The following is a 113,935-nucleotide window of genomic DNA, read 5'->3' on the forward strand; positions in this document are numbered from 1 at the left end:
GGCGATCCCTCTTCCTGCCCGGGTTCGAAGGGCGATTGCGTCACGAGGTCCCGGGTTCGCCTTCGGCGCCCCGGGATGACGGAGTTGTGGAAGGGCGGCGCTGGTTCTCCTGTTGGAGGGCGCTTGCTCGCGAACCGGTCGGGCAGTTTCTCTTCCTGCCCCGGTTCGAAGGGCGATTGCGTCACGAGGTCCCGGGTTCGCCTTCGGCGCCCCGGGATGACGGAGGTGTGGAAGGGGCGGCGCTGGTTCTCCTGTTGGAGGGAGCTTGCTCGCGAACCGGTCGGGCGATCCCTCTTTCTGCCCGGGTTCGAAGGGCGATTGCGTCACGAGGTCCCGGGTTCGCCTTCGGCGCCCCGGGATGACGGAGTTGTGGAAGGGGCGGCGCTGATTCTCCTGTTGGAGGGCGCTTGCGCGCGAAGGGTTTGCGATCTGCCAACGAACCAAAGAACCAAACAACCAACCAACTTACCCTTCGCCCGCAAGCGGCCTCCAACAGGCCGCCGACCCCGGCCGCTGGCCCGATCAGACCAGGTGCCGCCCGCCGTCCATGTGGAGGATGCGGCCCGTGACGTAGTGGCTTTCCAGCAGGTAGTCGACCTGGTGCTGCATTTCGTCCAGGCCGCCTTCGCGCTGCATCAGGCTTTTCTTCAGGGTCTTCTCGCGGTAGGCCGCGTCGTCGTCTTCGTTGAACAGCACGAGTGCCGGCGCGATGCTGTTGACCTTCACTTCCGGCGCGAGCAGGGCGGCAAACGAAAGGGTCAGGTTGTCCTGGGCGGCCTTGCTGGCGGCGTAGGCGATGTGCTTCCTGCTGCCGCGGCCGGAGACGTAGTCCCCCAGGTGGATGATGTCCGATGGCGCACCGGCCTTGAGTCGATCGGCGAGACCGAGGTTGATCCGGTACGGCGCGGCCACGTGCACGGCCATCATGCGGCGCAGGATCTCATCAAGCGGAAGGTCCGCGCTGTCCGGCAGCCAGTCCGACGCGTTGTGGATGATCGCGCGCAGGCGATCGTGCTTTGCAGCCACGGCATCGATCAGCGCTTGCACCTGCGCTTCGTCGTAGAAGTCGCAGCGATGCAGTTCGACGCCGAGCTGCTCAAGCTCGTCGATGCTGTCGCGCCTCGTCCGGTAGGTGCCGATCACCGGCTGGCCACGACCGATGAAGGTGCGCGCCAGGTGCAGGCCAACGCGCTGGCCGACGCCGGTGATCAGGATCGGGTTCACGGGTTCAGGAATTCGGCCCGCGTATGGATGTTCTTCTCGAAGCACCCGCCCAGCGCGGTCGTGCTGGTGCGTGAATTCGAGTCCATCACGCCGCGGGATTTGACGCAGTAGTGGACGGCATCGATGCTGACCGCGACGTCCTGCGTCCCCAGCAGCGCCTGCAGGGCGACGAGGATCTGCCGCGTGAGCCGCTCCTGCACCTGCGGGCGCTTGGCGAAGAAGCGCACGAGACGATTGATCTTCGACAAGCCCAGGATCCGGTCCTTCGGGATGTAGGCGACCTTGGCGGTGCCGTCGATGGTCACGAAGTGATGCTCGCAGGTGCTGACCAGCTCGATGTCGCGCACCTTGACCATCTCGTTGACGCCCATCTTGTTCTCGATCAGCGAGAGCTTCGGGAATTCGCTGTAGTCCAGGCCGGAGAAGATTTCGCGCACGTACATCTTGGCGATGCGGTGCGGCGTCTCGGCAAGCGAGTCGTCGTTCAGATCGAGCCCGAGCGTTTCGACGACCTCGCGCATCAAGGATTCGATGCGCTGGTATTTTTCGTCGGCAGTCAACCCGTTGTCGATCATCGGCGTTTCGAGGCCGCGCTGCACCAGCGTGTCGCGCACGAGGCGGGCTTCGTCACTCAGAAGGGCTTCCTTCTCCGCCGCGGCGGGTTCGGCAAGGGCGGACAGGCGAATGGCTTCAGGGCTCATGATGCTTTCTCCAACAGGCGCGGCAGGGCAGCGTGCTGCGCATGATAGTCCAGGGTCAGCGAAACGGAATCGGCAAAGCGCAGTGCGTGGGGCTTCTCGATCGTGACCGACGCGCGCTGAACGCTCTTGTCCTTGCTGCAGATCGCCAGCACGTCGCCGACCAGCTTCTCGAGCAGCAGGAACTGCCCCTCTTCCACGTGCTCGATGATGGCCTTGGTGATCGTCTTGTAGTTCAGCGCATCCTCGACGCGGTCTTCGAACACGCCGTCGGCCAGCGTGTAGGCGATTTCGGCGTTGATGACGATGTCCTGCTTCTTGACCCGCTCGTCGGCATTGAAGCCGATCAGCGTGCGCAGGCGCAGGTTGTGGATGCGGATCGTTGCCAGGTTCTTGGTCATGGTTCTCTTCCCAGTCCGGGCCACCCTCTGGCACCGAGCGCGAAATCCTAGGGCGTGCGCCAGGTGCAGGATGTGAAGACCGTTCTGGTGCGTTTGAAGCGGCGGCGCAGTTGCCGGCTCCTGCGCAACGGCCGGATGTCCGGAAGCAGTCACCCGACCCGGCGGAAACCCGATGCCGACCAGGCAGACCATCGAGCCGATCGCGGCCGGTGTCGGTTCACGACGACCCAGCCTCGTCGGCAGCGACCATTCGTCGTTGGAGGAGCGACCAGCCGGAGGAATTCCCGCGCCGTCGGAGAACCGGAAGCGGGGGGCGCCCCGGATGGCCGAGAACGCCCCGTCGAACGAAATTCCGGAGGACGAGGACAGCCCCACCCGGGGTCACTGTGCCTGGTCCGCCTCGCGCCGAAGCAACTCGTCCATGAACCGAACGCCCCAGCCCGCGTGGCCGACCGGCGCGGTCGGCGTCGCCTCGTCGCGCCAGTCGACGCCGGCGATGTCCAGGTGGACCCACGGCAGGTCCTCGGCGACGTTGATTCCGATCACGGCCGCGCCGATCGAAGCGCCGGGGGATCCGCCGGTGTTCTTGATGTCGGCGATCAGGCTCTCGATCTGGGTGAAGTGGTTCGGGTGCAGCGGCAGCGGCCAGACGTCCTCGCCGGACGCTTCGCCGACCTCCATCATCTCGAGGCTCAGCGGCAGGTCGCGGGTGATCACGGCGGCGTATTCGGCACCGGTGGCGCGCGCGGCGGACCCGGTCAGCGTCGCGATGTTCAGCAGCATGCGCGGCTCGAATTCCTGCTGCGCGTAGTAGACCGCGTCGACCAGCAGCAGGCGGCCTTCGGCGTCGGTGCTCATGATCTCGACGGTCTTGCCGGACATGGTGGTCAGCACGTCGCCGGGGCGGATCGCGTCCTGCGACGGCATGTTCTCGGCCAGCGGCATGACACCGACCACGTGCACGTTTTCTTCCCGCTTGGCCGCGGCGAGCACCGCGCCGGCCACGGCCGCGGCCCCGGACAGGTCGGACTTCATGTACCACATGTTCTCGTTCGGCTTGATCGAGATGCCGCCGGTGTCGAAGGTGATGCCCTTGCCGGCCAGCGCGATCGGCGCGTCGTCCGACCCGCGATACTGGACGACCAGCAGGCGCGGATCGTGGATCGACCCCTGGCCGACGCCCATCAGGGCGCCCATGCCGCGGGCCCGGATGTCGTCGGCGTCGAGCACCGTGATGGTGACGTCGTCGACGTCTTCGAAGGCGGCCTGCACGTGCTCGACGAAGCGCTGCGGCCAGAGGGTGTTGCCGGGCTCGCTGCCCAGGTTGCGAGCCAGCGTGATGCCTTCTGCCAGGTGGCCGAGATCGGTTTCGAACGCGCGCTGGTCGGCCCGACCGGACCCGACCAGGACAACTTCGCCGTCGTCCCGGATGTCGTCCACGGTCTTGTAGGTGGTGAACCGATAGTCGCCCAGGGCATAGCCCAGGGCCAGGTGGGCGCCGGCGGCATCCACGGCCGCGTCCAGAGCGTCGAACACGATCGCCAGGCCGTCTTCATCATCCGCCGCCATCGCCGCATGACCGCCGAGGTCATGGAGATCGCGCGTGCCGAGCGCCTCGTCACCGGCACCGATGACGACGACCTGACGGAACGGTGCCACGGCGGGCAGAGTCAGCGTTTCGCCGAACTCGCCGGAAAATTCCATCACCTCGATCGCACCCGACAGGCGGCCGCCCGTGGCCTCGTCCAGTTCCCGGCCCAGGTCACCGAGCCCGCCGCCGGCCGTCACGTAGACAACGACATCGCCGTCATCGGGCAGCTCATCGGTGTTGAAGGAGAAGTCCGGCATGGCAGCAGCAGCGCCCGAAAGCGCCAGGGTGCCGGCCAGAAATCCGGCGTTGAAAAGACGGGATGGAGTCATTCTGGAATCCTCTGAGGTTTCATGTTGCCGAACGCATCGATCAGGGTAGATGCGTTCCAAGACCGACATCGTACAAGCCACCGCGTCATTCTTCAGAGCAGATTCGATCGGGAGATCGGCCCGAATTGACGCATGAATGGTCGATCGGTGGGCGCGACGAGCCCGAGCGACGGTCCCGACGCTCCGGACAAGGTCCCGCACGCCCACTCCGTCAGGACCGGGTCTGTTCGAGTCCAGCGAGTTCGTCGATGCCGCTGCGCTGCCGGCGAACGATGGAGACCGGGCGCTGCCGCCTCGTCTCGCGAGCCTGTTCGTCCGCCGCTGCAGGCAACGGCGGTGTCTCCGTGGTACGGGTCAAGACTCGGGCAAGGGCGTCAGGCCGCCGCGCGAACGGATCCGGGTGCGGATCGTCGAGAAGGACTCAGGCCCCTTTCCCGGCATCCTCGTCCGGCTCGTCGCCCGACAGCGCGGCCTCGAAGGCCTTGAGCGAATCGGCCGACATCGGGCGGGCGAACAGGAAGCCCTGCCAGGTGACCTCGCCCAGGCGTGCCGCGGCCTGGCGCTGGCGCTCGGTCTCGATGCCTTCGAGCACGACTTCGAGGTTCAGCTGCTCGGCCATCTGCACCATGCTGGCAACCAGCACGGCTTTCGGCGAGTCCGTACCGAGGCTGGACACGAAGGTGCGCGAGATCTTGACCCCGTGCAGCGGCAGTTCGTGCAGGTAGGCCAGGCTGCTGTAGCCTTCGCCGAAATCGTCGACGTGGACGCTGTAGCCGCGTTCGACCAGGCGTTCGATCGGCCCGTGCATGCCGACCAGGCTGCGCTCGGTGATCTCGAGCACCACCTGGCCGGGCGCAACGCCGGTCGGGATCAGGTGGCGCTCCAGCGCTTCGCCGAGATCGCCGCCTTCCAGGTCCTGGGCCGAGATGTTGATCGCGACGCTGACCTCGGGACGCGCGGCCAGCCAGCGGCCGAGATCCCCGGCGACGTTCTCGATCATCCGCCGGGTCAGGCGCCGGGCCAGCCCGCCGTTCTCGGCGGCCGAAACAAAGGCCTCCGGCGGACGCAGGAAGGCCGGGCCCCGGGGCCAGCGGGCCAGCGTCTCGATACCGACCAGCCGACCGCTGTTGGCCTCGAAGATCGGTTGATAGCGCGCCTTGATCGCCCCGGAGGCCAGCGCGCGCCGGATCCGCATCGACGGCGTGCAGTAACCGAGTGTTGCCAGCTGGATCAGCAGGACCACCGACAGGCCGGCCACGGCGCCGAGCACCACGAAGCTCAGGCGGCCGCTCGAAACCGGCCCGTCCGCGCGCGCCGGCGAGGTCAGGCCGCGCAGGCACAAGCCGTCGGTCGAACTGCATCGCACACCCACCAGCAGGTCCGAACCCGGTGCGGTCACGGGTACGTTTCCGGGCGCTCCGTACAGCGCGAACCAGTCGGTCCGTGCGATATCGGAAATCTGCAGCGCATCCAGCCACGGCGAACTGCTCAAGCCTTCGACCAGGACCGGATCGACCAGCGCGTTCATGTGCTCGAGCTGCAGCACCATGGTCGGCCGATTCAGCGACAGCCGCACGCTGCGGTAGGCGTAGAGTTCGATGCCGTCGGCCAGGATCAGATCGGGTGCGCTGCTGCTGACCGGGTCGTCGATCACGCCCAGCGTGGTCGAGCAGAACAGCGTTCGATCGCGGACGATGCCGATGTCGCGCAGGAAATCGAGCCCGAACAGCTGGCGACGCATGCGCTCCAGCTGCGCGGTCGAGCAATCGATGTCACCGGAAGATGGGATCTCGGCGGCCAGGGCGCGGAATTCGTCGAGGATCTGTTCGATGCGGGCCAGCGCCGCGCCGGTGGCGCGCTCGAGGTTGGCCTCCAGCTCGACCCGCTGCTGATGCTCGGTCCAGGCCGCGGCGGCCAGCGCGCCGGCGGCCATCAGGGTCACCACCAGCAGCCACGCGGTCGGACCGCGCAGCCGTCCCGAAGGATCGACGCCGATCAGCCGCACGTCCCTTCGGCCCTTCCGGGCGGCGATGCGCAGGTCGAGGATTCGCTTCGCGCCGTCTCTCGCGCACCCGGGCAGGGACGCTGCACGCTCGTTGGAGGCGGACAGGGTTTGCCTGGACGGCCCGGCTTGCAGGCAACGGCAGCGCCCTTCGTCAGGAAACGGAATGTCGTCGATGAATGCAGTTCGGCGGCCGCTTCGAGGACACGACACGGGCCGGGCGAACGAGGAGCGCGTGCGACCACCCGCCCCATCGGACGACGAAGGGTGCGGCCTTGGCGGTGCGGCTCCGCGTGGCCCACGAGCGGCATGCTGTCCACGTTGTCTCCCTTGCGCCGAGCCGTTGCCCTCCCCGGCCCGGCCCGAACGAACCATCGGACATCAGTATGCGACGAACGGCCGCTCGATGCCAATGGTCTCCGCAATGGTATTCGCGACGGTTTCCGCCACGGTGGTCATTCGATCCCGGTCACGCTCGCCGCGGCCCGCTGCGTCAACGGGTCGCGCCGGGCGCGACCCGCCGCATCGGGTGCGCTCAGAGGTCGCGTGCCACCCGGAATCCGACGCGCGCGTCGGTGCTGTCGTTGCGGCTCGACAAGCGGAATGCCGACCGGCTCATCGACGGCGTCGACGACCACGACGCGCCCCGGAGCATGCGGCGCTCGCAGCCCGGGTTGACCCAGGCACTGCCATCGTCCGGCGCCCGGACATAGCTGTCGTGCCAGCAGTCCTCGAGCCACTCCATCACGTTGCCGCCCATGTCGTACAGGCCGAACGGGTTGGTCTGCAGGCTGCCGACCGGGGCCGGACCCCAGAAGCCGTCGTTGTAACGATCGAAGGCCACGGTCCACGAGCGTGAATCGGTGAACTGATCGCCGTCTCCGGTGACGTTCTCGACCGGCTCGTCGGGACTGCCTTCGCCCCACCAGTACGGGGTCTGGCTGCCGGCGCGCAGTGCATATTCGAACTCGGCCTCCGACGGCAGCCGGTACGGCCGGCCGGTGCGTCGGGCCAGCCACAGCGCATAGGCGTTGGCGTCGTTCCACGACACGTGGACCACCGGCAGGTTCTCCTCGGCGTCCTCGCCGAGGTAGTCCATCCGCCAGGTCACGCCGCGCTGCTCGTCGACCCGGCCGCTACCGGACCGGTAGACCCTGGAGCTGCGCGCGCGCTCGGCGTCGGTGACATAGCCGGTTTCCTCGATGAAACGGGCGAACTGGCCGACCGTGACCTCGGTCTGCGCCATCGCGAAACCGTTCTCGAAGCGGACCCGGAACTGCGGCCCCTCGTTGCCGACCCGGTTGTCCTCGTCTTCCGGCGAACCCATGATGAAGCTGCCCGAGGGCACCACCACCATCACCGGTCCGAAGCCGTCTCCGTCACCGAGACCGTCCTGGAAGACCTGGCCGGGCTCGAAGCCGCCGTAGCGGATGGCGTCGTCGAGAAGGGTTCGCAGCGACTCCACGTCGTCGGCCGGCGCGCCGAGCGCGACCAGCTGGTTGATCTGTTGTTCGGCCTGCTCGTAGGCCTCTTCGTCGATCGAGGCGCGGATCTCGGCGGCCAGTGCACGCATCTGGTCGGCGCGAGCCGCCGTCAGGTCGTTCTCCAGTGCATCGATCCGGTCGGCGTCGGCGTCGCGCTCGGCCGCGGCGGCCAGCAGTTCGTCGGCGCGCTCGAAATCGTTGTCGGCAATCCGCTGCTCGGCCGCATCGAGCAGCGCGCTGCGCACCGCGTCCTGGCCGGCCAGCGCAGCGGCGTTGTCGCTCTCGATCGCCAGTGCGCGACCGTACAGCGTCCAGGCGGCGCCGTCCTCCGGCTCGATCAGGTTGCCGTCCTGGAGCGCCGTATCGGCCTGGGCGAGCAGGCGGGCCAGGCTATCGGCCCGCTCCCGCGCGGCCGCGACCCGGCCGATGATCGCGCGATCCGCGTCCAGTTCGGCAAGCACGTTGGCCAGGCGCCCGGCCAGCGCCAGGTTGCCGGCCGCCAGCGCCGTGCCGGCCTGCTCCTCGACGTCATCGAGCAGGGCCTGGAGTTCGGCGGCGATGTCGGGGTCGTCCGGCACGAAGGCACGCCGGGTCAGCAGGTTCTGGAGCTGCGCGTCCTGCTCCGGGTCCGGCAGCGAGACCTGGGGCTGTTCTTCGACCGGTACCGCCGGGGTCTCGATCGCCGGAATGTCCATCGACCATTCCTGTGTCCCCTCGCCGATCACGTCGCCCAGCCGGCGAACGCGTCGTTCTTCGTCTTCGGTGGCCGGCTCCGCCGCGGCGGTCCCGGCCTGTGCGTCGTCCTGTTCTTCCTGCGACCATGCGCTACCATGCATCGCGAACAGCACGACCAGTCCCATCAAGGCGATCCAACGTTTCATCAGAGATATTCCCGCTACGAGTGATTGATTCGATGTCGGGCGCCGCTTCTGTACGACGACGTCCAAGGCGACATCTGCACGTTCGTCTGCCCTTTGCGACATAAACATAGCGCAACTGGTCATACGCCACAAGGACCGCTGCATCACTCGTCCGCTCCCCGCACTGTGCCCGAGATCACACAATGACGACCGACGCCTTCCACGATGCCCCCCGCCAGCGGGTCGACGATCCGGCCGGCCTGGCCGAGTTCCTGGCCGCGATCGACCGGGCCACCGAGCTCGGCATCGATACCGAGTTCGTCCGCGAACGCACCTTCCATCCGCAGCCCGGACTGATCCAGGTCAGCGACGGTCGGCGCGTCTGGCTGCTCGATCCGCTCGCCCTGGGCGACCACGACGGCTTCCGCGCGGGACTGGCCGACTGGATGGCCGATCCGGCGCGGATCAAGATCCTGCACAGTGTCGGCGAGGACTTCGAGGTCATCGACCGGGTCTGCGGCGCGATCCCCGATCCGCTGTTCGACACCCAGGTCGCCGCGGCGCTGATCGGCAAGCCGCTGCAGCTGAAATACGAGACGCTGGCCGAGGAACTGCTCGGCGTGGTCTTTCCCGGCGGCCTGGCGCGCAACAACTGGCTGCGTCGTCCGCTGCCCGACGCCTGGCTGGACTACGCCGCGCATGACGTGATCGCGCTGCCGGCGCTGAAAGCCGAGCTCACCGAGCGGCTGGTCGCGGCCGACCGGCTGGCCTGGCACGCCGAGGACTGCGCCCGCCGCGTCGCCCAGGCCCGGACGCCGGTCGACCCGGTACTCCGGATCCGCGGCGCCGAACGCCTCGACGACGAGGCGCTGGCCCGGCTGGTCACGCTGGCCCACTGGCGCGATCGCCAGGCCCGCGAACGCGATCTGCCGCGGACCTTCATTGCCGCCGATCCGGCGCTGCTGGAGATCGCCCGGCGCAATCCCGCCACGGCCGACGAGCTGCGCGGAATCGACGCGCTCAAACCCGGCGCCGCGCGGCGCTTCGGCGACGAGCTGGTGGCCTGCTGCGGTCGCCCGGCCGACGACTGGACGCGACCGGCCGCGCTGCTGCCGCTGGACCGCGAGGGCCGCGACGAGGTCAAGCGCCTGCAGGGCGTGGTGCGCGAACGCGCCGAGGCGCTGGGGGTGGATCCGGCACTGCTGGCCAGCAAGCGCGAACTGGAGCGGATCGTCCGCGGCGAGCGACCGGAATGGCTCGACGGCTGGCGTGGCGAGCAGCTCGGCGAACTGACCGGCTGAACCGCTGGCCGGGCTCGCCGCGCCGGTGCCGCGGGCTCTGGTACTCTTCGGCCTCGGGGCCCCGGTAGCTCAGCGGATAGAGCAGCCGCCTCCTAAGCGGCAGGTCGCAGGTTCGACTCCTGCCCGGGGCACCATTCCCGTTGCGCCAACCCCTGGCTCCGGAGATGCGCCGATGTCCGACCGACCGATCCCCTGCTGCCCTGCCCTGGCTGCGCCGGCTCGAGCGATCCTCTCGCTGCTGCCGCTCGCGGCCCTGCTGCTTCTCGCCGGCCGTGCCTGGGCCGATCCGCCGCTGTGGACGCTGGCCGAGGACAAGTCGCGCCCGAGCGCTGCATCGTCCGTGGCCGGGCTGCCCGAGGCCGCCCGGGTGCCGGTGCGGATCGACGCGGTCGGCCTGGCCGCGGGCAAGGCGGTGGCGCTGCCGTTCCCGGACGGCCGGACCGTGACGGCAACCGCCGGCGACCCGGTCCGCCACGCCAACGGAGACCTCACGCTGCGGCTTCGCACGATGACCAAGGGCAGCGTCGCGATCGACGGCGTACTGACCCGCGGCCGCAGCGGACTGTTCGGCCGGCTGCGGCTCGACGGCCGACTGTGGCTGGTCCACAGCGAGGCCGGCGGCAGCTGGCTGATCGATGCCGGCCACCCGGCCGTCGAGGTCGATGCGTTCGGCCACGATGCGCTGCATCCCGATGCGCTGGGCCGCGCGGCCGCCCCGGACCGCCCGCGATCGCCTGCGCCGGCGCCCAAGGACGGCGCGGCCAGCATCATCGACGTGATGTTCATCTACCCGGCCTCGATGCAGCAGCGCTATCCGGGCGACCTGCTGGACACCCGCCTGAACCACCTGGTCGCGATCGCCAACCAGGCGCTGGCCGACTCGGCGATTCCGGCGGTCGTCCGCCTGGTCCTGCGCCGCCCGACCGGCCTGCTGCCGACCGAGGACAACCGCGAAATGATCGGGCTGCTGGCCGACGCGCTGGCCGGCGACTTCGTGCCCGGGCTGGAGAACCTGGCCAGCATCCGCGACCAGTTCGCCGCCGATCTCGTGGTGCTGACCTGGCCCCACGACATCGAGACGCGCGGCTCCTGCGGGATCGCGTTCTTCCCGTTTCCGGCCGACGACCCCGACCCGGATTTCGGCGTCCAGATCACCAACGACGGGGTCAGCAACTGGTCGATCTGTTCCGACGCGGTATTCACCCATGAACTCGGCCACAATCTGAACGCCCGCCACCAGCAGAACGCCTCGGACGACCCCGACAACGCCAATTACGCCTTCGTGCAGCTGGATCGCTTCCACACCGTGATGGGCTCGTTCGGGACCGGCGACGTGAACCGCTTCCTGCGCCTGGACCGATTCTCCAACCCGGACACGACCTGCGGCGGCGGACCGTGCGGCTCGACCCTGGCCGGTGATGCGGCCGACAACGCGGCCGAAATGCGGCGCCAGCTGGTCCGCATCGCGGCCTATCGCGGCGGCCCGCCGGACAGCACGAGCGCACCGGCGCCCTCCGACCCGGACAGCGACGGCGACGGCGTGCCGGATTCCACCGATGCCTGGCCGTTCGACCCCGCCGACGGCGAAATCCCGGCACCGCCGCCCCCGCCGACCTTCACCGACCGTGCGATCCGGACGCCCGGTGATCTCGAGGACCATGAACTGCTGGTCGTCGACAGCGAACGCGACGCCGTGCTGGCCTGGAACCTCGACGGCAGCTTTCGCGGCGAGGCCGCCCGCCCCGAGCCGGTCGACGCGCTGCCGGTGCTGACCGAGTTCAGCGACCTGGCCGTCGACGGCCGCGGCCTGGTCTGGCTGCTCGCTTCGGCCGACGTGCGGCGCTACGATCGGGCCACCGGCGACCTGGTCGACGTGTTCCTCGACTCGGCCCGGCCCGAGCCCTTCGAACTGCGCAGCGCGTTTCCGCGCGCGCTGGGCTTCGATCCCGACGGCGGCGTGGTGGTGCTCGGCGACGACGCGATCGAACGCTTCGACGCCCAGGGCAACCGGCGCGCGCCGATCGTGACCGGCGACCCGGCCGACCCGGCCGACTGGAACACCCGGGTCGAACTGCCGCTGCGGGCCTTCGCCTTCGGGCCCGACGGCGATTTCTACCTGGCCGAGGGTTCGGCCGGGCGCATCCTGGTGTTCGACGGCGACAGCGGCGAGCGCAAGCCCAACCTGGCCTTCGGCGGCCAGTTGCGGAACCCGCGCGATCTCGCCTTCGGTCCCGACGGCCGGCTCTACGTCGCCGACGACATCCGCGTGGTGCGGTACTCGACCGACGCGCCGGGCCAGCCCGAGACCTTCATCCCGACCGGCCGCGGCGGCCTGGCCAGTGCCCGTGCCCTGGCCTTCGGGCCCGACGGCATGCTGTACGTGGTCGACCGGGCGCGCGGCGGCGTGCTGCGCTTCGACGCCTCGACCGGCGCCTTCGTCGACGAGGCGATCCCGGTCGGCGCCCTGGAGAGCCCGCAATCCATCGCGATCGCACCGAAGCTCAACGCGGTTCGGCCCGGCCACTCCGGTCACTGGTTCGCCGCCGACCGCTCGGGCGAGGGCTGGCTGGTCGAGGTGCTGCCGAACGGCCGCGCAGCCGTGCTCTGGTTCACCTACCCGGCGGCCGGCGAGAGCGACGAGCAGCTGTGGCTGACCGGGGCCGGCACCATCGAGGACGATGCGATCGTGATTCCGGACATGCTGCACGTGCGCGGTCCGCGCTTCGGCCCCGGCTTCGATCCGGCCGACCGCGAGCTGGCGCGCTGGGGCGAACTGACCCTGACCTTCACGGACTGCCGGACCGGCACCGCCGAGTGGTCGGCCGAGGGGGCGGGCGATGACGCCTACGGCAGCGGCAGCCGGTCGATGACCCGCCTGGCCGGCATCGCCGGCCTGCCCTGCGAACGCGCACCGCTGACCGCCGCGCCCGAGCGTCCTGGCGTCAGCGGCCAGTGGTACGACCCGGCCCAGGACGGCCAGGGCTGGCTGCTGCAGGAAGTCCGGCCGAACGAACTGTTCATGGCCTGGTTCACCTACGACGACCGGGGTCGGCCGGCGTGGATCGTCGGATCGGGCGTCCTGAGCGATGGTGTCGCCACGTTCGAAGACGTGCTGATCACCCGGGGCACCCGGTTCGGCGCCGACTTCGACCCCGCCGAGGTCGAGCGGATCGCGTGGGGGTCGGCGGTGATGCGCTTCGACGGCTGCGCCGAGGCCCGGATCGAGTGGACCACCGAGCGCTCCGGCTTCGTCGACGGTGCACTGGCACCGGTCCGACTGACCCGGCTCGACGAGCTGGACTGCGCCGACGCCGACGGGCCCTGAGCCCGGGTCGGGCCGCCGATCAGCCGCGTTCGGCGAACTCGGCGAATCCGCGCAACCAGCGGTCGATCTGGCGCGCCGTGCGGTCCTCGGGCCCGGCCTCGCCGAGCGCATCGCCGGCCTGCGAGATCCGCAGGTGGTCGGGAAACAGCGCCACCTTCAGCTGGCGCAAGGTGACCAGGCTGCCGGCCTGGGCCAGCGTGGTGCCGAGCCCGCCGGGCGTGGCACCGCACAGGGCGGTCGGGCGGTTCGCGAAGGTCGGTCCCATGACCTCGGGCGGCCGGGTCAGCCAGTCCAGCGCGTTCTTGAACACGCCCGGCATCCCGCCGTTGTACTCGGGCGTGGCCAGAATCAGGCCGTCGGCATCGCAAATCCGCTGCCTCAGCGCCTCCACTGCCTCGGGCACGCCGTCGCGCTCCTCGAGATCGCCGTCATAGAGCGGGATGCCGTGCAGCGTGGCACAGGCCACGGTCACGCCTTCGGGTGCACGGGCGGCCAGGGTCCGGGTCAGGCGGGTGTTGAACGAGTCGCGGCGCAAGCTGCCGCTGACGGCAATCCACTTCATGATGACGGTCCTCGAGTCGATGAGCCGAGCAGAAAACGCCCGGGAACGTCCATCATCGCACGAGCAACGGAAGGCGCCGCAAATCCTGCGATCGACAGTTCTTGCAGTTCGATGCCGGTTGACGTATTCTCGGAGGTTAGGCATGTTCGTGCCTTGATGACGCCCCGTAATCCGACCCCAAAGTTCAAAAAGGGAGTGACACCCAAGATGAATCTCAAGAAGAATGCAACCCTGCTGGCTGCAGCCGCTGCGCTCACGTTCGCCGCTGGCGCGAGCTGGGCCCAGGACGCCGGCAACCCGGCCGTCAAGGGCGGCAACGCACTGCTGTCCAGCGGTGCGGCCTCGATCAACGCCGGTGACGTGATCACCTCCGCCCCGCGCGGCATCGCCCCGGGCTGCTTCAGCTTCGACGGCATCGACAGCTGGGACGGCCTCGACGACGCCGACAACATCGTGGTCGATCTCGACATCGGCGCCGGCAACGCGCTGACCGGCGTGGGCTGGGACATCGGCATCGCCACCGTCGGCGCCAGCTGGCTGAGCGAAGCCACCATCCAGCATTCCGACTCGACCGGCTCGTCCGACCCGAACGCGATCAATCTGCGCGTGGGTGTCGGCAGCGACGCACCGGGCGATCAGGACTTCACCTCCGCCGGCGCCATCGTCGTGTTTGCCGACAACGCGCTGCCGGACATCGTCGCCGGCCCCGACGGCATCCTGCGCCTTCAGATCTTCGAAGGCTTCGACGACAACCCCGATGCGGTCGACGCCAACATGCGCAACGCCGCGATGCCGGCGCTGTGCCCGGGCCTGGCCCTGCAGTGCAGCGACCAGGCGGCCTGCAACGCCGCGGTCGGCGGTCTGCCGGAAAGCCAGCCGGTTCCGGTCAACAGCCCCTGGGCACTGGCGCTGATGATGCTGGTGCTGGCCGGTCTGGGCATCGTGGCCGTGCGCCGCTTCGCCTGAAGTACCGTGTAATCGTCGGTCCTGCGTGACCGATCGAACGAGGGCGGCCCCGGGCCGCCCTCTTTCGTTCCAGCCTTCCCCGGGCCCTCCTTGCCGGCGTGCCCGCAGTGGACCGGCCGCCGCCGGTTGCGGGTACACTTTCCGCGTGTCGAACTCACGAGGAACGTCCGTCATGGGCATGCTGGAAGGCAAGAAAGCGCTGATCGTCGGTGTTGCGAGCCCGCGCTCGATCGCCTGGGGGATCGCGGAGGCCATGCACCGCGAAGGCGCCGAACTGGCGTTCACCTACCAGAACGAAAAACTGAAGAGCCGCGTCGAGAAGATTGCCGAGCAGACCGGCTCGTCGCTGACGATGCCGCTGGACGTGGCCGACGACGATCAGATCGATGCCGTGTTCGACACGTTGAAGAACGAATGGGGCGCGCTGGACATCATCGTCCACGCCGTCGGCTTCGCACCGCGCGACCAGATCGAGGGCGAGTTCGCCGACGTGGTCAGCCGCGAAGGCTTCCGCATCGCCCACGACATCTCCAGCTACTCCTTCGCGGCCCTGGCCCGCGCCGGGCGGCCGCTGATGGAGGGCCGCAACGGCGCGATGCTGACGCTGAGCTACCTCGGCGCGGTCCGCGCCATGCCGAGCTACAACGTCATGGGCCTGGCCAAGGCGTCGCTGGAAGCCGGCGTTCGCTACCTGGCCCACGGCCTCGGCCCGCACGGCATCCGCGTCAACGGCATCTCCGCCGGCCCGATCAAGACCCTGGCCGCGGCCGGCATCTCGAAGTTCCGGGCCATGCTCGAACACGTCGAGACCACCGCCCCGCTGCGCCGCTCGGTGACCATCGAGGACGTCGGCAACACCGCCGCCTTCCTGTGCTCCGACCTGGCCGGCGGCATCACCGGCGAAATCACCTACGTCGACGCCGGCTACAACATCGTCGGCATGGCCGGCCTCGACTGACGCCGCGCTGGGCCCGGCGTCGCGCTCGATTCGTTTTCGACCGCAGATGAACGCGGATGAACATCGGGAATCCCCGCCGCCCAGGCGCTGAGCGAACCGACTCGGTCAGGAATGCCCGGCCCCGGCCCGAATTCAGGGCTTCAGACCATGGATCATTCGCATCGATCTGCGTCGATCTGCGGTCACCTGCGGTTCCGCAAAGAAAGAAACGCCCCGGTACAGGCCGGGGCGTTCGTCTTCACCAGCAGTACCGGTGCGTTCAGACGAGCTTTTCGAGCTCCGGGATGACGTCGAACAGGTCGCCGACCAGGCCGTAGTCGGCGATTTCGAAGATCGGGGCCTCGGCGTCCTTGTTGATCGCCACGATGGTGCCGGCGTCCTTGATGCCGGTCAGGTGCTGGATGGCACCCGAAATGCCGATCGCGAAGTACAACTCCGGTGCGATGATCTTGCCGGTCTGGCCGACCTGGAGTTCGTTCGGCACGTAGCCGGCATCGACCGCGGCGCGCGAGGCGCCGACGGCGGCGCCCATCTTCTCGGCGAAGCCGTAGATCAGCTGGAAATTCTCCGCCGAGCCCAGCGCCCGGCCGCCGGAGACGACGCGATCGGCCGTCTGCAGGTCCGGCCCGTCACCGCCGCCGCTCTCGAGCCGGACGTAGCGCGTGTGGCCCGGATCCTCGGCCGCCGCCGGGCGGGCATCGATTTCGGCCGCGTCGCCGCCTTCGGGCGCGGCCGCGAACGACGCGCTGCGGATCGTCGCGACCACGATCGCCTCGTCCGGCACGCGGACCGTCACGATCGCGTTGCCGGCGTAGATCGGGCGCTTGAAGGTGCGCGCGTCGATCACCTGCTGGATGTCGGACACCTGGTTGACGCCGAGCAGCGCGGCGGCGCGCGGCATCAGGTCCTTGCCGAAGGTGGTCGACGGGCCGAACACGTGGCTGTAGTCGGTCGCCAGCGCGGCGATTTCCGGGGCCAGCCGGGCCGCGGTCGGATGCTTGAACGCCGCGTCCTCGACGGCCACGACGCGACGGACACCGTCGAGTTTCGCGGCCTGGCCGGCGACCACGCTGCCGGGCTCGGCGAACACCGCGATGTCGATCGCCTCGGCGCCGACCTGGAGGGCGCCGGACAGGGTCTTGGCCGTGGCCGGATTGAGCGTGCCGTCTTCGTGCTGGGCAATGATCAGGATCGAAGTCATCACAGCAGTCCCTTGTTCTTGAGTTCGTCGACCAGTTCCTGGACCGATTCCAGCATGCGACCGCCGGCGCGTTTCGGCGGCGGCTCGAACGCGGTGGTCTCGAGGGCCGGACCTGCATCGACGCCGAGCTCGGCCAGCGCGATCTCCTCGAGCGGCTTGCGCTTGGCCTTCATGATGTCGGGCAGCTTGACGAACCGCGGCTCGTTCAGGCGCAGGTCCGAGGTCAGGACCGCCGGCAGGTCCACTTCCAGCGTCTCGAGGCCGGCATCGACTTCGCGGGTGACCGTGGCGATCTCGCCGTCGAGGTCGACCTTCGAGGCGAAGGTCGCCTGCGGGCGCTGCCACAGCGCGGCCAGCATCTGGCCGGTCTGGTTGCAATCGTCATCGATGGCCTGCTTGCCGAGAAAGACGATCTTCGGGTCTTCCTTCTCGACCAGCTTCAGCAGCGCGCGTGCCGCGGCCAGCGGCTGGACTTCATCGTCGGTGAGCACGTGCAGGGCGCGGTCGGCCCCCATCGCCAGGCCGGTGCGCAGCTGCTGCTGGCAGTCCTTGCTGCCGATCGAGCAGACGATGACTTCCTCGGCCTTGCCGGCCTCCTTGATGCGCAGGGCCTCTTCCAGCGCGATCTCGTCGAACGGATTGATCGACATCTTCACGCCCTCGGTCTCCACGCCGGAGCCGTCGGACTTGACGCGGACGCGGACGTTGTAGTCCACCACCCGCTTGATCGGAACGAGAATCTTCATGGAATCGGGGCCTCGCGGAATCGATGAAAGATCAGCCCGGTATTGTACCAACCGGGCCGACCCCGAGGGATTCGGGGTCGTTCACGGCGACCGGCCGGGCGTCGGATCAGAGGTTCGAATAGTTCGGCCCGGCGCCGCCTTCCGGCGTGACCCAGTTGATCACCTGGTACGGATCGGCGATGTCGCAGGTCTTGCAGTGCACGCAGTTGGCGGCGTTGATCTGGATCCGCTTGCCGTCCTCGTCGTCGACGACCTCGTAGACGTTGGCCGGACAGAACCGGGTGCACGGGTTGCCGTACTCTTCTTCGCACTTGGTGAAGCAGACGTCGGGATCGACGATCTTCAGGTGGACCGGCTGGTCCTCGTCGTGCTCGGTCGAGGCGAAGTACACCGAGGCCAGGCGATCGCGCGGCGGCAGGTCGCGGTCGACGTAGTCGTAGTCGAAGACCTTGCCGTTGCGCTTGCGGTACTGCTCGTGGTCGGCGTGGTTGGCGATCGTGCGCGGCAGCTTGCCGGCCGTGACGGTTTCCACCACGGCGGTCAGCAGGCCGCGCCACAGGCCCTTCTGGAACCCCGGTCGGATGTTGCGCACCTTGTTCAGTTCGGCGACGATCTCCGAGGCGCGCAGCGCGTCGTCGAAGCCGGTGGTCGTCCGATGCTCGGCGATGTGCTCGGCGGCGAGCATGCCGGACTTCATGGCCTGGTGGGTGCCCTTGATCTTCGGCACGTTGAGCAGCCCGGCGGAGTCGCCGATCAGCATCGCACCCGGCATCTCGACCCGCGGCAGGCTCTGGAGGCCGCCCTCGACCAGCGCGCGGGCGCCGGACGAAAGAATCTCTCCGCCCTCGAGCAGCGCATGCATGCTCGGGTGATGCTTGAACTGCTGGAAGGCCTCGAACGGCGTGAAGTCCGGGTCCTGGTAGTCCAGCCCGCAGACGAAGCCGACCGCGACCCGGTCCTTGTCGAGGTGATAGACGAAGCTGCCGCCGTAGATGCCGTTCGGCAGCGGCCACCCGATCGTATGCTGGATGTGTCCGGGTTTCACCCGGCCCTCGGGCAGCTTCCAGAGCTCCTTCATGCCGATCGCATAGGTCTGCGGATCGCTCTCGGCGTCCAGGCCGTACTTGCCGATCGCGCGCTTGGTCAGGTGGCCGCGGCAGCCTTCGGCCAGCACCGTGATCGGGGCGCGGATCTCGATGCCCTGCACGTAGGTGTCCTTCTCGTTGCCCTCGCGGTCCACGCCCATGTCGCCGATGATCACGCCCCGGACCGCGTCGTTGTCGTCGTAGGCCAGGTCGGCCGCGGCGAAGCCCGGGAACAGGTCCACGCCCAGCGCCTCGGCCTTCGGCGCCAGCCAGGCGCACATCGCGCCGAGCGAAACGATGACGTTGCCGTGGTTGTTCTGCTGCGGCGGGGTGGGCAGCCTGCGCGAGCCGGTCTTCGTCAGCAGCCGGAACTCGTCGCTGGCCGCCGGCACGCAGATCGGCGGCGGATCCTCGCGCCAGCCCTCGACCAGCGCGTCCAGCGGGCCGGTCTCGATGACCGCGCCGGACAGGATGTGTCCGCCGATTTCGGCGGCCTTTTCGATCACGCAGACGTTCAGGGCTTCGTCGAGCTGCTTGAGCCGCATCGCGCAGGCCAGCCCGGCCGGGCCGGCACCGACGACGATGACATCGTATTCCATGACTTCGCGTTCGGGAGTTTCGCCTTCGGACATGCTCGGAAATCGCAGCTTGAGGAAGGTCGGCAGTATACCGACAACGCCTCGGCGATCCGTCAGCCCGCCCCGCGCACCCGCGCGACGTAGCGCCCGGCGATGGATCGCCAGTCGAGCCGGGCCACCCAGTCGGCAGCGCGGTCGGCCAGCGCCTGACGCGCATCGACATCGGCCAGCAGCCCGGCGACGAGGTCGGCCATCGCGTCGGGGTCGTCGACGATGCGAAGTTCACGGCCGTCGCGGAGCGGAAGTCCTTCCATGCCCTTGCGCGTGGCGACCACCGGAACCCGGGCGGCGAAGTCGTCGAGGATCTTCATCCGGGTGCCGCCGCCGCTTCTCAGCGGGATCACCGCCAGGTCGGCGCCCTTCAGGTGGCCGGCCAGGTCATCGACCGGACCGGCGAAGGTCACGCCCGGCAGCGGCTGCGCCGGCGGACGCGGGCCGCAAGCCAGGACCGACGCCTGCACGCCGCGTTCGGCCAGCGCCGGCAGCAATCGGGTCGACAGTTCCTCGACCGCCTCGAGATTGGGCGGATAGCTATAGATGCCGTGATAGACCAGCACCGCGTGATCGGCCGGCAGTCCGTACCTTGCCCGCAGATCGACCGGTTCGGCCCGTTCGAAGCGCTGCAGGTCCACCCCGTGCGGGATGGTCACGATGCGGGCTTCGCGAACGCCGGCGGCGATCAGGTCATCGCGGTCCCGGTCCGACACGGTGACGACGTGATCGCAGGCATTGGCCAGTTCGACTTCGGTGCGCTTGAGCAGCCGGGCGCCGCGCGCACCGAGCTCGGGCACCTGGTCGGCAATGCGCTGGAATTCGACGTTGTGCTCGACCAGCACCGAGCGGGTGCCGAACAGCCGCGCCGCCCACACGGCCGGGTGCGCGTAGGCCGGAAATTCCGCCTGCACGACTTCGACCGGGTAGCGTCCGAGCAGCCACAGCAGCCGCGCGTGCAGCCCGCGATCCACCAGCGGCAGATACAGGAACGCGTTGGAATACGGCAGGCCCTTGAGCAACAAGCGAAGCAGGTTGAACGCACGCGGCCAGCCCAGCGCACGCAGCCAGAGCGGAAACCGGCGCTCGCTCCGTTCGCCCCGCTCGTAGACCCAGTAGCGGTCGCGGCGGTCGGTCAGCAGCACCACGCGCTGGACGTGATGCGACAGCCCCCAGGCGGTTCGCTCGATCTTGACTGCCGCGCCGTGGTCGGTCGGAAACAGGTCGCTGCGGCTGGTCACGATCCAGGTCGCCTCGTCGCCGGCCGGCCGCGGTCGGTCGGCGGCGAGCCGCTGGAGCACTCGGTGATAGGGTCGGCGAACCAGGGTGTGCGCCCAGCGCGACAGGTAATGCCGCCGGAACGCGCCGAGCGCGCCGCGCGCAGCCGGCGGCGCAGTCAGGTCCAGCGGCTGCGGCCTTGCCTGCAACTGACCTTGGCCGAGCGCGACCAGCGCATCGAACAACGCGGCGTAGTTGCGCGCCGCGTCCAGCTGCTCGCGGGCCAGCGCCAGTGCACCGGACGCGGCGCGCTGCAGCGCCATCGGCTCATCGGCCAGGCGCTCGAGCAGCGGCGGCAGGTCGTCGGGCGAGTCGACCAGCCAGCCGGCGCCATGATGCTCGATCGCCCCGGCCAGCGGCAGGAACCGATTGGCAACCACCGGCACGCCCCGGCAGAGTGCGTCGGTCATCCGGAAGGACTGGCTGTAGCGCCGCTCGAGGTTGTCGTCGCACAACTCCAGCAGCAGGTCGGCCCGACCGAGTCGATCGAGGTAGTCGTCGAAGCCCGACAGCGCGTCGGGTCGCCCGAGATCATCCAGCGTCCATCCGGTGTCGGCCTGCCGAACCGCTTCCAGCCATCGCGTCGAGACCCGCCAGGGCCAGTCGCGGCCACCGTGGAAGGCGATCGGGGATCGGGCTGGCTGCTCGCCCGGCCGACCGACTCGGGCATCGTCGGGCGCATTGTCAGGGACATCGGCCACCGGCGCCGAGATCGGCACCACGCGGATCGGCACGGCGAACCGACAGTCGTGTCCAGCCAGCAGCAGCCACGGCACCATCAGATCGGCCTGGCGCGCGTTGCCGACCCACACCTCGCGGCTGCGCGCCAGCAGGCGGATCAGCCGCCGGGCGTCGTTGGACATTCGGGCACGGTCCTCGAACAGGCGTTCGAGCATGCGTGGCGCGATGTAATCGAGCACCAGCGCACCATCGAGGTCGGTCGGAATCCACTCCTCGAACTCCCAGTAGCCCAGCACCACGACGTCCGGTCGCTGGCGGCGGATCCACAGCGCCAGCGCCGCCGGCGTGGCCACCGGCAGGACCTCGAACGCGCGCGCTGCAGTATCCGGTGCCGTGGCATCCGGATGCGCATAGGTCACGGCAGCGCCGCGTCCGACCAGCGCCTCGGCGATTCGCGCATGCCGCACGGCCAGACCGTCGGCGGGCCGGGCCGGATCGTACGGCGGATGTTCGCTGAAGATCAGGACGCGGAGCGGGGCCACAACGAGTCGTCCGATGAGGGGATCGACAGGATACGGCATCCTTGCCGTTGCGGTTGCCGCCCGGCGTGGCATTGCCTATAGTCGAGCCCGACCCGATGAATGGATGCGTGACGGTGGAAAAACTCGAACAGCGATTGTTCCTGGTGCTGCTTGCGGGCGTGACCGCACTGTTCCTGTTCCTGCTCCAGCCGTTCTTCGCGCCGATCCTGTGGGCCTGCATCATCGCGGTCCTGTTCCACCCGCTGCAGGTCCGGCTCGAGCGCGCCTGGGGCGACCGGCCCAACCTGATCGCGCTGACCGTGCTGCTGGCCTGCATCGTGCTGGTCGTGGTGCCGGTGCTGCTGCTGCTCGCCTCGTTCGCCCAGCAGGGCATCGCGCTGTACCGCCAGATCGACACCGGCGAGATCCAGCCGGGGCAGTACATCGACCAGGTCCGCAACGCCTTCCCGGCCGTCCAGGCCCTGCTCGAGCGATTCAGCATCGACATGAGCTCGGTGCGCGAGAACGTGGCCAACGCCGCGGTGGCAACCAGCCGCTTCGTGGCCCAGAACGCGCTGGCGGTCGGCCAGGGCACCTTCGGGTTCTTCCTCAAGCTCGGCCTGATGCTGTACGTGGCCTTCTTCCTGCTGCGCGACGGCCGGCGACTGATCGAGCAGCTGGTCCACGCGCTGCCGCTGGGCGACGAGCGCGAGCGGATGCTGTTCCAGAAGTTCGCCGAGGTCACGCGGGCCACGGTCAAGGGCAACCTGGTCGTGGCGATGGTCCAGGGCGCGCTCGGTGGACTGATCTTCTGGATTCTCGGCATCCCCGCCGCGCTGCTCTGGGGCGTGGTGATGACCGTGCTGAGCCTGATCCCGGCGATCGGCGCGGGCATCATCTGGCTGCCGGCGGCGATCTACCTCTACGCCATCGGCGACTGGGTCTCGGCAACGGTGCTGATTCTCTACGGGGTGTTGATCATCGGCCTGGCCGACAACATCCTGCGTCCGATCCTGGTCGGGCGCGATACCAAGCTGCCGGACTGGCTGGTGCTGCTCTCGACACTCGGCGGCCTGACCATGTTCGGCCTCAACGGCTTCGTCGTCGGCCCGCTGATCGCGGTGCTGTTCATCGCGTTCTGGCAGATCTTCGGGCGCGAGTTCAATGAGAGCCATCCCGAGCACCAGCGCTCGATGTCCGACGACCCGTCCACCGACGAGCCCTCCGCAGACGACCACGGCCGCGATCTCGACGAGACCCGCACCGAGGACGTCCGTTCATGACGTGTATCGAATCGCTCGAGGAGTGCCCATGCGATCGCTTTCCCGAACCGCCCTGCTTTTCGCCGGCCTGCTGGGCCTGAGCGGCTGCACGATGCCGAACGCCCCGGACGTCGAACCCGACTCGGGCACCGACCCCGAGCGCCTGACCGCGACCACCTGGGTGTTCGAGACGGTGGCCGACCAGCCCCTGCCCGATCGGGTGCGGGTGACGATGGGCTTCGAAGCGACCGAAGGCCGGGTGTTCGGCCGCGCCGGCTGCAACCGCTACACGGCCGGCTACACGCTCGACGGCGCCGACTTCGAGGTCGGCACCGCGGCCGCCACCAAGATGATGTGCCCCGAGGCCATGATGCAGGTCGAGGACCGGTTCCTGAAGGCGCTGGACGGGTTCCGCCGCGCGACGATCGATCCGGCCACCGGGCGGCTGGAACTGGCCGGCGCGGACGGCGCGCGGTCGTGGGCCTTCCCCGCTCCCGAGGGCGAAGCGGACTGAACCCAGCGGCGCCCCGGCCGGCGACGCCGGCCGGGAACCGAAGATCACGGGTCGATCAGAGACCTTCGCAGCTGTCGAGGTCGTTCGGCCGGGTCAGGCGGGCCAGCGGTCGTTCGCCGCTGCCGAACTCCGGCGAGTCATAGCTCATCACCGCGCTGCCGCAGCCGGTGACCTCGAAGGTGATCGTGCCCCATTCCTCGACGTTCCGATCGTCCGGGTCGAAGGCATCGCCGAACTGCGGACCGTCGAGAATCACCATCGGCACGGTGACCGCCGACGGGCCGAAGTCGAAGTTCGCGCTGCCGGCCAGCCAGAACTGCTGGCCGTCGATGAAATCGTAGAGGTAGATCACCAGCGTCGCGTCGTTGCCGGACGCGCCGCCGTTGGCGATCTCGACGTTGAGCCCGCGACCCGGGTTCTGCGGGTCGAACCAGGAACCGGTATGCAGCGGCATCAGCGGATAGCCGTCGGTCTCGACGACGCGCTCGATGCGTACCGGACGCAGCGGGTAGTCGCGCAGCGCCTGTGCAGCGATACTGGTCGTCGGAGCCGACTGGATGGACTCCAGCACGTTCAATCCGGTCACGACTTCGCCGAACACGGTGAAATCGCCGTCGAGGACGTCGTTGACCGCGGTGTTGATGAAGAACTGCGCACGGCCGCTGTCGACATCCGAACCGGCGAGCGCCATGGCGATCGTGCCCGGCACGTTCAGCCGTCCATTGGACGCTTCGCTCTGAATCGCCGGAAACGGCGGGGGCCGGAAGGCCAGCTCATCGTCGAATGCGCCGGCCTGGACGACGAAGTCCTCGATTACCCGGTGGAAGATGATCCCGTCATAGAACCCCTGCTCGACATGGGCCAGGAAATTGGCCACGGTAATCGGTGCGGCACCCTCGTCCAGTTCGAGGATCATCGGTCCTTCCGTGGTTTCCATCCAGACCGTGCGGGTCTGGGCGTGGGCAGGGGTCAGGCAGGCGACGAACAGCGCGGCAAGGACAAGGCGTTGGAGCATGGCGGCGGTCTCGGTGTCGGGGGTACGGATTCGGTGCCAACCTTACCTTTTTCCGCGCCCCTGCGGGCCACGGCTGCGTCAGTCCCGGGCCACGGCCACCTGGTTGCGGCCGTCCGCCTTGGCCTGGTAGAGCGCCCGGTCGACGCGCTGCATCAGCTCCAGCGGCGGCTCGGCCGGCCGCGAACGGCCAACACCGATGCTCAGGGTCACGCCGAGATCGTCGCGCGGACGCAGCGCCGCCACGGCGCGAACGATGCGGCGGGACAGGGTCTCCAGGCCCTCGTCGTCGTCGGGGGCGACGATCATCGCGAACTCCTCGCCGCCGAGCCGGAACAGGTCGTCCGGTTCCGGCGCCAGTCCGCGCAGTACGTCGGCGACCTGGCTGAGCACCTCGTCGCCGACCGCGTGGCCGAAGCGATCGTTGACCCGCTTGAAATGATCGAGGTCCATCAGCAGCAGCCCGAAGCCCCGGTCCTGGCGCTGGTTGACGACCTGGTTGAAGCGGCGTCGGTTGCCGAGCCCGGTCAGCGGTTCGCGCAGGCTCAGCCGCTCGAGCTCCTGCATCATCTGACCGGAGTGGCGGACCAGGCCCAGCAGGCCGAGGGCGGCCAGCAGCATGCCGAGAACTCGCGGCACGTCCTCGGCGAAGGCCGACACCCACAGCGGTTGCCGGACCAGTTCGTCCAGCACGTCGCTGACGCAGGACACCAGCCACAGGATCAGCCCGACGCTGAGCAGCGCGTGGATCCGGGCCGGCAGATCGCGGGACTGTAATGCAACCAGGATCGACGCCAGCAGCAGCGCGATCAGCCACTCGGCGATACCGCCGAAGGTCAGCAGGCGAGGCGTCGGCAGCCGCGGCAGCAGGCCCAGGTGCAAGCCGATGACCAGCGACAGCAGGCAACCGGCGCCGACCAGCAGCAACCAGCGCCCGGAGCGGCGTCTCGAATCGGCGGAATCGCTGGACACGCTCGGCTCCTCAAGGCACGAGCGCATAGGATACTCTTCGCGCCCGCGTCCGCGGGCCGGTTCCCGGATGCGCTCGAGGCTCGTTCAGCGAGTCGCCGAGCGAAGCGCCGGGCTCGATCAATCCACGTCGATCGGCGGATCGAGATCACCGAGCGCATCGCCGGGTTCGTCCGGCAGGCGCTGGATCCAGCGCTCGATTTCCAGGGCATGGCCGCCCTCTTCCTCGGCGAATTCCCCGGCCAGCGCGCGGACCTCGGGATCAGAGGTGGTCTCGGCCACCCGGGCGTAGAAGTCGTGCGCCGAGCGCTCGGCGGCCAGCGCCACGGCCAGGGCGTCGTGGGCGCTCATCCGGTAGTGCACCGCCTCGGTGGCCGCGCTTTCCGGACTTTCCGCGCCGCCCCAGGCAAACGCCCAGGGATCGACCGCCGGCACCCCGCCGGCCCGCTCGGCCCGCTCGCGCGCCTCGGCCCGGTGCAGGCGCGAGTAGTGCGCCATCTGCGCGAACAGTTCGGCGATCTCGGTGTTGTGGTGGACGTCCATCGCCCGATGGAGTTCGTCGTAGCGCTCTGCCGCGTCGGTTTCCAGCGCCACGGCATGGGCCAGGAATTGCTGCAGCTCGTTCATGCGCCCCCTCCGACGACCAGCGCCCGTTCCGGGGCGCGATGAGCCTCGGGTGCCGGGTCGCCCTGCCACGGTGCCGGCGGCGCCCTGAACAGCAGGCCGGTGGTCATGCCGTCGTCGTCGAGCAAGCGGGCCATCGCCTCGGTCCGGATCGAGGTCGGTTCGAAATCCTCGTGAACGATCTTCTTGTAGCCCATCTGCTCCGGACGATAGGTGATGCACGGCGAGAGCACCTGGATGAAGGTGAAGCCGGGGTAGTCCAGCGCCTCGACGATCCGCTGGGCCAGTCCGTTGGGGTTGCCGGAGAATTCCCGGGCGACGAAGGCGCAGCCCGAGGCCAGCGCGATCTCCAGCGGCCGGAAGGCCGGCATGTGGGTCCCGGTCGGCGTCAGCTTGCTGCCGGTCCAGTCGGTCTGGGTGGTCGGCGAGGCCTGGCCCTTGGTCATGCCGTAGACCGCGTTGTCCATGACCAGGTAGACCATGTTCACGTTGCGGCGGCAGGCGTGCATGAAGTGGTTGCCGCCGATCGAGAAGCCGTCGCCGTCGCCGCCCATCGCGATGACCGTCAGGTCGGGCCGGGCCACCGCCAGGCCGGTGGCCATCGGCAGCACGCGACCGTGGACGCCGTGGAAGCCGTACGGGGTCATGTAGGCCGGCAGGCGCGACGAACAGCCGATGCCCGAGATCAGCGCAACGCGCTCCGGCGGCTGCTGGCGCGCCGCCAGCGCTTTGGTCAGCGCGTTGAGAATGCCGAAGTCGCCGCAGCCCGGACACCAGACCGGGTGGACATCGGACTTGTAATCGCGGGCAGTCAGGGTCTCGCTCATGCCGGGGTCTCCTCGCGGTTCGGGCGTGCGTCCAGCGCCTCGCTCAATGCCGCGACCAGCTCGCCGGGACGCAGCGGCAGCGGGCCGGGTCGGTGCCATGCAGTCAACGGACAGGGCCAGTCGGCGTTCGCACGGAGCAGCCGGTGCAGCTGGCCGGAGTGGTTGTGTTCGACGACGACCGCGCGTTCCACGCCCGCCAGCGCGCCGCGCAGCGCGTCGATCGGCAGCGGCGAGATCAGCCGCAGCGCGATGCAGCGAACCGCGCATCCGGCGGCGCGCAGCCGATCGACCGCCTCGCGCACCGCGGCCGTGCTCGATCCCCAGGTGATCACCGCCGCGGCACCGTCCCCGTCGACCTCGCCCCAGGCCGCGCCGAAATCGAACCCGGTCAGCTTGTCGCGGCGCTTGTCGAGCTGGGCCCGGTGGTCGGCCGAGCGCGACGAGGGCCGGCCGCGCACATCGTGGGTCAGTCCGTCGGCAACGTACATGCCGCCGGGGGTGCCCGGAATCGCCATCGGCGAGACGCCGTCGTCGGTGATTGCATAGCGCCGATAGTCGGCGCCCGGCGATTCGGCGCAGCGCCGAGTGGCCGGCGAGCTCCGCGTCGGCGGTTCATCGACGATCAGCCGCGACTGGGCCAGCGACTGGTCGGACAGAACGATCGCAGGGGCCTGCAGCGCCTCGGCCAGTTCCACGCTCCACTGGGTCGTGAACAGACAGTCGGCCACGCCCAGCGGGGCCAGCACCAGGTGCGGCGCCTCGCCGTGCAGGCCGTTGACGGCGATGTCGAGATCGGTCTGCTCGGACTTGGTCGGGATGCCGGTCGAGGGGCCGCCGCGCATGACGTCGACGACCACGATCGGCGTCTCGGAGGCGACCGACAGGCCGATCGCTTCGAGCATCAGGGCCAGCCCCGGACCGGAGGTGGCGGTCAGCGACGGGACCCCGCCGAAGCTCGCGCCGATGCACATGTTGACGGCAGCCAGCTCGTCCTCGGCCTGGACCAGGTCGCCGTCGGCCGCCGGAAGCTCCTCGGCCAGCCACTCGAGCAGGTCGGTGGCCGGCGTGATCGGATAGGCGGCGACGAACCGGATGCCGCCGCGCAGGGCGCCGAGCCCGGCCGCCTGGTTGCCGCTGACGTTCCAGCGCACACCGGCCGCGCGGCTCGGCGACAGCGGGCGGGACAACGGCGGTTCGGTCGCGAGGCCGAGCTCGAGCACGGCCAGCGCGGTCTCCACGCTGCGCTCGCCGAACCGGGCCCGCACCGCCTCGCGCACGAGGGCGGCCGGCAGGTCCAGGGCGCCGGCCAACAGGCCCAGCACCACCAGGTTCGGCCGACCGCCGCGCACGGCGCGGGCCGTCTCGCTCAACGGCAGTCCACGGCAGTTCGCCCCGCTGGCGACGACGACCGGCGGCACCTCGCCGGCCTTGTCGTCGAACAGCACCTGGCTGTCCGGACTCAGCGGAATCTCGTCGGCGAAGCGATCGATGTTGCCCCAGTCCAGCGCGACCAGCAGGTCGTAGGCGTCTCCCACGCCCTCGATCGGAGTGCTCGAGAGCCGAAGCAGCGCTGCGGCCTCGCCGCCGCGGATCTGCGGGCCGAAGGTCCGGCCCATCCGGCCGTACAGTCCGGCCCGGGCCGCGGCATCCAGCAGCAGTTCGCCGACCGTCATGACGCCGGCCCCACCGCTGCCCGAGATCGCGATCGACAGGGTCCCGGCGGGCGAACACCCGGAGTGGGGAGGGGGCTGGGCTGCGGCGTGCGTCGTCATCGACCGGGAGCGTCCTTGCATGAACCGGGCGCCAGACTAGCGAGCACCGACCGCCTGCCAGTTGATTCAGGACAATTCGACGACGTCGCAGCGCAGCGGGCGCGGGTTCATTCCGACGGCGGCGCCTCGCCGACCCGCGCGAGCGCAGCCTCGACGGCCGGCCGGATCAGCTCGGCCAGCCGTGGCTGGGCCGCTTCGGTCGGATGGATGCCGTCGTCCATCAGCATGCCCGGTTGGTCGAACAACGGTTCCAGGAAGAACGGGATCCACTCCGCGCCGGTCGCCTCGGCCACGGCCGGGTAGACCGCTTCGAAGGCGCGCACGTAGCGCGGGCCGAGGTTCGGCGGCAGGCGGACCTGCATCAGCAGCACTTCGGCGCCGAGGGCCCTGCCCTGCTCGACGATCCGCTCGAGGTTGGCCTGCAGCCGATCGGGCGCCAGGCCGCGCAGGCCGTCGTTTCCACCGATAATGACCACCAGGACATCCGGCGGGTGAGTGTTCAACAGGCCGTCGAGCCGATCGAGTGCGCCCGACGAGGTGTCGCCGGAAATGCTGCCGTCGACGACGCGGTGCGCGGGACCGAGCGCCTCGTCCAGGTGCGCGACCCAGCCGGCTTCACGCGCCATGCCATAGGCATCGGACAGACTGTCGCCGAGCACGACGACGGTCGCGGCCGACGCGGGCATCGCGACCAGCGCGGCGACCAACCACAGGGAAACAGACCAACGTGACACGCGAACATTCTCCTTCCGATGCCGCCGACGGCGCGGCTCGACCGCTGCTGGTCGCGCAGGACGTCGGCTTCCATGTCGAAGCGCCCGGCGGACGCCTCGATATCCTGCACGATATCAACCTGACGTTGATGCCGGGCGAAACCCTGGCGATCGTCGGCGCCTCCGGCTCGGGCAAGACCACCCTGCTCGGCCTGCTGGCCGGCCTCGAACTGCCCAGCACCGGCGGGATCGAACTGGCCGGCACCGCGCTGGAGCGGCTCGACGAGGACGGCCGGGCCGAGCTGCGACGGCGGCGGGTCGGGTTCGTGTTCCAGTCCTTCCACCTGATGCCGAGCCTGACCGCACTCGAGAACGTGATGCTGGCGCTGGAGATCGCCGGCGTCGACGCGCCGCGACCGGCCGCGGAGGCGGCGCTGCGCGAAGTCGGCCTGGGCCACCGGCTCGACCACTATCCGCGCCAGATGTCCGGCGGCGAGCAGCAGCGTGTCGCGATCGCACGGGCCTTCGCGCCGGAGCCGGCGCTGCTGTTCGCCGACGAGCCGACCGGCAACCTGGACCGTCGGACCGGCGACCAGGTCGCCGAGCTGCTGTTCCGGATCCACCGCGACCACGGCACCTCGCTGGTCCTGGTCACGCATGACCCGGCGCTGGCCCGGCGCTGCGACCGGACCGCCGTGATCGAGGACGGCCGGCTGGCGCTCCAGCCCGACGCCGCCACGCCGGCATGAACGCCTGGCGACTGTCGAGCCGGCTGCTGCTGCGCCAGGGTCGCTCCGGCGCCCTGTGGATGCTGATCATCGGGCTCGGCGTGGCGGCCGCGGCGCTGACCGCGGTCACCCTGTTCACCGACCGGGTCGGGCGGGCCCTGGAGCAACAGGCCGGCGAAGTACTGGCCGCCGACCTGAGGATCAGCGGCCGGGCCCGGCCGGCCGACGCGCTGGAAGCGCAGGCCCGCGAGCTCGGCCTGTCGACGGCGCGACTACTGGACCTCGACACCGTCGTCTATTCCGACAACGAATCGTCGCTGTTCGAGGTCAAGGGCGCCGGCGACGGTTATCCGCTGCGCGGTCGGCTGCAGGTGGCCGATGCGCCCGGTGCCGCCGATCGACCGGCCGACGGCCTGCCCGGCACCGGCGAGGCCTGGATCGAGCCGAGAGGGCTGCGCGCGCTGTCGATCGAGCTGGGCGATCCGATCTGGGTCGGCGAACAGGCGTTGACCGTGACCCGGCTGCTGACCTATGAGCCGGACCGCGGCGACGGTCCGTTCGCGCTGGCGCCGCGAGTCATCGTTGCGCTGCCCGACCTGCTCGACGCCGGACTGCTCGGGCCGGGCTCGCGGGCCCGCCATCGCTTGCTGGTTGCCGGCCCCGCCGAGGCGGTCTCGGCCTACGAACAGGCCGTTCGACCGACCCTCGACGACCGCACCCGCCTGACCACGATCCGCGATGCCGAGAACCAGACCTCCGAGGCGCTGGACCAGGCCCGCCGCTTCCTGGCCGTGGCCGCGTTGACGGCGGTGGTGCTGGCCGCGGTCGCGGTCCTGCTGGCGGCGCTGCGCTTCGCCGAGGCCCAGCGCGACCTGGTCGCGGTGCTCAAGGCCTTCGGGGCGCGCGGAGCGGTCATTCAGCGTGCGATGCTGTTGATGCTGCTCGGCCTGGTACTTTGTGCGGCCGCGCTCGGCGCACTGGGCGGCGGGATCGGCCAGCACCTGATCGCCGAGATCCTGGCCGGCAACCTGCAGGAACCGCTGCCGCCGGTCTCGCTGGCCCCGCTGCCGGGACTGGCCGCGTTCACCCTGCTGCTGGCGGTCGGCTTCGCGCTGCCGCCGCTGGCCGCGCTGCGCCACGTGCCGCCGATGCGGATTCTCAATCGCTCGCTGGACCAGCGGCCGCGGGCCGGAGCGCTGGGCTGGCTGCTGGCCGTGGCGGTGGCCCTGCTGCTGCCGGTGATCCAGCTCGGCCAGCCGCGGCTGGCGCTGTACGTGCTCGGCGGCAGCGCCGTGCTGGCGCTGGCCCTGGCGCTGGCGGCCTGGGGCGCGGTGCGGCTGACCCGGGCGCTGGCCCATCGCGTGCGCGGGACGTATCGATTCGGCCTGGCCGGCCTGGGCCGGCGCGAAGCGATGAGCATCGTCCAGACCACCGCGCTGGGGCTGGGGCTGATGGCCCTCCTGCTGCTGATGGTGGTGCGCACCGAGCTGATCGACCAGTGGCGGGCCAGCCTGCCCGACGACACGCCCGATCACTTCATGGTCAATATCCAGCCCGACCAGGCCGACGCGCTGCGCGAGGAACTCGCCGCGCTGGGTGTCGAAGGGCTCCAGGTCCGGCCGATGGCCAACGCCAACCTGGTCGCGATCACCGGCGAAACACCGCCGGACGACGCCTTTACCGGGCAGGTCAACCTGTCGTGGATCGACCGCCTGCCGCCGGCCAACGTGGTCCGCGAAGGTCGCTTCTGGTCGCCCGACGCGACCGGTGAGATCTCGCTGGCCAGTCGCTGGGCCGAGCGGGTCGGGGTCGGACTCGGCGACCGGCTGACCTTCGACGGCGGCGGGCAGACCTTCACCGGCGAGGTCACCAGCATCCGTGAGGTCGACTGGGGCTCGTTCAACGTCAATTTCTTCCTGCTGGTCACGCCGGAGGCGGCGAACCAGCTGCCGCACCAGTACATCGCCAGCTTCCGCGCCCCGCCGGACCGGCTCGAGGCGCTCGACCGCGTCGCCCGATCGCGGCCGAACGTCACCCTGCTCGACGTCGGCGCACTGGTCGACCGGGTGTTCGAGATCATCGACCAGGTCAGTCGCGCGGCCCAGGTGGTGTTCGCGTTCACGCTGGCCGCCGGGCTGGTGGTGCTGCTCGCCGCGCTGGAGGCCACCCGCGACCAGCGCCGCTCCGAGGCCGCGCTGCTGCGCACACTGGGTGCCGAACGGCGGATGGTCCGGGGCGGACTGCTGATCGAGTACGGCGTGATGGCGGTGATCGCCGCAGCGCTTGCGGTGGCCGGCGCGGCGGTGGTCGGCGGACTGCTGGCCAGGGAGCTGTTCGGCTTCGACTATCGGCCGGGCGTCGGCTTGTTCGCACTGGGCTTCGGGGCCTCGGTGGCCTTGATCGTCGGTGCCGGCTGGCTCGGCAATCGCAGCGTGCTCCAGACGCCGCCGGTGCGCATCCTGCGCGAGCGCTGAACGCACTGCCGGTCGGCGCAGCCGGGTCCGGCGTTACGCAGCAGCACGTTGCCGTCGGGCCGGTCGTTGACGGTGCAGATAGCGATCCCGCCGTCGGGGTCGAAATCAGCGGCGATCAGGCCCAGCCTGGTGCCGAGCGGCCGCGCCCCGTCGAAGCCGCCGGCAAGGTCGGTGAACCCACCCGTGCCGTCGGCGATCAGGATCCGGTCGTACTTCCTCGGATCCGGCGGACGGCTGCGCGAGTGCGCGGCGACGATCAGGATCCCGCCAGCCGTCGCGGTTGAAGTCGGCCCAGGCCGGGCCCTGGCTACGCTCGGGGCGGTTCTGCACCGGCGTCGTGCGGTCTTCGAATCCGGCTGCACCGCGGTTGCGCAGCAGCAGGTTGTCGCCGTTGCAGGGCAGGTCGGCGTCCGGCCAGCCGTGGTTGTCGTCGTCGGCAACCGTCACGGCCGTGCGCTGGGGGCCGAGGGTGGCCGGTCGGGCGGCGAAGGGTTCGCGCTCGACGAACTGGCCGATGCCGACGTCGAACAACAGACGATCGGGTTGGAAGTCACCGGTAAGCAGCAGGTCCGGCCGTCCGTTGCGATCGAAATCCGCCACCCCGACCCCGCCGGCCGGTCACGACGCCGGCGGTCGCGGTGACACCGTCGGATCGGGGTGCAGACTCGAGGTCGGCCGAAGGACCGAGCACCATCACCACCGTCAGCATCCGCCGATCATGGCGCGGACTCCAGTGAATCGGAGAACAACGGATCGAAGTTCGGGTGGGCGCGGTGATGGTAGCGGCCCGCCGGAACGGGCCCCAGCGACTCGGCGAGCCCGTCCGGCCAGTGGATGGTGACCTCGGCCGCGGTGGCGTCGCCGATGCCGAAATGAACGATCGGGTCGTGGCTGGCTCCACGTGACTCGCCGGAGCGAACCTCGCGCCACTGCGTACCGTCTGCGGTCTGGATCTCGACCCGCGCGCCCAATGCGTCTCGCGAGACCCCGGCCGAGCCGCCCTCGAGCTCGAACCCGATCCAGTTGCCGGCGGTCGTCTGGTTTCGATAAAGACGATAGCCGTTGGTTCCGTGGCCGAGAACCAGGTCGAGCCGCCCGTCGCGGTCGAAATCGATCAAGGCCCCGGCGATCGTGACCAGGTCGATATCGAGGCCGGACTGGCCGGTCACGTTGGCGAAGCTGCCGGATCCGAGATTCCGGTAGATCTGGTCGGTGCCGTCGATCGTCCCGTCCGGCGTCGGCATGACCGCCAGGTAGGCATCTTCATGGCCGTCGTGATCGAAATCGGCGAAGATCGTGGCCCAGCCCACGCCCGGGTGGCTTACGCCGGCCGCATTCTGGACCTCTTCGAACGCCAGCGGATCGCTGGAAGTGGACCGCAGCAACACCTGTTCGCCGATGCTCGAGAAAAACAGGTCCGGCCGGCCGTCACGGTCGATGTCACCGATCGCGATGCCCATCCCGAACACCGGCCGATCGGCCCCGCTGGCCAGCGAGACGTCTTCGAAACAGACGCTTCCACAGCCGGGCCCGGTGTTGCGCCACAGGACGTTGCCGAGGTTCTTGTCGTTGACCACGTAGATGTCGGTCCGCCCGTCCCGATCGATATCGGCCTGGACCGCAGCCAGCGTCGGCTGAATCAGGCGCGAGAAGTCCAGCTGCTGGGCCGCATCGATCCAGGCCGGCCCGGCCATCTGCAGCAGGATTCGATCTCGATTGAACGGATCGCTCGGGTCGGCGGTCGCCGTCGTGGGATAGGTCCCGACGAACAGGTCCGGCAGTCCGTTCCGATCCAGATCGCCCCAGGCGACGCCGTCCACCCAGGCGGGCGTGAGCCCCGGCGGGTCGTGGTCGAGTTCTGCAGTGGTGACGTCCGCAAACCCGGTGCCGGTGTTGCGAAACAGGTGGTTCGGCCCGTTCCGGCAGGCCACGTACAGGTCGGGCCAGCCATCGTTGTCGTAATCGGCCGCGGCAGCGACGTTGCACAACGCACCCTGAAGCTGTGCGTTGTGAGCGGGGATCTCGAAGAACTGCCCGGTGCCGTCGTTGTAGAAGAGACGATTGGGCTCGCTGTATCCGGTCACGAAAATATCGGGGAAGCCGTTGCGATCGAAGTCCGCCACTGCGATTCCGCCAGCATGGACATCGGCATTCATCGCCGGCTGGAACCCGGAAGGGCCGGAGACGTCGGCGAATTCGATAACGGCCTGCGCCGACATCGTTGCGGCGACGCCGGCCAGTGCGAGCACGGTACGGATGGACTGCATCAACGGCCCCTTGATCGTGATCCGCCCCCGGTTATCTCCAAAACGGGACCGGCTGTCAACCGGATCTTCGACAACGAATCGAACGGCTACTTGATGATCTTCAGGTTCGGTCGGCGCTTGCGGCCGCCGTCGGGCCCATCGGGGTCGTCGTCCGGGTCCTCGCCGCTGCCGTCGGGCCGCTCGGACGCCGGCGGTCCTTCGACCGGACGCGGACCGGGACTCTCGGCGGGTTCGGCATCGCCGTCCTCGGCGTCGGGAAACATCATCCCCTGGCCGTTCTCTCGGGCGTAGATCGCAAGCACCGCGTCGATCGGCACCACCACCCCGTGCGAGACGCCGGAGAATCGAGCGACGAAACTGACGTAGTCGGCGTCGACGTCGAAGTCGCGCACCGCGCTGGGCGAGATGTTGAGCACGACCTTGTCGCCGGACCGCACCGATTCGGGAATCTGCAGCTCCGCGTCGGTACCGTCGACGAGGATCTGCGGGGTCGCGCCGTTATCGACGATCCACTCGTACAAGGCCCGCAGCAGGTACGGGCGAGAGGAACTCATCGCCGTGGGTCCGGACACCATCGGCGGCCGATCAGACCGGTTCTTCTTCGCGGAAGGACCGCTCGACTTCGGTCAGGCTGCGCTGGAAGGCATCGCGCGCGAACATCCGGTCCATGTAGCGCTGGATGTTGCGGGTCGACTTCGCCGGCAGATCGACCCCATAGGTGGGAAGCCGCCAGAGCATCGGCAGCAGCGCGCAATCGACCAGGCTGAGCTCGTCGTTGAGCAGGAACGGCGACAGGCCGAACAGCGGGTCGGACTCGATGATGCTGTCGCGCAGCTGCTGGCGAGCCGTCGCGATCCGCTTCGGTCCGCTGGAGGTCTCGATGATGCGGCCGTTCTCGATCCAGTCGCGATGGATCCGATACAGCGCCAGCCGCAGCCGCGAGCGCGACACCGGGTCGACCGGCATCAGCGGCGGATGCGGATAGCGTTCGTCCAGGTACTCGGTGACGACCCAGGTGCCGTAGACGACCAGATCGCGATCGACCAGGGTCGGCGGCTCGCCGTACGGACTGAGCTCGGCCAGGTCGGCAACCGCCGATCGGTCCTGCTCGATGTGGATGATCTCCACGTTGAGGCCCTTCTCGGCCAGCACCACCCGAACCCGGTGACAGTCCAGACAGTTCTCCGACGAATACAAGGTCATCATGGTCGTGCTCTCCCTCCGGTGGCGGCGCGGCCGCCGCTCACTTCTTCACGTCCTTCCAGTACTCGTGGTACAGCAACCAGGCCAGGAACGTGAACACGACCAGGAAGAGCAACACCCAGACACCGAGCCGCTCCCGTTCGAGAATGGCCGGCTCACCCATGTAGATCAGGAACGCGGACAGGTCGCGCATCGCCGCGCTGTACTCTTCGGGCGTCATCAGGCCCGGCTCGTCGAGCGTGAGCTCCTTGAGTCGTGTCTGCTCGTCGCCGTTCTCGTCGACCACCGTCTCGTAGACCGGCCGCTGGATGCCCTGCAGTTCCCAGAGAACGTGCGGCATCGATGCGTTCTCGAGCACGGTGTTGTTCCAGCCTTCGTCGGTCAGGTAGAAGCCCTTCATGAAGGTATACACCCAGTCGACCCCGCCCTTGGAGCGGGCAACCAGGGTGAGGTCCGGCGGCGCCTTGCCGAACCAGTCCGCCGAGGCCTCGTAGGGCATCGCGGGCTTCATGTAATCGGTGAGTTCCTGATCGCCGAACAGCAGGTTCTGTTCGATCATTTCCTCGTCGAGGCCCTCGATGTCCTCGGCCAGACGCTGATAGCGCATGTACTCGGCCGAATGGCAGCTGTGGCAGTAGTTGACGAAGAACTTCGCTCCGCGCTGCAGCGACGCCATGTCGTGCACGTTCGCGCCCGAGGCTTCGAGCCCCTCGTATCCACCGGCCGCGTAGGCGCCGGGCAGGGCCACGACGGCCGAGAACAACGCGCCTGCGGCGCGGGCGGTCCACTTGTTGAAACGCATCATTTCGTCACCCGTTCCGGTACAGGTCTGGTTTTCTCGTACTTGGTGATGAACGGCATCAGCCCGAAGAACGCGAAGTACACGAAGGTCCAGATTCGGGCCTCGAACACTTCGGCCGCCGTTCCCGTGCCGAGCCCGAGCATGCCGAGACGGAAGAAGGCGATGGCGAAAACCACCAGCAGGATCTTGCTGGCCAGGCCCTTGTAGCGGATCGAACGCACCTTGGACCGATCCAGCCACGGCAGCAGGAACAACACCGCGATCGCCGCGCCCATCAGAAGCACACCAAGGAGTTTGTCGGGGACGGCCTGGAGGATCGCGTAGTACGGCGTGAAGTACCAGACCGGGACGATGTGTTCGGGCGTGACCAGCGGATCGGCCGGAATGAAGTTGTCCTTCTCCAGCATCAGCCCGCCGCCGGTCGGGGCGTAGAAGATCATGAACGCGAACAGGGTCAGGAAGACGCCGACACCGAAGATGTCCTTGACCGTGTAGTACGGATGGAACGGGATGCCGTCCAGCGGACGTCCCTGTTCGTCCTTGTTCTTCTTGATATCGATGCCGTCGGGATTGTTCGAGCCCACTTCGTGCAGCGCGGCCAGGTGGAGCACGACCAGGAGCAGCAGGGCCAGCGGCAGCGCGATGACGTGCAGCGCGAAGAACCGGTTCAGGGTCGCATCGGACACGAAGAAGTCGCCGCGGATCCATTCGACCAGCGCGTCGCCGATGTAGGGAATCGCCCCGAACAGCGAGATGATCACCTGGGCGCCCCAGTAGGACATCTGGCCCCAGGGCAATACGTAGCCCATGAAGGCCTCGGCCATCAGCACCAGGTAGATGAACACGCCGAGGATCCAGACCAGTTCGCGCGGCTTCTTGTACGAGCCGTACATCAGGCCGCGGAACATGTGCAGGTACACGACGATGAAGAAGAACGAGGCGCCGGTCGAGTGCATGTACCGGATCAGCCAGCCCCACTCGACGTCGCGCATGATGTACTCGACCGAAGCGAAGGCTTCGGCGGCGCTCGGCTTGTACTGCATGGTCAGGAAGATGCCGGTGACGATCTGGTTGACCAGCGTCAACAGCGCCAGCGAACCGAAGAAATACATGATGTTGAAGTTCTTCGGCGCGTAGTATTCGCTGATGTGCGCCTTCCAGAAGTCCGAGACCGGAAGGCGACGGTCGACCCAGTTACCGACCGACTCGAGCTGCCGCGAAAGATTGCTTGCAGGCTTGGCCATGATCAGGCTGCTCCTTCAGGATCTTGTCCGATGATGACCGTATCGTCGTCAACGAATCTGTACGGCGGAACGATCAGGTTGGTGGGTGCGGGCACGCCCTGGTAGACGCGGCCGGCCAGGTCGAATTTCGACTTGTGGCACGGACAGAAGAAGCCGCCCTTCCAGTTTTCCTCGAACGGCTGGGCGCCGACTTCGGGCAGGAATTCCGGCACACAGCCCAGGTGGGTGCAGTGCAGGTTCAGGACCAGGATTTCCGGCTTGATCGAACGATGGATGTTCTGCGCGTATTCCGGCTGCTGGTCCGGCGTGTTCTCGCTCTGCGGGTCGCGCAGCTGGCCGTTGAGTTCGGGCAGGTCGTCGAGCATCCGCTCGTTGCGGCGCATGATGCCGATGGTCTGGCCGCGCCAGACCGTCTTCATCAGCTGGCCGGGCTGCAGCTCGCCGATGAACGCTTCCACCGGCGCACCGATGACCCGGGCCTTGGCGCTCGGCTTCCAGGACGCGAAGAACGGCCACGCGGCAAATCCGGCGCCGACCGCTCCGACCGCACCGGTGCCGGCGAGCAGCAGCATGCGGCGGCCCTTGTTCGGCGCGGGGTCCAGCGACGCGAGCGATTCCTTCTCTGACATGAATGCACTCCTGATTCAGGCAGGCTGTGACGTGGGAAACCCGCTTCCGGACATCGGCAACCGGGCGTCGGCGACGCCCGACCAACGGACGGACTCGGATTTGGTCAATCCTCTATTTTACCGAAAATTTCACGTTCTGCTCGATCTCCGGTGGCCCGGGCTCGGAGATCGCCGGGCCGACGGGCGTAGAATGCCGATATTGTCCGCTATTCGCGTCACTCCACGATGAAACGTCTCAGCCTGTTTCTCGCCCAGACCGTGCTGGCCGGTCTCGCCGTCGCGTTCCTGCTGGTCTGGTTCCGGCCGGATCTGCTGCCGACGACCGCCTCGCCGTCGCCGGCCGGGGGCACGGTGCGCAGTTACGCCGACGCCGTCAACCGCACCGCGCCGTCGGTGGTCAGCATCTACACCCGCACCCTGGTCAGCGAACCGATGATCCGGGAGGGCGGCGACGTGATGTTCCGGCAGCTGTTCGGCGACCGCCAGGTGCTGCGGCCCAGGAACGGGCTGGGGTCGGGGGTGATCGTCTCGCCCAACGGAGTGATCCTGACCACCGCCCATGTGATCGACGGCGTCGACAACATCTTCGTCTCGCTGTTCGACGGCCGGGTCGCCGAGGCCCGCGTGATCGGGACCGATCCCGGCACCGACCTCGCGGTGCTCAAGGTCGAGCTCGAAGGCCTGCCGGCCGCGGTGTTCGACACCGAGACGCGTCACCGGCCCGGCGACGTGGTGCTGGCGATCGGCAACGCGTTCGGACTGAACCACACGGTGACCGCCGGCATCATCAGCGCCACCGGTCGCGGCGACCTGAACCTGACCGCGTTCGAGGACTTCATCCAGACCGACGCGGCGATCAACTCCGGCAACAGCGGCGGCGCCCTGATCAACCCCGACGGCGAGGTCATCGGCATCAACTCCGCCTCGTTGAGCCAGGACATCGGCGCCCAGGGCATCAGCTTCGCGATCTCGGCCCGGCTGGCCACCGACGTGCTCGAACAGATCCTGCTCTACGGCCAGGTCCAGCGCGGCTGGCTGGGCGCCAACCTCGCCGACCCGCCGCTGGTGGCGCTGGAAGGCGAACAACAGCCGCAGGGCGTCCAGATCAGTCAGATCTACCGCGACGGCCCGGCCTGGAGAGGCGGCCTGCGGCCCGGCGACATCCTCATCCGCGCCGACGACGAGCCGGTCGGCACCGCACGCGAATTCACCCTGAAGATCGCCGAAAAGCCCCCCGGCACCGAAATCGAACTGGTCGCCATGCGCAGCGGCCAGACCTTCACCACCTCGGCCACCCTGATCCAGCACCCGCCGCTGCAGCGCTAGCCCGCCACTCGTCGTGTAACGAATAGCGAGTCGGAGAGCGTTCGGCTGCAAGGCCTGTCTCGCAGGGAATGGCACAGGATGTGTGACCGGGCACACTCGCCGAGAGGAGGCAGCCACGAGGGGACAGGACGAGCCGAAACCCTTTCCGAGCGCCCCTGCGCTGCGTGCGATTGACCACAGGCGGATGCAGATGCGCGCAGATCGAAACCTTTCCGGAGCGCACCCGGCGGGTAACCGATATCGCGCAGCAGGGTCGCGGCGCTGGTGTGCGCATGCAGTCGACATGGTCGATCTCGGCGCCGTGCGCGGATGATCATCTTCCCCCGACCGCAGCGTCGATCGGCATGGCTCGTGATTTCCCGCCGTCATCGGCGTCCATCGCCGTTCATCGGCGGTTCGCATTCACGCTGCGGCCATCGACCCGGATCGAGGCTCGGGCGTCCCGTCACGGGCGCTCAGGCGCGCGGCAGCGTCACGCCGCGCTGGGCCTGGTACTTTCCGCCGCGGTCGGCGTAGCTGGTCTCGCATTCCTCGTCGGATTCCAGGAACAGGAACTGGGCCACGCCCTCGTGGGCGTAGATGCGCGCAGGCAGGGGGGTGGTATTGGAGAACTCCAGCGTGACGTGGCCTTCCCACTCCGGTTCCAGCGGGGTGACGTTGACGATGATGCCGCAGCGGGCATAGGTCGACTTGCCGAGGCAGATCGTCAGCACGTTGCGCGGGATGCGGAAGTACTCCACGGTCCGGGCCAGCGCGAAGGAGTTCGGCGGGATGATGCAGGAGTCGGCCCGGACATCGACGAAGCTGGCGGGATCGAAGTTCTTCGGGTCGACGACGGCCGAATTGATGTTGGTGAAGATCTTGAATTCGTCGGCGCAGCGAACGTCGTAGCCGTAGCTCGAGGTGCCGTACGACACCAGCCTGCGGCCGTCGGCCTCGCGCACCTGGCCGGGCTCGAAGGGCTCGATCATGCCGTGTTCGGCGGCCATGCGCCGGATCCAGCGATCCGATTTGATGCTCATGTGCTTCGTCCAGTCTGCGCTTCCTCGGCAGGGCCGGGGCCGCGGGTTGACCGCCGAGTCCGGCGGTGGTTCGGTTCGGTCCGCAGAGAATACGCGCTCCGGCCGGCGCTGCGCGAACCGGTTTCGTGCCGGTCAGTCCGAGATCGTGATCCTGGGCATCCGGATCGAGGTGCTGGCCGCCTGCCGGGCCAGCCGCGCCGCGCTCTTCCGGGCGATCTCGCGGAAGCGCATCGCCACGGCGCCGTCCGGGTCGGCGACCACCGACGGCGCGCCCTGGTCGGTCGAACGGCCCAACGCGGCGTCCAGCGGCAGCTGGCCGAGCAGCGGAAGGCCGGTCTCGTCGGCGATCCGCGCGCCGCCGCCGTGTCCGAACACGGCCTCTTCGTGGCCGCAGTTCGAACACAGGTGCGTACTCATGTTCTCGACCACGCCGAGCACCGGCACCTTGACCTTGCGGAACATCGCCACGGCGCGGCGCACGTCGTCCAGCGCCACGTCCTGCGGCGTGGTGACCACGATGCTGCCGGCCACCGGAATCCGCTGAGCGAGGGTCAGCTGCACATCGCCGGTGCCGGGCGGCAGGTCGATGACCAGATAATCGAGATCGTCCCAGAGTGTCTCCGACACCATCTGCTGCAGGGCCTGGGTGGCCATCGGGCCGCGCCAGATCATGGCCTGGTCGACCGCGACCAGCACGCCGATGCTCATCGCCTGGATGCCGTGGGCTTCCAGCGGCAGGATGCGCCGGTTCTCGGTCGTGCCCGGCTTGCCGGTCAGCCCGAGCATGCGCGGCTGGCTGGGGCCGTAGATATCGGCATCGAGCACGCCGACGCGGGCGCCTTCGGCGGCCAGGGCCAGGGCGAGGTTGGCCGCAACGGTCGACTTGCCGACGCCGCCCTTGCCCGAGGCCACCGCGATCACGTTGCGCACCCCGTCCAGCGGCTTCAGTCCGCCCTGCACCGCGTGGGTGGCGATCTTCGTGCCCAGGTCGATGCTGACCGCCTCGACGCCGTCGAAGGCCTCGAGGCAGGCGCGGATGCGCTGTTCGAACCGGTCGATCGAGCCCCGGGCCGGGTAGCCGAGCACGACCTCGACGGCCACCTTGCCGCCGCGCACTGCGACCCCACGGACCGCATCGCCCAGCGGCGCGCCGGCATCGGGGTCATCCAGGCCGCGCAGGGCTTCGAGCAGTTCGTCGCGGTTCGGTTCGGTCACAGGGGCCTCCTCGTGCAATACGTGCGGCGGGCTATTGTAGGCGCGACGCGGGACCGGTCGCACGACTGGTATGCTTGCGCCCTGTTCGACACACCTCGTTCCGAGCCCGGATGACCACGATGAAACTGACCCGAACCCAGATCCGCCATCTTCGCGGCCTCTGCCACGCGCTGGACCCGGTCGTGATGGTCGCCGACAAGGGCCTGAGCGACAACGTGCGGGCCGAAGTCGAGCTGGCGCTGGACAGCCACGAGCTGATCAAGGTGAAGCTGCGCGGCGAACGCGACCAGCGCCAGGCCTGGGCCGACGACCTGGTCGCCACCACCGGGGCGGCCGCGGTCCAGCAGATCGGCCAGGTCCTGTGCCTGTACCGCCGCCACCCCGAGAATCCGCGAATCCAACTGCCCCGCTGACCTCACGTCCCATGCAGCTGACCGAGCACCGGCCGGACGGCCAGTACTACATCCATTCCCTGACCGACGATGCGATCCGGATCGTCGATACCCCGTGGCGCGAAAGCCTGCTGCTGACTCCGCAGCTCGCACCGACGGCCTGGCCGGTGACCGAGATCGGCGCCGTCGATCGCGACGCGGTCGCACCGATCCTCGAACTCCGCCCCGACGTGGTGCTGCTGGCCTCCGGGCGACAGCTGGCGTTTCCGCCGCGCGAGGTCCAGGTCGCCTTTCTCGAGGCCGGTATCGGGCTGGAAGTGATGACGCTGGAATCGGCCGCCCGCACCTTCAACGTACTGGCCAGCGAAGAACGCCGGGTGCTGGCCGCGCTGATCTGGGAACCGGCGAACTGACCGCTCAGCGCTGCGGCAGGTAGCCGATCGGGTCGACCGGCTGGCCGTCGCGGCGGATCTCGAAGTGCAGCACCGGTTCATCGCGCTCGTTGCGGCCGAGCGTGGCGATCTGCTGCCCGGCCCGCACCGCTTCGCCCTCGCCGACCGCGCGCTCGCGGTTGTGGGCATAGGCCGAGAGCATGCGGTCGTTGTGCTTGATGATGATCAGCTCGCCGTAGCCGATCAGGCCGTTGCCGCTGTAGACCACCGTGCCCCCGGCCGCCGCGCGGACCGGCTGCCCGGGCGTGCCTGCAATCAGGATGCCTTTCCGGGTATCGCCCGGATTGAATCCGCGAGCGACCGTACCGGCGGTCGGCCAGCGCCAGTCGACGCCGGCCACGCTGCGGGTCGCAGCGGTCGGGATCGGCGCGGTGCTGCCCGCCGCGCTCGGCGGCGCCGCGCGGGGTCGGGGTGCCGGCTCGCTGCGGGGCCGGGGTTCGGCCGGGGGTCGCGATGCCGCGGCGCGTGATTCCGGTTCGGGCTCGGCGGCAGGTTCCGGCGGGGCCGTCGGACGACGGGTCGGCGGTGGCGCGGTCCGGGCCGGCGCGCTCGGTGGCGAGGCCGGCCGACGCAGCGCGATCGGCTGGCCGACCCGGATCGTGTACGGCTCGGAAATGCCGTTCCAGCGCGCCACCTGGCGCCAGTCCAGGCCGTAGCGGAAGGCGATCGAATACAGCGTGTCGCCGCGCACCACTCGATAGACCGTGGGCGCTGGCGCAGGCGGCGGCGCGCTACGGTTCTGCGGCCGCTGGTCCGGCATCAGCGGGCCCGGCGCACCGCAGCCGGACAGCAGCGCCACCCCGGCCAGCAGCAGCACCGCGACGCGCCGGCGCCGGGCGCTGCTCACCCCCGGACTCCGAGGATCACGCCGGCAACGACGGCGATGCCGACCACCAGCCAGCCCAGCGCGTCGACCCATTCGCGCAGCTGGTCGGCCATGCGCACACCGCCGGCGCGGATCAGGCCGGCGACCAGGAAGAACCGGGCCCCGCGGCCGATCACGCACCCGAGCACGAAGGCCGGCAGCGGCATCAGCAACGCGCCGCCGGCAATGGTGATGATCTTGAACGGGATCGGCGTGAAGCCGGCCACGATGACGAACGCGATGCCCCAGGTCTCGAACATCTCGACTGCACGGGCGTACTCTTCGACGTAGCCGACCCGCTCGACCAGCGGAAACACCAGGTCCAGCGCCAGCCAGCCGATCAGGTACCCGGCCAGCCCGCCGAGGACCGAGGTGACGGTGGTCAGCAGGGCCAGCGACCAGGCTTCGTCCCGGCGCGCCAGCACCATCGGCGCGAGCATGACGTCGGGCGGAATCGGAAAGAACACCGACTCGGCAAAGCTCAGCGCGCCCAGGTAGCGACGGGCATGGCGGTGACGGGACCAGGTCAGGACCCGGTCGTAGATGGGGCGGAACAGGCGCATCCGGCTCAGTCCAGCCCCTCGAGCAGCGGCACGAAGCTGACCGCGCCGAGGGTTTCGCGCTCCAGGCCGTCCGCGGTGCGCACGACCCGCTCCAGGTGCTGCACCTTGCCCGGCTCGCCGACCGGGGCGACCAGTACGCCGCCCTCGGCCAGTTGCTCGTAGAGCGTGTCGGGCACCTGCCCGCCGGCCGTGACCAGGATGGCGTCGAACGGCGCCTGGCTGGGCCAGCCGTCGCGGCCGTCGAGGTGGCGAACGAAGACCTTGTGGAGCTTCAGCCGATGCAGCCGCTGCTTGGCCTGGCGGGCCAGCTCGCCGATCCGCTCGGTGGTGAACACCTGGTCGGCCAGCTGGGCCAGGATCGCGGCCTGGTATCCGGAGCCGGTGCCGACCTCGAGCACCTTGCCCAGGCGCGGACCGGTCAGCACCGCTTCGGTCATCCGCGCCACCACCAGCGGCTGTGAAATGGTCTGTCCGCGACCGATCGGCAGCGCGCTGTTCTCGTAGGCGCGCGACGACAGCGCCTCGTCGACGAACAGGTGGCGCGGCGTGCGGGCGATGACCTCGAGCACCGTCTCGTTGACGATACCCTCGGCCCGAAGCTGGTCGATCAGCCGACGCCGGGTGCGTTCCGACGTCATACCGATCCCCCGGACCAGCGACTCGGCGTTCATTGCTCGTCGTCCTCGGCCCGGGGATCGATCCGGGCCACCCACTGCCCGACCGGATCGAGGGCCTGGTAGCGGGTCAGGTCGACGTGGATCGGCGTGACCGAGACGTAGCCGCGCCGGATCGCATTGAAATCGGTGCCCGGACCGTTGTCCTCCTCGTCGCCGGGGGCGCCGATCCAGAAGAACCGCCGACCGCGCGGATCCTCCAGCGGGATCACGTCCTCGGAACGGTGGCGATGGCCGAGCCGGGTCGTCTCGAAGCCGCGGATCTCGTCCCAGGGCAGGTCCGGGACGTTGACGTTCAGGATGGTGTCGGCCGGCAGCGGTTCTTCGAACAAGCGGCGCATCAGCATCTTGGCGGCCCGGGCAGCGCTGGCGTAGTGTCGGGCCCGGCCGCCGTCGTAGACCAGCGAGACCGCCATCGCCGGCAGGCCGAGGAAGCGGCCTTCCATCGCTGCGGCCACGGTACCGGAGTACAGCACGTCGTCGCCGAGGTTGCCGCCGTTGTTGATGCCCGAGATCACCATGTCCGGGTCCTTTTCGAGCAGACCGGTGATGCCGATGTGGACGCAGTCGGTGGGCGTGCCGAAGATCTTGTAGATCCGGTCGTCGCGCTTCTCGACGCGGATCGGACGATCGAGCGTCAGCGAGTTGCTGGCGCCGGACCGGTCGCGGTCCGGCGCAACGATCGTGACGTGGTCGACGTGGCGGCCGATCTGGTCGGCCAGCATGCGGATGCCGGTCGCGTCGAGACCGTCATCGTTGCTGATCAGGATATGCATGAAGGCGTGGGGCCTCGTGTTGTCGGAACGGTTTTGACGGAGCGCTGTCCGTGGAGCCGTCACTATAATGGATCACCCGGCTCGCATTTCGGCCGAACGTCATCCCAGGCGTGTCCCCGCGACACCGAAGAGGCCCCCGATGAGCGACGATTCCGACGATTTCCGCGCATTCCGCGACGCGATCGGACCCGTTCGCCGGATCCGCACCGAACGCGCCGAATCACGTCCCGCGCCGGCTCGCCCTCATCCCCGCATGCGCGAGCACGACGAGGCCCGGGTGCTCGACGAACTCGCCGAGGCGGCCCCGGGGGTGGAGCTGCTCGAGACCGGCGAAGAACTGCAGTGGCTGCGGCCCGGGCTGCAACGCCGCGTGCTGGTTCGACTGCGCCGCGGCCACTGGCAGGTCCAGGACGAGATCGACCTGCACCAGATGAACGTCGAGGCGGCGACCCGGTCGATCCGGCTGTTTCTCGACGAAGCGCTGACCGCCGGCCGCTCCTGCGTGAAGATCATCCACGGCAAGGGCCTGCGCTCCGGCCCGGCCGGACCGCGCCTGAAGTCCGTGACCGCGCGCATCCTCAGCCGTCATCCGCGGGTGCTGGCGTTCACCGCCGCGCGGCCCGGCGACGGCGGCAGCGGCGCGACCTACGTGCTGCTCGGACAACGCCGGTGAACGGCTCGCCCGAGGCCGTCATTCCGCTGATGCTCGTGCTCGGTGCGGTGGCGCTGTGGTGGGCCGGCGCGGTGGCCGCGCGCGATCGGGCGATTGCTGCGGCGCGCGGACTGTGCCGTGAGCAGGGATGGCAACTGCTGGACGAAACCGTTGCGCTGAACCGGCTGCGGCCGGTGCGCGGTGAGCGCGGCCTGCTGCTGGAACGCCGCTACCGCTTCGAGTTCAGCACCGACGGCGGCGAACGCAGCGTCGGCGGGCTGAACCTCCGCGGCCCGAACGTGACGCTGCGCTGGGCCGAAACGCCCGAGGGACGGCTGATCGAACAGCGCCTCGGGCGCGGTCGTCAGTAGCGGTCGATGAAGAACCGGCAGGTAACCTCGAGCGCGTCGCGCCAGGCGGCCTCGAGCTTCGGCGTGAGCTTCGGGTCGTGCTCACGGACCGATTCCATCAGGCTGTCCATCCAGTAGGTGTAGTAGTCCGGCGGAACCGGGGCGCGGCCACGGCGCGAATGCACTTCGGCCATCTGACCCATCATCCCCTGGACGATGTTGCTGCCGCCGGCGAAGGTCAGCGCCGCGGAGATGCCGCGCCGCAACGCCTTCTGCTGCTGGGGCCAATCGGTATGCGCGAACATCTGCTCCACTCTGGGATCCTTGCCCTGGAGACGCTGGTAGAAACCGGTGATGAAGTTCCTGTCGCGGAGGCAGCGGCCGTAGCTGGCCTGGATCGGTTCGGTGTTCATGAATGGCCCTGGCGGTTTCGGAACCCCGATCATGCCGAGCGTGCGACCGCGAAATATTGCGTCAGGTCAAACGGCGGCCACGTGACGACTCCGACACCGCGCGTGGCCTACACTAGCCCGAGCCCGCCATCGAACGACCCATGCTCTCCCAGATTCCGCCGCTGTCCCTGCTCGTGACCTTTCTCGGTCTGACCGCCATCATCGCGCTGCGCTACGCCCTGATTTCCGGCCTGTTCTACTGGTTGCTCTGGGGACGCCCGCCGGAGAAGGTCCACGCCATCAAGCTGATGCACGGCCAGCCCGCACCGGGCTCGGTCGGGCGCGAGATCCGCTGGTCGCTCTGGTCGTCGTTCATCTACGCCGCGCCGGCCGCGGTCGTGATCGAGCTGTGGAAGCTCGGCGGCACGGCGGTCTACACCGACCTGGCGGCCTTTCCTGTCTGGTACGTCCCGGTCAGCATCTTCCTCTATCTGTTCCTGCACGACACCTATTTCTACTGGACCCACCGGATCATGCACCACCGGAAGATCTTTCCCGTCGTGCACCGCGTCCACCACGAGTCGCGACCGCCGACGCCGTGGGCGGCATTCTCGTTCCACCCGTGGGAATCGGTGGTCGGCGCGCTGTTCCTGCCGCTGCTGGCCCTGGTGCTGCCGATCCACGTCGGCGCTGCGCTGTTCATTCTGACGCTGATGACGCTGGCCGCTGTGCTCAACCACTCGGGCTGGGAAATCCTGCCGACCTGGTGGCTGAAGAGCTGGCCCGGCCGCAACCTGATCACGGCCGCCCATCACGATCTGCACCACAAGAACCCGCGCACCAACTACGGCCTGTACTTCCGCTGGTGGGACAAGTGGATGGGAACCGACCGGATGGAAAACGAGTACGCGTTCCTGAACACGAACGCGGCGCCTTCCGAAGAAGGCGCCGCGCCCTGAAGCCCGGCCCGCGGCCGACCTGAACCCGCTCCGGGCCTCGGACGGCGACCGCTCACTTCAACCGATCATTCCAGGCGATCGTCGGCCACGATGATCTCGGTGTTGGCGCGCAGCCAGGCCAGCAGGCCCTGCACTTCGCGGCCGGTCCAGGCAAACCGGAGCTGCTGGCGGGCGTTGGTTCGCTGGGCGTCGTCGGCACTGGCCGGATCGCCCGGCGTGACCCCCCTCAGGGCAACCAGGGTCCAGCCCTGACCGCGATCGATCAACTCGTATCGGGTCTCGCCGTCGACCGGCTCGAGCATGCGGAAGATGCCCTCGCGGACCGCGCCGCCGAGATCGAAGTCGCGCCGCGTGACGGTGCGCTCCTCGAGTTCCAGCGACTCGGCCTCGGCCACTTCGGCCAGCGTGGCCTCGCCGGAGCGAACCCGCTCGATCAGCGTTTCGCCGTATTCACGCGCTGCCTCCTGGGCAGCTTCGCCGGCCAGCCGCTGGCGGATTTCGTCCGCGACCAGCGCCAGTTCGCGCGGCGTCGACGGCCGGTGCTCGGTGACTCGGACGACCACGGCATGGTTGTCGCCGACTTCGATCGGCTCACTGGCCTGGCGCTCGATCAGGACCAGGTCGGAGAAGGCGGCATCGAGCACGGCCGGGTCGGCCAGCACACCTTCGGCCGAAAACCGCGAGAACGGACCTGCGGTGCGAAGCTCGAGGCCGAGGTCCTCGGCGATCGCTGCGAGACCGGTCGGGTCGGCGTAGACCAGGTCGATGAGGCGTTCGCTGAGTTCGAAGTACAGATCCTCGGCGCGTTCGGCGCGCAGTTCCTCGGCAATCTGATCACGCGCTTCGTCGAAGGTCTGCCCGCGCGGCTCACGGACCTCGTCGAGACGGATCAGGTGCCAGCCGAACTCCGAGCGGACCGGATCGGAAATGTCGCCCGGCGCCATCGAGAACAGCACCTCGTCGAACGCGTCGTCGATGATGCCCGGCTCGAGCCAGCCCAGGTTGCCGCCATCGGCGGCCGACACCGGATCGTCGGACAGCTCTTCGGCCAGCGTGGCGAAGTCCTCTCCGGCCGCCAGCCGCTCACGGACCGACGTGGCCAGCGACTCGGCCTCGGCCTCGCTGCGCGCGTCCCCCACGTTGATCAGGATGTGCGCTGCGCGCCGCTCCTCGGCGGTCATGAAGCGGGCCTTGACCGCCTCGTAGCGATCGCGAAGCTCATCCTCGTCGAGCTCCTCGTCGGCCACCATCGCCGGCGTTTCGAGCTCGATGTACTCGACGGCGATTTCCTCGGGCCGCATGAACTGATCGCTGTTTTCCTCGTAGTACGTCGCGATGGCCTCCTCGGTGACGGCATCGGGATCGCGATACGAGGCGCTGTCGATGTCCAGCAAGGCCACTTCGCGCGCCTGCTGCTGGATCCGCAGCCAGTCGTCGACGGCTGCGTCACTGACGAACGACGAAGCGGAAACCGCCGCAGGCAGCTCCTGAAGCAGCAGGTCGCGCCGCAGCTCCTGCTCGAAGCGCTGGATCGACTGGCCACTGGCCTGGAGCCGCTGCCGATAGATTTCAGGGTCGAACCGGCCGTTGATCTGGAACGCCGGAACGCCGCGGATCACTTCCAGCAGCGTCGCCGGGCTGATCGTCAGACCCAGTTCCTGGGCATAACCGGCCAGCAGGCGCTGGTCGATCATCTGCTCGAGGTACTCGCGACGACGCTCCGGCCGGTTGACTTCGATATCGTTGTAGTTCTCACCGAGCTGGTCGCGCAGCTGTGCGCGATAGCGCGCGAACTCGGTCTGGAACTCGGTGATGGTGATGGTCTGATCGCCGACTTCGGCAATCACGTCCTGCGGCACGTCGCGGATGTAGCTGTCGACCCCGAAGAACAGGAACGGGACGGCCAGCAGGCCGAGGATGATGAAGGCGACGACGCCGGTGACCCGGTCGCGGATGGCTTGAAGCATGGACGAATGACCCCGTGTAGCGGCAGCGATTGCGTTTGACGGTTCCGGTTGACGACTTCGGATTCAGGATGTCGGTTCGGATGTCCGGATAAAAAAACGGGGCGCCGATGTCGGCGCCCCGGGTCGTATTTGGCGGAGTGGACGGGACTCGAACCCGCGACCCCCGGCGTGACAGGCCGGTATTCTAACCAACTGAACTACCACTCCTTGAACTGCTGGTGGGTGCTGACGGGCTCGAACCGCCGACCCTCGCCTTGTAAGGGCGATGCTCTTCCAGCTGAGCTAAGCACCCGGGACGCTGAACTGCTTATTTTATCGCGTCCTTGAAGCCTTTACCAGCCTTGAAGGACGGCGTCTTCGAGGCCTTGATCTTGATCGTTTCACCCGTCGCCGGGTTGCGACCGGTGCGAGCAGCGCGCTTCTTCACCGAAAAGGTGCCGAAGCCGACCAGGGAGACCGTGTCGCCCTTCTTCAGGGCCTTGGTGACGGCGGCGATCATGCCGTCCAGAGCGCGACCGGCATCTGCCTTGGAGATGTCTGCCTGCTCCGCGATCGAATCAACGAGTTCCGATTTGTTCATAGTGATACGTACTCCAGTTATTCGTTATCCAGCGTGTCATCCCCTTGGTACGGTGGGCAACCGGATGTCCCCGTCGCTCCCGTTCCGGGCCCGCCACGCGTCGATGGTATATCACGCTGGAGACCGCATCAACCAAGGCGTTTCGGTTCGACCGGGCGCTATCGTGGTCGATCCGACGAACTGTTTCGGCGTTTCAAAGCGCCGAAACGACAATTATATCCAAAAAATCGGCGCGTGGTCTACGAAATCAGTGCGGACGAACCGTCTTTTCCGCATCGTCGCTGCCGCTGGACGAGGCGGCCAGCGGCTCACCGGCCGGCTGTTCGACCAGCGCGATGTCGAGCACTTCGTCGATCCACTCCACCGGCCGGATATCCAGGTCCTTCTTGATCCGATCGGGAATCTCGGCCAGATCCTTCTCGTTTTCCTTCGGAATCAGAACGATACGAATTCCGCCCCGCAACGCGGCCAGCAGCTTCTCCTTCAGCCCGCCGATCGGTAGCACGCGGCCGCGCAGCGTGATCTCGCCAGTCATCGCCACGTCGGCGCGCACGGGCACGCTGGTCAGCACCGAAACCAGCGCCGTGACCATCGCGATCCCGGCCGACGGGCCGTCCTTCGGCGTCGCGCCTTCGGGTACGTGGACGTGCAGATCCTTCTTCTGGTGGAACTCCGGGTCCAGCCCCAGCGCTTCGGTCCGCGAACGGACCACCGACAGCGCGGCCTGGATCGACTCCTGCATCACGTTGCCGAGCTGCCCGGTCTGGGTCAGCTTGCCCTTGCCGGGCACCGCGCTGGCCTCGATCTGCAGCAATTCACCGCCGACCTCGGTCCAGGCCAGGCCGGTAACCTGGCCGATCTCGTTGCGCTCCTCGGCCCGGCCGAACCGGTGCCGGCGAACGCCGAGGTACTTGTCGAGGTTGCGCGTGGTGACCTGGCGCTTGTCGAGCTTCCTGTCGAGGCTCAGCTCCTTGACCACCTTGCGGCAGATCTTGGCCAGCTCGCGCTCGACGTTCCGGACCCCCGCCTCACGGGTGTAGTAGCGGATGATATCGGTGATCGCGGTGTCGCTGACCGACAGCTCCTCGTCCTTCAGGCCGTGCTGCTCCATCTGTTTCGGCAGCAGATAGCGCCGCGCGATGTTGAGCTTCTCGTCCTCGGTGTAGCCCGGAATCCGGATGATTTCCATCCGGTCGAGCAGCGGCGCCGGGATGTTCAGCGAGTTCGCGGTGGCCAGGAACATCACCTCCGACAGGTCGTAGTCGACTTCGAGGTAGTGGTCCGAGAAGGTGCTGTTCTGTTCCGGATCGAGGACCTCGAGCAGCGCCGAGGAGGGGTCGCCACGGAAGTCCATGCTCATCTTGTCCAGCTCGTCGAGCATGAACAGCGGATTGCGGTTGCCGACCTTGGCCATGTTCTGGACGACCCGGCCCGGCATCGAGCCGATGTAGGTTCGACGGTGGCCGCGGATCTCGGCCTCGTCGCGCACGCCGCCGAGGCTCATGCGGATGAACTCACGGCCGGTCGCCCGGGCGATCGAGCGACCCAGCGAAGTCTTGCCGACGCCCGGCGGCCCGACCAGGCACAGGATCGGACCGCGGAGTTTCTTGACCCGCTGCTGGACGGCCAGGTACTCGAGGATGCGCTCCTTCACCCGCTCGAGCCCGTAGTGATCGGACTCGAGGATGTCCTCGGCCTTCTTCAGGTCGTGCCGGACCCGGCTGCGCTTCTTCCAGGGAACCGCCAGCATCCAGTCGAGGTAGTTCCGAACCACGGTCGCCTCGGCCGACATCGGCGACATCATCTTGAGCTTGTTGAATTCGCTCTGCGCCTTTTCCAGCGCTTCTTTCGGCATGCCGGCCTCTTCGATCTGCTTTTCGAGATCGCCGAGGTCGTTGCCGGATTCGTCGAGATCACCCAGCTCCTTCTGGATGGCCTTCATCTGTTCGTTCAGGTAGTACTCGCGCTGGCTCTTCTCCATCTGGGTCTTGACCCGGCCCCGGATCCGTTTTTCCAGCTTGAGCACGTCGATCTCGCCCTCGATGAGCGCCATCAGCTGCTCGATCCGCTGGCGCAGGTCGGAGGTTTCCAGGACCCGCTGCTTGTCCTCGATCCGGATGCCCAGGTGGGCGGCGATCGTATCGGCCTGGCGACTGACGTCGTTGATGCCGGCCAGCGTGGTCAGCAGCTCGGCCGGAATCTTCCGGCTGAGCTTGACGTACTGCTCGAACAGGCTCAGCAGGCTGCGGGCGGCGACGTCGACCGTCGCCTCGTCGTCCTCGCTGACCGCCGGCATCGCGGTCCAGCGGCCGGCCAGGTAGCCCGGATCCTCGTCCAGCGAATCGATGTGCACGCGCTCCACACCCTCGACCAGCACCTTGGTGGTGCCGTCGGGCAGGCGCAGCATCTGGAGAATGGTCGCGAGGGTGCCGAAGTCGTAGAGATCCTCGGCGGATGGCTCCTCGGTTTCCGGACTCTTCTGGGTGATCAGCAGGATCCGCTTGTCGACGTTCATCGCCTCGTCGAGCGCCTTGACCGAGCGCTCGCGGCCGACGAACAGCGGAATGACCATGTGCGGGTAGACCACGACGTCGCGCAGGCTGAGCACCGGCGTGGGCTGCCGGGTCGATTCGAGCGACGGGGTGTCCGGGGTGGTGGACGAAGCCATGGAGTCCTCGGGGCGCAGTCGCGCCGTCAGCAGTTCAGGAAGTACGCTTGTATATTGGCACACCGCCGGTTCGATTCAAGAACGAAGGCAGGCGGTCGGAGGGCAGCACCGGCGCATGCCCGAAGCCGGAGTCCGGCCGCGGAGGGCTGCTCCGGGTCTTCATCCGATGAGGGGGATCGGCGGAGCCAAGCGCAGGCCGCGACCTGCGCGAGCCGGCGGGCTCAGGAATCGCCGGAAGCGCGCTTGTTGCTCTCGTAGATCACGTACGGATCGGATTCGCCGTTGATCACGGCCTCGTCGACGACGATCTTGGCGACGTTTTCCATCGACGGCAGCTCGTACATGCTGTCGAGCAGCACATTTTCCATGATGGTGCGAAGGCCGCGGGCGCCGGTCTTGCGATCCATCGCCCGACGCGCAATGGCGTGCAGCGCGTCTTCGCGGACTTCCAGCTCGCAGCCTTCCATGTCGAACAGCTTGTTGAACTGTTTGATCACGGCATTCTTCGGCTCGACCAGGATGCGCACCAGCGCCTCTTCGTCGAGTTCACGCAACGTGGCCACGACCGGCAGGCGGCCGACGAACTCGGGGATCAGTCCGTACCGGATCAGGTCTTCCGGCTCGACGGTGGCGACCAGTTCCGACGGGTTGAAGTCGCTCTTGCCCTTGACCTGGGCCCGGAAGCCGATTCCGGCCGCCTCGGAGCGGTCCTGGATGACCCGGTCGAGACCGGCGAAGGCACCGCCGCAGACGAACAGGATGTTGCGGGTGTCGACCTGCAGGAATTCCTGCTGCGGGTGTTTGCGGCCACCCTGGGGCGGGACCGAGGCCATGGTGCCCTCGATCAGTTTCAGCAGCGCCTGCTGGACGCCCTCACCGGAGACATCGCGGGTGATCGAGGGGTTCTCGGCCTTGCGCGAGATCTTGTCGATCTCGTCGATGTAGACGATCCCGGTCTGCGCCTTCTCGACGTCGTAGTCGCACTTCTGGAGCAGCTTCTGGATGATGTTCTCGACGTCCTCGCCCACGTAACCGGCCTCGGTCAGCGTCGTTGCGTCGGCGATCGTGAACGGCACGTTGAGCATCCGCGCCAGCGTCTCGGCCAGCAGGGTCTTGCCCGAACCGGTCGGGCCGATCAGCAGGATGTTGCTCTTGGCCAGCTCGACGTCGTCGCGGTGCTTGTGGGACTCCAGCCGCTTGTAGTGGTTGTAGACGGCCACCGAGAGAACCCGCTTGGCCTGCGGCTGCCCGATGACGTATTCATCGAGGAAGGAGTGGATTTCCTTCGGCGTCGGCAGCTGCTCGCGCTCGCTGAGACTGGCCTCCTCGAGCTCCTCGCGGATGATGTCGTTGCACAACTCGACACACTCGTCGCAGATGTAGACGCTGGGCCCGGCGATCAGCTTGCGCACCTCGTGCTGGCTCTTGCCGCAGAAGGAGCAGTACAGGACCTTGTTGTCGCTCGACGATTCGCTCATGACACCTTTCCGGAACGTTCGCGTGCATGGTACCCGAAAACTCCGGGGCCGGAGTCAACGGGCGCCGACACGAAGCGAGCCGGTCAGTCGGCCTTGACCTCGGCGTCGCGACGCTCGAGCACGTGATCGATCAGGCCGTAGTCGGCCGCTTCGGCGGCGCTCATGAACTTGTCGCGATCGGTGTCGCGCTCGATGGTCTCCAGCGGCTGACCGGTGTGATGCTGAAGGATCCGGTTGAGCTGGTCCTTCATCTTCAGGATCTCGCGGGCGTGGATATCGATGTCCGAGGCCTGGCCGGAGAACCCGCCGAGCGGCTGGTGGATCATGACCCGCGAATGCGGCAGGGCGTAGCGCTTGTCCCTGGCGCCGGCGGCCAGCAGCAGCGCGCCCATGCTGGCGGCCTGGCCGACGCACATGGTCGAGACGTCCGGCTTGACGAACTGCATGGTGTCGTAGATGGCCATGCCGGCGGTGACCGAGCCACCCGGGGAGTTGATGTAGACGTTGATGTCCTTTTCCGGGTTCTCGCTTTCCAGGTACAGCAGCTGGGCGACGATCAGGTTGGCCGAGTAATCCTCGATCGGGCCGACGATGAAGATCACGCGTTCCTTCAGCAGGCGCGAGTAGATGTCGTAGGCGCGTTCGCCCCGGGCCGACTGTTCGACGACCATCGGGACCAGGTTCAGGGCCTTCTCGTTCACGATTCCATCAGCTCCTTGAAGCTCATCGATCTTTCGGTGACCTTCGCATTGTCCAGCACCCATTCCACGACCTGCTCTTCGAGCACCAGGTTGCGCACCTGGTCGGTCAGCTGCGGGTTGGACCGGTAGAGTTCGACGACCTGCGCGGGGTTCTCGTAGGTGTCGGCGATATCGGCGATGTGCTGCTCGACCCGGGCCTCATCGATGTCCAGGTCGTGCTGGCGGGCGATCTCGGCCAGCAGGAAGCCCAGACGGACGCGGCGTTCGGCGCCCGGACGCAGCTGCTCGTCCGGGATCGCCACGTCCTGGCCGTACTGCTGCTTGAGCTGCGCGCGCATCTGGCCCAGCTCCTGCCGGATCGCGGTCTCGGGCAGGCTGAATTCCTTGTATTCCTCGGCCAGGCCATTGGTCACGACCTGCTTGAGCCGGTTGGTCCGGGCCTGGCGCAGCTCGCGCTCGAGGTTGCGGCGCACGTCGGCGCGCATCTGCTCCAGGCCGCCCTCGACGCCGAAGCTCCTGGCAAACTCGTCGTCGGCATCGGGCAGGTCCGAGGTCTGGACGGCCAGCACATCGATCGTCACATCGGCGGTCCGACCGGCCAGCGACGAATCGCGGAAATCCTCGGGAAAGCTCAGCTCGACGGTCTTCTCGTCGCCGACCTCGACGCCGGTCAGCGCGTCCTCGAAGCCCTCGAACAGCGCGCCGCCGCCGATCACCGGCTGCACGGTCCGGCTGCCGCTCTCGGGAATGCGCTCGCCGTCGACCTCGGCATGGAACTCGATCCTGACCCGGTCGCCCGATGCCGACGCACGGCCGGCATCCTTCCATTCGCGGCGCTGTTCGCGCAGGGTCTGGATCATGTCGTCGACATCGGTCTCCTCGATCTCGACCAGCGGGCGCTCGATCTCGAGCCCGGAAACTTCGATGTCCGGCAGCTCGGGGAACACCTCGACTTCGGCGGTGAACGTGAAGGTCGCCTCGGCGTCGTCGCCGGGCTGGATGCTCGACACCCCCGCCACGCGCAGCTCCTGCTGCTGGATCGCGTCCTGCAGGCTCGACTGCATGACCTGCTGCAGCACTTCCTCGCGCACCTGCTGGCCGTATCGCTGCTTGACCACGTTCATCGGCACCTTGCCGGGACGAAAGCCCTTCAGGCGCACGGAGCGGCGCAGTTCATTGAGTCGGCCGGACACCTGGCCATCGATCGAGTCGGCCGGCAGTTCGACCACCAGCTTGCGGCCGAGATCACCGGTCTTTTCTACGGATACCTGCATGGGAAGCGTTCTCTGAAGGACGTTGTCGGGTGCGTTGATGTCGAAAAGCCACCGGTGCCCCGCCTGACCGTCCCGATGGGTCGATGACCCCGGTTGCGGATCCGCCGGACTCCGGTGGCCGGATTGGTGGGCCGTGTAGGACTCGAACCTACAACCAATGGATTAAGAGTCCACTGCTCTACCAATTGAGCTAACGGCCCTGCATTGTCCGCGCGTTGCCCGACCGCAGCCGGGCGAAAATGGGGTGGACGATGGGATTTGAACCCACGACCGCTGGAGCCACAATCCAGTGCTCTACCCCTGAGCTACGCCCACCATCGTACGCGCGTCGGCCCGATGCCTCGGGCCCGTGCTCCGGAGCGTTCCGACCGGACGATCGCATCATCGATCGTTCGCGTCGAAACGGCCGAACCTGCATAGTCTAACCGCTCGCCGTGCCGTTCGGCGCGACATCGCCTCCGGCGACCCCGGCATCGATCCGGGGACCAGGAGACGCTGGCGCGCCTGGCAGGACTCGAACCTGCAACCGCCGGCTTAGAAGGCCGATGCTCTATCCAGTTGAGCTACAGGCGCATTCGACTCGGCGCTGCCGCACGTTCCCTCGGCCACGGTCGATCGGGTCATCGATCAGGCAATCGAGTCGACACCGATTGCAGGATCGATCCCGCGACCGCGAGCGGTCCTGACCGCCGGGGCTCGCGAAACTGGTCGGGGCGGCAGGATTCGAACCTGCGACCTACTGCTCCCAAAGCAGTTGCGCTACCAGGCTGCGCTACACCCCGGCGAGCCGCCTAGTATCGCCGATCCGAAACGAGCTCGTCAAGCGCCTTCGGCCTCGAGGTAGGCGTCCTTGAGGCGCACATAATGCGCCGCCGAATAGCGCAGCAGGTCGATCTCCTCGCCGGTCAACGGCCGGGCCGGACGGGCCGGGCGCCCGCGGTACAGCCAGCCGGACTCCAGCCGCTTGCCGGGCGCCACCAGGCTGCCGGCGCCGATCATCACGTCCGGCTCCACCACCGCGCCGTCGAGCACCAGGGCGCCCATGCCGACCAGGCAGCGATCGCCGATGGTGCAGGCGTGCAGTACGGCGGCGTGCCCCACCGTGACGTCCTCGCCGACCACCAGCGGGTAGCCGCCCGGCACCTGCGGTCCGTCGTGGGTGACGTGACAGACGGTGTTGTCCTGGATGTTGCTGCGCGACCCGATCTCGATCCGGTGGACGTCGCCGCGCAGGACCACCCCGGGCCAGACCGAAACGTCGTCGCCGAGGCGTACCCGGCCGATCACGGTCGCGGCCGGATCGATCCAGGTCCGTCGACCCAGTTCGGGCGTTGCACCCCGGAACGCACGAAGTGTGTGGCTCATCACAGAATCCTCGTTGTCGCTTCGCGGCCCCGGCCGCGGTTATGCACAGTGTCACACGATCTTCAAGAAACAGCGCCTTGCCCGTCGGACCGAATACTTCAGGTCATGGAGTTTCCACAACTTCATGATTTGCATGTAAATACCGGATGTGGCCGGTTTTTGGTCAAATCGGTCAGCGGGCCAAGCCTGCGCCCGATGCGGCGATTCCGGAAGGCTTGCACACAACGTTATCCACAGGTTCTGTGGAAAAGCCATCGGCCCCATCACCGCGAGGCGGCTGGCTACAATAGCGCACACTCGTTCACCGCGGTCAGTCCGACCGATGCCATGCGCGCTCACATCGAAGAACTCATCCATCAGGCCCTCGGGTACCTGAAGCGCGACGGCGACCTGCCGCGCGATATCGAACCGGCCTTCCAGATCGACCGGCCCCGCGACCCGAGCCACGGCGACTACGCCTGCAACGTCGCGCTGGTGCTGGCCAAGGCGGCCGGCCGCAAGCCGCGCGAGATCGCCGAGGCGGTCGCGGCGCGCTTGCCCGACTCCAAGCGCATCGCCCGGGTCGAGATCGCCGGACCCGGGTTCCTGAACTTCCACGCCAGCGACCATCACCTGCGTTGCGTGGTTCGCGAAGCGCTGGCCGACGGCCCGGCCTTCGGGCACCAGCCAGCCGGCCGACGCGGTGACGTGCTGGCCGAGTTCGTCAGTGCCAACCCGACCGGACCGCTGCATGTCGGCCACGGCCGCGGCGCGGCCTACGGGGCGTCGGTCTCGGCGGTGCTTGAGGCCGCCGGCCACGTCGTGAAACGCGAGTACTACGTCAACGACTACGGCCGCCAGATGGACATCCTGGCCGTGTCGGTCTGGTTGCGCTATCTCGAGCTGTGCGGCGAGAAGCCGCGCTTTCCCGACAACGGCTACCGCGGCGAGTACATCTACGACATCGCCCGCCAGGTCCGCAGCCGCCACGGTGACGACCTGCGTTTCTCCGGCGCCACGGTGGCCGAGGGGCTGCCGGCCGACGAGAGCGAGGGCGGGGACAAGGAAAAGCACATCGACGCGCTGGTCCAGCGCGCCCGCGACCTGCTCGGCGAGGACGGCTACGAGGCCTGTTTCCAGACCGCACTGGAAACCATGCTCGACGATATCCGCGGCGACCTCGAGGACTTCGGCGTGGTGTTCGATCGCTGGTTCTCCGAGCGCGAACTCGAGCGCTCCGGCGCGCTGGAACGGGCCATCGCGAAACTCGACGCCGGCGGCTGGCTGTACGAAGAGCAGGGCGCGAAGTGGTTCAAGTCCTCCGAACTCGGCGATGACAAGGACCGCGTCGTGGTCCGCGAGAACGGGCGGACGACCTACTTCGCCTCCGACGTGGCCTACATGCTCGACAAGCTCGAGCGCTGCTCGGGCCAGCTGCTCTACATCTTCGGCGCCGACCACCACGGCTACGTACCGCGCCTGAAGGCGGCCGCGCGCGGGCTCGGCGAGAATCCCGATCGGCTCGAATTCCAGCTGGTCCAGTTCGCGGTGCTGTACCGCGGCGGCGAGAAGATCCAGATGTCGACCCGCTCCGGCGAGTTCACCACGCTGCGCGACCTGCGCGAAGAGGTCGGCAGCGACGCTGCCCGTTACTTCTACGTGATGCGTTCGCACGACCAGCACCTGGATTTCGACCTCGACCTGGCCAAGTCGCGCGCCAACGAGAACCCGGTCTACTACATCCAGTACGCGCATGCCCGCATCCACAGCATCTTCCGGCAGCTCGAGGGCAAGGGCTACAAGCACAACGCCTCGATCGGCGACGCCGCGCTGAAGCGCCTGACCGAGCCGCAGGAGCGGGCGCTGATGCAGGCCATCGGCCGCTGGCCCGAAGTCATCGATTCGGCCGCCCGCCGACGCGCCCCGCACGACCTGGCCCACGCCCTGCACGAACTGGCCTCGATGTTCCATACCTGTTACAACGCCGTGCCGGTGCTGGTCGACGACGAGGACCTGCGCAACGCCCGGTTGAACCTGGCCCGTGCCGTGGCCGAGGTTCTGGCCGGCGGCCTGAAGCTGATCGGCGTTTCGGCCCCGGAGCAGATGTAATGGTGCGCAAGCAGGCACGACGCGGCTCCGGCTCGGCCGGCGGCCACCTGGCCAGCTTCATCGCCGGCCTGGCCTGCGGCCTGGGCCTGGCCCTGCTGGCCTGGATGGGCGGCTACCTGCCGCGTGGCGACGAGACCCCGTCCGGCCTGCCCAGCGGCCGTGATGAGCCGCCGATCATCGACGCCCCAGGCACGGAGGCCCGAGATCGCCAGTACGACTTCTTCACCGTGCTGCCGGAAATGGAAGTGGTCGTGCCGCGCGAGGAAATCGAGCAGCGCGCCCGCGAGAACCCCGAGCAGCCGGCCACGCCGACCGGCGGTTCCTACGTGATCCAGGCCGGCTCGTTCCGCAGTTCCGGCGATGCCGAGGCGCTCAAGGCCCAGCTCGCCCTGCTCGGCCTGATCGCACGGGTCCAGGAAGTCAGCGTCGACGATACGACCTGGTACCGCGTACGCCTCGGCCCGTACGACACCGCCCGTGCCGCCGACCAGGCCCGACGCCAGCTGCAGGACAACGGCTTCGACGCCATGGTCATGAGCGGCGGGGGCTGAAGCCTCACCTGCCCTGCAGCCTTGACCGACCGCCCCGCCAAGCCCGCCCTGATGCTGCCCGGCGGCGGCGCCCGCGGAGCGTACCAGGTCGGCGTGGTCAAGGCCCTGGCCGAGTACCTGCCGGGCCCGGCGTCTCCGTTCCCGATCATTGCCGGCATCTCGGCCGGGAGCATCAACGCCGCGGTGCTGGCCAGCCACGCCGGCGACCTTGCTCACGGCGCGGCACGGCTCGAGGGCTTCTGGGGCAACTTCCGCTGCAACCACATCTATCGCACCGGCTGGTGGCACAACCTGACCAGCGGACTGCACTGGCTGGCGGCGATGACGCTGGGCGGTCTCGGCGTGGACAACCCTCGATCGTTGCTCGACAACGCCCCGCTGGGCGAACTGCTGACCCGCGAACTGCGCACCGACGGCATCCGCGATGCGATCGACGCCGGCCTGCTCGACGCGCTGCTGATCACCGCGGCGGGCTATTCGACCTCGCGTGCGGTCACCTTCTTCCAGGGTCGCGACGACATCGACGAGTGGACCTTGTATCGCCGGGCCGGACAGCGCACGACCATCGGCCCCGAGCACCTGCTGGCCAGCGCCGCGCTGCCGCTGCTGTTCCCGGCGCGACGGATCGGCCAGGAGTTCTACGGTGACGGCGGCATGCGCCACACCACCCCGCTGAGCCCGCCGATCCACATGGGCGCCGACCGGATCGTCATCATCGGCACCCGCGACGCGGCCCAGGATCCGGAACCGCCGACCTGCCCCGAGTACCCCTCGCTCGGCGAAATCGGCGGCTACCTGCTCGACGTGATCTTCATGGACTACCTGACCAACGACCTGGCCCGGCTGCAGCGGATCAACCACACGCTGTCGCTGATGACCGAGGAGCAGCGTTCGCAGACCGAGTTACGACCGGTGAAGACCGTGCTGATCCAGCCCAGTCGCGACGTCCGCGAAGTCGCCACCCGCCACATGCACCGCATCCCGGCCAGCGTCAAGACCCTGCTCCGCGGCATCGGCGCCTGGGGCCCGGGCCGCCTGCCCAGCTACCTGCTGTTCGAAGCCGAATTCTGTCGCGAACTCATCGACCTGGGTTACCGCGACGGCCTCGCTGCCCGGGACGAAGTGCAGGCGGTGATGGGGCGTTAGCAGGGCTCATGTCCCCGTCCTCTGGATGATCGGCGCAAGGAGGACCACGGGACGAAGACCGCAAGGAAGAAAAAGCCATGAAGCAGGGAACCCGCTCGAGGTCGGCACTTCGGCCATCCGAATCGGCGCTCCAGTGCACAGCGGCCTGCCCGTTCCCGGGGTGGGAGAGGAAAACCCGCGTTTCCGGTTCTCCAGCAGGAATCGGATTTTCCTCGCGTTCTTCGCCCCTTGATCCTCTTCGCGTTGATCAGCTAGTGGGCCATGCGGATCGTTCGGTAACGCTCAGAGCCGCTGTGCCGGTGCGAATCAAGGCGCGTTTCGCAGGGAATGGCCGCTCCCTTGCCGGGAAACGCAACGCCGAGTCGTGCCGGCACACTGACTCCCGAAGCGCCGTCGCACCCGCACCGAAGGCTGCGTTCCGCTCGCTCGACGGCCCGGCAAGGACGCCTGCACTCGCGCGCCTTGCATACGACGCGGGTGCGACGGCCGAGCGTCACCTCATTTGCCGCATGGCCCACTAGCCCGCATTGTTCATGAATGCGCTCGCGCCCTTGCCTGGTCCTTGTCCGCACAGCGAATCGTCCTCGCTCGGAAATACAGCAGGGTCTTCCGCTCGGTCGGAAAATCCCCTGTGCGAACAATTCCCGGCGCAATCATCGCGGCGATTCATGAACAATGCGGGCTGGAGATGGAGGCCCGAACCAGAAAAGAAGCCCGGATCAGATACGAACGCGGCCGCGGAGGATGTCGTAGAACATGACCCAGTCGCCGGCCAGGCTGTAGAACGGGTATCGGAAGGTTGCCGGCCGGTTCTTCTCGAATACGAAGTGGCCGATCCAGGCGAAGCCGTAGCCGGCCAGCGGCATGGCCAGCAGCCACCACGGCGAGACGACGATGCCGGCGATCAGCGCGGCGATCACCAGCCAGGTGCCGATGAAATGCAGCAGCCGGCAGCGGCGGTCGGCGTGTTCGTCGAGGTAGTAGGGGTAGAACTCGCGGAAGCTGGAAAACGATCGGCTCATTCGAAGACTCCGGTCAGAGGTCGCCACCCCAGCCCACGGCCTGCTCGCGCAGCACCGGCGCAAGGTGGCCGATCAGGCCGAGCTGGTCGTCGGTCAGCACCTCGCGGATCTGCAGCGTGACGTCGACGCGCAGCAGGACCAGAATCTCGAACAGATCGGCCCGGGCCTGCAGCGCCGCGCCGATGGCCGCCTCATCGCGCGGTGTCGTGCGGGCCACTTCGCCGAGCGCCTGGCGGTTGGCGGCCAGGTCGGCGGCCAGGCCGAGAAACTCGCCAACCGCGGCCTCGACGATCGCGCGGACCGCCGCGCGCTGCTCCGGCGTCAGCCCCATCGCGGCGGCGGCGTCGGTCATCGCATCGCCGGTCTTCGGCCCGCCGCGCTGCAGCGCGGTCCGGCTCATCATGATGCGCTCGGCGGTCGCGCCGACCTGCCCCATCCACTCGGTCAGTCGATCGCGGATCAGCGCGCGAAGCTCGTCGAGCAACAGCAGCTGCGATTCGTCCAGCACGGCGCGGACGGCGATGATCGTGTCGATTTCCAGCCCGGTCAGCTCGGCCGCCGCCCGGCCCTGGGCCTCGGCCAGGCGCTCGATGCGGTCGGTGTCGACCGGCTGCGCCTGCAGCGCGTCGTCGATCTCCGCGCGACGCAGGACGATCGGCTCGAACCGGCCGGCCAGGTCATCGGCGGCTCGCATCAGGATCACGCCGACCTGGACCTGCTGGGCCGGGGTCAGCTGGAATTCTTCGGCCAGCGCGCGAACCTCGTCGACGAACTCGCTCAGCGCGGCCGCGTCGGGCCCGCTCGGCGAAGCCGCGGGCACGGCACGGAACTCGGCGGTCCGGGCGTCGACCCGTTGCGCGCCGACCAGCGCGAAGGCAAGGATCAGGAGAACAAGCAGGGCGAATCGCATCGGGGACCCTCCCGGATCGGAGTCACGAAATCGAACGTCGATCCCGAAAATACCACGCCGGGTTCAGCGCCGGCCAGTGCCTCGACTCTTCAGGTTCAGCAGGTGGCCGATGATCAGCAGGACGCCGCCGACCGACGTGACCGCGGCGATGCCCAGCGGCGGCAGCGCGTGCTGAAGCTCCAACAGCAGCGCCAGCACCAGGAAGCCCAGGCCCAGCGCGGCGGGAATCCAGATTCGCGGATTGCGGTGTTTCAGGTAGCCCAGCGTGTAGGCCAGCCCGCTGACCGGAAGAATCACCGCCAGCAGCACCACATGGAAGACCTCGTGGGACAGGAACCCGGCCGACAGCGACGGCGCGACCACCAGCAGAACCGGCAGTGCCAGGCACTGCAGCAGACAGAACGCGGACACGCCGATGCCGAGCCGGTCCAGCCAGGTGACGGGCAGGTCGGCCTTCTCGGCAGTGCGTTGCTGATTCAGTACGGCGGCCATGGGGTGGGCTCGGTGGATTCAAATGCAATGATATAACATTTTTGTGGCCGGCTGCGGGCGGCTGAACGGGGCGGTCGCTGAAGCCGGTCCGGGCACGAGGCAGGCGGTCGCGGAGCGGCTCGGTTCCAAGCCGTTGTCGCGTCGGAGGGGGCGAATCCCGAAAGTAGCCAACGAAGGTGGCCGAACGCGGCAGGGTGAGCGAAGCAGGAATGGTGCCGGCTGAGGGATGGCTGTCGCTGCGCGCCAGCGAACTCGCGGCGGAGCCGCTCGCTTCGAACCGTTCATTCGTCGGGGGTTCGAATCGTGCCCATGCCGAAGGTCGCGGTAAACCGAAACAACGGATTCAAATGAACGATGGTGCCGGCTGAGGGATGGCTGTCGCTGCGCGCCAGCGAACTCGCGGCTGCGCCGCTCGGTTCGAACCGTTCATTCGTCGGGGGTTCGAATCGTGCCCATGCCGAAGGTCGCGGTAAACCGAAACAACGGATTCAAATGAACGATGGTGCCGGCTGAGGGATTCGAACCCCCGACCCTCTGATTACAAATCAGATGCTCTACCACCTGAGCTAAGCCGGCGTCTTCCGGGAAGATTCTGAATTGTATCGGACACCAGGATGGCTGTCGCTGCGCGCCAGCGAGCTCGCGGCAGCGCCGCTCGGTTCGAACCCGGGACCCGCCGCTTGCCGTGACAATCGACAGATCGGATGCTCTAGCCACTGAGCCAAGGCATTTGGCCGCACACGGACTTGCTTCCAGTGTACCCCGCCACTCATTGTGTGACGTATGGCGTGCGCCTGAATCGACAGGGCAAGGCGCGGCCCGCAGTGAAGGGCCGGCCCTTGACAAGGGACGCAAGGCCGCACTGTCGGTTCGGGCGCGCTCCTCGAAGGGCGAGCCGGAGAGCCTTCATCCGCGGCGTTCCGTCGCCTGGAAGGACGCTGCCATTCCCTGCCAGACCGGCCTTGCAGCCAGACGCTCTCCGACTCGCGAGACGGTACACAACGAGTGGCGAGGGACGCAGGGGTCTGGACCAAACGCTCACTCAGAAACACGGAATCGCGAAATGTTTCGCACCGGGGCTGGAGCGCAGGATGAAGCGCCAGGGGGAGCGTTCGCCGGGGTCGATGCGGTAGTCGAGCCAGAACTGGGGGATGTCTTCACGGCGCACCGCGAGCTGGGCGTCGAAGCCCATGGATCGAATCCGGGCCAGGCGGGCGCGGGCGTTCTCGCGGCGTTCGAACAGGCCCAGCGAGACGGCGTCGGGCAGGTCCTCGTCGGCGACGACGAAATAATCTTCGACACCCCGGCTGGCCAGTTCCTGGGCCAGCTCGATGGCACTGGAGCGGCTGGGGGCCGCGACGAAGACCCACCAGCCGCGATCACGGTCGGCCTCGGTGCGTCGCGGCCGGATTTCGCTGGCGAAGGGGCGCAGGCGATCCTCGGCGCGGCTCTGCTGGACCAGCGTGGCGAACGGACCGATCGTGAAACAGCGCGGGCCCTGCGCCTGGCTTTCCTGCCAGTCCAGCGCAATCAGTTCCAGCTGGGGAATGTCGGGATCGGCGACCGGCGGCGGCAACCGGGGCGCCGGCGGGGGCTGCATCTGCCCGAGCACCAGCAGCGCCAGGTTCACCACCACCAGCAGCACCGCGGCAATGCGCCACGCCATCATCGCTCGGGGTCCATCCGCGTCACGGCAAGCGCCAGTCCGTGCAGCACCAGGTCGGGCTGCAGTTCATCGATCTCCAGCGCGGATTGTACCGCCGCGGCCCCGCCCCCGGTCAGCACCACCCGGGGACGGGTGCCCAGGTCCCGCGTGCCGGCCTCGATCGCCCGGTCCAGCGCCCCGACCTGCTGCAGCACCAGCCCGCGCTCCAGCGCCAGGGCGGTGGTCAGGGCCGGGGCATCGAATCGTTCGACCGGCTGCCGCGGGCGCTCGAGGCCGGACGCGCGCTCCAGCAGGCCGCTGCGGGCCGCCTCGGGCCCGGGCAGGATCCAGCCGCCGCGGTGGCGACCCTCGGCATCGACCAGGTCCACCGTGGTGGCCGTGCCGACGTCGATGACGCACAGCGGGTCTGGCCGTTGCCGCCAGGCGGCATTGAACGCCAGCCAGCGATCGACGCCCAGCGTCGCGTAGCCGGGCGCGACGTCCAGCCGCGGCGCACCGAGGGCGATGCGGACCAGGGTCGCACCGGTGGCGGCCACGGCGTCGACCAGCGGCCGCACCGTCGCGTCGGGCGGCACGGCGGCCAGCACGATCGACGCGACCGCTTCGGCGGCCACCCGGTCCGGGAACGCCTCGGCGGTCGTCGTGTGCGCGTGGCCGAGCGTGCCGCCGGGCCGCAGTTCGGCCCACTTGACGCGGCTATGCCCCAGGTCGGCCAGCCAGCGCGGAGACGGGCTTCGTTCAGACGCGGGCACGGAGACTCACCTCCCCGGCAGCGAGCTCTTCGCGGCCGGCATCGGTCCGCAGCCACAGCCCGCCGCGTTCGCTGACGCCGTCGGCCACGCCGTGGCGCACACCGCCGGTCCCGTGGACATCGACCGCCCGCCCGGCCAGCACGTCGCGCGCCGCCCAGGCCTCGGCGAACGGCGCGAAGCCGAGCTTCTCGAAGCGTTCGCAGGCCGCGTCCAGCGATGTGACCAGCGCCGCGGCCAGTTCGTTGCGACGGTCCGGCGCCACGCCGAGCGCGGCCAGGTCGGTGACCGGCTGGTCGATCCCGGCCCGGGCGGGCTCGGGCAGCCAGACGTTGATGCCGACGCCGACGACCACCGAACACGGGCCGTCCACGCTGCCCTGCAGTTCGACCAGCAGGCCGCCCAGCTTGGCCCCGCCGGCGACCAGGTCGTTCGGCCATTTCAGTCCGACCCCTGAAACGCCCTGCCCGGCCAGCGCCTCGGCGCAGGCCAGGCCGGCAACCAGGCTCAGCGGACCGAGCCGCGGCAGGCCGACCTCGAAGCGGAACCCGAAGCTCAGCGCCATTGCGCCGCCGGGCGGCGCGATCCACGACCGACCCCGACGGCCCCGCCCGGCCTGCTGCCATTCGGCCAGCACCGCGCGCCGATGGCCGAAACCTCCGCCGGCGAGCTCGGCGTTGGTCGACGCACAGCGCTCCAGCACATCGAGTTCGATCCCGGCCGGAACCGCGGCCGCGATCCGCTCGGCCGACAACAGGGCGATCGGCCGGGCCAGCCGATACCCGCATGCGGGGTCGGACTCGATCGGCAATGCCGCGCCGCGCAGGACTTCGACCTGCTTCCAGATCGCGGCACGGCTGACGCCGAGGGCATCGGACAGCGCCGGGCCACCGTGCCACCGGCCGTCGGCCAGCCGAGCCAGGAGATGCAGGGCGGGATCGTTCATCGGGGGCAGGACCGTCGCGGGCCGGCTACTTGCGGCGCTTCAGCACGCGCGCCTTCTCGAAGCGGTTCTCGGTACCGCTGGCCAACCGGGCGAGGTTGCTGCGGTGGGTGAACACCAGCAGCACGGCCAGCGCGATCGCGAACACGCCCAGCGCCAGGGGCAGCGGTTCCGGGCCGAGCAGGTACATCGACGGCACCAGGCTCAGGCCGGCCAGGATGGTCGCCAGGCCCACGTAGCCGGTGCCGAACAGGGTAATCAGCCAGACCAGCAGAAGCGGCAGGATGCACCACGGCGCGAGCACCGCGACCGCGCCGACCGCGGTGCCGGCCCCCTTGCCCCCGCGGAAGCCGAAATAGACCGGCCAGACGTGGCCGAGCACGGCCGCGAAGCCGCAGGCGCAGGCCAGCCACAGCCGCGACGGCTCGCTGTCGGCAAGCAACGGGGCCAGCATCGGCAGCAGCCCGGCGGCGACCACGCCCTTGCCGAGATCGATCAGGACCACGCCCAGCGCGAACGACCAGCCGACCGTGCGCAGTGCGTTGGTGCCGCCGGCGTTGCCCGAGCCCTGGGTCCGGATGTCGATTCCGCGCAGTCGGCCGAGCACCAGCGAGCCGGAAATCGAGCCGACCAGGTAACCGAGCAGGGCGAACAGCAGCAGATCGAGCAGTGCGGTGATCGGCATGGCCTCAGTCCGGCGCGGTCCACGGCTGGAGGCCGACGATCAGGCAGCCCGGTCCGGCGTGGACGCCCACCGCCGGACTGGCGTCTTCGATCCAGCAGGCGTCGACTTCCGGATGCGCGGTCAGCAGCAGCTCGCGCAGCAGGCGGGCGTCGTCGACGCAATCGGCCTGGCTGATCAGGATGCGATAGGTCACGCCGGCGTCCATCCGCCGGACCAGGAACCGGGCAAAGCGTCGCACCGCCTGCTCGCCGCGGCCCCGGACCACGCCGCGTGCGGTCAGCCGCCCGTCGACCGAGTTGGCCAGCACCGGGTTCAGGCGCAGGTGACGGGCCACGCCCTCCATCCAGGGCTTCACGCGCCCGCCGCGCACGCCCCAGCTCAGGTCGCGCGCCAGCGCGAAGGTGCGGGTCTTCGGACCCAGTTCGTCGAGCCCGGAGACGATCTCGCGGCGCGACCATCCGGCCGCGGCTGCCTCGGCCGCCCACAGCGTCAGCAGGGCCTGGCCGCAGGCCGCGTTCAGCGAATCGTAGACCGTGATCGGCGCCTCGTCACCGAGCCGCCCGGCGGTCTGCTCGGCCGACTGCAGCGTACCGCTGAGCTTGCCGGAGATGTGGATCGAGATCACTTCGTGGCCGTGGCTGGTCAGCAGTTCGAACTGGCGACGGAAGTCGCGCGGCGGCGGCTGCGAGGTCTGCGGGTGGACATCGGAGCCGGCGATCTTCCGGTAGAACGCGCTCGGCTGCATCGACAGCTTGTCGAGGTATTCGGTATCGCCGAAGAACAGCCGCAGCGGCACGCTGTGGATGCCGAGCCGGTCGATCTCGGCGGCCGGCAGGTCGGCCGCCGAATCGGTGACCACGGCAATCGTGCCGCGCTGGTTGATCAGCCCGTGCTGCCGGCTCATGTCGTCGGCCTTCTGCTGCCGGATCTCGCCGAACTCGGCGCAGACCCGGAACACGTCGCCGGGCTTGTTGGTGTGGATGTGGACGCGCGCCCGCCGGCCGCCGCCGGCCACGACCAGGCTGCTGGCCTCCATCGCGTCGAGCCGCTCGCGCAGACCGTCGACGTCCAGCTCGTCGCCGTCGATCAGGCACTCGGTGCAGAAGCGATGGTCGAGCGGACCGGCCTCGGCATGGGCCGGCGCGCCGGCGCCGGCGACGGGCTGGACGGTCTCCAGACCCTCGGGCAGGCGACCGCTGCGCAGGTAGCGCCAGATGCCGTCGATCAGGTCGACGAAGCCCTGGGCGCCGGCATCGACCACACCGGCCTCGCGCAGCACCGGCAGCTGGTCCGGGGTGCGCTCCAACGAGGCATGCGCGGCCTTCCGGGCACGCGCGAACAGGTCGCGGATGTCGTGGACACCGGCCTCGACGCCCTGGACCAGCGCATCGCCGAAATCCTCGAGCACGGTCGGCATGGTGCCGGCCACCGGCTTCGACATCGCCGACCAGGCCGAGACCGCGCCGGCCTTCGCCGAGCGGGCCAGCTGGTGGGCGTCGAAGCGATGGCAATCGCGACAGCTTTCGCTGACGCCGTGGAAGAACTGGGCCAGGATCGCGCCGGAGTTGCCGCGCGCGCCGTCGAGCGCGGCATCGGCGACGTCATCGAGCACCCGCGGTACGGCTTCGGCCGGCCGGCTGCTCAAGCGCTTGCGCACGCTCTGCAGGGTGAACAGCAGGTTGGTCCCGGTGTCGCCGTCGGGCACCGGGAAGACGTTGATCCGGTTCAGCAGATCACGGCGCGACTGGACATGCGCAATGCCGGCCAGTAGCGCGTTCTGCAGCTGCTCGGCCTCGATGTGCAGCAGACCGGACGGCGGGCTCATGAGCCTTGGGCCGTCGGCCGGCCGATTCGGACTCTGCGGCCGGTCATCCGTCCTCCTCGACCAGGTCGCGGATCTGCGAGGCGGTAAACGGCCAGGTGATCTTCTCGCCGGTGTCTTCGTTCAGGATCACCGGCACCTGGTCGCCGTAGCGCTGGATCAGGTCCAGGTCGGCGTCGATATCGACCATCCGCACTCGATCGGCCAGCCCGCCGACATCGAGCAGGGCCCTGGCCTTGTCGCAGAGGCCGCAGTTTTCTCGCGTGTAGAACACCAGTGACATCGTGGGGTCGTTCCGTCGTGCCGAATCGGCAAGTATTCCATCAGCCGCTTCGCGCGTCCACCCGGCGCCGGGCCCGAACTGCGAGACCGAGCATCAGCACGATCAGCAGCGCGATGCCGGGCACGCCCAGCGCCGGCACCGGCGTCACGTTGCCCGGCAGGCGAAGCACGCTGGCCCGGATCATGAAATTCTGTTCGGTCGGCACCATGAATTCGATCCCGCGATCGGCGATCCAGCTGCGGCCGGCGGCCTTCGACGACTGGTCGGACTCCATGTTGAAGTCCTCGCCGGCATGGATCGGATCGCCCTGGGTCATGATCCAGAACACCGGCTCGTCGATCATCCACGGCGCGTCGAACTCCACCACCACCTGGCCGGTCCCGTCGCCGGTCGACACGGTCGCACGGCGGATCGGGTCGCCGAGCTGCGGAATGCCGTCGACGTCGCGGTAGACGAACACCTCGTTCGACCAGGGCCCGCCGAAGGCGGAAAAGTCCAGCGAATTGGAAATACAGAACCCGGTCAGCGCCGCGCTGCCGGGCACCAGATCGAAGTCGGCCAGCTCGAAGCGCACGCCGAGGAAGTGATCGGTCTCGCCGGCCTGGCCGCCGCCGAAGAAGATGCTGTCCTCGGCCGTGCCGTCGTCGTAGGCCAGATCGCCGCAGTCGAACGGCATCGTGCCGCGGATACCGGCCTCGGCGCGCGGCATCGCCGAGCTGGGGCCGTCGGCGAGCAGCGACGCGGCCGCGGCCGCACCCGCATCCGGCGAACCCGACAAGGCGATCGAGACCAGTGCCGCAACGGGCGCGATCCGGAACAGTGGATGCATGGCGAATTCCTCCGACGGTGAGCCGGCAGTATATGAAGTGCAGCCGGGTCCGGGTGCGAAGATCGCGCGGCCCGGGGCAGACCTGCTGCCGGCTCGACGTTCGGCCGGGCAAGGTGGCCGACCTCCCGGCGGGTGCTGCTGCGCATCGACACCGCTCGGCTCGGAGCCGGCGCGCGGCCCCTGCCCGCCCGCGGCAACCGCCGCCCGAAGCCCTGTGACGGGCGGGCAGTCGCCGACGCCACGAGGCATAATTCCGGCCGGAGTTTCAACATCGGAGACGAGGATGGCGGTCAGTGTGTTCGACCTGTTCAAGATCGGCATCGGGCCTTCGAGTTCGCATACGGTCGGACCGATGCGCGCGGCCTGCCTGTTCGCCCGGGCCCTCGAGCGGACGGGCGTACTGGAAACGGTGTCCGGACTGAAGCTGGAACTGTTCGGGTCGCTCGGCCACACCGGACGCGGCCACGGCACCGACCTGGCCGTGCTGATGGGGCTGGAAGGCCAGCTGCCCGACGAGATCGATCCCGATCACATCGCACCGCGCATGCTCGAAATCGCCGAGCAGGGCGAGGTCCGGCTGCTCGAGCGCCGACCCGTGAAACTGAACCCGAGGCGCGACCTGGTCTTCCACAAGCGCAAGACCCTGCCCTACCACTCCAACGGCATGCGCTTCCAGGCCCTGGACGAGCACGGCGAGACGCTGCTGTCCCGTGAGTACTACTCGGTCGGCGGCGGCTTCGTGGTCAATCCCGACGAGGCTGCCGCCGACCGGATCGTGGCCGACACCACGCCGCAGCCCTACCCCTTCTCCAGCGGCGACGAACTGCTGGCGATCTGTCGCGAACACGACCTGCGGATCAGCGACGTGATGATGGCCAACGAGGGCGTGTGGCGCAGCGAGGCCGAGATCCGCGACGGCCTGCTGACCATCTGGCAGGCGATGCAGGACTGCGTCGAGCGCGGCGTGTCTCGCGAAGGGGTGCTGCCGGGCGGGTTGAAGGTGGGGCGACGCGCACCGCGCCTGTTCACGAAGCTCAAGGACCGGGCCCGGCGCGACGACCTCGACAGCCTGGACTGGATCAACCTCTACGCGCTGGCCGTCAACGAAGAGAATGCCGCCGGCGGCCGCGTGGTCACGGCACCGACCAACGGCGCGGCCGGCATCATTCCGGCGGTCCTGCACTACTACCGGCGCTTCGTCGAATCGGCCAGCGAGGACGGCGTGGTCGAGTTCCTGCTGACCGCCGGCGCGATCGGTATTCTCTACAAGGAAAACGCATCGATTTCCGGTGCCGAGGTCGGCTGCCAGGGCGAGGTCGGCGTGGCTTGTTCGATGGCCGCCGGCGGCCTGGCTGCAGCGCTGGGCGGTCGGATGGACCAGGTCGAGAACGCCGCCGAGATCGGCATGGAGCACAACCTGGGCCTGACCTGCGACCCGGTCGGCGGACTGGTCCAGATCCCCTGCATCGAGCGTAATGCGATGGGCGCGGTCAAGGCGGTCAACGCCACCCGCATGGCAATGGCCGGCGACGGCAAGCACCGCGTCTCGCTGGACAAGGTCATCAAGACCATGCGCGACACCGGCCGCGACATGAAGACCCAGTACAAGGAAACCTCGCGCGGCGGGCTGGCCGTCAACGTCATCGAGTGCTGAGGCGATGACCCGGGCCGGCAGCCGGCCCGGATCGATCCGGGCAACGCGAATCTACGGCGCGTCGGTCGCCGCCGTCGCCTGGTCGGCGCCGTCGCCGATGTGCCTGTCGAAGAAGGCCAGCATCGAGGTGTACAGCTCGACCCGGTTGTCGACGTCGTAGAAGCCGTGGCCTTCCTCGTCCTTGACCATCCACTCGTAGTCCTTGCCGATCGCGTCCAGCGCAGCGCGCAGTCGTTCGGCGTGGCCGATCGGCACGCGCACGTCCGAGCCACCGTGGACGATGTACAGGTCGGCCTCGATCTTCTCGACGTTGTGAACCGGTGAGACCGGGCGCAGCGATTCGGCGTTCTCGCCCACGGCCGAACTCATGAAACGCTCGAAATTCCGCCGCGCCTGGACACCCTGCCCCATCGAGAAGTCGGACCCATCGCCCTCGCGGAACCAGACCAGGTCGTAGACACCGACATAGCCGACCCCGCACCGGTACAGGTCCGGCGTCTTGATCAGCCCCATCAGCGTGGCGTAGCCGCCGTAGCTGCCGCCGTAGATGCAGATCCGGTCCGGGTCGGCGATGCCTTCGTCGATCGCCCACTGGACCGAATCGGTCAGATCGTCCTGCATCTTGCCGCCCCACTCGCGCCAGCCGGCGCGCTGGAAATCGGTTCCACGGTTGCCGGAACCGCGGAAATTGACCTGCAGCGTCGCATAGCCGTGCTGAGCGAAGAACTGCGCTTCGGGATTGAAGCCCCAGAAATCGGCGATGCCGAACGGACCCCCGTGGACGTTGAGAATCAGCGGAAGATCCTTCTCGGCATCGGCCGGACGGGTCAGCAATGCATTGAGCATCAAGCCATCGCGGGCCTCGATGCGGACCGGCTCCATCTCGACCAGTTTTTCCTTGTCGAGGTTGGGGAACGAAGCCGAGAGGAACTGCAGCTGCATGTTCGCCGTATCGAACAGGTAGAAATCGCCCGGGTTCCGATCGCCGGTCACGTAGATGATGGCCTTGTCGCCGTCGCGGGTCGACGAGGTGACGAAGACGTTGTCGTCCGGAAACGCGTTGAGCAGGCCGGCCAGCATCCGGGCATCGTCCGGCAGGGCCTCGACCTGGTCGTCGAACAGCGAGTAGTCGGCCGGGCCGAAGCTCGACCACGCACCGAGCACCTTGCCGCTCGGGGTCCGCAGCAGGCCGCGAGCGTCGACATGCTCGTGCCGGTACAGCAGCTCGGCCTTCCGGGTCCTGAGATCGAACCGGAATACGCCGTAGCGGTCGCCGCTGGGCATATCGTGATTCGACGAAAAATAGATCTGTTCGTTGTCGGAGGAAAAACCGAGGAAATTGACCGACGGACGCGCTCGCTCGCTATCGAGCTCGATCTGCTCCCACTCGTCATCGATCTTGGCGTACAGGCGTAGCTGGATGTCGCCGAGGGTGTCGCCGACCTTGACCGCCACCGCACCGCGCAGCTTGCCGTCATTGTCGGCGACCAGGCCGGCCATGTCGGGATCGACCGGCTGATCGCCCAGGAAATCGAGATCGCCGTCGAACATGTCGAGCAGGTTGCCCTTCGGCTCACCGCCGTCGGCGGCGTGGTAGCGCGCGATCAGGATGTTCCGGTCGTCGTCCGGCAGCGGATCGAGGACCTGGAACCCGGACAGGTTCTGCCCGAAGATCTGCTGACGCCGGGTCCCGTCGATGTTGGCGGCGAACAGCATGGTCGCGCGGCCGAGGTTGTCCAGGTTGCCCGTCACCTCGCCCACCGACATCACCACCCGCGTATCGCTGCCCCACCAGAAGTTCAGTACGTGCATGTTGTCGCCGAACTCGAAGCCGCCGACGATGCGTTCGTTCGACAGGTTCATGACGGCGAGCTTGACCTCCGAGCCTTCTTCGTAGGTCAGCGCGACGTGCTTGCCGTCGGGGGCGATCTTCATCGATTTGACCAGCGAGTTGGCGAACAGCTCGCGGGCCGAAAGCGGCTCGTCTGCAACGACGACGGCGTTCGCGCCCAGCAGCAGCACCAGGCACAGCAGGATTCGCAGGGCTTTGGTCATGGTTCAGGCTCGTTCGGTTCGAATAGAGACGAGGATTCTGTCAGATGCCGGTCGACGCTGCACGCCGGGCGAACCGCGCGCGCTTCGCGTAGTCTGAACACGCGCCGATGCTGCCCCGACCGAACCATGCCCCTGCCCCGAACGCCTGACCCGCTGCCGATTCCGCGAACGATCGTCCTGCTGCTCGCCGGTCTGCTGGCTGCCGGATCGCTCACGGCCCAGCCGGTCTACCTCTGGACCGATGAGAACGGCGTCCAGCACCTGTCCGACCGGCGCCCCGACGGCGAGTACACGGTCACAGAGCAGCGCGCCGTGGCGACGCCGAAAGACCCGGTGACGATGCGCAATGTCGGCACCGAACGCGCGCCGGAATGGCGCTTCGAAAACCGGCTGCACGGCCCCGTGACCGTCGCGGTGGCGCTGACCAAGGCGGAGAACACGATCAGTGAACCCGCGCTGCCGGCGCTGCTCGAACTACCGGACCGGGGCCACCGCACGGTGCTGCTCGGCCCGCTGGACGATCGTCGTGGATGGCGGTACCGGATCGAGATGCGGGCCGTCCCGGGCGCGCTCGATTCAGGCAAGGCCGGTGATCCGGTCTACCGCGTGCCGCTGCGCGCCGACACGCCGATCCGGATCGGCCAGGGCTTCGGCGGCGCCTTCAGCCACAACGAACCCGGCAGCCACCACGCGGTGGATTTCTCCGTCCCGGTCGGCACCCCGATCGTCGCAGCGCGCGGCGGCGTGGTCATGGACAGCGCGCGCAATTTCCACCGCAGCGGCGACGATCTCGCCCGCGACGGCCCGCGCGCCAACTTCGTGCGGATCCTGCACGACGACGGCAGCATGGCGGTCTATGCCCACCTCGACTATCGCGGCGTCAGCGTCCAGGACGGTCAGCGGGTCCGCGCCGGCCAGCTGATCGGGCGATCCGGCAACACCGGCTTCTCGACCGGCCCGCACCTGCACTTCGCCGTCCAGGTCAACCGCGACATGCAGCTGGTCTCGATTCCGTTCCGGATGGTCGACACCAAGAACCGGCCGCTCGACCTGCAAGCGCCCTGAGCTGCGGTTCGCCGGCGGGCGGCGGTACAATGGCCGGCTGTTTTCGACCCGTGCCACCGCCATGTCCCTCGCCGATGACGTCGCCCGCCGCCGCACCTTCGCGATCATTTCGCACCCCGACGCCGGCAAGACCACCCTGACCGAAAAGTTCCTGCTGTTCGGCGGCGCGATCCAGCTGGCCGGCTCGGTGAAGTCGCGCAAGGCCTCGCGCCACGCGACCTCGGACTGGATGGAGATGGAAAAGGAGCGCGGCATCTCGATCACCTCCTCGGTGATGCAGTTCCCGTACCGCGATCGCGTCGTCAACCTGCTCGACACCCCCGGCCACGCCGATTTCTCCGAAGACACCTACCGCGTCCTGACCGCGGTGGATTCGGCGCTGATGGTCATCGACTGCGCCAAGGGCGTGGAAGAACGCACGATCAAGCTGATGGAGGTCTGCCGGCTGCGCGACACGCCGATCTTCACCTTCATCAACAAGCTCGACCGCGAGGGCCGCGAACCGATCGAGCTGCTGGACGAGGTCGAAGACGTGCTCGGCATCGAGTGTGCGCCGATCACCTGGCCGATCGGCATGGGCCGACGCCTGAAGGGCATCTACCACATGCTGCGCGACGAGATCCAGATCTACGAAGCGGGCAGGAACTACCTGCGCCAGGAACCGAAGATCATCGCCGGCATCGACAGCGCCGAGGCCGACGCCGAACTGGGCGAGATGGCACAGGAGCTCAGGGACGAGATCGAGCTGGTCAAGGGCGCCAGCCACGACTTCGACGCCGAGGCCTACCTCGCCGGCAGGCAGACGCCGGTGTTCTTCGGCTCGGCACTGAACAACTTCGGCATCATTCCGCTGCTCGACGAGTTCGTCGAATACGCACCCACGCCCCAGCCGCGCGCCACGCTCGGTCGGACCGTCGAGCCGACGGAACCGAAGCTGACCGGCTTCGTGTTCAAGGTCCAGGCCAACATGGACCCGGCCCACCGCGACCGGATGGCCTTCATGCGCGTCTGCTCGGGCACCTTCACCAAGGGCATGAAACTGCACCACGTCCGGATCGGCAAGGAGCAGCGCACGCACGGCGCGCTGACCTTCATGGCCGACGAGCGGGCCGAGGCCGAACAGGCCTTCCCGGGCGACATCGTCGGCCTGCACAACCACGGCACGATCGGGATCGGCGACACCTTCACCGAGGGCGAGGAACTGCAGTTCGCCGGCATCCCGAGCTTCGCACCGGAACTGTTCCGCCGCGTCCGTCTGAAGGACCCGCTGAAGCTGAAGAGCCTGACCAAGGGCCTGACCCAGCTGTCGGAGGAAGGCGCGACCCAGTTCTTCAAGCCGCTGATGGGCAACGACCTGGTCGTCGGCGCGGTCGGCATGCTGCAGTTCGACGTCGTCGCCTACCGGCTCCAGGACGAATACAACTGCGAGGCGATCTTCGAGAACGTGAATGTGGCCACCTGCCGCTGGGTCACGGCCGACAACGACCGCGAGCTCGAGAAATTCCGGGACAAGAACATCCAGCACCTGGCCGAAGACGGCGGCGGACGGCTGGTCTACCTGGCCCCGACCCGGGTCAACCTGCAGCTGGCCGAGGAGCGCCACCCGGAGATCACGTTCCGGGCCACCCGCGAGGTCAGCGTCTATGTCGAGACCGCCGAAACCGGCTGACCCGATCGCCCGGAACCTCGACCCGGACAAACGAAAGGCGGCCCGGGGCCGCCTTTCGGATCACGCGATGGCCGGACGGGTCAGACGAATCGTCGTCCCACGGCCAGTCCACCAAGCAGCAGCATGCCGAGCGCCAGCACGCCAAGACCGATGTTGCCCATGGTGGGCACCGGCTCGGTGCTGAAGAACGCCGTGCCGCCGACCTGACCGCTCAACGCGAACAGACGGTCACGCGGATCGCCCGGAGAAGCGCCACCGACACCGCAGACACTGGCCGGCTGGAAGGTGGTGCAACCATTACCGAAGCCGTCTGCGGGGTTGACCCAGTGCGATTCGGCACCGGAAACCACGGAACGGCCGGACCAGAAGTGCTGGCCGCCGGCGCCGCCGGCGAAGTCCTGATTGGTCTGCTGCACGAGCCAGTACACCGTCGAACCGTCGCTCGGCAGCGCGCAGGGCGTCGGCAGCGTGATCGTGAAGGAACCGGCAGTTTCGACCGGCACCACACCGTCGTAACTGCAGACCGGATTGGACACGTCCGGTGCACCGCCGAGATCGGTGTGGAAGGCGATATCGACCGAAGCCGCGCTGCCACCGGCGCTCTGGGAGCCTAGGGTGTCGACGACCTCGATCGTCCAACCCGGGGCATCGGTGACCACGAAATCATCGGCGGCAAGCGAATCGTAGACGTCGAACGCAGCTTCGAAATCCTGGTCGGGAACCCCGTTACTATCGGGGCTGTCGGTCTGATCGTAAAGCACTGCCGTCCCTTCGATCACCGGCAAGGTCGGCGCAGCAGCATACTCCCCGACAAGCTGGGCCTCGGCAGTCACCGACGCGCCCAGCGCTGCTCCGATTGCGGCGACAAGCACGGAAGTCTTGAGCTTGGAATTCACGAAGTTCTCCCTTTAGAGACTGAGTTAAAGACTGTTTCAGTTTTCCCGAGACCATCTCGGGTTCCATCCAGACCGTCAGCCCGCATCCCCAACGATCCGTCGAATGTCATCGTTGCCCTTGAAGAACACGCACGGGCGCCTGCGAGACGATGGGCGACGTTAGCAGAGTTCATCGTACAAGGCAATCAGCGGCCCGAGCCGATCCGCGTAGTGCTTCCAGCGTCCGACCGCGGCCCGATTCAGTTTCTGGCGGACCTGCCCGGCGCTGGCCGTCCGGACCGGCCGTCGATTTTCGTGGAATCGCAGGCACACCGGATCCCACGGCAGGCCACAGAATTCGACCAGGCACCGGGCCTGTGCTTCGAAGTCGTCAAGCAGTTCCTCGTAGCGCACGGTCAGGAAACGGCCAGGAAGAACCTGCTCCCAGTGACTCGTCAGCGCACGAAAGTAACGGGTGTGGGCGGCGATGTCGTCGAGATCGTAGCTCCAGTGATGACCCCGGGCGAACAGCTGGCGATAGCAGCTCAGGCCCGTGTCGACCGGATCGCGCACGCAGTTCACGATCCGCGCGTTGGGCAGGATCAGGGCAATCAGGCCGGCGAGCGGAAAATTGTTCGGCATCTTGTCGGTGAACCGAGCGTGCCCCCGGCTCCAGCGAGCGGTGCGCTGGAGATAATCACGACCGAGCCCGGCAAGCGCATCGTCATCGAGTTCCCGCACCCGTTCAGGCGACCACCCGCCGGGCGTGCCGTCGCCGAGCGCCTTCAGCGCCAGGCGACCGAGATCGGGCAGCTCGCTGGCGCCGTTGCAGTCCGGATGGCTGGACAGGATCTGCTCGATCAGGGTCGAGCCCGACCGCGGAAGGCTGACGATGAAGATCGGCGCATCGGACCCCTCCCCGAGGGCACCGACCCGACCGACGTTCTCGAGCAGCTCGGGCGAGAACACCGAGCGGATTCTCGCTCCCTGCCTCGAGCGGGCCTCGGCGTCATACTGCACTTGACGACGCTTGATCCGATTGCCTGCTTCGAAGTGCCGGAACGCCTCGTCGTACTTCTCCTTCGATTCCAGAGCCGTTGCAAGCGCGAAGTGCAGGCCGATCCGGTCCACGTCGCTCGTCGACAGCTCGATCTGCGCGCGGAGACGATCGATGTCATCGTCCTGGAACACCAGGACCTTCACGTTGGCCAACGCCCACCAGAGGTCACCGCTGCCCGGCCGGATCGACACGCCGCGTCGGTACGCGGCCACGCTGCCATCGATGTCGGCCAGCGCCTTCAGGACATGCCCCAGGCACAACAGCGACTCCGCGTGATCACTCTTCAGACGTAGCGCCTGGCGGAACGCCGATGCAGCCTCGTCCAGCCGGGCCTGCGCGAGCAGCAGCCGTCCCAGGTTGAACCAGCCGGGTTGAAGGTCGCGCTCCAGCTTCAATGCATGACGAAAATCGGTCTCCGCCGCTTCCGGACGGTCGAGTGCACTCAAGCAGCTGCCTCGGTTCAGATAGAGGACGGCTCGCTTCGGCGCAAGTTCGAGCGCCGACTCGAACAATGGCAAGGCCGTTTCAGGCTGCCCTCGCCCCATCGCGACCACGCCGCGCAAGCGCCGGATCTCGTCGAGGCCGGCGGCCCCGGGCCGATCCAGCGGCGCCAGGACGGCCTCGGCCTCGGACCAGCGTCGCGCGCGGATGCAGGCACCGGCGCGGCGCAGGGCCGCCGCCGGTGCCGGCGGGCCGGAGGGGGGCGTCGGATGCATCGATTCGTTACTGCGGTGACCAACGCCCGATTCTACGGGTCCGGCCGACGCAACGCCCCGGGTTCGACGACGCGACGGGTCGATGTGGCCCGAGGCGCGCCGCGATGCCGGCGTATCGGAGCCCCTCGCAGGACACGACGCGGCCATGACCTCGGCCGACAACGGGGGGTGATCTCCAGACCTTTCCGGCCAGGAACGCGATGAAGACGGCGGCGGCCAACGGATCGACCCGGCCCCGCGCCGCGGCAACCTGCAACTGGCCGAAGAGCGCCACCCGGAAATCACCTTCCGGGCCACGCGCGAAGTCAGCGTCTACGTCGACGTCGAAGACTGAACCGCACTCCTCGCCAACGTTCGCTCGACCTCGGATGGCGCGGACCGCGCCGAGTCAGCCGGCTCGCTGCGGTGGGCCGGAGCGGGCTTCGAGGGCGCGCGTCCGCTTGCGCTCGTCACGCACGCACAGGACGAAAACGATCAGCAACATCACCAGCGTCAACACCATTTCCGGCGTCGCCTCGAAGGTCCACTGACGGTCCGTGGTCCACTCGGGTTCGACCCAGCCCTCCTCCCCGTCTCGATGCTGGACCCCTTCGCGTCGGTAGGACAGCCAGGGCCGATCCCAGAAGCCCAGGAACATTGTCTTCTCCACATGCAGACGGTGGTCGTCCATCGGCTGGCTGCGGTATTCCGTGGACGGAGCCACCAGGAGCACCAGCGAGACGCCGATCGCCAGGGCGATCAGTCCGTCCCACCCGGCCTTGCGATCCTGCGCCGAATCGCTGGCCCCGGATTCCGCCGCCGTCGATTCCGGCGCACCGGCGGACTGCAAATCGTGCCGCGGCAGGTCCACGCCGAGCACGCGCTGCGACCCGGGAACCACGAGGAAGCTGACGATGAAGGTCAGCGGAAAGCCCAGGATGAACAGCACGAGGCGCCAGCCCAGGCTGGTTCGATCCTGGGCCAGGTGACCGGCGTAGAGCAGCGCCATGACGATGGTGAACATCGACAGCCCCTGCCAGGGAAAGCCCTGCTGGAGGGTGATACCCAGCTCCCCGGAAACGGGCGCCGCCTGGACCGGACCGGCACCGGCCGTGAACAGCAGCACGAGAACGAAAACGGGACGGATCATCGCGGCGACCCCATGACGAAACCGGGCTCAGTATAGTCCGGGTCCGTCTTCCCGGTCATCGGGAAAATTCCTACAGCGACGCGCCCGGTCCGGCATCGACCCGGCGCGCGGCGCGGCGCTCGCCCCGGGGCGCCGGCGGACAGGCACAATGCGCGGATGACTGGCGACTCCTCCACGTCGATCGTTCCGGCATGAACGCCCTGGCCGCCGCCCGGGCGCACTTTCCGAATCGCGACCGGCGGCGCGCGCTGCTGACGCTGGCGCTGCCGATCATCGGCGGGATGGCCTCGCAGAACATCCTGAACCTGGTCGACATCGCGATGGTCGGCCGGCTCGGCACCACCGCGCTGGCCGCCACCGGGCTGGGGTCCTTCGCCAACTGGCTGTCGATGGCCTTCATCCTCGGGCTGGCCACCGGCGTCCAGGCGATCTGCGCACGCCGCGTCGGCGAAGGCGCGCATGGAGAAATCGCCGTGCCGCTGAACGGCGGGCTGATGCTCGCGCTGATGCTCGGCACGCCGCTCGCCGCGGTCCTGATCCTGTTCGCGCCCGAACTGCTGGCCCTGATCAACAACGATCCGGCGGTGGTCGAGGAGACCATCCCCTACCTGCAGGTCCGGCTGCTGGCGCTGGTCTTCGTCGGCATGAATTTCTCGTTCCGCGGCTACTGGTCGGCGGTCCATCGCACCGGCATCTACCTGGTCACGCTGCTGGTCATGCACGCGCTGAACATCGTCCTGAACTGGGTGCTGATCTTCGGCAATCTCGGCGCGCCGGCGATGGGCGTGACCGGCGCCGGGCTGGCCACCACGCTGTCGATCGTGGTCGGCTTCTTCATCTACGTGGGCTTCGGATTGAAATATGCATGGTCGGAGGGTTTCCTGCACCACCGGCCGTCGGTCACGATGCTGAAGAAACAATTCAAGCTCAGCCTGCCGGCCAGCCTGCAGCAGTTGTTCTTCTCGGCCGGCATGCTGACGCTGATCGTGATCTTCGGCCTGATCGGCACCGACCAACTGGCCGCGGCCAACGTGCTGATGACGCTGGGCCTGGTGATCATCCTGCCGGCGATCGGCCTCGGCATCGCCACCGCCACGCTGGTCGGCAATGCGCTGGGCCGCGGCGATGTCGACGATGCGCGCGCCTGGGGCTGGGATGCCGCGCTCTTCACTGCGCTGGTCGCTGCGACGATGGGACTGATCATCGCGCTGTTCGGCCGCCCCATCCTCGGGATGTTCCTGACCGACCCGGACGTCGTCGCGCTGGCCTGGCCGGCGTTGCTGGTCTCGTGCGTGGTCATCGGCATCGACGCCGCCGGCCTGGTCCTGCTGCACGCGCTGCTCGGCGCCGGCGACACCGGCCGGGTGATGAAGATCTCGCTGGTCGCGCAGTGGTTGCTGTTCCTGCCCGTCGCCGCGCTGGCCGGCCCGGTGCTCGGCGGAGGCCTGCTGCTGGTCTGGGTCCTGCAGGGGCTGTACCGCTGCGGCCAGACGCTCTGGTTCGCCCGGGCCTGGCAGCAGGGCCGTTGGCAGCACATCGAGGTGTAGGCGGGGCGCCAGACCCGCTGACTCGAGGCCGTTTCCTGAGGTACACGGGCAGCGGGACAAGCGGCTACACTGCCCGGCGACTTCCTGCGCCGGACCCGTCCATGGCCAACCTGATCGGATTGCTCGGCATCGCGCTGCTGCTCGGCGTCGCGTGGGCCGTTTCCGAGCACCGCCGTCACATCCAGTGGCAGACGATCATCATCGGACTGCTGCTGCAGCTCGCGCTGGCCGTTTTCGTGCTGTGGGTGCCGTTCGGGCGGGTCGTGTTCGAAACCCTGGGCTCGGGTTTCGTGACGCTGATCGGCTACACCCAGGCCGGCTCGGCCTTCATCTTCGGCGACCTGGCCAACGCCGAGAGCTACGGATTCATCTTCGCCTTCCAGGTGCTGCCGACGATCATCTTCTTCGCCTCGCTGATGGCCTGCCTCTACCACCTCGGCGTCATGCAGAAGATCGTCGAGTGGATGGCCGTGATCATGACCCGCTTCATGAAGGTCTCGGGTTCGGAATCGCTGGCCACGGCAGCCAATGTCTTCGTCGGCCAGACCGAGGCGCCGCTGGTGGTCCGGCCGTTCATCGCCGGCATGACCCGCTCGGAGCTGTTCGCGCTGATGACCGGCGGCATGGCGACGATCGCCGGCGGCGTGCTGGCCGCCTACGTACTGCTGCTCGGCGGCAGCGACCCGGAACAGCAGGCCTTCTACGCCAAGCACCTGATCTCGGCCTCGATCATGGCCGCGCCGGCGGCGCTGCTGGTGGCCAAGCTGATCCTGCCCGAACGCGAGGCCTCCGAAACCATGGGCCTGGTCCGGACGACCGTGGAACGCGAGCACACCAACCTGATCGAAGCCGCCGCCGGCGGGGCCGGCGAGGGGCTGAAGCTGGCCCTGAACGTCGGCGCGATGCTGCTGGCCTTCCTTGCCCTGATCGCGCTGATCAACGGCCCGCTGACCTGGCTCGGTTCGGTCACCGGCCTCGAAGCCGTGGTCGGCCAGCCGATCGACCTGGCCCTGTTGCTCGGCTGGCTGTTCGCGCCGGTCGCGTTCCTGGTCGGTGTGCCGCTGGAGGAAGCCGTGACCGTGGGTGGACTGATCGGCCAGAAGATCGTGGCCAACGAGTTCGTCGCCTACGTCGCACTGACCGAGATCCAGGGCGAGCTGTCCGAGCGCTCGGTGCTGATCGCGACCTACGCGCTGTGCGGCTTCGCCAACTTCGCCTCGATCGCCATCCAGCTCGGCGGCATCGGCGGCATCGCCCCATCACGAAGAGCCGACCTGGCCCAGCTGGGCCTGAAGGCGATCCTCGGCGGGACCATCGTCAGCCTGTTGAACGCGGCCTGGGCCGGCCTGCTGGTGTGGCACTGAGCCGGGCGTTGCGACCTTCGATCCGTACCGTGGCGGCGCTCGCCCTGCTGATCGCGGTCACGGCCTGCGCGGCGGGGTCGGCGGCCGATCCCGATGGGCCATCGTTCACCGAACTGTTGTTCGTCACCGACCGGGCCGACCGCTCGGACGATCCAGAGACGCCTCGATTCGGCGGGCGCCGCGGTCCGGTCGTGCACGGCCGGTGCGAAGTGCGGTTCCGGAACATCCCGCTGACCGACGGGCTCGCCCGGGCCCTGGACACCCACATCCCGACCGAGATCCGCAACGTGCATCGAGTCGCAACGATGCCGGCCGCAGCCTTCGACAGCGAACTGCAGCAGCTTCCGCCCGAGCGCCCGATCGTGCTGTTCGTGCACGGCTACGCCTACGGCTTCGATCGGGCCTGCCGCCAGGGCGCCCAGCTGCAGCGGCGACTGGGCGAGGACGCCACGGTGCTGCTGTTCACCTGGCCGTCGGACGGCAACCCGATGGACTACGGCTCCGACCGCGGCGACGCGGAGTGGGCGGCGCTGGATTTCGCCGACCTGGTCGAACGACTGAACGCGGTCGTCGGACCGGACCGGCTGAAGATCGCCGCGCACTCGCTCGGCAGCCGGACCGTGCTCGATGCGCTGGTCCGGCTGCAGCTGAAGAACGGGATCGAACGGCTGGCCGATCACCTGGTGCTGCTCGCGCCGGACTTCGACACCGCGCGGTTCCGCGCGCTGTGGCCACTGCTGGCGCCGATGGTTCGCGATGCAACGCTGTACGTGTCGGACAACGATCGACCGCTGGGGGTGTCGGAATCGCTGCACGACATGCCACGCCTCGGTCAGGCCGGTGGGGCGCCGACCGTGCTCGACGGCCTGCAGACCGTCGATGTCTCGCCGCTGGGCCGCTATCATCCCACGGGTCACGAGTACTACCGGTACCACCCGGCGGCGGGCGAGGATTTCATTGCGCTGCTGCTGGGCCGGGCCGACGCTGCCGAGCGGCCGAACACCGTGCGCCGGACGCAGGATGGCAAGACCTGGTACGAACTGGTCGATCGCGAGGACTGACCGTTCTCCGGCTCAGCGCCGCAGCCGATGGCCGAGCATTTCCTTCAGTGCGCGCCGACTGCCGTCCAGCGCATCGCTGTCGGGCAGCCAGCGCAGCAGGCTCGGCGGATCGCCGCGGACTTCGTGGTCGGTCGGCACCGTGAGCACCTCCAGACCGGTGGACTCGAAGTGGGCCGATGCGCGGCGCATGTGCAGCGCCGAGGTCACCAGCAGGATGCGGTCCGCGCCCCGGGCCCGCAGCATCGTCGCACTGAAATCGGCGTTCTGGCGGGTGTCGAGGCTGGCCGGCTCGAGCAGGATCCGGTCGGCCGGCATGCCCAGGTCGGTCAGCAGCCGGACCGCGGCTTCGGCCTCGCTGCTGCCGGCGTCCCGCCACGGCTGGGCCCCGCCGGAGATCAGGATCTCGGGTGCCTTGCCGGCCCGCCACAGGCGGAACGCGTGCCAGTAGCGATCGGCGGCTGCGCCGAGATCGGGTTGCGGGTTGCGCGAGGTCGGCGGAGCGATGCCGCCGCCGAGCACGACGATCGCGTCGGCCTCCGGCACGCGCTCGATCGCGATCGGGGGGTGCATGGATTCGAGGTGGCCGCGCAGCGCGTCCGACACGGCCGGCGTGGCCATGAGCCACAGCGTGGCCAGCGCAACGAACACGATCGCCTTGCCGCCCCGCCGGTCGCGCCAGGCCAGCCACAACCCGAGCAGCGCCAGCACGATCAGCCCGCCGGGCGGCAGGACCAGGGCCTGGCCGACCTTTTCGACGAAATCACCCATCGACCGGTCCCGCCGGGCCCGAGCGTTCGATCGCAGCGTCGGTCGCGGGCTCCGGCGCAAGCGGAGCCTGTCGATCCAGCGGCGCCAGTCGTTCCAGAGGAGCTTGCGAAACCCGGATCAGCCCGATGCTGCCGTGATCCATGTCGACGGTGGCCAGCAGCGCCGAGGCGATCAGCAGCGCCAGCGCCCGGGTCATGAGGTTGCGCCGTTGGCCCTCGAGACGTCCGGCATAGCCGATCACCAGCAGTGTCAGCAGCGAGCAGGCCACCAGCAGGGCAAGAATCGCCCACGGCAGGTGCCGCTCGCTGGCAGCCGCGCGGTGCTCGGCCACGTCGATCAGTGCGCCGACCGCGTCGAGGACCTCGACGTGATACTCCGGCGCCAGCCCGTCGACCTCGAGTGCCCGGATCCAGATCGCTTCGAGCAGCCGATCGCTGCGCTGGCGTTCGGCCGCCGCCAGTCCGTCGCGCTCCATCGAATGGTCGCGCCGATGATCGAGAAAGGCCCGCAGCGCAGCCTGCACCGCCCGAGCGTCCTCGGCCGGCAGCAGTCCCGCCTCGAGCGCCACGGCATGCGCCGCGCTGGCCTCGGCGACGACCAGGTCCTGGCGCTCGACGTACCGGCTGGCCGAGCCGCCGAAGCTGAAGCCCAGCAGCAGGGCGAGCAGCCCCAGCATGGCACCCTGGATGGCGCCGGCGTCGATCGCGCGGTCGCGGCCATGCGCAAGGTGCCGGTCGGCCAGCCAGCGTCCCGACTCGACCATCGCCAGCAGTGAGACCACGAACGTGATGGCCAGAACGAATTCCATGGTCGTGGTCATCGGCGGACGCTCCCTGTGTCGCGCTGGACGATCGGCGTGCAAGCGCGCACATCATAGCCAGCCACGCCCGTCCTGTTGCGCATGGCAGACTGCCGACCATGACCGCCGCCGATCCACTGCACCAGGCCCGCCGCGCGCTGACTGCCGCCCGACGCGTTACCGTGCTGACCGGCGCCGGCATCTCGGCAGAGTCCGGCATCCCGACCTTCCGCGAGGCGCAGATTGGCCTCTGGGCGACGTTCGATCCACGCCAGCTGGCCTCGCCGGAGGGCTTCGCCGAGAACCCCGGCCGGGTCTGGGACTGGTACCAATGGCGGCGGACCCTGATCGGCAACAGCGCGCCGAACCCCGGTCATCGGGCGCTGGCGGAACTGCAGCGGCGCCGGCCGGACCTGGTGTTGATCACCCAGAACGTCGACGGCCTGCACCAGCGCGCCGGGTCGCGCGGCGTGCTCGAGCTGCACGGCAGCGTCCAGCGCACGGTCTGCTCGGTGACCCGGCGGGCGATCGACGCCGACTGGCTGGCCCGCCATGCCGACGATCATCCGCCGCCGTCGCCGCACCACCCCGACGGACTGGCCCGCCCCGACGTCGTCTGGTTCGGCGAGGCGCTGCCGGCCGACGTGCTGGAGGCCGCGTTCGAAGCCGCCGCGAACTGCGACCTGATGCTGGTCGTCGGCACCTCCGGCGAGGTCCACCCGGCGGCCGGTCTGCCGCGGATCGCTCGCGAGCAGGGCGCGACGATCATCGACGTCAACCCGCAAGCCGATGCGATCCGCGAGTTCGCCGATCTCGTCCTGGCCCGGCCCGGCGGCGAGGTCCTGCCGAAGCTGATCGGGCCGGACTGACCCGGGCGCGCCTGGACGTTTTGCCGGCCGGGGCGCTACGGCAATTGATTTCCGACGGCCGGTGGCCTAGGCTTCCCCGAGATCCGCGCACGGCCGAGTCACGATGGCGACACCGCCCCGAGTCGGCAGCCATCGATGAACAGGGGACGATTTCGATGACACGCATTGACCGCCGGACCCTTTTCGGCGCCCTGGCCGCTGCCTTCCTGCTGAGCGGCTGCTCCGAGCCGTCCGATTCGCCGACGGCCCCCGGCGCGCGCCCGGTCGGCGTGATCGAGGTGGCCGCCGCTGACCGGCCGGTGACCTTCGACTACGCCGGACGCACCGCCAGTTCGCAGCGGGTGGAAATCCGGCCGCGCATCACCGGCTACCTGGATTCGATCGAGTACACCGAAGGCGGGTTCGTCGACCGGGGCGATGTGCTGTTCCGGATCGATCCGAAACCGTTCGAGTCCCGACTGCGCGGCGCGCGCGCCGAGCTGTCGCAGCAGCAGGCCCGGCTCGACAACGCCGAGGCCCTGCTGGCCCGGGTCGAACCGCTGGTCGAGGCTCGCGCCGTGGCCCAGAAGGAAGCCGACGACGCCCGCGCCCTGGTCGCGCAGTCGGCCGCGGCGGTCGAGGCGGCTTCGGCGCGGGTCTTCGAGGCCGAGCTCGAGCTCGGCTACGCGACGATCACGGCGCCGGTCACCGGCATTGCCGGCGCCGCCCGCTTCCGCCAGGGGGCGCTGGTCGGCGGCACGGCCGAGCCGCTGACCGAAGTCGCCCGCATCGACCCGGTCTGGGTCGAGTTCAGCATTGCCGAAGGCGCGCTGCTGGCCGCCCGGCACGGCACCGAAACCCATCGCATCGAGCTGCCGACCGATGGCGCCTTCGACGTTCGCCTGACCCTGGCCGACGGCACCCCGCACCCGGACACCGGACGCATTTCCTTTGCCGATGCACAGATCAGCGAGCGCACCGGCACGCTGCTGCTGCGCGCCGAGGTGCCGAATCCCGACGCCCGCCTGCGGCCGGGCCAGTTCGTCACCGTGCACCTCGACGGCGCGCTGCGGCCGGATGCGATCGCGGTGCCGCAGGCGGCCGTGCAGCAGGGGCCCCGGGGGCCGTTCGTCTGGGTCGTCGACGGTGGGTCGAAGGCCGAGCGCCGGCCGGTGCGAGTCGGCCCCTGGGACGGCCGGGCCTGGATCGTCCACGAGGGCCTGTTCGATGGCGACCGGGTCATCGTCGAGGGCGTGGTCGGGCTGTCGCCGGGCACGCCGGTGCAGCCGCGTCCGACCGATCTCGCCGCTGCGGACTGAGGGCGCGCTCCGATGCTGACCACGGTGTTCGTCCGGCGGCCGATCCTGGCCTCGGTGATGTCGATCGTGCTGGTCATCGCCGGCGCGGTGGCCGGGCTGAACCTGCCGATCAACATGTACCCGGACATCGCCCCGGTCCAGGTCACGGTCTCGGCCAACTATGCCGGTGCCGACGCCGAAACCGTGGCCAACACGGTGGCCGCGCCGCTGGAAACCGAGATCAACGGCGCCGACGGCCTGATGTACATGCGCTCGGCCGCATCGCCGTCCGGCCTGATGACGCTGACCGCCTACTTCGAGCTCGGCACCGACCCCGACACCGCCGAAGTCCAGGTCCAGAACCGGGTCAGCCTGGCGCTGCCCAAGCTGCCGGACAGCGTGCGCAGCAGCGGCGTGCGGGTCCAGAAGCGCTCCAGCGGGTTCCTGATGCTGCTTGCGCTGTACTCGCCCGACGGCCGCTACAACGAGCAGTACATCGGCAACTACGCCAACCTCTACGTGCTCGACGCGCTCAAGCGGGTCGAGGGCGCCAACCAGGCCGAGATCATGGGCCTGCCGGACCTGGCCATGCGGGTCTGGCTGGACCCCGACCGGCTGCGCGCGCTGGACCTGACCGCCGCGGAAGTGCAGACCGCGATCGCCCGCCAGAACCGGCAGTTCGGCGCCGGCACGCTGGGCCAGGCGCCGACCGCCGGCCCGGTTCCGCTGACCGTGCCGCTGACCACCGAGCCGCGCTTCGCCAGCCCGGAGGAATTCGAGCGCCTGATCCTGCGCGCCGAGACCGAGGGCACCCGGGTGGTCCGGCTGGCCGATGTCGCGCGGGTCGAGGTCGGCACCCGGATGAGCCTGCTGCGCTCGGAGCTCAACGGCACGCCGGCGACCTTCATCGCGGTCTACCAGCAGCCCGGCTCCAATGCGCTGGCGGTGGCCGAGAACGTCACCGCGATGCTCGAGGAGATGGCGCCGACCTTCCCCGAGGGCATCGAGTACGCGGTGTCCTTCGACACCACCAAGGTCGTCCAGGCCTCGATCGACGAAGTCATCGAGACGCTGATCATCGCCGTGCTGCTGGTGATCCTGGTCACCTACCTGTTCCTGCAGAACGTCCGTGCCACGCTGGTCCCGACCGCGGCCATCCTGGTGGCGGTGGTCGGCACCTTCATCGGCATGCTGCTGCTCGGCTTCAGCCTGAACCTGATGACCCTGCTCGGGCTGGTCCTGGCGATCGGCATCGTGGTCGACGACGCAATCGTGGTCGTCGAGAACGTCGAGCGCAACATGCAGGAACTGGGGCTGCAGGCAAAGGAGGCCACGGTTCGCGCGATGGACGAGGTGATCGGGCCGGTCATCGCCACCACGCTGGTGCTGATCGCGGTGTTCGTGCCGGTCGCCTTTCTCGGCGGATCCACCGGCGTGCTGTTCCAGCAGTTCGCGGTCACCATCGCGGTGTCGGTCGGCATCTCGAGCTTCGTCGCGCTGACCCTGACCCCGGCGCTGTGCGGCGTACTGCTCAAACCGCGCGGCGAACCGGCCCGGCCGTTCCGGATCTTCAACGCCGGACTCGACCGCATGACCGAGCTGTACGGCGAGGGCGTCGCGGTGGTGCTGCGGCGCAGCGTGCTCGGCGTGGTGCTGGTCGGCGTGATGTTCCTGGCCATCGCCGGCCTGTTCCGGATCCTGCCGTCCAGCTTCGTGCCCGAGGAGGACCAGGGCATCCTGTTCGCCGCCATCATGCTGCCCGACGGCGCCAGCCTCGACCGCAGCGAAACCGCCGCCCGCGCCGCCGCGGACCTCCTGCGCGCGCAGCCGGCGGTCGAATACACCTCGGCGCTGACCGGCTACAGCCTGCTCGACGGCCAGTTCAAGACCAACGCCGCGACGGTGTTCGTCTCGCTGAAGGACTTCGACGACCGCAGCGACCGGGCGCTGTCGCTCGACGCGCTGCTGGCCGACGTCCGGCCCAAGCTGATGGGCGGGCTGGGCGAGGCCGTCGGCATTCCGATCAACCCGCCGGCGGTGCCCGGCCTGGGCAGCCAGGGCGGCTTCGAGCTCTGGGTGCAGAGCCGCGAGACCTCCGACCCGACGGTCATGGCCGAGGCCATCCAGCGCCTGATCGGGGCGGCCGGCGAAAGCCCGGTGCTGACCGGCGTGACCAGCACCTTCAACCCGAGCTCGCGGCAGCTGCAGGTCCAGGTCGATCGGACCCGGGCCGAAACGCTGGGGGTGCCGACCGAGGCCATCTACGATGCGCTGCAGACGATGTTCGGCGGCGCCTACGTCAGCCAGTACAGCCAGTACGGACGGGTCTGGAACGTCATCGTCCAGGGCGACGCGGTGTTCCGCGACGATCCCGGCGACTTCGACCGGGTCCACGTGCGCGGCCGCCAGGGCGACCTGGTTCCTCTGTCGGCGGTGATCACCACCGAGTGGCGCGCCGGTCCCGACCTGGTGACGCGGTTCAACGGCTTCCCGGCCGCGCGGGTCAATGGCGACGCCGCAGCCGGATATTCGTCGGGCCAGGCCATTGCCGAGATGGAGCGGCTGGCCGCCGAGGTCCTTCCCGACGGCATGACGCTGGAGTGGGCCGGCCTGGCGCTGGAGGAAAAACAAGCCGGCTCGACCGCCGCGGTGGCCTTCGCGTTCGGACTGGTGCTGGTGTTCCTCATCCTCGCCGCCCAGTACGAGAAGTGGTCACTGCCGCTGGCCATCATCACGTCCGTGCCGTTCGGCCTGTTCGGCGCGTTGATGGCGATCTGGCTGGCCGGCATGGACAACGACGTCTACTTCCAGATCGGCCTGATCACGCTGATCGGGCTGTCGGCCAAGAACGCGATCCTGATCGTCGAGTTCGCCCAGCTCAAGTTCAGCGAAGGCATGGCGCCGGCCGCCGCGGCACTCGAAGCGGCGAAGCTTCGTCTACGACCGATCCTGATGACCTCGCTGTCGTTCATCCTCGGCACGCTGCCGCTGGTCATCGCCTCCGGCGCCGGCGCCAACGCGCGGCACTCGATCGGCACCGGCGTGATGGGCGGGATGATCGCCGCGACCACGCTGGCGCTGTTCTTCGTTCCGCTGTTCTACGTGCTGATCATGAAGGTATCGAACCGCGGCGACGCCGCGCCGGGAGGTCGCGATGTGGCGTAGCGCACGGCCGGCCCTGCTGGCCCTGGTCCTGACCGGCTGCGCGGTGGGCCCGAGCTACGAGCGCCCGGCGCTCGAGCTGCCCGAGACCTGGCGGATCGAACTGGACCACGCCGAGGCCGCGATCGACACGGCCTGGTGGCGGGCGTTCGACGACCCGGCGCTGGATGCCCTGATCGACCAGGCCGTGGCCCGCAACCTCGACCTGGCCGTGGCGCTGGAGCGAGTCCGCGAATTCGCCGCACGCGTCGGCATCACCGCTTCGGGTCGCTGGCCGCAGCTCGGCTACGACGCATCGGCCGCTCGCGCCCGGCTGTCACGCGAGACCGGCATCGGCGCACTCGGCGGTTCGCGCACCGCCGACAGCTTCGAGGCCAACCTCAACGTGAGCTGGGAGCTGGACCTTTGGGGCCGGATCGCGCGCGCCGAGGACGCCGCCGAGGCCGACTTCCTTGCCGTGGAGGAAAACCGGCGCGCACTGGTCCTGGCGCTGGTCACCGCGGTGGCCGAGACCTACATCGAACTGCGCGGTCTGGACGCCCAGCTGCAGGTCGCGAAGGCTTCGCTGGACAGCCGCCGCCAGTCGCTGGAGCTGTTCGAACTGCAGCTCGAGCGCGGCGTGCTGTCCGAGCTCGAAGTCGCCCAGCTGCGCTCGGAGTTCGAGCGGACCGCCGCCACCCTGCCGGCGCTGGAACGGGCGATCGCGCTGACCGAAAACGCGCTGAGCGTGCTGCTCGGTCGGCCGCCCGGCGCGATCCCGCGCGGCCGGGCACTGACCGAACTGACCGGCCCGCCGATCCCGGCCGGCCTGCCGGCGACCCTGCTCGAGCGCCGCCCCGACCTGCGCGCGGCCGAGCAGCAGCTGGTCGCCGCCACCGCCAGGATCGGCGTGGCGCGCGCCGAACGCTTCCCGCGGATCGCGCTGACCGGGCTGTTCGGCCTGGCCAGCAGCGAGCTGTCGCGGCTGGCCGAGTCGTCGGCCGAACAGGCAGCGCTTGCCGCCGGGCTGAGCGGACCGCTGTTCACCGCCGGGCGCGTGCGCGGCGGCATCGAAGCCGCCGAGGCCGCGGCGGCCCAGGCCGACCTGCGCTATCGCGCCGCGGTGTTGACGGCGCTGCGCGAGGCCGAGGACGCGCTGGTCGTCCACGCCACGACCCGGACCGAGCGCGATGCCCAGCTGCGGCGGGTGGCGGCGCTTCGCGACTATCGACGCTTCGCGGTGATGCGCTACGACACCGGCTACACCAGCTACCTGGCCGTGCTCGATGCCGAGCGCTCGCTGTTCGACGGCGAGCTGCAGGCGCTGCGCACCGCGGCCGACGCCTTGCGCGCCCTGATCGGCCTGTACAAGGCGCTCGGCGGCGGCTGGATCGACCGCGCGCTGGCGCCCCCGGCGGACGGCGAAGCGACGCCCGAATGACCGGCGGCGCGCTTGTGGCCGACCGATCCGCCGGGTAGAGTCGAACGCCGTTCCCGTCCTGGCGCCACGTATCGATGAACGCCCTTCGCCTGCTCCGCCAGCGCCGCTTCGGCGCCTTCTTCACCGTGCAGGCGCTCGGCGCGCTGAACGACAACGTGTTCCGCAACGCGCTGGCCACGCTGCTGGTGTTCGGCATCGGCGTCGAGGCCGGCTGGGACCCGGCCGGCCTGGTCAACCTCGCCGCGCTGCTGTTCATCCTGCCGTTCTTCCTGTTCTCGGCCGTGTTCGGACAGCTGGCCGACCGCTTCGAGAAGTCCGGCATGATCCGCTGGATCAAGCTGTTCGAGATCGTGATCTGTGCCTATGCCGGCCTCGCGCTGTACCTCGGCGACGTGGTGCTGCTGATGAGCGTGGTCTTCCTGCTCGGCTTCCAGTCGACGCTGTTCGGGCCGATCAAGTATTCGATCCTGCCGCAGCTGCTGCCGCCGGCGCAGCTGACCGCCGGCAACGGACTGGTCGCGGCCGGCACCTACATCGCGATCCTGGCCGGCACCATCCTCGGACCGCTGCTGGCCGGGCTGGAGCTCGGCTGGCCGTGGGCGGTGCTGGTCGGCACGCTGATCATCGCCGGGATCGGCTGGCTGGCGGCGCTGGCCCTGCCCCCGGTGCCGATCGGCGACCCGTCGCTGAAGCTGAACCTCGACCCCGTGACCGCGTCCTGGGCCACGTTGCGCCGGCTGGGCCGCAACCGGAACCGCCTGCACAGCGTGCTCGGCGTGGCCTGGTTCTGGTTCTACGGCAGCATCTTCCTGGTCCAGATCCCGGCCTACACCCAGGGCGTGCTCGGCGGCGACGAACGCGCGCTGGCGGCGCTGCTGGCGCTGTTCATCGTCGGCATCAGCACCGGCGCCCTGCTCTGCGACAAGCTCTCGCGCGGCGCCATCGAGATCGGCCTGGTCCCGATCGGTGCGGTCGGCATGACCGTGTTCGGCCTGGACCTGATGCTGGCCAGTCCGTCCACGCCGCTGACCGAGGCATCGATCGCCGAGCTGCTGGCCCGCGACGGCAGCCTGCGGATCGTCGCCGACCTGGTCCTGATCGGGGTCTCCGGCGGACTGTTCATCGTGCCGCTGTATGCGCTGGTCCAGAGCCAGTCGGGCAACGACGAGCGGGCCCGGGTGATCGCCGGCATGAACATCATGAATGCGCTGTTCATGGTGCTGGCCAGCGCGCTGGCGATCCTGCTGCTCAGCGTGGCCGGACTGTCGATTCCGCAGCTGTTCGGCGTGGTCGCCCTGCTGAACCTCGCCGTGGGGGTCTACATCGTGCTGCTGGTGCCGGAGTTCGCGCTGCGCTTCCTGATGTGGGTGATCTCGCGGCTGGTCTACCGGGTCCGGGTCGTCGGCACCGGCATCCAGCATCTGCCGGCCGAGGGTCCGGCACTGATCACCTGCAACCACCTGAGCTTCATGGACCCGCTGATCATCGGCGGCACCATCCAGCGGCCGATCCGGTTCGTCATGACCCATCGCATCTACCACCTGCGCGGGCTGACCTGGCTGTTCCGGCTGGCCGGGGCGATCCCGGTCGCCCCGGCTCGCGAGAACCCGGCGTTGCTGCAGCGGGCCTTCGAGGCGGTCGACGACGCGCTGGCCCGCGGTGAGCTGGTCGGAATCTTCCCCGAAGGCGGGCTCAGTCCCGACGGCGACGTGCAGCCGTTCCGCGCCGGCATCAGCGAGATCCTCGCCCGGCGCCCGGTGCCGGTCATCCCGATGGCGCTGGAGGGGCTGTGGGGCGGTGTGTTCAGCCGCGCGCCCGGGCGCTGGCGACGGCGCGACCGCGGCTTCTTCTCGCGGGTCCAGCTGAAGATCCTCGACCCGGTCGCACCGGGCCAGGCGGACCGGCGCGAGCTCGAGGCCCTGACTCGCCATCACCACGACCAGCTGCGCAGCCACCCGACGTGACGGTCCTGAGCACGCCGCGCCTGCAGATCCGACCCTGGCGTCCCGGCGACCGACCGGCGCTGGAGCGGATGGCGCTGGACCGCGACATGATGCGCTACGTGACCGGCGGTGAGCCATGGTCGGCCGAACGCATCGACGCGTTTCTCGAAGACCAGGCGGCAGGCTATCGACAGCACGGACTGGCCTTCGGCGCCGTCACCCACCGCGCTCGCGACCGGGTCATCGGCCTGGCCGGCATCCAGCCGCTGGACTCCGGCGCCTTCGAACTCGGCTGGTGGATCTGGAAGGACCACTGGGGCCAGGGCTACGCCACCGAGGCCGCCGCCGCGGTGGTCGCCCACGCCCGCTACGCCCTCGAGCTGGATCGGCTGTACGCCGTGATCGATCCGCCCAACAGCGCGTCGATCCGGGTCGCCGAAAAACTGGGCATGGTGTTCGAGCAACGGATCAGCGCGCGCGCGACCCGCGCCGAGCGGCCGGACACCTCGATCGTGCTCTACGTGGTCCGGTTCGGCGGACCCGGGCCTGCGCCTACTCGCCGGCAGCCGGGGGCCGGCGGGCGATGACGATCAGTCGATCGCTGTCGAGCCCGTAGGGCGTGCCGTCGAAATCGCCGTCGACGGCCTCGACCGCAAAGCCGTGCGCCTCCAGCAGCCGGCTCAACTCGCCGGCCGACCAGACCCGGTGCGACCAGGCGCGGCGATGGACCCGATCGCCGTCGATCAGCAGCCACTCGTTGTCGAGCCGGGTCGCGTGCTCGGTCAGGACCGGCCGCTCGATCAGCAGCGTGCCGTCGTCGTTCTCGGTGCAGTGGACCGGCTGCAGGTCGCGGATCAGCGTCTCGAGCCCGACCACGTCGAGCAGCAATCGCCCGCCCGGCTTCAGCGAGGCCAGGATCCGGTCCAGTACCCGGCCGTGATCGTCCTCGGCCTCGAAGTAGCCGAACGAGGTCCACATCACCAGCACCGCATCGAAGGCCCCGGGGCGCTCGAAGCTGCGCATGTCGGCCTGGACGGTCTCGACCGCAACGCCCTCGATGCCGGCGCGGGTCTCGAGCCCGCCGAGCAGGTAGGCGCTGGTATCGACCGCGGTGACCGCCAGGCCGGCCCGGGCCAGCGGCAGGGCATGCCGGCCGGGACCGCAGCCCAGGTCGAGCACGGTGCCGTCGTCAAGGCCCAGCCGCTCGAGGATCCGGGACACCTGCTCGGCCGCCTCGGTAAACTGCGGTTCGGAAAACATCAGCGGCCCGAACCGCCGCCAGAACTCATCGTCGATGTACCAATCGCTCACGCGGATTCTCCTGGTCTCGTTGCTGCTGCTGGCCAGCGGTTGCGCCACGCTGGGCTGGTACGGACAGGCCGTGCGCGGCCAGCTGGAGCTGCTCGCCAACCGGACCGACGTCGAACGGCTGCTGGCCGACCCGATGCTGCCGGAGGACCGCCGCGCCAAGCTGGAACTGGCCCTCGACGTCCGTGATTTTGCCAGCCGCTCGCTGGCCCTGCCGGACAACGACAGCTACCGCAGCTATGTCGAGCTCGACCGCGACGCGGTGCTCTGGAACGTGATCGCGGTGCCGGCCTTGTCGTTGGCGCCGAAGGCCTGGTGCTATCCGTTCGTCGGCTGCCTGGCCTATCGTGGCTGGTTCCGGCGCGAGGCCGCCGAGCGCGCCGCGAAGCGCCTGGCCGACGACGGCTACGACGTGCGCGTCTCGCCGGTCGCGGCCTATTCCACGCTCGGCACCTTCGACGACCCGCTGACCACGCCGATGCTGGCCTGGGACCGCGAACGCCTGGCCGGGCTGATCATCCACGAGCTGGCCCACCAGCGGTTGTTCGTGGCCGGCGACACGGCATTCAGCGAAGCCTACGCGACGGCGGTCGAGCGGGCCGGTCTCGATCGCTGGCTGGCCGCGCGCGGCGACACCGCGGGCCGCCAGCGCGTGGCCGAACGGCGACAGCGGGCCGAGGCCTTCACCGCGCTGCTGCTGACCGCCCGCGACGACCTGGCCACCGTCTACGCGTCGCGCCGCAGCAACGAAGCCAAACGACTGGCCAAGGCCGCACGCTTCGAGCAGCTCCGGGCCGAGATCCTGGCCTTCGCCGAGCGCCCCGGCGCTCGAGCCTATGCCGGCTGGGCGCGGATCGAACTCAACAACGCCGATCTCGCGCTGCGCGCCACCTACGAGCAGGGCACGCGCGCATTCGGTGCGCTTCTGGCAGAATACGACGGCGATTTCGCGCGCTTCCATGCGGCGGCCGAAGCCCTGGCCGACCGGGGCCCCGAGGCGCGCGATGCATTCCTGAATTCATGCCGGACCACAGCCTGCCCGTGAAGCCGATTCCGACACGCCGCGCGCGCGGCTGCAAGCAGACCTCGCGAGCGGCCGCCGGTGGTCTCGGGCTGACGCTGGGCATGACGCTGCTGCTGTCGCCCGGCCCGGCCCAGGCGCAGACCGACGATGGCCGACCAGCCACGGCCGGCGGCAGCCAGGCCGCGGCGCAGCAGTGCCGAGCGCCGGGCAGCGTCCCGCCCCGCGGCCGGCTCCAGCGCACCGGCCCGCTGCCGATGGACATCCAGGCCAATGACATGCAGGCACCGGCCGATGCGCCGATGCAGTTCCGCGACGACGTGCTGCTGGTCTACGGCGACCAGCAGCTGCGCACCGACGAGCTGATCTACGACCCGGAGACCGGCCAGGTCGAACTGCCCGGCTGGCTCGAGTACACCGACGCGGTGATCCGGATGCGCGCCGAATCGGCGGCCTACAACACCGAGACTTCGGCCGGGCGGTTCAGCGGCGTCGACTACTACATCGCCGGCGCCGAAGGCGCAGGCCACGCCGGTGAAGTCCGGATGCTCGGCCCCGAGCGCGCCCGGGTCGAGACCTTCGATTTCACCACCTGCGACATCGAGGATCCGGACTGGCAGCTGAAGGCCGGCAAGGTCGAGCTGGACTTCGAGTCCGGCGTCGGCACGGCGCGTGACGCACGGCTGGAATTCAAGGGCGTGCCGCTGCTGTATTCGCCGTGGCTGAGCTTCCCGCTCGACAACCGCCGCAAGTCCGGCTTGCTGTATCCACAGATCGGCGCATCGAGCGACAATGGCATCGATGTCGCGGTGCCGTGGTACTGGAACATCGCGCCGAACATGGACGCCACCTTTACCCCACGGCTGATCGGCGAGCGCGGCCTGTCGATGGGCGGCGAGTTCCGCTTCCTGACCCGCCGACAGGCCGGCACTCTGCAGCTCGACTACCTGCCCGACGATCGCGAGGCCGACCGCGACCGCTGGCTGGCCCGAGCGCGCTACTCGGCCCGGCTGGCCGAGGACTGGACCGGTCGGGTGAACTTCAACCGGGTCAGCGACGCCGACTATTTCTTCGACCTCGGCAACGATCTCGACTCGAGCACGATCCAGTACCTGCGCTCGGATCTGCGGGTCCGTGGCCAGGGCCGCTTCTGGACGCTGACCACGACCTTCGACACCTTCCAGGTCCTCGACCGCGACGTGGCCGACGAGCGCGAGCCCTACAACCGTCTTCCGCGCGTCGAGTTCGACGCCGACCTGCCGTTGCCCAACGGCTTCGCCTTCCGACTCGATTCCGAGGCGGTGTACTTCGATCGCTCGATCGGCGTCACCGGGCTGCGGCTGGACGCGCTGCCCGAGCTGTCGTGGCGGCTGGTCCGGCCCGGCGGCTTCCTCGAGCCTCGGGTCGGCCTGCGGGCCACGGCCTACAGCCTCGATCGCGACGATCCGGACGCCGAAGACGATCCCAGCCGGATCCAGCCCATCATCAGCCTCGACGGCGGTCTGGTGTTCGAGCGCGAAACCCCCTCGGGCCGGCTGCAGACGCTGGAGCCGCGAGCCTATTACCTGTACGTCCCGGGCCGCTCGCAGTCGGACTTTCCCGTCTTCGATACGCGCGAACTGACCTTCGGGTTCGCCCAGCTGTTCCGGACCAACCGCTACAGCGGCGCCGACCGCCAGACCGACGCCAACCAGCTCACGCTGGCCGTGACCAGCCGCCTGCTGGCGCGCGACGACGGCCGCAGCCTGCTCGATGCCAGCCTCGGCCAGATCTTCTTCTTCGACGACCCCAGCGTTCGGCTGCCGGACGAGCCGGAGGACGACCGGGAGCTGTCGGCCACCGTCGGCGAGATCAACTGGCGACCGTCGGACCGGTTCCTGGTCAACGCCGGCCTGCAGTGGGATCCCGACGACACCGAGCTGGACGTCGCCGCGTTCGGGCTGCGCTGGAAGGGCAGCGACGCCCGCCAGGTCCAGGTCGGTTACCGGTTCCGGCGCGACCGGGTCGACCAGTTCGACGTCCGCTTCCGCTATCCGCTGAGCGGTGAACTCAATCTGATCGGCCGGGTCAATTACTCACTGGAGGACGACGAGCCGCTGGAATTGCTGGCCGGCCTCGAATACGAAAGCTGCTGCTGGGCGCTGCGGACATCGATCCGCCGCTACGTCAGCGATCGCGACGCCGACCAGCGCACGGCGTTCTTCCTCGAACTCCATCTCAAGGGGCTGGGCAGCCTCGGCCGCCGCCCCTATGACCTGTTCACGTACTAGCGAGTCTTCCCATGGATCGAATCTTCCGAATTCTTCCGTTGCTGCTGGCCCTGCTGCCATTGGCGGCCCTGGCCCAGGACGACGCGTCACCGCGCCAGCCGATCGACGAGATCGTGGCCGTGGTCGACGAAGAGGTGATCCTGCGCTCCGAACTGGAGGCGGCCATCACCGGCGTGGTGCGCCAGGTCGAGGCGCGCGGCGAGCGGCTGCCGCCGCGCAGCGTGCTCGAAGAACAGGTGCTCGAGCGGCTGATCATGAACCAGGTCCAGATCCAGCGCGCCGAGCAGACCGGAATCCGGATGTCCGACCAGGACGTCGACCGGGCGCTCGGCGACCTGGCCCGCCAGAACGGCCTGACCCTGACCCAGCTGCGCGCCGCGATCGAAGGCGACGGGCTGAGCTTCGACGAATTCCGCCAGGAAATCCGCTCCGAGCTGACGACCCAGGCCCTGCGCCGGCGGATCGTCGACGGCATGGACGAGATCACCGACACCGAGATCGACATCATGCTCGCCTCGGACAATTTCCGGGGCGACGAGTACAAGCTGTCGCAGATCCTGATCCAGGTGCCCGAGTCGGCCGGCCCGGACGAGCTCGACGAAGCCGCCGCGCGTGCCGACGAAGCCTACCGCGAGCTGCAGGACGGGCTGGAGTTCGCCTCGGCCGCGATCGCCTATTCCGACGCGCCGGACGCGCTCGAGGGCGGCGACGTGGGCTGGCGCAACCTCAACGCGCTGCCGCGCCAGATCGCCGACGTGATCCGCGACCTGGAACCGGGCCAGTACACCGAGCCGCTCCGGATCCAGTCCGGCTTCATCATCGCCCGGGTCGACGACCGGCGGGCCCAGCGCGAAGTGATCGTCACCGAGTACCGGATGCGCCACTTGATGGTTCGCCCGTCGGAGCTGCTGCCGGCCGAAGAGGCCCGCGAACTCATCGAATCGCTGCACGACCGGCTCGAAGCCGGCGAGGACTTCGGCGAAATCGCCCGCGAATTCTCCGATGACCAGGGCTCGGCCAACCTCGGCGGCATGATCGACTGGTTCCCCGAGGGCGCCTACGGCACCGGCTTCCAGAACGTCATCGACAGCCTCGCGATCGGCCAGATGAGCGAAGTGTTCCAGAGCCCGCAGGGTTGGCACGTGATCCGGCTGGAGGACCAGCGCGAGGCCGACCGCACGGTCGAATCGATGCGTAACGAGGCCCGCGAGATGATCATCCGCCAGAAGGCCGACGACGAGATCGAACGCGTGCTCCGGCGGATGCGCTCCGAGGCCTACGTCGACATCCGGCTCTGATCCGGCCGTGACCGACGAGCGGGCCGGCCCGATCCTGATCACGCCGGGCGAGCCGGCCGGGATCGGGCCGGAGCTGGCCGTCCGGATCGCGCTGGAGCGCGGCCGCGACGAACTGGTCCTGGTCGCCGACCCCGAGCTGCTCGAGGCCACCGCGCACCGGCTCGGCCGGCCGGCCCGGATCGTCGATGCCGACGCCCCACCGGGCCCGGGCCGACTCCGCTGCCTGCCGGTGGCGCTGGCGGCCCCGGCCGAACCCGGCCGACTCGATCCGGTCAACGCCGGGTACGTGCTCGAGACCCTGGCCGCGGCCTGCGACCGGGTCGCCGACGGCCGCGCCCGTGCCCTGGTCACCGGCCCGGTCCACAAGGGCGTGATCAACGATGCCGGCATTGCCTTCAGCGGCCACACCGAGTTCCTGGCCCGACGCGCCGGCGTCGACCGGGTCGTGATGATGCTGGCCGCCGATACGCTGCGCGTGGCCCTGGCCACCACCCACCTGGCACTGCGCGACGTGCCCGACGCGATCACGCAGGCCTCGCTGGAGCGCACCCTGCGGATCCTCCACGCCGACCTGGTCGACCGCTTCTCGATCGCCGCGCCGCGCATCGTGGTGCTGGGCCTGAACCCGCATGCCGGTGAAGGTGGCCATCTGGGCCGGGAAGAGATCGAGATCATCGAGCCGCTGCTCGATCGCCTGCGCGCCGAGGGCCTGGACCTGGTCGGCCCGCTGCCGGCCGACACGGCCTTCGTTCCCGACCGCCTGACCGACGTCGACGCCGTGCTGGCCATGTACCACGACCAGGGGCTGCCGGTGCTCAAGTACGCCGGCTTCGGCCGGGCCGTCAACATCACCCTGGGCCTGCCCTTTATCCGCACCTCGGTCGACCACGGCACCGCCCTGGACCGCGCCGGCACCGACACCGCCGACCCGGGCAGCCTGAACGCCGCCGTCGACCTGGCGCGCGAGCTGGCGCTCGCGAGGGACGAGGGGAAAGGGGCGAGGGGCGAGTGATCGCCATGGCACCCTTTCGACTCGCCCGCGGCCCCTCGGCCCTCGTCCCCCGATGAATCACACGCCCCGCAAGCGCTTCGGCCAGAATTTTCTCGAAGACGCGAGCGTGATCGACCGGATCGTCGGGGCGGTCGCGCCGGGGCGGAGCGATCGGGTGGTCGAGATCGGACCGGGGCTCGGGGCGCTGACGCGGCCCTTGCTCGAGCGACTGGACGAGCTGCACGTCGTCGAGCTCGATCGGGACCTGGTGGCGACACTGGCCGAGCGACTCGGTCATCCCGCCGGCCTGGTGATCCACCAGGCCGACGCGCTGGACTTCGACTTCGCATCGCTGGCCGCAGACGGTCCGATTCGCGTGGTCGGCAACCTGCCCTACAACATTTCCACGCCGCTGCTGTTCCACCTGCTCGACCAGGCCGAATCGATCCGCGACATGCACTTCATGCTGCAGAAGGAAGTGGTCGATCGGATCTGCGCCGCGCCGGGTGGCAAGACCTGGGGCCGGCTCGGCGTGATGACCCAGCTGCGCGCCGATGCAACGCACCTGTTCACGGTGCCGCCCGGCGCGTTCCGGCCGCCGCCGAAGGTCGACTCGGCCATCGTACGGATCGTGCCCCGAGCGCAGAGCGAGGCCGACCGCGCCGCGCTGCCGCAGCTCGAGCGGGTCGTGCGCGCGGCCTTCTCGCAGCGCCGCAAGACGCTGCGAAACACCTTGAAGGGCATCGTCGATAGCGACGGGTTCGCCGCCGCGGGCATCGACCCGGGACGGCGCGCCGAGACCCTGACGCTGGACGACTTCCGGGCCCTGGCCGCGAGCGCCGGACCGGCATGAACGCCCACTGCGGGCCCCGGCCTCAGTAGACTGATCGCCCATGCGACGCCATATCTTCATCGGCGACATCCAGGGCTGTTGGGGTGCGCTCCAGCGACTACTGGATCGACTGAACTTCGACCCGGCCGGCGACCGACTCTGCCTGGCCGGCGACCTGGTCAACCGTGGCGGCAAGTCGCTGAAGGTGCTGCGCCAGGTCCGCCGGCTCGGCGAGCCGCACTTCAGCGTGCTCGGCAACCACGACCTGCACCTGCTGGCCTACTGGCAGAACCACCCGCGGGTGAAGAAGAAGAACCCCGAGTTCGAGAAGATCCTGAACCATGCCGAGGGGCCGGCCGTGCTCGAATGGCTCCGGCAGCAGCCGATCCTGTGGACCGACGCCGACCTCCGCGTCGCGCTGGTCCATGCCGGCATCGACCCGCGCTGGGACCGGGCCCGGGCGCGGGCCTGCGCCGACGAACTGCAGACGCTGATCCGCGGCCCGAAGTTCGGCAGGTTCATCGACAACATGTACGGCAACCGACCCGTGCGCTGGAAACCCGACCAGAAGCGCTACGTCCGGGCCCGCACGCTGACCAATGTCTTCACCCGGATGCGCTTCGCCCGATCGGACGGCAAGCTGGAGCTGAAATCCTCGGGCGACCTGGAGCGCCGTCCGAAGGGCTACCAGCCATGGTTCGAACTGCTGCATCCCGACTGGTCGGACTGGACCCTCGTGTTCGGCCACTGGTCGATGCTCGGCTACTACGACGATGGCCAGGTCCTGTGCCTCGACTCCGGCTGCGTCTGGGGCGGCTGCCTGACCGCCTGGGTCGTCGACGGCGCGGACCGGAGCATCGTCCAGCAGGACTGCGGCTGACTCAGCCCTCGCCGTGGCGCGGTGCCAGGGGTTCGACCTCCGGCCATTCACAGTCCTCGCCGCCGTTGCGGTCGAACGTGGTCATCAACCGCAGCCGAACCGGCGTCCGGTCCGGGTTGGTCTCGGCCGCTCGATAATCGAAGCCGGCGATGGCGCGCAGCGCGTCGCCGGCAAGGCGCTCGTCCGGGGCTGCCTCGAGCACTTCGTAGCCCCGGATCTCGCCGGCCGAATCGATGACGAACTGCTGGAGGACGTAGCCGCAGTCGACGCGCATGCCGTGGCCGGGAATGCGGACCGTTTCGTTGGACGGTACCCAGTAGCGCATCAGGTCGCCGGAATGGATGTTGCGGATCGGGCCGTCGAGGACGGGTTCGCTGCGCGGGGTCGTCGCACAGGCGGAAAGGACGAGCGCCAGCGCGCCCGCGATCAGGCATCGGATCATCACGTTCTCCTACTGCTATGGAATCGTGCGCCGCCAACGGCGCAGGCCACAGGCTACAGGATCCGCGGCCGCGATGCAGCCGCGCGCTCCCTCACGCGATCGTGCCGCGCGATTGCGACCCTGAGTCCACTTTCGAACGTACGAGGAGGCGCAGATGGCAATCTCCGACCGCACCGTGGCCGTTCTGGCCGAACACGATTACCAGGAACTCGAACTGCATTACCCTCGCCTGCGGCTGCTCGAGGCCGGCGCGACCGTGCACGTGCTCGGGACCGGCGAGGACCGCTATCTCAGCGAGAAGGGCTACGGCGTCCACGCCGACCGGAACGTGGCCGACGTCGATCCGGGCGACTACGATGCCGTGGTCATCCCCGGCGGCATGGCGCCCGACGCGATGCGCACCGACGAGCACCTGATCGACCTGGTCCGCGCCCTCGATGACGCGAAGAAGCCCGTGGCCTGGATCTGCCACGCCGGCTGGGTCGCCGCTTCGGCCGATATCGTCCGGGGCCGCCGGGTGACTTCGGTCGCGTCGATCAAGGACGACCTGGTCAACGCCGGTGCCGAGTGGGTCGACGAAGAGGTCGTCGTCGACGGCCACCTGATCAGCAGCCGCACGCCGCCCGACCTGCCGGCCTTCTGCCGCACGCTGATCGGCGCGCTCGGCGGCTGAACATCGCGATCGCCGGCGGCCGGCGGCCCCGCCGGCCAGACACTTCAGTCCTCGCCGTGCCCCGGCCACAGGCCGGCGGCGGCCAGAAGCCGCTCCGCCTCTTCGCGCCGGAATCGGGCGATCGACCGCCAGTCCGGGCCGACGACGAACAGGGCGTACACGGCAGGGGCGCGGTCCGGCGCTTCGATCCAGCCAACCAGCCATCCGCGGAAGGCGCCGTCGAAGTCGCCCGGCGCCACCGGGCCCGCGCCGGTCTTGCCGTACAGCCGGTATTCGCCGCGTTCGCCGAGCCGCGCGGCCTCGCGCAGGGCATCGAACGCGTGGTCGGACACGGGAAGGTCACCGCGCAGCAGGGCGGCCAGGAAATCGACCTGCTCCCGTACGCTGATCCGCAGCGTCCCGTCGAGCCAGAAGGTGTCGGACCCGTCGGGCGCACTGGCATTGCCGTAGGCAAATGCGGCCAACCGCTCGCGGTAGCGCGGTCCCCCGACCTCCTCGGCAAGATCCTGGAAATACCAGACCGCCGAGCGCCGGAACGCGCTGGCCAGGGTCTGGTCCCGGGCCCAGTCGTCGGGCCAGTGCGCCGCGGCCGGACGGCGCGCCGGATCCCAGGCGATTTCGTGGTCCAGCGCCCGCGCCGCGCCGGTGTCCAGCGCGATCAGCAGGTTCGGAATCTTGAAGGTGGAGAACGGCGGCCGGCGGACGTCGAGCGCGTCCTCGTCGCCGCCCATCGGCGTCCCGGTCCACTCGGTGCCCGAGTCCAGCGCGACGGCCAGGAACGCGACCTCGAGAATCGGGTCGTCGACGTCGAGCCGGTGCTCGGGCTGCGCCGCGGCGGTGGCCGCGATGGAGATTGCGAGCACGGCGGCGACGCTCCGCCGGCGCGGCCGTTCAGTCACGTTCGAAGGACTGCACCCGGTCGACCACGATGTCGTAGGGGTTGTCGCGGTCGGTGCGGTTGTAGCGGCCGCGAATCTCGTAGGCGTGGCGGGGCTTCAGTTCGAGCTCGATATCGACGAAGTCCGGCCAGGTCTCGCGCTGCTGGTTGATCAGCGACTCGGTGAAGCGCCGCGGGATCTCGACCGTGATCGTGCGCGGGCCCGGCTCGACCCACAGGATGTCGCGCGGCGAGATGTTGCGGCCGTCGATCGCGATGAAGCGGACCGCGAACAGGTCCCGGTTGGGGATGGCGGGGCGACCCGACAGCATCGCCTTGCCCTCGCGCTGCGACGCGGCCTGCCGTTCGCCCTCGGCCGGCGGTTCGACCGTGGCGCAGCCGGCAACGGCCAGCAGCACCATCGCGCAGAAAATCGATGTCCGGTTCGTCTTGACCATGCGTCGTTCTCCGGTTTCCAGGGTCCGGCCCGAGTCGCTCGGCGCGCGGCCATCGGGTGGGGATCGGGCCGCTCGGCTTCGACAAGGGTTCGGGTTCTGCCCGCTTCGACCGCCGGATGGGTAGGCCGTTCCCGGCATCCCGGTCCTGCAGCGCGACCGGGCACCCGCGTCGCATCGCCCGGCCCGGGCGCCGGAAGCGTCTAGAATGCGGCAGAACGTCGACCGAGAGCAGTGAGCCATGAGTTCTCCCCGCACCGTGCGTGCGCCACGCGGCGCCGAGAAGACCTGCCGCACCTGGCAGGCCGAAGCCGCGATGCGCATGCTGATGAACAACCTCGACCCGGAAGTGGCCGAGGACCCGGACCGGTTGATCGTCTACGGCGGCCGCGGCCAGGCCGCGCGCTCGTGGCCGGCCTTCGACGCGATCGTCGATACGCTGAAGCGGCTCGAAGCCGACGAGACGCTGCTGGTCCAGTCCGGCGAACCGGTCGGCGTGGTGAAGACGCACGAGGACGCGCCCCGCGTGCTGATCGCGAACTCCAACCTGGTGCCGGCCTGGGCCACGCAGGAGCACTTCGACGAGCTGGCGAAGAAGGGCCTGATCATGTACGGCCAGATGACCGCCGGGTCGTGGATCTACATCGCCACCCAGGGGATTCTCCAGGGCACCTACGAGACCTTCGCCGAGTGCGCCCGCCAGCACTTCGGCGGCGATCTCGCCGGCACGCTGAGCGTCACCGGCGGCTGCGGCGGCATGGGCGGCGCCCAGCCGCTGGCCATCACCATGAACGGCGGCACCTGCCTGATCGCCGATGTCGACGAATCCCGGCTGCTGCGGCGCCAGGGCAAGCGCTACCTCGACGAGGTCCTGCACGACATCGACGCGGCAATCGACCGCGCGCTGGAGCTGAAAGCCCGGCGCGCCGGCACCAGCGTCGGCGTGGTCGCCAACGCCGTCGACCTGCTCGAACGGATGATCGAACGCGGCATCGTGCCCGACACGCTGACCGACCAGACCAGCGCCCACGACCCGCTGACGGGCTATGTGCCGGTCGGCTACGACTTCGACCGGGCCAATGGCTACCGCGAACAGGACCCGGACGCCTACGTCCGCGATTCGCTGGCCACCATGAAGCGCCACGTCGAGGCCATGGTGGCGCTCCAGGACGCCGGCAGCATCACCTTCGACTACGGCAACAACATCCGCCAGCGCGCCTTCGACGAGGGCTTCGAGCGCGCCTTCGACTTCCCCGGCTTCGTGCCGGCTTTCATCCGCCCGCAGTTCTGCGTCGGCCGCGGGCCGTTCCGCTGGTGTGCGCTTTCGGGCAACCCGGAAGACATCTACCGCACGGACCGCGCCCTGCTCGAGGCCTTCCCGGACCACGAAGGCCTGACCCGCTGGCTGACCCTGGCGCGCGACCGGATCGAGTTCGAGGGCCTGCCGGCGCGGATCTGCTGGCTGGGCCAGGGCGAACGGGCCAGGGCCGGGAAAATCTTCAACGACCTGGTCCGGACCGGCGAAGTCGAGGCCCCGATCGTCATCGGACGCGACCACCTCGACTGCGGCTCGGTCGCCTCGCCGAACCGCGAGACCGAGGGCATGAAGGACGGCTCGGATGCGATCTCCGACTGGGCGATCCTGAACGCACTGGTCAGCACCGCTTCCGGCGCGTCCTGGGTCAGCTTCCACCACGGCGGCGGCGTCGGCATCGGCTACTCGCAGCACGCCGGCCAGGTGATCGTCGCCGACGGCACCGACGCCGCCGAGCGGCGTCTCGAACGCGTGCTGACCAACGACCCGGCCATGGGCGTGTTCCGCCACGTCTCGGCCGGTTACGACGAGGCCCGGGCCTGCGCCGAAGCGCAGGGCCTCGACCTCCCGTTCGATCGACGCGCGCTCGGGGACTGAGGCGTGGGCCAGGCCATCGACGCGCTGCGCGAGTTCACCGAGCCCGGCCGCTGGCCCGAGCGCCGGCCGGGTCGCTTTGCAGCACGCCTCGTCGAGGTCCACCGCGACGGCGACCCGCTGGCGTCGCTGCGCGACGCAGCGCTGAACGGCGCCGGCCATGAATTCCGCGCGATCGGCCTGCTCGGACTGGCCGACGACGAGGGCGTGCGCTTGAACGGAGGCCGGCCCGGCGCGGCCGAAGGCCCGGATGCGTTCCGGGCCGCGCTGGCCGGCTACGGCGCGGCGCATCCGGTCGCGCTGCACGGCCTGCCGGTGCCGGTCATCGATCTCGGCGATGTGGTTGCCGCCGACGATCTGCACGCCACCCACGAGCGCGTTTCCGGGGCGGTGACGGCCGCGCTGGAGCTCGGCCTGCTGCCGGTCGCTATCGGCGGCGGCCATGACCTCACCTTTCCGGAAGTCCGCGCGGTGATCGATACGCTGATCCGCCCGACCGGACGGACCCTGCACGGCATCTATTTCGACGCCCACCTCGACGTGCGCGAAGACGACGGCTCGGGCATGCCGTTCCGCCGCCTGCTCGAATACGGTGGCATCGACCGGCTGTCGCTGTTCGGGTTCGACCCGCTGAGCAACACGCCGGCGCACCTCGACTGGTTCCGCGCCCACGGCGGTGAGCTGGCCGAGTTCGCGCCCGGGAACTGGCCGCGTTCACCGGCCCAGTTCGTCTCGATCTGCCTCGACGTGATCGACATGGCCCAGGCCCCCGGCGTCAGCGCGCCCCACCCGGCCGGCTGGCCGGCGCAGCGGATCGCCGACTACGCCGAAGCCGCCGGACGCTCGTCGGCGGTGTGCTGCTTCGATCTGATGGAGCTGTGCCCGGCGCACGACGAGCACGGCCGCACCGCGCGGCTGGCCGCTCACCTGTTCCTGCGCTTTCTCACCGGGGTCGCCCAGCGTGGCCGTTGACCTGCGCATCGATCGCGCCTGCCTCCCGGGCCGGGACGGCGAGGTTGCGCTGACCATCGACGACGGCCGGATCGAGGCGGTGCTCGAACCCGGCGGCGCGGCGCTGCCGACGGCCCGCAGCGTGTTCGACGCCGCCGGCCGGGTGGTGCTGCCGGGCTTCGTCGACGCCCACACCCATGCCTGCTTCGCCGGCGCCCGGCTCGACGAATGGGAGAAAAAACTCGCCGGGGTGCCGTACCTTCGACTGCTCGAGGACGGCGGCGGCATCATGGCCACGGTCCGGGCCACGCGCGCGGCCGACGAAGACGCGCTGGTCGATTCGCTGCGCGAGCGGCTGGAGCGCATGCTGCGCCACGGCACGACCACGGTCGAGGTCAAGTCGGGCTACGGCCTCGACACCGCCACCGAGCTGAAGATGCTGCGCGCGATCCGCCGGGCCGGCGAGGCCACCGCGATGACGGTGGTGCCGACCGCCTGCATCGGCCATGCCCTCGATCCCGATCTCGATCGCGATGTCTTCATCCGGCGCACGATCGAGGAAACGCTGCCGGCCGTCAGCGCCGAGTTTCCCGGCATCGCGCTCGATGCCTACTGCGAAACCGGGGCCTGGTCGCGCGACGACTGCCTGGCGCTGTTCGAGGCCGGCCAGGCCGCCGGGCATCCGATCCGCGTCCACGCCGACCAGTTCAACGCGCTGGGCATGATCGAGGCCGCGGTCGAACGCGGTTACCGCAGCGTCGATCACCTCGAAGCCAGCGACGCCGACGGCCTGCGCCGGCTGGCCGACTCGACGGTCTTCGGGGTGATGCTGCCGGCCTCGGGCTTCCACCTCGACGAGCGCTACGGCGACGGCCGGACCTTCGTCGAGGCCGGCGGCCGGCTGGCCATCGCCAGCAACTACAACCCGGGCTCGGCACCATGCTTTGCGATGCCGTTCGTGATCCAGCTGGCGGTGCGCAAGCTCGGCCTGACCGTGGCCGAGGCGGTCGAGGCCGCGACCGCGGCCGGGGCCGAACTGCTCGAGCTGCCCGACCGCGGCCGGATCGAGGCCGGCCTGCGCGCCGACCTGATCGTGCTCGACGCCACCGACCTGCGGACCCTGGCCTTCGAGTTCGGCGGCAACCCGGTGCTGCGCACGCTCGTCGGCGGCCGCTGGGCGACCGCGACATGAACGAATTCGACCTGATCGAACGGATCCGCGCCCGCGTTCCCGAGCGCGACGATGTACGGCTGGGCATCGGCGACGACGCCGCGGTGGTCCAGCCCAGTCGAGGCATGCAGCTGGTCGCGACCACCGACCAGCTGGTCGAAGGCCGGCACTTCGATCAGCGCGCCACGCCGGCCGATCTCGGTCACCTGGCGCTGGCCGCCAACCTCAGCGACCTCGCGGCCATGGGCGCAACACCGCGCTGGCTGCTGCTCGCGCTGACCCTGCCCGAAGCCGATCCGGACTGGCTGGACGGCTTTCTCGACGGTTTCCTGGCGCTGGCCGATGCGTACAGCTGCGTCCTGGTCGGCGGCAACCTGACCCGGGGACCGCTGAACGTCGCGATCACCGCGCTGGGCGAAGTGCCGGCCGGCCAGTTCGCGCGCCGCCGGGGCGCCCGGCCCGGTGACCGGGTCGTCGTGACCGGCTGGCCGGGCGATGCCGCTGCCGCGCTCGCCCTGAACCTGGACCGCGCCCACCCGCTGTGCGATCGCCTGCTCCGACCCCGCCCACGGATTGCCGCAGGACAGCGGCTGGCCGGACTGGCCCGCGGCCTGATCGATATTTCCGACGGGCTTGTGGCCGACCTCGGCCATGCGCTGGGCGAGTTCGGCGCCGAGCTTCGCGCCGAAGCGCTGCCTGCCTCCGAGGCGCTGCGCCAGGCGGTACCGGACGACGAGCAGCGGACCGCGCTGCAGCTGGGCGGGGGCGGCGACTACGAACTGCTGGCCATCCTGCCGCCGCACACCGACCTGCCCGAGGCACTGGACGGCGTGCCGGTGACCGTGATCGGCCGGGTGACCGAATCCGGACCGATCCGCTGCCTGGACGCGGCCGGCTGCGACCGGGTGCCGCAGGTGCGCGGCTGGGACCACTTCGCCGATGCCGACCGGGGGAAGGCATGACCGCGACTGCACCGAACGCGAAGACCACCCGCGCCGTCGCCCTCCACGACCCGATCGGCTTCCTGGCCTTCGGCTTCGGCAGCGGCCTGAGCCCGCGCGCGCCCGGCACCGCCGGCACCGCCGCGGGCCTGCTGCTGGCGCTGCCGCTGATCGGGCTGGACCCGGTGATCGCCGCGCTGGTCGTCGGCGCGACCTTCCTGGTCGGAATTCCGATCTGCGGCCACGCCACGCGCGCGCTCGGCGTGCACGATCACGGCGGCATCGTCTGGGACGAGTTCGTCGGCGTGTGGCTGGTGCTGCTGTTCGTGCCGACCACGCCGGCCGGATGGCTGGCCGCCTTCGTCGCCTTCCGGGTCTTCGACATCGCCAAGCCCTGGCCGATCGGCTGGCTCGACCGACGGGTGTCCGGCGGGCTCGGGATCATGATCGACGACCTGGTCGCCGCGCTCTATGCGATCGCGATCATCACGCTGATCGGCTACGGGCTGGAACGACTGGCCTGAGGCCCGGTGAGCGGTGCGGCCGCTCTCAGTACCCGCCGCTGGACTCGAACGCGTTCTGCAGCCAGTCGATCTCGGCGGAATCACCGTGGATGGCGATCACGTCGAAACGACACGGACGCTCCTGCCACTCGGGGTGGTCGGCAAGGAACATCGCCGCGGCGTTGGCCAGCCGCTGCTGTTTGCCGGCGTGGACGCTGTCGACGCCGTCGCCGAAGCCGCGCGGCGAGCGCATCCGGACCTCGACGAACACCAGCGTGTCGTCGTGGAGCATGACCAGGTCGAGTTCACCGTGCCGGCAGTGCCAGTTGCGCGCCACCGGGCGCAGGCCGTTCATCGCCAGGAAGCGCTCGGCCTGCCGCTCGCCGCGCTGACCGATCAGGCGCTTGAGCACGTCAGGGACGAACCGGCAGGCCGTCGCGGATCACCGCCCACGGCAGGTCGCGCTCGAGGGTCACGCCATCGGCCAGCCGCAGTCGACCGACCCGCGCCGACAGGCCGAGCCGGGGATCGCGCTTCATCGCGTCCAGCCACGGCAGCAGGGCCACCGCGTCGCGGCCCAGCGCGTGCAGCTGGCTGAGCGTGATCGAGCGCCCGACCCGGGGAAACGCCTGCGCGGCCGCCGCGCGCTGCTCGGCCAGCTCGCCGGTCGCCAGCAGCCACGGCGACAGCGGCAGCGCCAGGCCGTCGAGGTCGCGATCGCGCTCCGGCGTCAGCACGTGGGAGGTGGCCAGCGTCGGCAGCGGCGAAAGGTCCAGGAAGCGGAGCTGCGGCTGGACCTGGCTGGCCTCGTCACGGGCGGCAAGGAACACCAGGTCGATGTCGGTCCGCCGCTGCGGCTCGCCATCGACCGGCTCGCCGAGCAGCGCCGAGACGCGATCGATGCGCGCCGCCGAGGCATCCAGAAGCAGCGCCTGTTCCAGCCGATCGGTCACGTCGGATTCGCTCGGCGGAAAGTCGACCCGCTCGACGACCCGGCCTCCGCCGAGTTCGAAGGTTTCGACGAAGCGACCGGCCAGGCGGGCGCCGAAATCCGTGTCCTGGGCAATGACCAGTGCGCGCCGGCCGCCTTCGACCAGGCCGCGCACCGCGGCCAGCTCGGCCTCCTCTTCCGGCGGCAGCGCCAGGATCGCCAGCGGCCGCGCCGGGGTCGGCAGATCCAGGCCGTCCGGTGGCCGGTTCAGCAGCAGCGTCGTCACGCTGGAATCCGGCAGCGCCAGCAG

General features: G+C 69.1%; 102 protein-coding genes and 8 tRNA genes (1 of these 110 cut by a window edge). 44 read left to right on the top strand and 66 right to left on the bottom strand.

The features are described from left to right. Positions 1-522: 522 nt before the first annotated feature. The 6 genes from folM to HFP89_RS03320 all read right to left on the bottom strand — a co-directional run bounded on the left by folM (position 523) and on the right by HFP89_RS03320 (position 8,610). Positions 523-1,224: a dihydromonapterin reductase gene (gene folM, locus HFP89_RS03295; protein WP_168716220.1), complete on the bottom strand. Its 702-nt coding sequence runs from the start codon at positions 1,222-1,224 to the stop codon at positions 523-525. Beyond that, positions 1,221-1,925 carry a GTP cyclohydrolase I FolE gene (gene folE, locus HFP89_RS03300; RefSeq protein ID WP_168716221.1) on the bottom strand — a complete coding sequence of 235 codons (705 nt, stop codon included), beginning with the start codon at positions 1,923-1,925 and terminating at the stop codon, positions 1,221-1,223. The genes folM and folE overlap by 4 nt, the downstream gene beginning before the upstream one ends. Further along, positions 1,922-2,323, bottom strand: coding sequence for a dihydroneopterin triphosphate 2'-epimerase (folX, locus tag HFP89_RS03305; protein ID WP_168716222.1), 402 nt, complete (start codon positions 2,321-2,323; stop codon positions 1,922-1,924). Before folX ends, folE begins: the two co-directional genes overlap by 4 nt. 381 nt (positions 2,324-2,704) lie before the next feature. Then, on the bottom strand, positions 2,705-4,243 hold the full coding sequence (locus HFP89_RS03310; protein WP_168716223.1) for a leucyl aminopeptidase family protein: 1,539 nt from the start codon (positions 4,241-4,243) through the stop codon (positions 2,705-2,707). A 421-nt stretch (positions 4,244-4,664) separates the two neighbouring features. After that, a complete protein-coding gene (locus HFP89_RS03315) occupies positions 4,665-6,248 on the bottom strand; it encodes an EAL domain-containing protein (protein ID WP_168716224.1) in 1,584 nt (527 codons plus the stop codon). Positions 6,249-6,780: 532 nt separating this feature from the next. Further along, the gene (locus HFP89_RS03320; RefSeq protein WP_168716225.1) at positions 6,781-8,610 is read right to left on the bottom strand and encodes a formylglycine-generating enzyme family protein; all 1,830 of its coding nucleotides are present in this window, start codon (positions 8,608-8,610) and stop codon (positions 6,781-6,783) included. Between the two features lie 182 nt (positions 8,611-8,792). Here HFP89_RS03320 and HFP89_RS03325 point away from each other — a divergent pair, with 182 nt between their 5' ends. The 3 genes from HFP89_RS03325 (at position 8,793) to HFP89_RS03335 (ending at position 13,215) form a co-directional block, all read left to right on the top strand. Continuing rightward, entirely contained in the window at positions 8,793-9,890 is a 1,098-nt protein-coding gene (locus HFP89_RS03325) for an HRDC domain-containing protein (RefSeq protein WP_168716226.1), read from the top strand. A gap of 58 nt (positions 9,891-9,948) precedes the next feature. Continuing rightward, positions 9,949-10,024 (top strand) — tRNA-Arg (locus HFP89_RS03330). A gap of 38 nt (positions 10,025-10,062) precedes the next feature. After that, positions 10,063-13,215 carry a reprolysin-like metallopeptidase gene (locus tag HFP89_RS03335; protein WP_168716227.1) on the top strand — a complete coding sequence of 1,051 codons (3,153 nt, stop codon included), beginning with the start codon at positions 10,063-10,065 and terminating at the stop codon, positions 13,213-13,215. A gap of 19 nt (positions 13,216-13,234) precedes the next feature. Here the strand turns inward: HFP89_RS03335 and HFP89_RS03340 are convergent, their stop codons facing one another. Beyond that, the gene (locus tag HFP89_RS03340; RefSeq protein WP_206212205.1) at positions 13,235-13,777 is read right to left on the bottom strand and encodes an NADPH-dependent FMN reductase; all 543 of its coding nucleotides are present in this window, start codon (positions 13,775-13,777) and stop codon (positions 13,235-13,237) included. Positions 13,778-13,984: 207 nt separating this feature from the next. On the opposite strand from HFP89_RS03340, the gene HFP89_RS03345 reads away from it, so the two are divergent. Both HFP89_RS03345 and HFP89_RS03350 read left to right on the top strand, forming a co-directional pair. Beyond that, positions 13,985-14,743, top strand: a complete 759-nt coding sequence (locus HFP89_RS03345; protein ID WP_168716228.1) for an IPTL-CTERM sorting domain-containing protein — start codon at positions 13,985-13,987, stop codon at positions 14,741-14,743. A gap of 172 nt (positions 14,744-14,915) precedes the next feature. Then, a complete protein-coding gene (locus tag HFP89_RS03350) occupies positions 14,916-15,701 on the top strand; it encodes an enoyl-ACP reductase (protein ID WP_168716229.1) in 786 nt (261 codons plus the stop codon). Positions 15,702-15,960: 259 nt separating this feature from the next. Here the strand turns inward: HFP89_RS03350 and HFP89_RS03355 are convergent, their stop codons facing one another. From HFP89_RS03355 to HFP89_RS16280, 4 genes are all read right to left on the bottom strand, one after another. Continuing rightward, positions 15,961-16,902, bottom strand: a complete 942-nt coding sequence (locus HFP89_RS03355; RefSeq protein WP_168716230.1) for an FAD-binding protein — start codon at positions 16,900-16,902, stop codon at positions 15,961-15,963. Further along, positions 16,902-17,648, bottom strand: coding sequence for an electron transfer flavoprotein subunit beta/FixA family protein (locus tag HFP89_RS03360; RefSeq protein WP_168716231.1), 747 nt, complete (start codon positions 17,646-17,648; stop codon positions 16,902-16,904). The genes HFP89_RS03355 and HFP89_RS03360 overlap by 1 nt, the downstream gene beginning before the upstream one ends. Positions 17,649-17,754: 106 nt before the next feature. Next, positions 17,755-19,365 (bottom strand): electron transfer flavoprotein-ubiquinone oxidoreductase, encoded by a 1,611-nt coding sequence (locus tag HFP89_RS03365; RefSeq protein ID WP_168716232.1) that lies wholly within the window; start codon positions 19,363-19,365, stop codon positions 17,755-17,757. A 59-nt stretch (positions 19,366-19,424) separates the two neighbouring features. Next, positions 19,425-21,863, bottom strand: coding sequence for a glycosyltransferase family 4 protein (locus HFP89_RS16280; protein ID WP_168716233.1), 2,439 nt, complete (start codon positions 21,861-21,863; stop codon positions 19,425-19,427). A gap of 113 nt (positions 21,864-21,976) precedes the next feature. On the opposite strand from HFP89_RS16280, the gene HFP89_RS03375 reads away from it, so the two are divergent. Then, complete coding sequence (locus HFP89_RS03375; protein ID WP_346775180.1) at positions 21,977-23,125, top strand: AI-2E family transporter; 1,149 nt, start codon at positions 21,977-21,979, stop codon at positions 23,123-23,125. Between the two features lie 28 nt (positions 23,126-23,153). Next, positions 23,154-23,618 (top strand): META domain-containing protein, encoded by a 465-nt coding sequence (locus HFP89_RS03380; RefSeq protein ID WP_168716235.1) that lies wholly within the window; start codon positions 23,154-23,156, stop codon positions 23,616-23,618. A gap of 55 nt (positions 23,619-23,673) precedes the next feature. Here the strand turns inward: HFP89_RS03380 and HFP89_RS03385 are convergent, their stop codons facing one another. The 6 genes from HFP89_RS03385 to HFP89_RS03410 form a co-directional block, all read right to left on the bottom strand. Then, complete coding sequence (locus HFP89_RS03385; protein WP_168716236.1) at positions 23,674-24,633, bottom strand: peptidylprolyl isomerase; 960 nt, start codon at positions 24,631-24,633, stop codon at positions 23,674-23,676. 78 nt (positions 24,634-24,711) lie between these two features. After that, the gene (locus HFP89_RS16285) at positions 24,712-25,602 is read right to left on the bottom strand and encodes a GGDEF domain-containing protein (protein ID WP_168716237.1); all 891 of its coding nucleotides are present in this window, start codon (positions 25,600-25,602) and stop codon (positions 24,712-24,714) included. A 117-nt stretch (positions 25,603-25,719) separates the two neighbouring features. After that, a complete protein-coding gene (locus HFP89_RS03395; protein WP_168716238.1) occupies positions 25,720-26,226 on the bottom strand; it encodes a ferritin family protein in 507 nt (168 codons plus the stop codon). Continuing rightward, positions 26,223-27,050 carry a thiamine pyrophosphate-dependent enzyme gene (locus HFP89_RS03400; protein ID WP_168716239.1) on the bottom strand — a complete coding sequence of 276 codons (828 nt, stop codon included), beginning with the start codon at positions 27,048-27,050 and terminating at the stop codon, positions 26,223-26,225. The genes HFP89_RS03395 and HFP89_RS03400 overlap by 4 nt, the downstream gene beginning before the upstream one ends. After that, complete coding sequence (locus HFP89_RS03405; protein ID WP_168716240.1) at positions 27,047-28,822, bottom strand: 2-oxoacid:acceptor oxidoreductase subunit alpha; 1,776 nt, start codon at positions 28,820-28,822, stop codon at positions 27,047-27,049. The genes HFP89_RS03400 and HFP89_RS03405 overlap by 4 nt, the downstream gene beginning before the upstream one ends. A 107-nt stretch (positions 28,823-28,929) precedes the next feature. Further along, complete coding sequence (locus HFP89_RS03410; RefSeq protein WP_346775181.1) at positions 28,930-29,556, bottom strand: arylesterase; 627 nt, start codon at positions 29,554-29,556, stop codon at positions 28,930-28,932. Here HFP89_RS03410 and HFP89_RS03415 point away from each other — a divergent pair. From HFP89_RS03415 to HFP89_RS03425, 3 genes are all read left to right on the top strand, one after another. Beyond that, the gene (locus HFP89_RS03415) at positions 29,550-30,284 is read left to right on the top strand and encodes an ATP-binding cassette domain-containing protein (RefSeq protein ID WP_168716241.1); all 735 of its coding nucleotides are present in this window, start codon (positions 29,550-29,552) and stop codon (positions 30,282-30,284) included. The genes HFP89_RS03410 and HFP89_RS03415 overlap by 7 nt on opposite strands. Next, the gene (locus HFP89_RS03420; protein WP_168716242.1) at positions 30,281-32,737 is read left to right on the top strand and encodes an FtsX-like permease family protein; all 2,457 of its coding nucleotides are present in this window, start codon (positions 30,281-30,283) and stop codon (positions 32,735-32,737) included. The genes HFP89_RS03415 and HFP89_RS03420 overlap by 4 nt, the downstream gene beginning before the upstream one ends. A 171-nt stretch (positions 32,738-32,908) precedes the next feature. Next, the gene (locus tag HFP89_RS03425; RefSeq protein WP_168716243.1) at positions 32,909-33,379 is read left to right on the top strand and encodes a hypothetical protein; all 471 of its coding nucleotides are present in this window, start codon (positions 32,909-32,911) and stop codon (positions 33,377-33,379) included. Positions 33,380-33,453: 74 nt separating this feature from the next. Here HFP89_RS03425 and HFP89_RS03430 read toward each other — a convergent pair whose 3' ends face one another. From HFP89_RS03430 to petA, 6 genes are all read right to left on the bottom strand, one after another. Then, positions 33,454-35,004, bottom strand: coding sequence for a CRTAC1 family protein (locus tag HFP89_RS03430; protein ID WP_168716244.1), 1,551 nt, complete (start codon positions 35,002-35,004; stop codon positions 33,454-33,456). Positions 35,005-35,090: 86 nt separating this feature from the next. Further along, on the bottom strand, positions 35,091-35,558 hold the full coding sequence (locus tag HFP89_RS03435) for a ClpXP protease specificity-enhancing factor (protein WP_168716245.1): 468 nt from the start codon (positions 35,556-35,558) through the stop codon (positions 35,091-35,093). A gap of 31 nt (positions 35,559-35,589) precedes the next feature. After that, a complete protein-coding gene (locus HFP89_RS03440) occupies positions 35,590-36,207 on the bottom strand; it encodes a glutathione S-transferase N-terminal domain-containing protein (protein ID WP_168716373.1) in 618 nt (205 codons plus the stop codon). A 40-nt stretch (positions 36,208-36,247) separates the two neighbouring features. After that, complete coding sequence (locus HFP89_RS03445) at positions 36,248-37,012, bottom strand: cytochrome c1 (RefSeq protein ID WP_168716246.1); 765 nt, start codon at positions 37,010-37,012, stop codon at positions 36,248-36,250. Beyond that, a complete protein-coding gene (locus HFP89_RS03450; protein ID WP_168716247.1) occupies positions 37,009-38,253 on the bottom strand; it encodes a cytochrome bc complex cytochrome b subunit in 1,245 nt (414 codons plus the stop codon). The genes HFP89_RS03445 and HFP89_RS03450 overlap by 4 nt, the downstream gene beginning before the upstream one ends. Positions 38,254-38,255: 2 nt before the next feature. Then, positions 38,256-38,882 (bottom strand): ubiquinol-cytochrome c reductase iron-sulfur subunit, encoded by a 627-nt coding sequence (gene petA / locus HFP89_RS03455; RefSeq protein ID WP_168716248.1) that lies wholly within the window; start codon positions 38,880-38,882, stop codon positions 38,256-38,258. Positions 38,883-39,107: 225 nt separating this feature from the next. Between petA and HFP89_RS03460 the strand changes: the two genes are divergently transcribed. Next, positions 39,108-40,208 carry a trypsin-like peptidase domain-containing protein gene (locus tag HFP89_RS03460; protein WP_168716249.1) on the top strand — a complete coding sequence of 367 codons (1,101 nt, stop codon included), beginning with the start codon at positions 39,108-39,110 and terminating at the stop codon, positions 40,206-40,208. A 455-nt stretch (positions 40,209-40,663) separates the two neighbouring features. Here HFP89_RS03460 and dcd read toward each other — a convergent pair whose 3' ends face one another. Beyond that, a complete protein-coding gene (dcd, locus tag HFP89_RS03465) occupies positions 40,664-41,230 on the bottom strand; it encodes a dCTP deaminase (protein WP_168716250.1) in 567 nt (188 codons plus the stop codon). 132 nt (positions 41,231-41,362) lie between these two features. Continuing rightward, positions 41,363-42,445 carry an iron-sulfur cluster carrier protein ApbC gene (gene apbC / locus HFP89_RS03470; RefSeq protein ID WP_168716251.1) on the bottom strand — a complete coding sequence of 361 codons (1,083 nt, stop codon included), beginning with the start codon at positions 42,443-42,445 and terminating at the stop codon, positions 41,363-41,365. 119 nt (positions 42,446-42,564) lie between these two features. Between apbC and yhbY the strand changes: the two genes are divergently transcribed. Next, on the top strand, positions 42,565-42,858 hold the full coding sequence (gene yhbY / locus HFP89_RS03475) for a ribosome assembly RNA-binding protein YhbY (protein ID WP_168716252.1): 294 nt from the start codon (positions 42,565-42,567) through the stop codon (positions 42,856-42,858). Between the two features lie 11 nt (positions 42,859-42,869). Then, a complete protein-coding gene (locus HFP89_RS03480) occupies positions 42,870-43,250 on the top strand; it encodes an MTH938/NDUFAF3 family protein (protein WP_168716253.1) in 381 nt (126 codons plus the stop codon). A 4-nt stretch (positions 43,251-43,254) separates the two neighbouring features. Here the strand turns inward: HFP89_RS03480 and HFP89_RS03485 are convergent, their stop codons facing one another. Genes HFP89_RS03485 through surE form a run of 4 tightly spaced genes read right to left on the bottom strand, consistent with a single transcriptional unit; the run spans position 43,255 to position 46,167 of the window. Then, positions 43,255-44,136 (bottom strand): peptidoglycan DD-metalloendopeptidase family protein, encoded by an 882-nt coding sequence (locus HFP89_RS03485; RefSeq protein ID WP_346775182.1) that lies wholly within the window; start codon positions 44,134-44,136, stop codon positions 43,255-43,257. Further along, on the bottom strand, positions 44,133-44,717 hold the full coding sequence (locus HFP89_RS03490; RefSeq protein WP_168716255.1) for a YqaA family protein: 585 nt from the start codon (positions 44,715-44,717) through the stop codon (positions 44,133-44,135). Before HFP89_RS03490 ends, HFP89_RS03485 begins: the two co-directional genes overlap by 4 nt. A gap of 5 nt (positions 44,718-44,722) precedes the next feature. Continuing rightward, positions 44,723-45,388: a protein-L-isoaspartate(D-aspartate) O-methyltransferase gene (locus tag HFP89_RS03495; RefSeq protein ID WP_168716256.1), complete on the bottom strand. Its 666-nt coding sequence runs from the start codon at positions 45,386-45,388 to the stop codon at positions 44,723-44,725. Then, complete coding sequence (gene surE / locus HFP89_RS03500; RefSeq protein WP_168716257.1) at positions 45,385-46,167, bottom strand: 5'/3'-nucleotidase SurE; 783 nt, start codon at positions 46,165-46,167, stop codon at positions 45,385-45,387. The genes HFP89_RS03495 and surE overlap by 4 nt, the downstream gene beginning before the upstream one ends. Before the next feature lie 139 nt (positions 46,168-46,306). Here surE and HFP89_RS03505 point away from each other — a divergent pair, with 139 nt between their 5' ends. After that, positions 46,307-46,840, top strand: coding sequence for a Smr/MutS family protein (locus tag HFP89_RS03505; RefSeq protein WP_206212206.1), 534 nt, complete (start codon positions 46,307-46,309; stop codon positions 46,838-46,840). Then, a complete protein-coding gene (locus tag HFP89_RS03510; protein WP_206212207.1) occupies positions 46,837-47,190 on the top strand; it encodes a DUF3301 domain-containing protein in 354 nt (117 codons plus the stop codon). Before HFP89_RS03505 ends, HFP89_RS03510 begins: the two co-directional genes overlap by 4 nt. On the opposite strand, the gene HFP89_RS03515 is transcribed toward HFP89_RS03510, so the two are convergent. Continuing rightward, on the bottom strand, positions 47,184-47,582 hold the full coding sequence (locus HFP89_RS03515) for a globin (RefSeq protein ID WP_168716259.1): 399 nt from the start codon (positions 47,580-47,582) through the stop codon (positions 47,184-47,186). The genes HFP89_RS03510 and HFP89_RS03515 overlap by 7 nt on opposite strands. Before the next feature lie 140 nt (positions 47,583-47,722). Between HFP89_RS03515 and HFP89_RS03520 the strand changes: the two genes are divergently transcribed. After that, positions 47,723-48,520, top strand: coding sequence for a sterol desaturase family protein (locus tag HFP89_RS03520; RefSeq protein ID WP_168716260.1), 798 nt, complete (start codon positions 47,723-47,725; stop codon positions 48,518-48,520). Positions 48,521-48,585: 65 nt separating this feature from the next. Here HFP89_RS03520 and HFP89_RS03525 read toward each other — a convergent pair whose 3' ends face one another. The 13 genes from HFP89_RS03525 to HFP89_RS03585 form a co-directional block, all read right to left on the bottom strand. Beyond that, entirely contained in the window at positions 48,586-50,487 is a 1,902-nt protein-coding gene (locus HFP89_RS03525; RefSeq protein ID WP_168716261.1) for a SurA N-terminal domain-containing protein, read from the bottom strand. A gap of 130 nt (positions 50,488-50,617) precedes the next feature. Beyond that, positions 50,618-50,694, bottom strand: a tRNA-Asp gene (locus HFP89_RS03530). Positions 50,695-50,703: 9 nt separating this feature from the next. Continuing rightward, a tRNA-Val gene (locus HFP89_RS03535) sits at positions 50,704-50,779 on the bottom strand. Positions 50,780-50,794: 15 nt separating this feature from the next. Then, on the bottom strand, positions 50,795-51,067 hold the full coding sequence (locus tag HFP89_RS03540) for an HU family DNA-binding protein (RefSeq protein WP_168716262.1): 273 nt from the start codon (positions 51,065-51,067) through the stop codon (positions 50,795-50,797). 247 nt (positions 51,068-51,314) lie between these two features. Continuing rightward, on the bottom strand, positions 51,315-53,735 hold the full coding sequence (gene lon / locus HFP89_RS03545; RefSeq protein ID WP_168716263.1) for an endopeptidase La: 2,421 nt from the start codon (positions 53,733-53,735) through the stop codon (positions 51,315-51,317). A gap of 221 nt (positions 53,736-53,956) precedes the next feature. After that, positions 53,957-55,213: an ATP-dependent Clp protease ATP-binding subunit ClpX gene (gene clpX / locus HFP89_RS03550; RefSeq protein WP_168716264.1), complete on the bottom strand. Its 1,257-nt coding sequence runs from the start codon at positions 55,211-55,213 to the stop codon at positions 53,957-53,959. A gap of 83 nt (positions 55,214-55,296) precedes the next feature. Then, complete coding sequence (gene clpP / locus HFP89_RS03555; RefSeq protein ID WP_346775183.1) at positions 55,297-55,914, bottom strand: ATP-dependent Clp endopeptidase proteolytic subunit ClpP; 618 nt, start codon at positions 55,912-55,914, stop codon at positions 55,297-55,299. Further along, the gene (tig, locus tag HFP89_RS03560; RefSeq protein WP_168716266.1) at positions 55,911-57,188 is read right to left on the bottom strand and encodes a trigger factor; all 1,278 of its coding nucleotides are present in this window, start codon (positions 57,186-57,188) and stop codon (positions 55,911-55,913) included. Before tig ends, clpP begins: the two co-directional genes overlap by 4 nt. A gap of 124 nt (positions 57,189-57,312) precedes the next feature. After that, positions 57,313-57,388, bottom strand: a tRNA-Lys gene (locus HFP89_RS03565). A gap of 40 nt (positions 57,389-57,428) precedes the next feature. Continuing rightward, positions 57,429-57,503 (bottom strand) — tRNA-His (locus HFP89_RS03570). A 181-nt stretch (positions 57,504-57,684) separates the two neighbouring features. Beyond that, a tRNA-Arg gene (locus HFP89_RS03575) sits at positions 57,685-57,761 on the bottom strand. Positions 57,762-57,893: 132 nt separating this feature from the next. Beyond that, positions 57,894-57,970: transfer RNA gene (locus HFP89_RS03580), tRNA-Pro, on the bottom strand. Between the two features lie 37 nt (positions 57,971-58,007). Then, positions 58,008-58,553, bottom strand: a complete 546-nt coding sequence (locus HFP89_RS03585; RefSeq protein WP_168716267.1) for a gamma carbonic anhydrase family protein — start codon at positions 58,551-58,553, stop codon at positions 58,008-58,010. A 327-nt stretch (positions 58,554-58,880) separates the two neighbouring features. Between HFP89_RS03585 and argS the strand changes: the two genes are divergently transcribed. Genes argS through HFP89_RS03600 form a run of 3 tightly spaced genes read left to right on the top strand, consistent with a single transcriptional unit; the run spans position 58,881 to position 62,338 of the window. After that, complete coding sequence (argS, locus tag HFP89_RS03590) at positions 58,881-60,641, top strand: arginine--tRNA ligase (protein ID WP_168716268.1); 1,761 nt, start codon at positions 58,881-58,883, stop codon at positions 60,639-60,641. Next, positions 60,641-61,192, top strand: coding sequence for an SPOR domain-containing protein (locus tag HFP89_RS03595; protein ID WP_168716269.1), 552 nt, complete (start codon positions 60,641-60,643; stop codon positions 61,190-61,192). The genes argS and HFP89_RS03595 overlap by 1 nt, the downstream gene beginning before the upstream one ends. Before the next feature lie 21 nt (positions 61,193-61,213). Continuing rightward, positions 61,214-62,338: a patatin-like phospholipase family protein gene (locus HFP89_RS03600; RefSeq protein ID WP_206212208.1), complete on the top strand. Its 1,125-nt coding sequence runs from the start codon at positions 61,214-61,216 to the stop codon at positions 62,336-62,338. Positions 62,339-63,057: 719 nt separating this feature from the next. Here the strand turns inward: HFP89_RS03600 and HFP89_RS03605 are convergent. The 3 genes from HFP89_RS03605 to HFP89_RS03615 all read right to left on the bottom strand — a co-directional run bounded on the left by HFP89_RS03605 (position 63,058) and on the right by HFP89_RS03615 (position 64,762). Next, a complete protein-coding gene (locus HFP89_RS03605; RefSeq protein ID WP_168716270.1) occupies positions 63,058-63,360 on the bottom strand; it encodes a DUF962 domain-containing protein in 303 nt (100 codons plus the stop codon). 13 nt (positions 63,361-63,373) lie between these two features. Continuing rightward, positions 63,374-64,270, bottom strand: a complete 897-nt coding sequence (locus HFP89_RS03610) for a periplasmic heavy metal sensor (RefSeq protein WP_168716271.1) — start codon at positions 64,268-64,270, stop codon at positions 63,374-63,376. Positions 64,271-64,333: 63 nt separating this feature from the next. Then, complete coding sequence (locus HFP89_RS03615; protein ID WP_168716272.1) at positions 64,334-64,762, bottom strand: MerC domain-containing protein; 429 nt, start codon at positions 64,760-64,762, stop codon at positions 64,334-64,336. A 176-nt stretch (positions 64,763-64,938) separates the two neighbouring features. Here HFP89_RS03615 and HFP89_RS03620 point away from each other — a divergent pair, with 176 nt between their 5' ends. Further along, entirely contained in the window at positions 64,939-65,130 is a 192-nt protein-coding gene (locus HFP89_RS03620) for a hypothetical protein (protein ID WP_168716273.1), read from the top strand. Between the two features lie 132 nt (positions 65,131-65,262). Here the strand turns inward: HFP89_RS03620 and HFP89_RS03625 are convergent. The 8 genes from HFP89_RS03625 to HFP89_RS03660 all read right to left on the bottom strand — a co-directional run bounded on the left by HFP89_RS03625 (position 65,263) and on the right by HFP89_RS03660 (position 71,739). Further along, a tRNA-Thr gene (locus HFP89_RS03625) sits at positions 65,263-65,338 on the bottom strand. Between the two features lie 466 nt (positions 65,339-65,804). Then, positions 65,805-66,428: an SPOR domain-containing protein gene (locus HFP89_RS03630; RefSeq protein WP_168716274.1), complete on the bottom strand. Its 624-nt coding sequence runs from the start codon at positions 66,426-66,428 to the stop codon at positions 65,805-65,807. Further along, the gene (locus HFP89_RS03635; protein ID WP_168716275.1) at positions 66,428-67,180 is read right to left on the bottom strand and encodes a type III pantothenate kinase; all 753 of its coding nucleotides are present in this window, start codon (positions 67,178-67,180) and stop codon (positions 66,428-66,430) included. Before HFP89_RS03635 ends, HFP89_RS03630 begins: the two co-directional genes overlap by 1 nt. Continuing rightward, complete coding sequence (locus tag HFP89_RS03640) at positions 67,167-68,123, bottom strand: biotin--[acetyl-CoA-carboxylase] ligase (RefSeq protein WP_168716276.1); 957 nt, start codon at positions 68,121-68,123, stop codon at positions 67,167-67,169. Before HFP89_RS03640 ends, HFP89_RS03635 begins: the two co-directional genes overlap by 14 nt. A gap of 25 nt (positions 68,124-68,148) precedes the next feature. After that, positions 68,149-68,805, bottom strand: coding sequence for a glycerol-3-phosphate 1-O-acyltransferase PlsY (plsY, locus tag HFP89_RS03645; RefSeq protein ID WP_168716277.1), 657 nt, complete (start codon positions 68,803-68,805; stop codon positions 68,149-68,151). A 4-nt stretch (positions 68,806-68,809) separates the two neighbouring features. Then, positions 68,810-70,630 carry a DegV family protein gene (locus HFP89_RS03650; RefSeq protein ID WP_168716278.1) on the bottom strand — a complete coding sequence of 607 codons (1,821 nt, stop codon included), beginning with the start codon at positions 70,628-70,630 and terminating at the stop codon, positions 68,810-68,812. Positions 70,631-70,673: 43 nt separating this feature from the next. Continuing rightward, positions 70,674-70,910 carry a glutaredoxin family protein gene (locus HFP89_RS03655; protein ID WP_168716279.1) on the bottom strand — a complete coding sequence of 79 codons (237 nt, stop codon included), beginning with the start codon at positions 70,908-70,910 and terminating at the stop codon, positions 70,674-70,676. Positions 70,911-70,950: 40 nt separating this feature from the next. Next, positions 70,951-71,739: a hypothetical protein gene (locus tag HFP89_RS03660; RefSeq protein ID WP_168716280.1), complete on the bottom strand. Its 789-nt coding sequence runs from the start codon at positions 71,737-71,739 to the stop codon at positions 70,951-70,953. A 283-nt stretch (positions 71,740-72,022) separates the two neighbouring features. Between HFP89_RS03660 and HFP89_RS03665 the strand changes: the two genes are divergently transcribed. Continuing rightward, positions 72,023-73,393 (top strand): L-serine ammonia-lyase, encoded by a 1,371-nt coding sequence (locus tag HFP89_RS03665; protein WP_168716281.1) that lies wholly within the window; start codon positions 72,023-72,025, stop codon positions 73,391-73,393. A gap of 51 nt (positions 73,394-73,444) precedes the next feature. On the opposite strand, the gene HFP89_RS03670 is transcribed toward HFP89_RS03665, so the two are convergent. After that, the gene (locus HFP89_RS03670) at positions 73,445-75,448 is read right to left on the bottom strand and encodes a S9 family peptidase (RefSeq protein ID WP_168716282.1); all 2,004 of its coding nucleotides are present in this window, start codon (positions 75,446-75,448) and stop codon (positions 73,445-73,447) included. A 126-nt stretch (positions 75,449-75,574) separates the two neighbouring features. Here HFP89_RS03670 and HFP89_RS03675 point away from each other — a divergent pair, with 126 nt between their 5' ends. Further along, positions 75,575-76,513, top strand: coding sequence for a M23 family metallopeptidase (locus tag HFP89_RS03675; protein WP_168716283.1), 939 nt, complete (start codon positions 75,575-75,577; stop codon positions 76,511-76,513). Between the two features lie 61 nt (positions 76,514-76,574). Beyond that, positions 76,575-78,182 (top strand): peptide chain release factor 3, encoded by a 1,608-nt coding sequence (locus tag HFP89_RS03680; protein ID WP_168716284.1) that lies wholly within the window; start codon positions 76,575-76,577, stop codon positions 78,180-78,182. 80 nt (positions 78,183-78,262) lie between these two features. Here the strand turns inward: HFP89_RS03680 and HFP89_RS03685 are convergent, their stop codons facing one another. From HFP89_RS03685 to HFP89_RS03695, 3 genes are all read right to left on the bottom strand, one after another. Then, positions 78,263-79,078: a hypothetical protein gene (locus HFP89_RS03685; RefSeq protein WP_168716285.1), complete on the bottom strand. Its 816-nt coding sequence runs from the start codon at positions 79,076-79,078 to the stop codon at positions 78,263-78,265. A 159-nt stretch (positions 79,079-79,237) separates the two neighbouring features. Beyond that, positions 79,238-80,833: a sulfotransferase gene (locus HFP89_RS03690; protein WP_168716286.1), complete on the bottom strand. Its 1,596-nt coding sequence runs from the start codon at positions 80,831-80,833 to the stop codon at positions 79,238-79,240. A 388-nt stretch (positions 80,834-81,221) separates the two neighbouring features. Further along, the gene (locus HFP89_RS03695; protein WP_168716287.1) at positions 81,222-81,938 is read right to left on the bottom strand and encodes a hypothetical protein; all 717 of its coding nucleotides are present in this window, start codon (positions 81,936-81,938) and stop codon (positions 81,222-81,224) included. Between the two features lie 215 nt (positions 81,939-82,153). Here HFP89_RS03695 and HFP89_RS03700 point away from each other — a divergent pair, with 215 nt between their 5' ends. The 3 genes from HFP89_RS03700 (at position 82,154) to HFP89_RS03710 (ending at position 85,934) form a co-directional block, all read left to right on the top strand. Then, a complete protein-coding gene (locus HFP89_RS03700) occupies positions 82,154-83,509 on the top strand; it encodes an MATE family efflux transporter (protein ID WP_168716288.1) in 1,356 nt (451 codons plus the stop codon). Positions 83,510-83,610: 101 nt separating this feature from the next. After that, positions 83,611-84,873, top strand: a complete 1,263-nt coding sequence (locus HFP89_RS03705; protein ID WP_168716289.1) for a nucleoside transporter C-terminal domain-containing protein — start codon at positions 83,611-83,613, stop codon at positions 84,871-84,873. A gap of 29 nt (positions 84,874-84,902) precedes the next feature. Then, complete coding sequence (locus tag HFP89_RS03710; protein ID WP_168716290.1) at positions 84,903-85,934, top strand: alpha/beta hydrolase; 1,032 nt, start codon at positions 84,903-84,905, stop codon at positions 85,932-85,934. A gap of 12 nt (positions 85,935-85,946) precedes the next feature. Here HFP89_RS03710 and HFP89_RS03715 read toward each other — a convergent pair whose 3' ends face one another. Together HFP89_RS03715 and HFP89_RS03720 are read right to left on the bottom strand one after the other, a co-directional pair. Continuing rightward, positions 85,947-86,702 carry a YdcF family protein gene (locus tag HFP89_RS03715; RefSeq protein ID WP_168716291.1) on the bottom strand — a complete coding sequence of 252 codons (756 nt, stop codon included), beginning with the start codon at positions 86,700-86,702 and terminating at the stop codon, positions 85,947-85,949. After that, positions 86,695-87,522 (bottom strand): hypothetical protein, encoded by an 828-nt coding sequence (locus tag HFP89_RS03720; protein ID WP_168716292.1) that lies wholly within the window; start codon positions 87,520-87,522, stop codon positions 86,695-86,697. The genes HFP89_RS03715 and HFP89_RS03720 overlap by 8 nt, the downstream gene beginning before the upstream one ends. Before the next feature lie 98 nt (positions 87,523-87,620). Here HFP89_RS03720 and HFP89_RS03725 point away from each other — a divergent pair, with 98 nt between their 5' ends. The 6 genes from HFP89_RS03725 to HFP89_RS03750 all read left to right on the top strand — a co-directional run bounded on the left by HFP89_RS03725 (position 87,621) and on the right by HFP89_RS03750 (position 96,759). Next, a complete protein-coding gene (locus tag HFP89_RS03725) occupies positions 87,621-88,370 on the top strand; it encodes an NAD-dependent deacylase (RefSeq protein ID WP_168716293.1) in 750 nt (249 codons plus the stop codon). 155 nt (positions 88,371-88,525) lie between these two features. Further along, positions 88,526-89,668 carry an efflux RND transporter periplasmic adaptor subunit gene (locus HFP89_RS03730; protein ID WP_168716294.1) on the top strand — a complete coding sequence of 381 codons (1,143 nt, stop codon included), beginning with the start codon at positions 88,526-88,528 and terminating at the stop codon, positions 89,666-89,668. Between the two features lie 12 nt (positions 89,669-89,680). Then, the gene (locus tag HFP89_RS03735; RefSeq protein ID WP_168716295.1) at positions 89,681-92,812 is read left to right on the top strand and encodes a multidrug efflux RND transporter permease subunit; all 3,132 of its coding nucleotides are present in this window, start codon (positions 89,681-89,683) and stop codon (positions 92,810-92,812) included. Beyond that, positions 92,802-94,229, top strand: a complete 1,428-nt coding sequence (locus HFP89_RS03740) for an efflux transporter outer membrane subunit (RefSeq protein ID WP_168716296.1) — start codon at positions 92,802-92,804, stop codon at positions 94,227-94,229. Before HFP89_RS03735 ends, HFP89_RS03740 begins: the two co-directional genes overlap by 11 nt. 74 nt (positions 94,230-94,303) lie before the next feature. Further along, entirely contained in the window at positions 94,304-96,193 is a 1,890-nt protein-coding gene (locus HFP89_RS03745) for an MFS transporter (protein WP_168716297.1), read from the top strand. Further along, positions 96,190-96,759, top strand: coding sequence for a GNAT family N-acetyltransferase (locus HFP89_RS03750; RefSeq protein ID WP_168716298.1), 570 nt, complete (start codon positions 96,190-96,192; stop codon positions 96,757-96,759). The genes HFP89_RS03745 and HFP89_RS03750 overlap by 4 nt, the downstream gene beginning before the upstream one ends. Here HFP89_RS03750 and HFP89_RS03755 read toward each other — a convergent pair. Continuing rightward, positions 96,725-97,483: a class I SAM-dependent methyltransferase gene (locus HFP89_RS03755; protein WP_168716299.1), complete on the bottom strand. Its 759-nt coding sequence runs from the start codon at positions 97,481-97,483 to the stop codon at positions 96,725-96,727. The two genes, HFP89_RS03750 and HFP89_RS03755, sit on opposite strands and share 35 nt — an antisense overlap. Here HFP89_RS03755 and HFP89_RS03760 point away from each other — a divergent pair. From HFP89_RS03760 to HFP89_RS03785, 6 genes are read left to right on the top strand one after another with little or no spacing between them, the layout of a single operon-like run. Then, positions 97,467-98,525: an aminopeptidase gene (locus HFP89_RS03760; RefSeq protein ID WP_168716300.1), complete on the top strand. Its 1,059-nt coding sequence runs from the start codon at positions 97,467-97,469 to the stop codon at positions 98,523-98,525. The two genes, HFP89_RS03755 and HFP89_RS03760, sit on opposite strands and share 17 nt — an antisense overlap. Next, the gene (lptD, locus tag HFP89_RS03765; protein ID WP_168716301.1) at positions 98,522-100,771 is read left to right on the top strand and encodes an LPS assembly protein LptD; all 2,250 of its coding nucleotides are present in this window, start codon (positions 98,522-98,524) and stop codon (positions 100,769-100,771) included. The genes HFP89_RS03760 and lptD overlap by 4 nt, the downstream gene beginning before the upstream one ends. 11 nt (positions 100,772-100,782) lie before the next feature. Then, positions 100,783-102,069, top strand: coding sequence for a peptidylprolyl isomerase (locus tag HFP89_RS03770; RefSeq protein ID WP_168716302.1), 1,287 nt, complete (start codon positions 100,783-100,785; stop codon positions 102,067-102,069). 7 nt (positions 102,070-102,076) lie between these two features. Continuing rightward, positions 102,077-103,081: a 4-hydroxythreonine-4-phosphate dehydrogenase PdxA gene (gene pdxA / locus HFP89_RS03775; RefSeq protein WP_168716303.1), complete on the top strand. Its 1,005-nt coding sequence runs from the start codon at positions 102,077-102,079 to the stop codon at positions 103,079-103,081. Positions 103,082-103,133: 52 nt separating this feature from the next. Next, on the top strand, positions 103,134-103,913 hold the full coding sequence (gene rsmA, locus HFP89_RS03780) for a 16S rRNA (adenine(1518)-N(6)/adenine(1519)-N(6))-dimethyltransferase RsmA (protein WP_168716304.1): 780 nt from the start codon (positions 103,134-103,136) through the stop codon (positions 103,911-103,913). A gap of 40 nt (positions 103,914-103,953) precedes the next feature. Beyond that, the gene (locus tag HFP89_RS03785) at positions 103,954-104,772 is read left to right on the top strand and encodes a symmetrical bis(5'-nucleosyl)-tetraphosphatase (RefSeq protein WP_168716305.1); all 819 of its coding nucleotides are present in this window, start codon (positions 103,954-103,956) and stop codon (positions 104,770-104,772) included. Between the two features lies 1 nt (position 104,773). Here HFP89_RS03785 and HFP89_RS03790 read toward each other — a convergent pair whose 3' ends face one another. Beyond that, positions 104,774-105,214: an energy transducer TonB gene (locus HFP89_RS03790; protein ID WP_168716306.1), complete on the bottom strand. Its 441-nt coding sequence runs from the start codon at positions 105,212-105,214 to the stop codon at positions 104,774-104,776. Positions 105,215-105,368: 154 nt separating this feature from the next. On the opposite strand from HFP89_RS03790, the gene HFP89_RS03795 reads away from it, so the two are divergent. Continuing rightward, a complete protein-coding gene (locus HFP89_RS03795; protein WP_168716307.1) occupies positions 105,369-105,887 on the top strand; it encodes a type 1 glutamine amidotransferase domain-containing protein in 519 nt (172 codons plus the stop codon). 44 nt (positions 105,888-105,931) lie between these two features. Here HFP89_RS03795 and HFP89_RS03800 read toward each other — a convergent pair whose 3' ends face one another. Together HFP89_RS03800 and HFP89_RS03805 are read right to left on the bottom strand one after the other, a co-directional pair. Continuing rightward, entirely contained in the window at positions 105,932-106,750 is an 819-nt protein-coding gene (locus tag HFP89_RS03800; RefSeq protein WP_168716308.1) for a class D beta-lactamase, read from the bottom strand. 28 nt (positions 106,751-106,778) lie between these two features. Continuing rightward, on the bottom strand, positions 106,779-107,222 hold the full coding sequence (locus tag HFP89_RS03805; RefSeq protein WP_168716309.1) for a hypothetical protein: 444 nt from the start codon (positions 107,220-107,222) through the stop codon (positions 106,779-106,781). Between the two features lie 238 nt (positions 107,223-107,460). Here HFP89_RS03805 and hutU point away from each other — a divergent pair, with 238 nt between their 5' ends. Genes hutU through HFP89_RS03830 form a run of 5 tightly spaced genes read left to right on the top strand, consistent with a single transcriptional unit; the run spans position 107,461 to position 112,715 of the window. Further along, complete coding sequence (hutU, locus tag HFP89_RS03810) at positions 107,461-109,131, top strand: urocanate hydratase (RefSeq protein ID WP_168716310.1); 1,671 nt, start codon at positions 107,461-107,463, stop codon at positions 109,129-109,131. Between the two features lie 3 nt (positions 109,132-109,134). Beyond that, positions 109,135-110,100, top strand: a complete 966-nt coding sequence (locus HFP89_RS03815; protein ID WP_168716311.1) for a formimidoylglutamase — start codon at positions 109,135-109,137, stop codon at positions 110,098-110,100. Beyond that, positions 110,090-111,271, top strand: a complete 1,182-nt coding sequence (gene hutI / locus HFP89_RS03820) for an imidazolonepropionase (protein WP_168716312.1) — start codon at positions 110,090-110,092, stop codon at positions 111,269-111,271. The genes HFP89_RS03815 and hutI overlap by 11 nt, the downstream gene beginning before the upstream one ends. Then, on the top strand, positions 111,268-112,212 hold the full coding sequence (gene thiL / locus HFP89_RS03825; protein ID WP_168716313.1) for a thiamine-phosphate kinase: 945 nt from the start codon (positions 111,268-111,270) through the stop codon (positions 112,210-112,212). The genes hutI and thiL overlap by 4 nt, the downstream gene beginning before the upstream one ends. Continuing rightward, positions 112,209-112,715 (top strand): phosphatidylglycerophosphatase A, encoded by a 507-nt coding sequence (locus tag HFP89_RS03830; protein WP_168716314.1) that lies wholly within the window; start codon positions 112,209-112,211, stop codon positions 112,713-112,715. Before thiL ends, HFP89_RS03830 begins: the two co-directional genes overlap by 4 nt. 25 nt (positions 112,716-112,740) lie before the next feature. On the opposite strand, the gene HFP89_RS03835 is transcribed toward HFP89_RS03830, so the two are convergent. Together HFP89_RS03835 and HFP89_RS03840 are read right to left on the bottom strand one after the other, a co-directional pair. Continuing rightward, positions 112,741-113,106, bottom strand: a complete 366-nt coding sequence (locus HFP89_RS03835) for a YraN family protein (protein ID WP_346775184.1) — start codon at positions 113,104-113,106, stop codon at positions 112,741-112,743. Between the two features lies 1 nt (position 113,107). Further along, positions 113,108-113,935, bottom strand: the 3' portion of a protein-coding gene (locus tag HFP89_RS03840; RefSeq protein ID WP_168716315.1) for a penicillin-binding protein activator. It continues 963 nt past the right edge of the window; only the last 828 of its 1,791 coding nucleotides appear in the window; its start codon lies beyond the right edge, outside the window — the gene reads right to left on this strand; the stop codon is at positions 113,108-113,110.

The sequence above is a fragment of the Wenzhouxiangella sp. XN79A genome (assembly GCF_012272825.1).
GTDB lineage: Bacteria > Pseudomonadota > Gammaproteobacteria > Xanthomonadales > Wenzhouxiangellaceae.

What these genes read in the sequence shown, in the direction of transcription:
- folE (WP_168716221.1), bottom strand. Translation starts at nt 1,925, where the DNA reads ATGAGCCCTGAAGCCATTCGCCTGTCCGCCCTTGCCGAACCCGCCGCG.
- folX (WP_168716222.1), bottom strand. Translation starts at nt 2,323, where the DNA reads ATGACCAAGAACCTGGCAACGATCCGCATCCACAACCTGCGCCTGCGC.
- HFP89_RS03310 (WP_168716223.1), bottom strand. Translation starts at nt 4,243, where the DNA reads ATGACTCCATCCCGTCTTTTCAACGCCGGATTTCTGGCCGGCACCCTG.
- HFP89_RS03320 (WP_168716225.1), bottom strand. Translation starts at nt 8,610, where the DNA reads ATGAAACGTTGGATCGCCTTGATGGGACTGGTCGTGCTGTTCGCGATG.
- HFP89_RS03325 (WP_168716226.1), top strand. Translation starts at nt 8,793, where the DNA reads ATGACGACCGACGCCTTCCACGATGCCCCCCGCCAGCGGGTCGACGAT.
- HFP89_RS03335 (WP_168716227.1), top strand. Translation starts at nt 10,063, where the DNA reads ATGTCCGACCGACCGATCCCCTGCTGCCCTGCCCTGGCTGCGCCGGCT.
- HFP89_RS03340 (WP_206212205.1), bottom strand. Translation starts at nt 13,777, where the DNA reads ATGAAGTGGATTGCCGTCAGCGGCAGCTTGCGCCGCGACTCGTTCAAC.
- HFP89_RS03345 (WP_168716228.1), top strand. Translation starts at nt 13,985, where the DNA reads ATGAATCTCAAGAAGAATGCAACCCTGCTGGCTGCAGCCGCTGCGCTC.
- HFP89_RS03350 (WP_168716229.1), top strand. Translation starts at nt 14,916, where the DNA reads ATGGGCATGCTGGAAGGCAAGAAAGCGCTGATCGTCGGTGTTGCGAGC.
- HFP89_RS03355 (WP_168716230.1), bottom strand. Translation starts at nt 16,902, where the DNA reads ATGACTTCGATCCTGATCATTGCCCAGCACGAAGACGGCACGCTCAAT.
- HFP89_RS03360 (WP_168716231.1), bottom strand. Translation starts at nt 17,648, where the DNA reads ATGAAGATTCTCGTTCCGATCAAGCGGGTGGTGGACTACAACGTCCGC.
- HFP89_RS03365 (WP_168716232.1), bottom strand. Translation starts at nt 19,365, where the DNA reads ATGTCCGAAGGCGAAACTCCCGAACGCGAAGTCATGGAATACGATGTC.
- HFP89_RS03380 (WP_168716235.1), top strand. Translation starts at nt 23,154, where the DNA reads ATGCGATCGCTTTCCCGAACCGCCCTGCTTTTCGCCGGCCTGCTGGGC.
- HFP89_RS03385 (WP_168716236.1), bottom strand. Translation starts at nt 24,633, where the DNA reads ATGCTCCAACGCCTTGTCCTTGCCGCGCTGTTCGTCGCCTGCCTGACC.
- HFP89_RS03395 (WP_168716238.1), bottom strand. Translation starts at nt 26,226, where the DNA reads ATGAACGAGCTGCAGCAATTCCTGGCCCATGCCGTGGCGCTGGAAACC.
- HFP89_RS03400 (WP_168716239.1), bottom strand. Translation starts at nt 27,050, where the DNA reads ATGAGCGAGACCCTGACTGCCCGCGATTACAAGTCCGATGTCCACCCG.
- HFP89_RS03405 (WP_168716240.1), bottom strand. Translation starts at nt 28,822, where the DNA reads ATGACGACGCACGCCGCAGCCCAGCCCCCTCCCCACTCCGGGTGTTCG.
- HFP89_RS03420 (WP_168716242.1), top strand. Translation starts at nt 30,281, where the DNA reads ATGAACGCCTGGCGACTGTCGAGCCGGCTGCTGCTGCGCCAGGGTCGC.
- HFP89_RS03430 (WP_168716244.1), bottom strand. Translation starts at nt 35,004, where the DNA reads ATGCAGTCCATCCGTACCGTGCTCGCACTGGCCGGCGTCGCCGCAACG.
- HFP89_RS03435 (WP_168716245.1), bottom strand. Translation starts at nt 35,558, where the DNA reads ATGAGTTCCTCTCGCCCGTACCTGCTGCGGGCCTTGTACGAGTGGATC.
- HFP89_RS03440 (WP_168716373.1), bottom strand. Translation starts at nt 36,207, where the DNA reads ATGACCTTGTATTCGTCGGAGAACTGTCTGGACTGTCACCGGGTTCGG.
- HFP89_RS03445 (WP_168716246.1), bottom strand. Translation starts at nt 37,012, where the DNA reads ATGATGCGTTTCAACAAGTGGACCGCCCGCGCCGCAGGCGCGTTGTTC.
- HFP89_RS03450 (WP_168716247.1), bottom strand. Translation starts at nt 38,253, where the DNA reads ATGGCCAAGCCTGCAAGCAATCTTTCGCGGCAGCTCGAGTCGGTCGGT.
- petA (WP_168716248.1), bottom strand. Translation starts at nt 38,882, where the DNA reads ATGTCAGAGAAGGAATCGCTCGCGTCGCTGGACCCCGCGCCGAACAAG.
- HFP89_RS03460 (WP_168716249.1), top strand. Translation starts at nt 39,108, where the DNA reads ATGAAACGTCTCAGCCTGTTTCTCGCCCAGACCGTGCTGGCCGGTCTC.
- dcd (WP_168716250.1), bottom strand. Translation starts at nt 41,230, where the DNA reads ATGAGCATCAAATCGGATCGCTGGATCCGGCGCATGGCCGCCGAACAC.
- yhbY (WP_168716252.1), top strand. Translation starts at nt 42,565, where the DNA reads ATGAAACTGACCCGAACCCAGATCCGCCATCTTCGCGGCCTCTGCCAC.
- HFP89_RS03480 (WP_168716253.1), top strand. Translation starts at nt 42,870, where the DNA reads ATGCAGCTGACCGAGCACCGGCCGGACGGCCAGTACTACATCCATTCC.
- HFP89_RS03490 (WP_168716255.1), bottom strand. Translation starts at nt 44,717, where the DNA reads ATGCGCCTGTTCCGCCCCATCTACGACCGGGTCCTGACCTGGTCCCGT.
- HFP89_RS03495 (WP_168716256.1), bottom strand. Translation starts at nt 45,388, where the DNA reads ATGAACGCCGAGTCGCTGGTCCGGGGGATCGGTATGACGTCGGAACGC.
- surE (WP_168716257.1), bottom strand. Translation starts at nt 46,167, where the DNA reads ATGCATATCCTGATCAGCAACGATGACGGTCTCGACGCGACCGGCATC.
- HFP89_RS03505 (WP_206212206.1), top strand. Translation starts at nt 46,307, where the DNA reads ATGAGCGACGATTCCGACGATTTCCGCGCATTCCGCGACGCGATCGGA.
- HFP89_RS03515 (WP_168716259.1), bottom strand. Translation starts at nt 47,582, where the DNA reads ATGAACACCGAACCGATCCAGGCCAGCTACGGCCGCTGCCTCCGCGAC.
- HFP89_RS03520 (WP_168716260.1), top strand. Translation starts at nt 47,723, where the DNA reads ATGCTCTCCCAGATTCCGCCGCTGTCCCTGCTCGTGACCTTTCTCGGT.
- HFP89_RS03525 (WP_168716261.1), bottom strand. Translation starts at nt 50,487, where the DNA reads ATGCTTCAAGCCATCCGCGACCGGGTCACCGGCGTCGTCGCCTTCATC.
- HFP89_RS03540 (WP_168716262.1), bottom strand. Translation starts at nt 51,067, where the DNA reads ATGAACAAATCGGAACTCGTTGATTCGATCGCGGAGCAGGCAGACATC.
- lon (WP_168716263.1), bottom strand. Translation starts at nt 53,735, where the DNA reads ATGGCTTCGTCCACCACCCCGGACACCCCGTCGCTCGAATCGACCCGG.
- clpX (WP_168716264.1), bottom strand. Translation starts at nt 55,213, where the DNA reads ATGAGCGAATCGTCGAGCGACAACAAGGTCCTGTACTGCTCCTTCTGC.
- tig (WP_168716266.1), bottom strand. Translation starts at nt 57,188, where the DNA reads ATGCAGGTATCCGTAGAAAAGACCGGTGATCTCGGCCGCAAGCTGGTG.
- HFP89_RS03585 (WP_168716267.1), bottom strand. Translation starts at nt 58,553, where the DNA reads ATGAGCCACACACTTCGTGCGTTCCGGGGTGCAACGCCCGAACTGGGT.
- argS (WP_168716268.1), top strand. Translation starts at nt 58,881, where the DNA reads ATGCGCGCTCACATCGAAGAACTCATCCATCAGGCCCTCGGGTACCTG.
- HFP89_RS03595 (WP_168716269.1), top strand. Translation starts at nt 60,641, where the DNA reads ATGGTGCGCAAGCAGGCACGACGCGGCTCCGGCTCGGCCGGCGGCCAC.
- HFP89_RS03605 (WP_168716270.1), bottom strand. Translation starts at nt 63,360, where the DNA reads ATGAGCCGATCGTTTTCCAGCTTCCGCGAGTTCTACCCCTACTACCTC.
- HFP89_RS03610 (WP_168716271.1), bottom strand. Translation starts at nt 64,270, where the DNA reads ATGCGATTCGCCCTGCTTGTTCTCCTGATCCTTGCCTTCGCGCTGGTC.
- HFP89_RS03615 (WP_168716272.1), bottom strand. Translation starts at nt 64,762, where the DNA reads ATGGCCGCCGTACTGAATCAGCAACGCACTGCCGAGAAGGCCGACCTG.
- HFP89_RS03630 (WP_168716274.1), bottom strand. Translation starts at nt 66,428, where the DNA reads ATGGCGTGGCGCATTGCCGCGGTGCTGCTGGTGGTGGTGAACCTGGCG.
- HFP89_RS03640 (WP_168716276.1), bottom strand. Translation starts at nt 68,123, where the DNA reads ATGAACGATCCCGCCCTGCATCTCCTGGCTCGGCTGGCCGACGGCCGG.
- plsY (WP_168716277.1), bottom strand. Translation starts at nt 68,805, where the DNA reads ATGCCGATCACCGCACTGCTCGATCTGCTGCTGTTCGCCCTGCTCGGT.
- HFP89_RS03650 (WP_168716278.1), bottom strand. Translation starts at nt 70,630, where the DNA reads ATGAGCCCGCCGTCCGGTCTGCTGCACATCGAGGCCGAGCAGCTGCAG.
- HFP89_RS03655 (WP_168716279.1), bottom strand. Translation starts at nt 70,910, where the DNA reads ATGTCACTGGTGTTCTACACGCGAGAAAACTGCGGCCTCTGCGACAAG.
- HFP89_RS03660 (WP_168716280.1), bottom strand. Translation starts at nt 71,739, where the DNA reads ATGCATCCACTGTTCCGGATCGCGCCCGTTGCGGCACTGGTCTCGATC.
- HFP89_RS03665 (WP_168716281.1), top strand. Translation starts at nt 72,023, where the DNA reads ATGGCGGTCAGTGTGTTCGACCTGTTCAAGATCGGCATCGGGCCTTCG.
- HFP89_RS03670 (WP_168716282.1), bottom strand. Translation starts at nt 75,448, where the DNA reads ATGACCAAAGCCCTGCGAATCCTGCTGTGCCTGGTGCTGCTGCTGGGC.
- HFP89_RS03675 (WP_168716283.1), top strand. Translation starts at nt 75,575, where the DNA reads ATGCCCCTGCCCCGAACGCCTGACCCGCTGCCGATTCCGCGAACGATC.
- HFP89_RS03680 (WP_168716284.1), top strand. Translation starts at nt 76,575, where the DNA reads ATGTCCCTCGCCGATGACGTCGCCCGCCGCCGCACCTTCGCGATCATT.
- HFP89_RS03690 (WP_168716286.1), bottom strand. Translation starts at nt 80,833, where the DNA reads ATGCATCCGACGCCCCCCTCCGGCCCGCCGGCACCGGCGGCGGCCCTG.
- HFP89_RS03700 (WP_168716288.1), top strand. Translation starts at nt 82,154, where the DNA reads ATGAACGCCCTGGCCGCCGCCCGGGCGCACTTTCCGAATCGCGACCGG.
- HFP89_RS03705 (WP_168716289.1), top strand. Translation starts at nt 83,611, where the DNA reads ATGGCCAACCTGATCGGATTGCTCGGCATCGCGCTGCTGCTCGGCGTC.
- HFP89_RS03715 (WP_168716291.1), bottom strand. Translation starts at nt 86,702, where the DNA reads ATGGGTGATTTCGTCGAAAAGGTCGGCCAGGCCCTGGTCCTGCCGCCC.
- HFP89_RS03720 (WP_168716292.1), bottom strand. Translation starts at nt 87,522, where the DNA reads ATGACCACGACCATGGAATTCGTTCTGGCCATCACGTTCGTGGTCTCA.
- HFP89_RS03725 (WP_168716293.1), top strand. Translation starts at nt 87,621, where the DNA reads ATGACCGCCGCCGATCCACTGCACCAGGCCCGCCGCGCGCTGACTGCC.
- HFP89_RS03730 (WP_168716294.1), top strand. Translation starts at nt 88,526, where the DNA reads ATGACACGCATTGACCGCCGGACCCTTTTCGGCGCCCTGGCCGCTGCC.
- HFP89_RS03735 (WP_168716295.1), top strand. Translation starts at nt 89,681, where the DNA reads ATGCTGACCACGGTGTTCGTCCGGCGGCCGATCCTGGCCTCGGTGATG.
- HFP89_RS03740 (WP_168716296.1), top strand. Translation starts at nt 92,802, where the DNA reads ATGTGGCGTAGCGCACGGCCGGCCCTGCTGGCCCTGGTCCTGACCGGC.
- HFP89_RS03745 (WP_168716297.1), top strand. Translation starts at nt 94,304, where the DNA reads ATGAACGCCCTTCGCCTGCTCCGCCAGCGCCGCTTCGGCGCCTTCTTC.
- HFP89_RS03760 (WP_168716300.1), top strand. Translation starts at nt 97,467, where the DNA reads ATGTACCAATCGCTCACGCGGATTCTCCTGGTCTCGTTGCTGCTGCTG.
- HFP89_RS03770 (WP_168716302.1), top strand. Translation starts at nt 100,783, where the DNA reads ATGGATCGAATCTTCCGAATTCTTCCGTTGCTGCTGGCCCTGCTGCCA.
- rsmA (WP_168716304.1), top strand. Translation starts at nt 103,134, where the DNA reads ATGAATCACACGCCCCGCAAGCGCTTCGGCCAGAATTTTCTCGAAGAC.
- HFP89_RS03785 (WP_168716305.1), top strand. Translation starts at nt 103,954, where the DNA reads ATGCGACGCCATATCTTCATCGGCGACATCCAGGGCTGTTGGGGTGCG.
- HFP89_RS03790 (WP_168716306.1), bottom strand. Translation starts at nt 105,214, where the DNA reads ATGATCCGATGCCTGATCGCGGGCGCGCTGGCGCTCGTCCTTTCCGCC.
- HFP89_RS03795 (WP_168716307.1), top strand. Translation starts at nt 105,369, where the DNA reads ATGGCAATCTCCGACCGCACCGTGGCCGTTCTGGCCGAACACGATTAC.
- HFP89_RS03805 (WP_168716309.1), bottom strand. Translation starts at nt 107,222, where the DNA reads ATGGTCAAGACGAACCGGACATCGATTTTCTGCGCGATGGTGCTGCTG.
- hutU (WP_168716310.1), top strand. Translation starts at nt 107,461, where the DNA reads ATGAGTTCTCCCCGCACCGTGCGTGCGCCACGCGGCGCCGAGAAGACC.
- thiL (WP_168716313.1), top strand. Translation starts at nt 111,268, where the DNA reads ATGAACGAATTCGACCTGATCGAACGGATCCGCGCCCGCGTTCCCGAG.
- HFP89_RS03830 (WP_168716314.1), top strand. Translation starts at nt 112,209, where the DNA reads ATGACCGCGACTGCACCGAACGCGAAGACCACCCGCGCCGTCGCCCTC.